At 37.4% G+C, this 115343-nt stretch carries 94 protein-coding genes (1 of these 94 only partly in view); 42 read left to right on the forward strand and 52 right to left on the reverse strand.

Going from position 1 to position 115343, the window contains the following annotated elements:
- A protein-coding gene (locus ACM03V_RS09580) for a gamma-glutamylcyclotransferase (RefSeq protein ID WP_414620537.1) crosses the window boundary here: on the forward strand, nucleotides 1-357 show its 3' portion. Its footprint begins 309 nt before the window's first position; only the last 357 of its 666 coding nucleotides appear in the window; its start codon lies off the left edge, out of view; the stop codon is at nucleotides 355-357.
- Between the two features lie 10 nt (nucleotides 358-367).
- Here ACM03V_RS09580 and ACM03V_RS09585 read toward each other — a convergent pair whose 3' ends face one another.
- Both ACM03V_RS09585 and ACM03V_RS09590 read right to left on the reverse strand, forming a co-directional pair.
- Nucleotides 368-649, reverse strand: coding sequence for a hypothetical protein (locus tag ACM03V_RS09585; protein ID WP_414620538.1), 282 nt, complete (start codon nucleotides 647-649; stop codon nucleotides 368-370).
- Between the two features lie 412 nt (nucleotides 650-1061).
- Nucleotides 1062-1934, reverse strand: a complete 873-nt coding sequence (locus ACM03V_RS09590; RefSeq protein WP_414620539.1) for a DUF4231 domain-containing protein — start codon at nucleotides 1932-1934, stop codon at nucleotides 1062-1064.
- Nucleotides 1935-2399: 465 nt separating this feature from the next.
- Between ACM03V_RS09590 and ACM03V_RS09595 the strand changes: the two genes are divergently transcribed.
- The 5 genes from ACM03V_RS09595 (at nucleotide 2400) to ACM03V_RS09615 (ending at nucleotide 4152) form a co-directional block, all read left to right on the forward strand.
- Nucleotides 2400-2579, forward strand: coding sequence for a helix-turn-helix domain-containing protein (locus ACM03V_RS09595; protein ID WP_414620540.1), 180 nt, complete (start codon nucleotides 2400-2402; stop codon nucleotides 2577-2579).
- Between the two features lie 110 nt (nucleotides 2580-2689).
- Nucleotides 2690-2803, forward strand: coding sequence for a hypothetical protein (locus tag ACM03V_RS09600; protein ID WP_414620638.1), 114 nt, complete (start codon nucleotides 2690-2692; stop codon nucleotides 2801-2803).
- A 1-nt stretch (nucleotide 2804) separates the two neighbouring features.
- Complete coding sequence (locus tag ACM03V_RS09605; protein ID WP_414620541.1) at nucleotides 2805-2993, forward strand: hypothetical protein; 189 nt, start codon at nucleotides 2805-2807, stop codon at nucleotides 2991-2993.
- A 398-nt stretch (nucleotides 2994-3391) separates the two neighbouring features.
- The gene (locus ACM03V_RS09610; RefSeq protein WP_414620542.1) at nucleotides 3392-3709 is read left to right on the forward strand and encodes a DUF2281 domain-containing protein; all 318 of its coding nucleotides are present in this window, start codon (nucleotides 3392-3394) and stop codon (nucleotides 3707-3709) included.
- Nucleotides 3709-4152, forward strand: coding sequence for a PIN domain-containing protein (locus tag ACM03V_RS09615; RefSeq protein ID WP_414620543.1), 444 nt, complete (start codon nucleotides 3709-3711; stop codon nucleotides 4150-4152). The genes ACM03V_RS09610 and ACM03V_RS09615 overlap by 1 nt, the downstream gene beginning before the upstream one ends.
- 625 nt (nucleotides 4153-4777) lie before the next feature.
- Here the strand turns inward: ACM03V_RS09615 and ACM03V_RS09620 are convergent.
- Nucleotides 4778-6403: a Ppx/GppA phosphatase family protein gene (locus ACM03V_RS09620; RefSeq protein WP_414620544.1), complete on the reverse strand. Its 1626-nt coding sequence runs from the start codon at nucleotides 6401-6403 to the stop codon at nucleotides 4778-4780.
- Nucleotides 6404-6692: 289 nt separating this feature from the next.
- On the opposite strand from ACM03V_RS09620, the gene ACM03V_RS09625 reads away from it, so the two are divergent.
- Both ACM03V_RS09625 and ACM03V_RS09630 read left to right on the forward strand, forming a co-directional pair.
- A complete protein-coding gene (locus tag ACM03V_RS09625; RefSeq protein WP_414620545.1) occupies nucleotides 6693-7580 on the forward strand; it encodes a 4-hydroxybenzoate solanesyltransferase in 888 nt (295 codons plus the stop codon).
- Between the two features lie 253 nt (nucleotides 7581-7833).
- Nucleotides 7834-8415 (forward strand): hypothetical protein, encoded by a 582-nt coding sequence (locus ACM03V_RS09630; protein ID WP_414620546.1) that lies wholly within the window; start codon nucleotides 7834-7836, stop codon nucleotides 8413-8415.
- Between the two features lie 134 nt (nucleotides 8416-8549).
- Here ACM03V_RS09630 and ACM03V_RS09635 read toward each other — a convergent pair whose 3' ends face one another.
- From ACM03V_RS09635 to ACM03V_RS09645, 3 genes are all read right to left on the reverse strand, one after another.
- Complete coding sequence (locus tag ACM03V_RS09635; RefSeq protein ID WP_414620547.1) at nucleotides 8550-9188, reverse strand: Coq4 family protein; 639 nt, start codon at nucleotides 9186-9188, stop codon at nucleotides 8550-8552.
- A gap of 470 nt (nucleotides 9189-9658) precedes the next feature.
- On the reverse strand, nucleotides 9659-11077 hold the full coding sequence (locus ACM03V_RS09640; protein ID WP_414620548.1) for a thioredoxin-like domain-containing protein: 1419 nt from the start codon (nucleotides 11075-11077) through the stop codon (nucleotides 9659-9661).
- A 187-nt stretch (nucleotides 11078-11264) separates the two neighbouring features.
- Nucleotides 11265-13127 (reverse strand): hypothetical protein, encoded by a 1863-nt coding sequence (locus tag ACM03V_RS09645; protein WP_414620549.1) that lies wholly within the window; start codon nucleotides 13125-13127, stop codon nucleotides 11265-11267.
- A 684-nt stretch (nucleotides 13128-13811) separates the two neighbouring features.
- On the opposite strand from ACM03V_RS09645, the gene psaA reads away from it, so the two are divergent.
- Both psaA and psaB read left to right on the forward strand, forming a co-directional pair.
- Complete coding sequence (gene psaA, locus ACM03V_RS09650) at nucleotides 13812-16070, forward strand: photosystem I core protein PsaA (RefSeq protein WP_414620550.1); 2259 nt, start codon at nucleotides 13812-13814, stop codon at nucleotides 16068-16070.
- Nucleotides 16071-16263: 193 nt separating this feature from the next.
- Nucleotides 16264-18480, forward strand: coding sequence for a photosystem I core protein PsaB (gene psaB, locus ACM03V_RS09655; protein WP_414620551.1), 2217 nt, complete (start codon nucleotides 16264-16266; stop codon nucleotides 18478-18480).
- A 382-nt stretch (nucleotides 18481-18862) separates the two neighbouring features.
- On the opposite strand, the gene ACM03V_RS09660 is transcribed toward psaB, so the two are convergent.
- Nucleotides 18863-19261, reverse strand: a complete 399-nt coding sequence (locus ACM03V_RS09660) for a nuclear transport factor 2 family protein (RefSeq protein ID WP_414620552.1) — start codon at nucleotides 19259-19261, stop codon at nucleotides 18863-18865.
- Nucleotides 19262-19579: 318 nt separating this feature from the next.
- Between ACM03V_RS09660 and ACM03V_RS09665 the strand changes: the two genes are divergently transcribed.
- The 4 genes from ACM03V_RS09665 (at nucleotide 19580) to ACM03V_RS09680 (ending at nucleotide 22658) form a co-directional block, all read left to right on the forward strand.
- On the forward strand, nucleotides 19580-19822 hold the full coding sequence (locus ACM03V_RS09665; protein WP_414620553.1) for a DUF433 domain-containing protein: 243 nt from the start codon (nucleotides 19580-19582) through the stop codon (nucleotides 19820-19822).
- Nucleotides 19823-19839: 17 nt separating this feature from the next.
- Nucleotides 19840-20181 carry a DUF5615 family PIN-like protein gene (locus tag ACM03V_RS09670; protein WP_414620554.1) on the forward strand — a complete coding sequence of 114 codons (342 nt, stop codon included), beginning with the start codon at nucleotides 19840-19842 and terminating at the stop codon, nucleotides 20179-20181.
- A gap of 106 nt (nucleotides 20182-20287) precedes the next feature.
- Nucleotides 20288-21196 (forward strand): DNA-methyltransferase, encoded by a 909-nt coding sequence (locus ACM03V_RS09675; RefSeq protein WP_414620555.1) that lies wholly within the window; start codon nucleotides 20288-20290, stop codon nucleotides 21194-21196.
- A 487-nt stretch (nucleotides 21197-21683) separates the two neighbouring features.
- On the forward strand, nucleotides 21684-22658 hold the full coding sequence (locus tag ACM03V_RS09680) for an SGNH/GDSL hydrolase family protein (protein ID WP_414620556.1): 975 nt from the start codon (nucleotides 21684-21686) through the stop codon (nucleotides 22656-22658).
- Between the two features lie 117 nt (nucleotides 22659-22775).
- Here ACM03V_RS09680 and ACM03V_RS09685 read toward each other — a convergent pair whose 3' ends face one another.
- Nucleotides 22776-24518, reverse strand: a complete 1743-nt coding sequence (locus ACM03V_RS09685; protein ID WP_414620557.1) for a serine/threonine protein kinase — start codon at nucleotides 24516-24518, stop codon at nucleotides 22776-22778.
- 612 nt (nucleotides 24519-25130) lie between these two features.
- The gene (locus tag ACM03V_RS09690; RefSeq protein ID WP_414620558.1) at nucleotides 25131-27260 is read right to left on the reverse strand and encodes a BamA/TamA family outer membrane protein; all 2130 of its coding nucleotides are present in this window, start codon (nucleotides 27258-27260) and stop codon (nucleotides 25131-25133) included.
- A gap of 174 nt (nucleotides 27261-27434) precedes the next feature.
- On the opposite strand from ACM03V_RS09690, the gene ACM03V_RS09695 reads away from it, so the two are divergent.
- Nucleotides 27435-28802, forward strand: a complete 1368-nt coding sequence (locus ACM03V_RS09695; protein WP_414620559.1) for a lipid-A-disaccharide synthase-related protein — start codon at nucleotides 27435-27437, stop codon at nucleotides 28800-28802.
- Between the two features lie 155 nt (nucleotides 28803-28957).
- Here the strand turns inward: ACM03V_RS09695 and ACM03V_RS09700 are convergent, their stop codons facing one another.
- The 6 genes from ACM03V_RS09700 to ACM03V_RS09725 form a co-directional block, all read right to left on the reverse strand.
- Complete coding sequence (locus tag ACM03V_RS09700; RefSeq protein WP_414620560.1) at nucleotides 28958-29176, reverse strand: hypothetical protein; 219 nt, start codon at nucleotides 29174-29176, stop codon at nucleotides 28958-28960.
- A gap of 263 nt (nucleotides 29177-29439) precedes the next feature.
- On the reverse strand, nucleotides 29440-30012 hold the full coding sequence (locus tag ACM03V_RS09705; RefSeq protein WP_414620561.1) for a DUF3727 domain-containing protein: 573 nt from the start codon (nucleotides 30010-30012) through the stop codon (nucleotides 29440-29442).
- A 158-nt stretch (nucleotides 30013-30170) separates the two neighbouring features.
- Complete coding sequence (gene ruvX / locus ACM03V_RS09710; protein WP_414620639.1) at nucleotides 30171-30623, reverse strand: Holliday junction resolvase RuvX; 453 nt, start codon at nucleotides 30621-30623, stop codon at nucleotides 30171-30173.
- A 58-nt stretch (nucleotides 30624-30681) separates the two neighbouring features.
- The gene (locus ACM03V_RS09715; protein ID WP_414620562.1) at nucleotides 30682-31935 is read right to left on the reverse strand and encodes an N-acetyltransferase family protein; all 1254 of its coding nucleotides are present in this window, start codon (nucleotides 31933-31935) and stop codon (nucleotides 30682-30684) included.
- A 216-nt stretch (nucleotides 31936-32151) separates the two neighbouring features.
- Nucleotides 32152-32352, reverse strand: coding sequence for a hypothetical protein (locus ACM03V_RS09720; RefSeq protein ID WP_414620640.1), 201 nt, complete (start codon nucleotides 32350-32352; stop codon nucleotides 32152-32154).
- Between the two features lie 155 nt (nucleotides 32353-32507).
- Entirely contained in the window at nucleotides 32508-34217 is a 1710-nt protein-coding gene (locus ACM03V_RS09725; protein ID WP_414620563.1) for a pentapeptide repeat-containing protein, read from the reverse strand.
- 486 nt (nucleotides 34218-34703) lie between these two features.
- Here ACM03V_RS09725 and ACM03V_RS09730 point away from each other — a divergent pair, with 486 nt between their 5' ends.
- The gene (locus tag ACM03V_RS09730) at nucleotides 34704-37661 is read left to right on the forward strand and encodes a zinc-dependent metalloprotease (protein ID WP_414620564.1); all 2958 of its coding nucleotides are present in this window, start codon (nucleotides 34704-34706) and stop codon (nucleotides 37659-37661) included.
- A gap of 156 nt (nucleotides 37662-37817) precedes the next feature.
- On the opposite strand, the gene ACM03V_RS09735 is transcribed toward ACM03V_RS09730, so the two are convergent.
- The 3 genes from ACM03V_RS09735 to ruvC form a co-directional block, all read right to left on the reverse strand.
- Nucleotides 37818-38555: a DUF1995 family protein gene (locus ACM03V_RS09735; protein WP_414620565.1), complete on the reverse strand. Its 738-nt coding sequence runs from the start codon at nucleotides 38553-38555 to the stop codon at nucleotides 37818-37820.
- Between the two features lie 100 nt (nucleotides 38556-38655).
- Entirely contained in the window at nucleotides 38656-39822 is a 1167-nt protein-coding gene (locus ACM03V_RS09740; RefSeq protein ID WP_414620566.1) for a cysteine desulfurase family protein, read from the reverse strand.
- Nucleotides 39823-40210: 388 nt separating this feature from the next.
- On the reverse strand, nucleotides 40211-40702 hold the full coding sequence (gene ruvC, locus ACM03V_RS09745) for a crossover junction endodeoxyribonuclease RuvC (protein WP_414620567.1): 492 nt from the start codon (nucleotides 40700-40702) through the stop codon (nucleotides 40211-40213).
- Between the two features lie 179 nt (nucleotides 40703-40881).
- Here ruvC and ACM03V_RS09750 point away from each other — a divergent pair, with 179 nt between their 5' ends.
- Together ACM03V_RS09750 and tsaE are read left to right on the forward strand one after the other, a co-directional pair.
- Nucleotides 40882-42288 (forward strand): gluconeogenesis factor YvcK family protein, encoded by a 1407-nt coding sequence (locus ACM03V_RS09750; protein WP_414620568.1) that lies wholly within the window; start codon nucleotides 40882-40884, stop codon nucleotides 42286-42288.
- 168 nt (nucleotides 42289-42456) lie between these two features.
- Entirely contained in the window at nucleotides 42457-42954 is a 498-nt protein-coding gene (gene tsaE, locus ACM03V_RS09755) for a tRNA (adenosine(37)-N6)-threonylcarbamoyltransferase complex ATPase subunit type 1 TsaE (protein WP_414620569.1), read from the forward strand.
- A gap of 837 nt (nucleotides 42955-43791) precedes the next feature.
- On the opposite strand, the gene ACM03V_RS09760 is transcribed toward tsaE, so the two are convergent.
- Nucleotides 43792-45117, reverse strand: coding sequence for a dihydroorotase (locus ACM03V_RS09760; protein WP_414620641.1), 1326 nt, complete (start codon nucleotides 45115-45117; stop codon nucleotides 43792-43794).
- Between the two features lie 256 nt (nucleotides 45118-45373).
- On the opposite strand from ACM03V_RS09760, the gene lepB reads away from it, so the two are divergent.
- From lepB to ACM03V_RS09785, 5 genes are all read left to right on the forward strand, one after another.
- Entirely contained in the window at nucleotides 45374-46051 is a 678-nt protein-coding gene (gene lepB, locus ACM03V_RS09765) for a signal peptidase I (RefSeq protein ID WP_414620570.1), read from the forward strand.
- Nucleotides 46052-46773: 722 nt separating this feature from the next.
- Nucleotides 46774-48630 (forward strand): EAL domain-containing protein, encoded by a 1857-nt coding sequence (locus ACM03V_RS09770; RefSeq protein ID WP_414620571.1) that lies wholly within the window; start codon nucleotides 46774-46776, stop codon nucleotides 48628-48630.
- Nucleotides 48631-48935: 305 nt separating this feature from the next.
- The gene (locus ACM03V_RS09775; protein WP_414620572.1) at nucleotides 48936-50282 is read left to right on the forward strand and encodes a response regulator; all 1347 of its coding nucleotides are present in this window, start codon (nucleotides 48936-48938) and stop codon (nucleotides 50280-50282) included.
- Between the two features lie 63 nt (nucleotides 50283-50345).
- A complete protein-coding gene (ldpA, locus tag ACM03V_RS09780; protein WP_414620573.1) occupies nucleotides 50346-51497 on the forward strand; it encodes a circadian clock protein LdpA in 1152 nt (383 codons plus the stop codon).
- 60 nt (nucleotides 51498-51557) lie between these two features.
- The gene (locus ACM03V_RS09785; protein ID WP_414620574.1) at nucleotides 51558-53306 is read left to right on the forward strand and encodes a R3H domain-containing nucleic acid-binding protein; all 1749 of its coding nucleotides are present in this window, start codon (nucleotides 51558-51560) and stop codon (nucleotides 53304-53306) included.
- 472 nt (nucleotides 53307-53778) lie between these two features.
- Here the strand turns inward: ACM03V_RS09785 and tnpA are convergent, their stop codons facing one another.
- Nucleotides 53779-54192 carry an IS200/IS605 family transposase gene (tnpA, locus tag ACM03V_RS09790; RefSeq protein ID WP_414620575.1) on the reverse strand — a complete coding sequence of 138 codons (414 nt, stop codon included), beginning with the start codon at nucleotides 54190-54192 and terminating at the stop codon, nucleotides 53779-53781.
- Nucleotides 54193-54525: 333 nt separating this feature from the next.
- Between tnpA and bioA the strand changes: the two genes are divergently transcribed.
- The 3 genes from bioA to ACM03V_RS09805 all read left to right on the forward strand — a co-directional run bounded on the left by bioA (nucleotide 54526) and on the right by ACM03V_RS09805 (nucleotide 57783).
- Nucleotides 54526-55803, forward strand: a complete 1278-nt coding sequence (gene bioA / locus ACM03V_RS09795) for an adenosylmethionine--8-amino-7-oxononanoate transaminase (RefSeq protein WP_414620576.1) — start codon at nucleotides 54526-54528, stop codon at nucleotides 55801-55803.
- 63 nt (nucleotides 55804-55866) lie between these two features.
- The gene (locus ACM03V_RS09800; protein WP_414620577.1) at nucleotides 55867-56718 is read left to right on the forward strand and encodes an NgoPII family restriction endonuclease; all 852 of its coding nucleotides are present in this window, start codon (nucleotides 55867-55869) and stop codon (nucleotides 56716-56718) included.
- Nucleotides 56719-56736: 18 nt separating this feature from the next.
- Nucleotides 56737-57783, forward strand: a complete 1047-nt coding sequence (locus ACM03V_RS09805) for a DNA cytosine methyltransferase (RefSeq protein WP_414620578.1) — start codon at nucleotides 56737-56739, stop codon at nucleotides 57781-57783.
- Nucleotides 57784-57851: 68 nt separating this feature from the next.
- On the opposite strand, the gene ACM03V_RS09810 is transcribed toward ACM03V_RS09805, so the two are convergent.
- Together ACM03V_RS09810 and ACM03V_RS09815 are read right to left on the reverse strand one after the other, a co-directional pair.
- A complete protein-coding gene (locus tag ACM03V_RS09810; RefSeq protein ID WP_414620579.1) occupies nucleotides 57852-58649 on the reverse strand; it encodes a PhzF family phenazine biosynthesis protein in 798 nt (265 codons plus the stop codon).
- 50 nt (nucleotides 58650-58699) lie between these two features.
- On the reverse strand, nucleotides 58700-58906 hold the full coding sequence (locus ACM03V_RS09815; protein WP_414620580.1) for a GntR family transcriptional regulator: 207 nt from the start codon (nucleotides 58904-58906) through the stop codon (nucleotides 58700-58702).
- Between the two features lie 194 nt (nucleotides 58907-59100).
- Between ACM03V_RS09815 and ACM03V_RS09820 the strand changes: the two genes are divergently transcribed.
- Complete coding sequence (locus tag ACM03V_RS09820) at nucleotides 59101-59358, forward strand: hypothetical protein (RefSeq protein ID WP_414620581.1); 258 nt, start codon at nucleotides 59101-59103, stop codon at nucleotides 59356-59358.
- Nucleotides 59359-59376: 18 nt separating this feature from the next.
- Here the strand turns inward: ACM03V_RS09820 and ACM03V_RS09825 are convergent, their stop codons facing one another.
- Complete coding sequence (locus ACM03V_RS09825) at nucleotides 59377-60699, reverse strand: GIY-YIG nuclease family protein (RefSeq protein ID WP_414620582.1); 1323 nt, start codon at nucleotides 60697-60699, stop codon at nucleotides 59377-59379.
- A 493-nt stretch (nucleotides 60700-61192) separates the two neighbouring features.
- Between ACM03V_RS09825 and ACM03V_RS09830 the strand changes: the two genes are divergently transcribed.
- The 3 genes from ACM03V_RS09830 to ACM03V_RS09840 all read left to right on the forward strand — a co-directional run bounded on the left by ACM03V_RS09830 (nucleotide 61193) and on the right by ACM03V_RS09840 (nucleotide 62823).
- On the forward strand, nucleotides 61193-61363 hold the full coding sequence (locus ACM03V_RS09830) for a hypothetical protein (protein ID WP_414620583.1): 171 nt from the start codon (nucleotides 61193-61195) through the stop codon (nucleotides 61361-61363).
- Nucleotides 61364-61488: 125 nt separating this feature from the next.
- Complete coding sequence (locus ACM03V_RS09835; protein ID WP_414620584.1) at nucleotides 61489-62286, forward strand: peroxiredoxin-like family protein; 798 nt, start codon at nucleotides 61489-61491, stop codon at nucleotides 62284-62286.
- Nucleotides 62287-62640: 354 nt separating this feature from the next.
- Nucleotides 62641-62823 (forward strand): hypothetical protein, encoded by a 183-nt coding sequence (locus tag ACM03V_RS09840; RefSeq protein ID WP_414620585.1) that lies wholly within the window; start codon nucleotides 62641-62643, stop codon nucleotides 62821-62823.
- 407 nt (nucleotides 62824-63230) lie between these two features.
- Here the strand turns inward: ACM03V_RS09840 and ACM03V_RS09845 are convergent, their stop codons facing one another.
- Together ACM03V_RS09845 and ACM03V_RS09850 are read right to left on the reverse strand one after the other, a co-directional pair.
- A complete protein-coding gene (locus ACM03V_RS09845) occupies nucleotides 63231-64331 on the reverse strand; it encodes a glutamate--cysteine ligase (protein ID WP_414620586.1) in 1101 nt (366 codons plus the stop codon).
- A gap of 237 nt (nucleotides 64332-64568) precedes the next feature.
- Nucleotides 64569-64739, reverse strand: coding sequence for a hypothetical protein (locus ACM03V_RS09850; protein ID WP_414620587.1), 171 nt, complete (start codon nucleotides 64737-64739; stop codon nucleotides 64569-64571).
- A 350-nt stretch (nucleotides 64740-65089) separates the two neighbouring features.
- Between ACM03V_RS09850 and ACM03V_RS09855 the strand changes: the two genes are divergently transcribed.
- The 3 genes from ACM03V_RS09855 to obgE all read left to right on the forward strand — a co-directional run bounded on the left by ACM03V_RS09855 (nucleotide 65090) and on the right by obgE (nucleotide 67274).
- On the forward strand, nucleotides 65090-65779 hold the full coding sequence (locus ACM03V_RS09855; protein WP_414620588.1) for a Mo-dependent nitrogenase C-terminal domain-containing protein: 690 nt from the start codon (nucleotides 65090-65092) through the stop codon (nucleotides 65777-65779).
- 77 nt (nucleotides 65780-65856) lie between these two features.
- Nucleotides 65857-66195: a four helix bundle protein gene (locus ACM03V_RS09860; protein WP_414620589.1), complete on the forward strand. Its 339-nt coding sequence runs from the start codon at nucleotides 65857-65859 to the stop codon at nucleotides 66193-66195.
- 38 nt (nucleotides 66196-66233) lie between these two features.
- Nucleotides 66234-67274, forward strand: a complete 1041-nt coding sequence (obgE, locus tag ACM03V_RS09865) for a GTPase ObgE (protein WP_414620590.1) — start codon at nucleotides 66234-66236, stop codon at nucleotides 67272-67274.
- A gap of 292 nt (nucleotides 67275-67566) precedes the next feature.
- Here obgE and ACM03V_RS09870 read toward each other — a convergent pair whose 3' ends face one another.
- The 3 genes from ACM03V_RS09870 to hpf all read right to left on the reverse strand — a co-directional run bounded on the left by ACM03V_RS09870 (nucleotide 67567) and on the right by hpf (nucleotide 69190).
- Nucleotides 67567-67797, reverse strand: coding sequence for a hypothetical protein (locus ACM03V_RS09870; RefSeq protein ID WP_414620591.1), 231 nt, complete (start codon nucleotides 67795-67797; stop codon nucleotides 67567-67569).
- 35 nt (nucleotides 67798-67832) lie between these two features.
- The gene (locus tag ACM03V_RS09875; RefSeq protein WP_414620592.1) at nucleotides 67833-68066 is read right to left on the reverse strand and encodes a hypothetical protein; all 234 of its coding nucleotides are present in this window, start codon (nucleotides 68064-68066) and stop codon (nucleotides 67833-67835) included.
- A 467-nt stretch (nucleotides 68067-68533) separates the two neighbouring features.
- Nucleotides 68534-69190 carry a ribosome hibernation-promoting factor, HPF/YfiA family gene (gene hpf, locus ACM03V_RS09880; protein WP_414620593.1) on the reverse strand — a complete coding sequence of 219 codons (657 nt, stop codon included), beginning with the start codon at nucleotides 69188-69190 and terminating at the stop codon, nucleotides 68534-68536.
- A 498-nt stretch (nucleotides 69191-69688) separates the two neighbouring features.
- Here hpf and lipB point away from each other — a divergent pair, with 498 nt between their 5' ends.
- The 3 genes from lipB to ACM03V_RS09895 all read left to right on the forward strand — a co-directional run bounded on the left by lipB (nucleotide 69689) and on the right by ACM03V_RS09895 (nucleotide 71291).
- On the forward strand, nucleotides 69689-70360 hold the full coding sequence (lipB, locus tag ACM03V_RS09885) for a lipoyl(octanoyl) transferase LipB (protein WP_414620594.1): 672 nt from the start codon (nucleotides 69689-69691) through the stop codon (nucleotides 70358-70360).
- A 259-nt stretch (nucleotides 70361-70619) separates the two neighbouring features.
- A complete protein-coding gene (locus tag ACM03V_RS09890; protein WP_414620595.1) occupies nucleotides 70620-70856 on the forward strand; it encodes a hypothetical protein in 237 nt (78 codons plus the stop codon).
- A gap of 63 nt (nucleotides 70857-70919) precedes the next feature.
- Nucleotides 70920-71291 carry a GFA family protein gene (locus ACM03V_RS09895; RefSeq protein ID WP_414620596.1) on the forward strand — a complete coding sequence of 124 codons (372 nt, stop codon included), beginning with the start codon at nucleotides 70920-70922 and terminating at the stop codon, nucleotides 71289-71291.
- 186 nt (nucleotides 71292-71477) lie between these two features.
- On the opposite strand, the gene ACM03V_RS09900 is transcribed toward ACM03V_RS09895, so the two are convergent.
- The 3 genes from ACM03V_RS09900 to ACM03V_RS09910 all read right to left on the reverse strand — a co-directional run bounded on the left by ACM03V_RS09900 (nucleotide 71478) and on the right by ACM03V_RS09910 (nucleotide 73538).
- The gene (locus ACM03V_RS09900; protein WP_414620597.1) at nucleotides 71478-72122 is read right to left on the reverse strand and encodes a DUF3386 domain-containing protein; all 645 of its coding nucleotides are present in this window, start codon (nucleotides 72120-72122) and stop codon (nucleotides 71478-71480) included.
- A 113-nt stretch (nucleotides 72123-72235) separates the two neighbouring features.
- Nucleotides 72236-72547: a hypothetical protein gene (locus ACM03V_RS09905; protein WP_414620598.1), complete on the reverse strand. Its 312-nt coding sequence runs from the start codon at nucleotides 72545-72547 to the stop codon at nucleotides 72236-72238.
- Nucleotides 72548-72737: 190 nt separating this feature from the next.
- The gene (locus ACM03V_RS09910) at nucleotides 72738-73538 is read right to left on the reverse strand and encodes an S-adenosyl-l-methionine hydroxide adenosyltransferase family protein (protein ID WP_414620599.1); all 801 of its coding nucleotides are present in this window, start codon (nucleotides 73536-73538) and stop codon (nucleotides 72738-72740) included.
- Nucleotides 73539-74195: 657 nt separating this feature from the next.
- Here ACM03V_RS09910 and ACM03V_RS09915 point away from each other — a divergent pair.
- Complete coding sequence (locus tag ACM03V_RS09915) at nucleotides 74196-75275, forward strand: glycosyltransferase family 4 protein (RefSeq protein ID WP_414620600.1); 1080 nt, start codon at nucleotides 74196-74198, stop codon at nucleotides 75273-75275.
- Nucleotides 75276-75604: 329 nt separating this feature from the next.
- Here the strand turns inward: ACM03V_RS09915 and ACM03V_RS09920 are convergent, their stop codons facing one another.
- From ACM03V_RS09920 to ACM03V_RS09990, 15 genes are all read right to left on the reverse strand, one after another.
- Nucleotides 75605-76306 (reverse strand): DapH/DapD/GlmU-related protein, encoded by a 702-nt coding sequence (locus tag ACM03V_RS09920; RefSeq protein WP_414620601.1) that lies wholly within the window; start codon nucleotides 76304-76306, stop codon nucleotides 75605-75607.
- 439 nt (nucleotides 76307-76745) lie between these two features.
- Nucleotides 76746-78173, reverse strand: coding sequence for a sugar transferase (locus ACM03V_RS09925; protein ID WP_414620642.1), 1428 nt, complete (start codon nucleotides 78171-78173; stop codon nucleotides 76746-76748).
- A gap of 318 nt (nucleotides 78174-78491) precedes the next feature.
- Nucleotides 78492-79301, reverse strand: a complete 810-nt coding sequence (locus ACM03V_RS09930) for a WecB/TagA/CpsF family glycosyltransferase (protein WP_414620602.1) — start codon at nucleotides 79299-79301, stop codon at nucleotides 78492-78494.
- A 40-nt stretch (nucleotides 79302-79341) separates the two neighbouring features.
- Nucleotides 79342-81504, reverse strand: coding sequence for a hypothetical protein (locus ACM03V_RS09935; protein WP_414620603.1), 2163 nt, complete (start codon nucleotides 81502-81504; stop codon nucleotides 79342-79344).
- Nucleotides 81505-81598: 94 nt separating this feature from the next.
- Nucleotides 81599-82648 (reverse strand): glycosyltransferase family 2 protein, encoded by a 1050-nt coding sequence (locus ACM03V_RS09940; RefSeq protein ID WP_414620604.1) that lies wholly within the window; start codon nucleotides 82646-82648, stop codon nucleotides 81599-81601.
- Between the two features lie 181 nt (nucleotides 82649-82829).
- Nucleotides 82830-83804 carry a glycosyltransferase family 2 protein gene (locus ACM03V_RS09945; RefSeq protein WP_414620605.1) on the reverse strand — a complete coding sequence of 325 codons (975 nt, stop codon included), beginning with the start codon at nucleotides 83802-83804 and terminating at the stop codon, nucleotides 82830-82832.
- Nucleotides 83805-83965: 161 nt separating this feature from the next.
- Nucleotides 83966-84982 carry a beta-1,6-N-acetylglucosaminyltransferase gene (locus ACM03V_RS09950; RefSeq protein ID WP_414620606.1) on the reverse strand — a complete coding sequence of 339 codons (1017 nt, stop codon included), beginning with the start codon at nucleotides 84980-84982 and terminating at the stop codon, nucleotides 83966-83968.
- 102 nt (nucleotides 84983-85084) lie between these two features.
- Nucleotides 85085-86026: a glycosyltransferase family 2 protein gene (locus ACM03V_RS09955; RefSeq protein ID WP_414620607.1), complete on the reverse strand. Its 942-nt coding sequence runs from the start codon at nucleotides 86024-86026 to the stop codon at nucleotides 85085-85087.
- 38 nt (nucleotides 86027-86064) lie between these two features.
- Nucleotides 86065-87363: a lipopolysaccharide biosynthesis protein gene (locus tag ACM03V_RS09960; protein ID WP_414620608.1), complete on the reverse strand. Its 1299-nt coding sequence runs from the start codon at nucleotides 87361-87363 to the stop codon at nucleotides 86065-86067.
- Between the two features lie 322 nt (nucleotides 87364-87685).
- Nucleotides 87686-88960 carry an O-antigen ligase family protein gene (locus tag ACM03V_RS09965; RefSeq protein ID WP_414620609.1) on the reverse strand — a complete coding sequence of 425 codons (1275 nt, stop codon included), beginning with the start codon at nucleotides 88958-88960 and terminating at the stop codon, nucleotides 87686-87688.
- A gap of 3 nt (nucleotides 88961-88963) precedes the next feature.
- Nucleotides 88964-90475 (reverse strand): GumC family protein, encoded by a 1512-nt coding sequence (locus ACM03V_RS09970; RefSeq protein WP_414620610.1) that lies wholly within the window; start codon nucleotides 90473-90475, stop codon nucleotides 88964-88966.
- A gap of 201 nt (nucleotides 90476-90676) precedes the next feature.
- Nucleotides 90677-91123, reverse strand: a complete 447-nt coding sequence (locus ACM03V_RS09975; protein ID WP_414620611.1) for a hypothetical protein — start codon at nucleotides 91121-91123, stop codon at nucleotides 90677-90679.
- Nucleotides 91124-93528: 2405 nt separating this feature from the next.
- Entirely contained in the window at nucleotides 93529-95316 is a 1788-nt protein-coding gene (gene aspS / locus ACM03V_RS09980; RefSeq protein ID WP_414620612.1) for an aspartate--tRNA ligase, read from the reverse strand.
- Between the two features lie 265 nt (nucleotides 95317-95581).
- Nucleotides 95582-95974, reverse strand: coding sequence for a hypothetical protein (locus ACM03V_RS09985; RefSeq protein WP_414620613.1), 393 nt, complete (start codon nucleotides 95972-95974; stop codon nucleotides 95582-95584).
- Between the two features lie 181 nt (nucleotides 95975-96155).
- A complete protein-coding gene (locus ACM03V_RS09990) occupies nucleotides 96156-97022 on the reverse strand; it encodes a zinc metalloprotease HtpX (protein WP_414620614.1) in 867 nt (288 codons plus the stop codon).
- Between the two features lie 694 nt (nucleotides 97023-97716).
- On the opposite strand from ACM03V_RS09990, the gene ACM03V_RS09995 reads away from it, so the two are divergent.
- Nucleotides 97717-98574, forward strand: a complete 858-nt coding sequence (locus ACM03V_RS09995) for a hypothetical protein (RefSeq protein WP_414620615.1) — start codon at nucleotides 97717-97719, stop codon at nucleotides 98572-98574.
- A 140-nt stretch (nucleotides 98575-98714) separates the two neighbouring features.
- On the opposite strand, the gene ACM03V_RS10000 is transcribed toward ACM03V_RS09995, so the two are convergent.
- Both ACM03V_RS10000 and ACM03V_RS10005 read right to left on the reverse strand, forming a co-directional pair.
- Nucleotides 98715-98963: a hypothetical protein gene (locus ACM03V_RS10000; RefSeq protein ID WP_414620616.1), complete on the reverse strand. Its 249-nt coding sequence runs from the start codon at nucleotides 98961-98963 to the stop codon at nucleotides 98715-98717.
- 117 nt (nucleotides 98964-99080) lie between these two features.
- A complete protein-coding gene (locus ACM03V_RS10005; protein ID WP_414620617.1) occupies nucleotides 99081-100316 on the reverse strand; it encodes an LL-diaminopimelate aminotransferase in 1236 nt (411 codons plus the stop codon).
- Nucleotides 100317-100539: 223 nt separating this feature from the next.
- Between ACM03V_RS10005 and ACM03V_RS10010 the strand changes: the two genes are divergently transcribed.
- Nucleotides 100540-105834: a PAS domain S-box protein gene (locus ACM03V_RS10010; protein ID WP_414620618.1), complete on the forward strand. Its 5295-nt coding sequence runs from the start codon at nucleotides 100540-100542 to the stop codon at nucleotides 105832-105834.
- 624 nt (nucleotides 105835-106458) lie between these two features.
- Nucleotides 106459-108867, forward strand: coding sequence for an EAL domain-containing protein (locus tag ACM03V_RS10015; RefSeq protein ID WP_414620619.1), 2409 nt, complete (start codon nucleotides 106459-106461; stop codon nucleotides 108865-108867).
- Nucleotides 108868-109150: 283 nt separating this feature from the next.
- On the opposite strand, the gene ACM03V_RS10020 is transcribed toward ACM03V_RS10015, so the two are convergent.
- A complete protein-coding gene (locus ACM03V_RS10020) occupies nucleotides 109151-110005 on the reverse strand; it encodes an SDR family NAD(P)-dependent oxidoreductase (RefSeq protein WP_414620620.1) in 855 nt (284 codons plus the stop codon).
- 556 nt (nucleotides 110006-110561) lie between these two features.
- On the opposite strand from ACM03V_RS10020, the gene ACM03V_RS10025 reads away from it, so the two are divergent.
- Nucleotides 110562-111500 carry a tetratricopeptide repeat protein gene (locus ACM03V_RS10025; RefSeq protein WP_414620621.1) on the forward strand — a complete coding sequence of 313 codons (939 nt, stop codon included), beginning with the start codon at nucleotides 110562-110564 and terminating at the stop codon, nucleotides 111498-111500.
- A 361-nt stretch (nucleotides 111501-111861) separates the two neighbouring features.
- On the opposite strand, the gene ACM03V_RS10030 is transcribed toward ACM03V_RS10025, so the two are convergent.
- The 3 genes from ACM03V_RS10030 to ACM03V_RS10040 form a co-directional block, all read right to left on the reverse strand.
- Nucleotides 111862-112203, reverse strand: a complete 342-nt coding sequence (locus tag ACM03V_RS10030; protein ID WP_414620622.1) for a XisI protein — start codon at nucleotides 112201-112203, stop codon at nucleotides 111862-111864.
- Nucleotides 112191-112604 (reverse strand): element excision factor XisH family protein, encoded by a 414-nt coding sequence (locus ACM03V_RS10035; protein WP_414620623.1) that lies wholly within the window; start codon nucleotides 112602-112604, stop codon nucleotides 112191-112193. Before ACM03V_RS10035 ends, ACM03V_RS10030 begins: the two co-directional genes overlap by 13 nt.
- An 86-nt stretch (nucleotides 112605-112690) precedes the next feature.
- The gene (locus tag ACM03V_RS10040) at nucleotides 112691-113284 is read right to left on the reverse strand and encodes an HD domain-containing protein (protein WP_414620624.1); all 594 of its coding nucleotides are present in this window, start codon (nucleotides 113282-113284) and stop codon (nucleotides 112691-112693) included.
- Between the two features lie 259 nt (nucleotides 113285-113543).
- Between ACM03V_RS10040 and ggt the strand changes: the two genes are divergently transcribed.
- Nucleotides 113544-115313, forward strand: a complete 1770-nt coding sequence (gene ggt / locus ACM03V_RS10045) for a gamma-glutamyltransferase (RefSeq protein WP_414620625.1) — start codon at nucleotides 113544-113546, stop codon at nucleotides 115311-115313.
- Nucleotides 115314-115343: the final 30 nt, after the last annotated feature.

Genomic DNA, 115343 nt, shown 5'->3' on the forward strand with positions numbered 1-115343 from the left:
GGTAGCTGTCGCGGTGTTGTTTATCGTATCCCCGCCGCTGATATGGAGTCGGAATTGTTGCTGCTCTGGCGGCGAGAAATGGTGATTGGTTCGTATATTCCCCGATGGGTAAAAGTAGTTGATGGAACAGAGGAAGTAATGGCAATCGCCTTTATAATCAATCGCCATCATCCAGATTACGCCGGTAAAATGTCTTTTGAAACCACAGTTAATACTCTTGCCACAGCGAAAGGTGAACTCGGTTCGAGTGCTGAATATTTAATGCAAACCGTTAAGGGATTGGAAACGGTAGGAATAGAAGATAAACAACTGTTGCGATTGCATTCTAGTGTATTGGAACAGCAGAATAATGGGTAATGGGTAATAACTACTTAGAATTACTAGTTATTTTGCTTTTTTGATTGAGCAATTCTTGAACATCATTCGGTAGTTGTGCAAAACCTGGATTTTGTATAGCGTTTTTGGCAAGCTCTACCTGTATTTCAATTGCGATATCTTCTAATTTCATTTTTTCGTGATGGTACATTTCTGTATTAGGAACCCACCATTCGTAAATTACTTCTAAATCTGAATATAGTCGGCATTTGACGATTTTTTCGTATTCTTCGCCAACTTTTCCTAAGTATCTGGCTATTTCGGTTTTGGTCATTTTTTTATCCTTTGGGGTTATTTATTTTTTATATATCGTATCTAAATTTTAATAGTTTTTGAATTATCAAGAATAGTTTAGCAGTTGATACCAAGGGTTATTGGATATTTTTGCTACAGGTTAATTTAATGTAAATAATAGTTTTTATTAATGAATTGTTGGGTTTATTCGTTTTGTTTCCCAACCGCCAGGGAATACAATAGACATCTCCGGAAAACATTTCTATTCAAATTACACGCAAACCGCGAGCCCCCTACCCCCTTCCCTATGAGGTAATGGGGGTTTTTTAAGCCTCTCTCAAGCGTGGGGGAGAGGTTTGGAGAGGGGTATTTTCAATTCCTGCCATGTCGTCTATTGTAATTATTTTGGAGTGGGCATCCATGCCCACCCTGATATATGATTTAAATGCTTTTTAGCTTACTGGTAAGTTAGATTGTTCTACTATTTGTTCTGTTTTCTCCTGCTCCGGTTTTTCTGCTTTATCCTCGTTATTTAAAATGCTACTAGTTTCTTGTATTTGCTTGAGATGAATATTATTCACTTGGGTAATAAAGTTTTCGATAGACTTCTTTGCCTTTTTTTGTTGTTCGTTTTCGTTAATTGAGTCATAGCAGCGGTACAATGGAGTTATTCCTAAGACAAACTTTTCTTGTTCTGCTTCTAATAATTCAACAGTTGTGTTAGCAGAAATCCAATTTTCCTGAAAAGGAAAGGAAGTAACAACACTAGCGACTATAGAAGCAACCGCAGGAAAAATTACAGGGAGCCATTTTAGCCAATTTTGGCCAGCTTGCAATTTGTCTACCAAAACTAAAATCGGTGTAACCCCAGTCAAAATAATTGTTCCTATTTGCAATCCATAGTAAAGATTTCTTGATGTCGCTCTAGTGCTTTTGTAATCTTTAATCAATTCTTGAGCATAGTCTAAAGCCTTTTCTCTTGCTGGTGTGATTGGATTATTAATCAATTTTTTCTGATTATTCATCAGATAGAGATCTGCTTTTTTCTGCCTATCATCTTGATAGGCAGTTTGACGAGCAGTTTGAGATATTTGTAAATCTATAAAAAACAGAAAAACAAATATAGCCAGAGATATAGCTTCAGCGATTATAATTTTTGGATTCCCTGGAAGGGCAAGAGCAATAATACCAAAACCAATAAAAATAGCTAAAGATAAATATTCAATTACTTTCAGAGGGAAGGGCATTCCTTGAGTTGATGAATAGGATGGTTTTGGTTGAGTATCCTTGATTTCCATTTGATCGCTTTGCTCAAAATTAGTCATAGTTAACTCGTAAATTATACTAATGTATGTACCTTAAGCTTTATTCCCTGTTGAATATTTAACTAATTCTGAACATGTCTGTCAAGGGTTTTTACAAGCAGCATCAAGGAATCTTAAATTGGTTAATATTTATTTTGAGAATAAAAAAAATATGAATGGGATTGATTTGACGATGAAAATTAGTAATAGATAACCTGCGTTTATTTGATTTTGATCATCGGTTGTATTTTCGGGGAGTTTCACTAATGAATTAATAGATATCTCCAAAAAATAATTAGTCTCTGATAAAATAATATAAAAGGGTGTTTTTATCGCAATCTTATGACTAGTCTATTAGATTATATTGAAAAGAATCCTAAAGAATCACAGCGTTTGCTAGGTTTAAAGTATGAACAACTAAAATAACTTTTAGAAAAAGTGATAGAACTACATAGTCATAAAATGAAATTGGCTGAATCTAAAAAAATGCGAATTATTCGAGGTGGAGGAGGTCGAAAACCAAAACTGTCACTATCTGAGCAAGTGATATTGGCTTTAACATACTTAAGGCATTTGACAACATTTCAACTTCTCGGCATTCAATTTGGAGTAAGTGAAACTACTGCAAATTATACGTTTAATTATTGGTTTCCATTGTTAGAATAATTGCTACCATCAAGTTTACTTGAAGAGGTAAAAAAAACTCCAGTGACTACGAAATTGTTAAAGAGGTTTTAACCGAATTCGAGTTAATAGTAGATAGCTACGAACAGCCTATAGAAAGACCTAGCGACTATAAGGAGCAAAAAAAATATTATTCAGGTAAAAAAGTAAATCATACTCGGAAAAGCCAATTAATCGTCTTACCTTTAGGGGAAAGATATTGTTGATGTGGTTTCTAACAAATCTGGGCCGAAAAGCGACATAAGTATATTTAATGAAAGTAAGAAAGGTTTTGACCCAAAACAAAAATTTCATGGCGATAAAGCATATGAAGGTGGAGAATCAATAAAAACGCCGAAGAAAAAACCTCAAAATAAAGAGTTAACTATTGATATTAGCAGAAAAACAAAGAGTTAGCATCTGAACGAATTTTTGTGGAACATTTAATTCGTTTAGTGAAGGTATTTAGAGTAGCGGGCAGAACGATTTCGATTAAATTCACGCCTCTTACGAACAGATAATAATGACTATTTGCGGACTTGTTAGACTCCGAATTGGTACATTTATTTTTTAGTTATGAGAAAATTGAATAGATCAAAAATAAATTCTTTTAGATAGATTCTATTTTTTCGCTAATTATCAATAGCAACAATATCTAATGCCTATTTTTGCGTGCAAACTAGCTACCTTTGTTATTGGCGATAGGCGAAGCCGACACCAAAGGTGTATCGCAATTTAAAAGGTAGTTATAGTATGGTTTTGGGTGTTTTAGGAGATGTCTATTACAATAAAAGAAAAATAATTGGAAGTGTTTTATGACTACCAAAGAATTATTAATCCAAGAAATAGAAACTTTACCACCAGAATTATTCGCAGAAGCACTCAATTTAATTCGCGGTATTAAAACTAGTTATACAGAAAAAGAATTCAAAATAGCACAGCAAGAAGCTGTTTCTTCAAGTGATTCTATTGATTCTGGTAACGAAGAACAACTTACATACCGTGCTGCTTCTGGACGTTCGATTCTTCGACACGCGGGAACTTGGCAAGGTGATGATTTTGAGGAATGTCTTCAATCAGTATATGCTACCCGTGGTAAAGCTAAATTTGATGAAGAAAATCCTTTTGAATAATGTATTTATTAGATACCAATCATTGTAGTGCGATTATTTTAGGTGAACCAAAGGTTATCGAGCGCGTGAATGAAGTTGGAGAAGACAATATTTTTACTTGTGTAATTGTGCAAGGTGAACTCACATTCATGATGGAAAAATCCCAACAAAGGGAAAATAATTTAGCTCGATTAACACAATTTTTAGAAGATATCCGCATCTACCGGATAACAGAAGAAACAGCCAGTATTTACGGTCAAATAAAAGCGGCTTTATTCAAGCAATTTGCACCAAAAGAAAAAAGTAAACGGAGAAAAACTAAAGTTACGGATTTAGGTTTTGATGAAAACGATATATGGATAGCAGCTATCGCGTTGCAAAATAATTTAACTATTGTTTCTAGAGATAGCGACTTTTTGAGAATTCAACAAATCAAAGCTTTATCATTAGAATGTTGGATTTAAAATGTTGGGTTATGCCTTCGGCAGGCTACGAAGACGGTTACTCAACTCAAGCTACATAAAATAATAATTATATTTAATTTAGTCCATTTAAACTCACATCTCACATCAATATCGTTGAGCTTATATGCCCGCCTTGAAATCAATTTCCAGGCTGATATACAAAGTACGTTAAAACGCACTAAAAACCATACCTAGTCTGATTTATCAGACTTTATATATGAGCTTGGGAATTTATTCCAAGGCGGTTGTGAAAGCTAATTGAAAACAGTACAAAATGTGAACTTCAATGGACTTCCGCTATTAGCCCGAAAATTGATTTCCGGGCAATTATGGGTTTCTACTATTACTTAAAAATGATTCCCCAACGGTTTTAAACGGAGCATCCTTACTCGTCTAATTTTGCCTAAATATCCGATGGTGCGTTACGGCTATATAAATTCTCAAGTTTCAACAATATTTAAAAGCCGTAACACACCCTACAAATTGATACCGATTCAACATAAAAACATCCTATTAATCGAGCCCACGGAGGTGGGCTTTGTTTCTATAGCCCCAGCCTTCTAGGCTGCGGGTGATTTCGCAGGTGATTTCGCGGCTGATTTCACGAATAATTAAACCAACCTCCCTACAAACTCGCAATCAACTTAACCCCAAAGACTTCCTCAAATATCAACTTACTATAGCTCAAACTCCAAAGCTCTATAGCACAATCATCATCTATATTGGCTGGAAAAACTTTCAAATGTAATTCTTTGTCATCTTTACGATAATCGCACTCAATTCTCGATACTGCTCCAATTTGTCTTCTATCTAAAGATGTTGCTAGTCTCAAAAGCGGACTTAATTGTTCTACTACTAATTTATGCTCTTTTGTAGCTAAGTTTTGAAAATTTTCATGCTTTTTCTTGGGTTGAGATTTACGATGATAACGCGCTAAGTTAGCGATAATTTCGATTTCAGTTTCGTTATAACCTAACAACCCGCTGTTACGAATTAAATAATATGAGTGTTTATGATGGGAAGAATGACTTATATAGTGTCCGCAGTTATGTAATTCTGAAGCTGCCCATAATAAAAATCTTTCTTGATTGCCCCATTGGTGTAAATGGTTTTTGGTTTGATCGAATAATGATAAAGCAAGTGTTGCTATTCGTTCGCTATATTCTAAATCGACGTGATATTTTTTGGCGATTTTTAAAACGCTTCGCTGTCTAATCGTGCTTTGGAAGCGCAGACGATTATCTATTAAATCGTGCGCTAACATCCAATCTACAATTACTCCTTCTCGTAAAGCCCGCTCGCAGGTGGTTATCGATTCTACACCCAAAAGTGTCATTGCTTCTTGTAAAATTACTGCACCTGCTAGTATAACTTCTGACCTATTCTCTGGCATAGCGGGTATCTCCGATCGCTCGGAATTAGTCATTTTACGCAAGCGCGATACCATTTCCCGTAAATCTTTTAAAGTGAAGCTGTAGCCGTTTAATGTTGAGGGAATAGAATCTGATGCATCTTTTGCATGAATATTCGCTAAGGTTTCAATTGTGCCGGAAGTCCCTACTAAACGCAGCTTTTCGCCAAAGTTCACGTTTGATAGGACTTCTTCTACACTACGTTCGAGCATTCCCCGTGCGTAGGCTTTCAAATAGTTAAATTCTTGGTCGCTAATTGGATCGGTGGTAATTATTTCACTGGTTAACCTTACCGCACCAACTTTAGTACTATTAAGACAGCGTTCCTCGTGGGAATCACCTAATATTAACTCAGTAGAACCACCGCCAATATCAATAATAGTATGGGCTTCGTTGTTAAATTCCATTCCCGAAAGCACGCCTAAATAAATCCGTCGCGCTTCTTCTTGCCCAGAAATTAAATCAACGTGCAAATTTAACTCTCTTTTGATGCGGTACAGAAATTCTCTACCGTTGGGTGCTTCCCTTATGGCGCTAGTTGCTACCGCGATTACGGCCTCTGCATTCAAAGTTTTGGCAATCTCTTGAAAACGCTTTAAAGCATTTACAGTCCTTTCCATTATCTTGAGCTTGAGATTTCCCGTCTCAATATCGCGATCGCCAAGTCGAACGGTTTCTTTTTCCTTACCAATAATGCTAAAAGATGGTATTTGAGGTTCAAGTCGTACAATTACCATATGTACAGAGTTCGTACCTAAGTCAATCGCAGCAATTATGCGCTCAGACTCAACGTTTTGAGTGGAAACATCCTCTGTTGTTGTCATAGCTGAATTAAACATTTGGTTTTTTCTATAAAACGTAGTAATAGTTAATTGTTCGGAATCCTATGGGTACAATAATTTGATTTAGGGGCAGATGACGAAATAATCTGAATAAATTTTAATAATTGCGACTTGAGCTTGCATTTAATAACCAACTGATGCTGTCTTTTTCTACAACATCACCGCAAAGCATCCAGACATAGTTTAGTTTTTATCTGGTTTTATAATTGTTTTACAGATATCAAATGAAATTATTCTATAGTTGTTAAGAAGTGTAAATTGTCATATTAGTAATTTTTCGATTGGTATGGTTACTCAACCAAAACAAAAAATTGAATCTACATTTAGTAAAGTAATGCGACTTCTACGGTGGAATAAACCGGAAGGAAGATTAATCTTGATGATTCCCGGTTTGTGGGCAGTGTTTTTAGCAGCACAAGGAAAACCGCCTTTGCCATTAGTAGGAGTAATCGTTTTAGGCACTCTTGCTACAAGTGCTTTAGGATGCGTTGTCAACGATTTATGGGATAAAGATATAGATCCCGAAGTTGAAAGAACTAAAAATCGTCCCCTTGCTTCTCGCGCATTATCTATAAAAATCGGGATAGTTGTAGCGGTAGTAGCTCTTATCTGTGCTGCAATTCTCGCTTTTTATCTTAATCCGCTTTCGTTCTGGTTGTGCGTCGCAGCTGTTCCCGTAATCGTGCTTTATCCAGGTGCAAAACGAGTGTTTCCCGTACCTCAGTTAGTGCTTTCTATTGCTTGGGGTTTCGCCATATTAATTAGCTGGAGTGCAGTTACGCAAAACCTTTCACAACCAACTTGGCTGCTGTGGGGTGCCACTGTATTGTGGACTTTAGGATTTGATACCCTTTATGCCATGAGCGATCGCGAAGACGACAAACGCATCGGCGTTAATTCCAGCGCCTTATTTTTTGGTAACTATGTACAAGAAGCGATTGCTGTCTTTTTTATTGGCACTATTAGTTTATTAATTTGGTTGGGAATAGTCACACATCTTAATTTTGTATTTTGGATAAGTGTTGCGATCGCGTTTGCTGGATGGGCATGGCAATATTTACGCTTGAAAAAAACAGAGTTACCAAATGCAGCATATGGTGAGATGTTCCGACAAAACGTTTGGATTGGTTTTATTTTGCTTGCCGGAATGATAATTGGGAGTTTTTACAGTTAACAGTGAACAGTTAGGAGTTAAGAGTTAGGAGTTAAGAGTTAATAATATATCTTCTCCTTGTCCTCTTGTCCTCTTGTCTCCCCATCTCCCCCCTCTACTTCCTCTCTCACTGCTGACTGCTCCCTGTAATCCGAATTATTACTGATTTTATGTAAAAATAGAGTAAATATATCTAAGGCTAGATGTGTAAATATACGATATTTATTACTAGTTGAATATATATCTATTTGATTTAGTTAAAATCTAGGATTCGATGAAGCAAGCATATATATTGAAATTCACCATGATAGCTTTACTATCTTTGGGAGGTGTAGGAACTGTCGGGGGAGGATTCTTTTTGACACAGGCTTTTAATAATAAAAAATCAACTGAAGTAGTAATAGATTCCTCAAATTATCAAGATATTCGTCATCATACCTGGTCTAATCAAGCATTAATAAATCATTTCCCCGCCATCATTCCTACTGAAGCTAAAGATACGCGGGTTATTTTTTATCCTGGTTCCCCAGAATACGGACGAATTTTTCAACTCAGAATGAAATTACCAGAACAACAAATAAGAAAAGCAATTAATAAATATAGAAATATAGCCAAACATAAATTTCAAGGTGGTGATACAAATGACCACGCAAATCAGGAAAATGGCGTACCTACTACTTTTTTATATACCAGCGACTTACAAGCAGAAAGTTTTCCGTCAACTTACGAAATATTAGTATTAAACGCCAATAATCGCAGCACCTCTGACGACTTTTCCTGGAATCATGGAGATAGCTATGGAGTCGCAATTAATAATACGACTTCAGAAATTATTTACTGGGCTGAAGAGTGGTGATGGGAGTTTGAATTTCAAGTTCCTAGTACCACTGCGCGGAAGTAAGAAGTAAAAAGTCTTATAGGATATAGATTGCAGCCGTTAAAAATGGGTACTTTATTTCCGCCGTACTGTACTAGTAAGGGCTGAAGCCCTTATTCCCTTACAGTAGAATACTCGCGAGACAACCAAATTTGCGGTAATCCCAAATCTTTCCTAACTTTATCCAAAGCTTCATCCCAATGTTCTTCAAAGCGATATCCTAGTAAAAACTCAGCCTCTCTACCTAATTCTCCCCCTTTTCGTTGATTAGCAACAATCGCTTTAACTTGTCGTGGTGCAATAATTGGATAAAGTATTTTTGCCAACCAAAAGCTGATTTTCAAAGACTTACTATAATTTTGTGCGGCAGCAAATGCTAATACTCCAATTTCTCCTGCATAACTGGTATCAAAATTAAGTAAAACATGAAAAATATCGTGAGTAATAACATATCGCAAAGCGAAAACATTACGTTGAGCAACATCATCTAATTCGGGACTAATATGAAGTGTTTGAAGGTTGTTTCTCTTCATATGCTCTGCATATTCCCGTCCAAAACTACCTTCTGGATATTCAATTAATTTATCTAAATCAATTCGCGGGTAATATCCCACTACATTTTGCAATTTATCCGCAACTTGTGGAGAAACTTTCGCACCCAAAATATCCGATTTTAAAATAGCAAAATCGCCAAGATTCTGAGAGTTTTTATAAGCTAAAGCTGCTTTAACTTGTTTTAATTTATTCAGCATATATGCAATTCAAATGTTCTTCCTTGGTTTTATTCCAATCTTTTCCCAACTATTTTAATTTAAAAAAGTGTTTTGATTTTCAATTTATTTCTAGCGAAAAAATTTTAAATGGTGAAATTATGGGATAATAAAAGGAATGAATCTTAAATGCTTTTAATAATCGGAGTGTTAGCCAAATTTTTATTACAGCCAAGCCTACCCATTATTTAAAAATCTTTATATAAATAATAATATCACGAAATCATTGCTAATTAAAAAAATTTTAGTATTTATATTTAAGCAAAATTAAAAAAAATTTAAGCGACTATATATACTTGGATCAAGAAAAAGTCAGTAATTATCTCATTATATGCGGGATTATATAAAATGTATTTGTAATAAATAAAACATCTAATCTGTTAAGTAAGCTTAGTTAGGGTTAAGAAGCTTATTTAGGAAACTGGTAACAGAGAACAGAAGTTTTTGGTTATCTAGTCTAAAAGACAAACATCTAGGGAACATAAACCAGAAAATTCCATAGTTTTTACAGCTAAAGTATCTAAATTAATTTTACAAACAGCATGATTATTCGTATCGGCTACATATAAATAACCATCAAAAATACTTAATCCTGAAGGTTCAGAAAAACGCTCTCCCGAGAAAGTTTGGCAATCACCCGTAGCTGGATTTACTAATTTAATTTTGTGATTATATGTATCGGCAATATATAAAAAACCATCAAAATATTCTATTCCCAAACAATGCTGCAATCTTACATCAAATCCTTGCCCATCAAAATCACCAAAAGCATTCAAATCGCCACTACCGCAAATTGTTTTGACTAATTGTTTTTCTAAATCAATACTGCGAATCGAACTAACTTCACTATCGGCAATATATAATTCACTGCCATTAGTAGCAATACCGCTAGGTTGAGCAAAAGCAGATTCTAAAAGCGAGCCATCAAAGCAAGATTCCGCACCTCTACCAGCGCAAACTTTTACATAATTACTTGCTAAATCTAATTCCCAAATTTGATGACAACCAGCCATTGCAATAAATAGCTTGTTTCCTAACTTGACTAAATCCCAAGGAGAATTAAGATTTTCGTTAATACCGGCAATAGTTTCAACTTTTTGACTTTTAAAATCAATTTTTCGTATAGCATGATTTTCTGTATCAGCTACATACAAAATGTTATTTACTTTATCAAAAGCCATTCCTTGAGGAGCCGAAAATTCAGCCTCCTCGAAACAGCCATCTTTGAAACCAATACCGCTACCAATTAAATGCAAAACTTCCCCATCTAAATTACTCACAACAATCCGATTATGTCCCGAATCAGTAATAAATAATTTTGAGTCAGTAGCTAAAACTTTACCGGGGAAAGCTAAAGGTGTAATTAAAGGTGTTTTCTGTTTTTCTAAAATTAAATCAAATTCTTGGAAATCAATCGTACCTTTCTCTTGATGCTGTTGAATTAACTTTTCAATTAACTCATCCAAAATTTCACGTTTACCTTCACCCGTCAACGAGGCTACCACATAACCTTGTGGATCGATTACTGCAAAAGTAGGGTAAGCCTTTACAGCATATTCTTGCCAAACTCGGAAATCCCTATCAACTAAAACTGGGTGTTCAATGTCATAACGTAAAATAGCTTGACGAATATTTTCGGTTTCTTTTTCGCGATCAAATTTAGCCGAATGTACTCCAATTACGGTAACGCTATCTTTGTACTTTTGTTCAAGATATTTCAAATCGGGTAAAACGTGCAGACAGTTAATACAGCAGTAAGTCCAAAAATCAAGAATTACTATTCTTCCCCTAAGCTGTTTTAACGAAAAAGGTTTATCGGTATTTAACCAAGGATAATTTTGTGGTAATTTCGGTGCGCGAATACGAGACATTTGGGAATGGGGCATTGGGAATTGGTATTTGTTTCCTGTAGGGTGTGTTACGGCGCGATGGTTAATTAAGATTGTGACAAATAATCATGTTACGCGCCTAACGCACCGTTTTAATCCTTCATTAAATTTTCGGTACGAATGAAAATTACGGAGACGTTGCACTGCTACGTCTCTACACAATTATTTTTCAATTAATACTTGGTTGTTCGATTACAGGTACATTTTGAGGTACTTCAACTTCTGGAGATTCCGGTGTTGGTACGGGAATTGTACGTTGAGGAAGATTGAAATATTCTTTTAAACTTTTAGTTGTAGGCTTCGCTTCTGGAGTTATTTCTATTTGAGCTTCCGGTTGATTTACTGGAAGTTTGTTTTCTAAGGGTTCGACAATTTCGGGTAATGTGGTGGTTGGTAATTCCGGAGTTACTTCTATTTCGGGTTCCACTTTCGGAGTTATGTGATTAATTTTTGATTCGGGTATCGGAGTTTCAATTTTTTCTGGAATTGTTTCTACATTCGTTTCGGGTTGTGGAATCGATGTTTTATCTTCTTCTCCATCACGTTTAAATCGATTAAAAAATCCATCTGGTTTAGATTCTGCTTTTGGTGTACTTTCCGGTTGCGGTGTTTCGATTACTTCTGGAATTGTTTCTTTTAAATCAGTTTTCGGTTGCGGTGTTTCGATTACTTGCGGAATTGATGTTTTATCTTCTTCTCCATCACGTTTGAATCGATTAAAAAATCCATCGGGTTCAGATTCTTCTGCTTGAGGTGCAATTGGAATTGGTGTTACTTCGGGAATTGTCTCTTCTAATTTAGTTTCAGCTTCCGGTATTTCAATTACTTCGGGAATTGTCTCTTCTAATTTAGTTTCAGCTTCCGGTGTTTCGATTACTTCGGGAATTGTCTCTTCTAATTTAGTTTCAGCTTCCGGTATTTCAATTACTTCTGGAGTTGCTTCCACGGTGGGTTGCGGAGTAGGTGTTTTATCTTCTTCACCGCGCTTGAATCTATCAAAAAATCCACCTTCTGCTTCTTCTACCTTGTTTTCAGGAGCTACTTCGGTTGGAATTTCAACTGCATAATTTGAGTCTACAATTCCTCGTAAATCTTCCGCAGTAATTTCTCCTCGAACGATTTTCGCAAGAGTGTCTTTACCCTTGGGTTCGTAATTAATAACTTTAACAGTACTGTTAAAAACGTTTTTAACTGGATTTCCTTGATTATCAATAAATTCTAACTTTACCCAATTTTGTCCTGAGTTAAAACCTTTCAAATATAAAGATTCCCATCTATCAATAATAAAACTTTCACCATTAATCGTGCAGCGAATTCGCCAATCTGCAATCGGGTTATCGGGATTATCTTTAGCAAGAATATGTAGGGGAGCGTTGGTTAAATAAAAATCAAGTAAAATTGGCTCTGCACGATAATTACCTTCCGGGCTGTTGTAAGTTAATATCGGCAGATTCTCATCTGGATTGTTGTCATCGCTCTTAGTAAATACGTGAAATGTGGTTTGAGCGTAAGCACCTTCATTTTTAAAACTTTCATGCCAAGCACGAGAAGCAAAGACACGTAAAGTATGAGTACCTGGAGATAAATCTGATAGCTCCAACGGTTGATTTAAGTCATAAATTTCTAATTGGGGTTGATTATCTAAAATTACTTCTAAATGCGAACCTAATTCATACCGTGCATCTTTAAATATCGGTAAGTCTTTAACTTGTAAACTAATTTTTAATTTATTTGATTCTAATACTTCATCCGGTTGAGGATTAAGTATTTTTACTTGCGGTTGATAAATGTCTATACTTTGACGCAATTCTTGAATAACTTCGGGAGGAGCAACTTCGGAGATTTTTCGGGAAAGTTGAGCGTTTTTTTCTTGTACTGGTTTTTCAGCTAATTGAATCGATGCATCTTGACTAACCGCTTTACCACCGCAAGCAGTCAAACTCAATACCAGCAGCCATATTATTAAATTCTTAAACAGCGCATATCTTTTCGCTTTCAACTTAGTCAAAGCCTCTATCAACCATGAATCCATATTTACCTACCCGGTATAGCTATAATTTTCTAGTCTTTATCCAAGTACCTATAGTACATAAAGCATTCCTAACAAAAATAAAATAATTAGTTATTTTCGTAGCTTGTTAAACTGATTGACGACAAAACAAATTTGCTGTTTATCTATAAAAAAAACAACACAATTCATATAATCTGTAACGCAAAACAGATGTTTACAATATTTTACATAGATAATTTTACTGGTATCTATATAGTTCTCAAAAGCATTTATTTTTACATATGAATCTGATTCATCCTATGTGTCAACCTGATGCGAAATGGTAGCTTCAGATATCGCAACTATAAGATAAAACAATAATATGCCTTCTTCACATCTATTGAGTTGTATGCTATATACGAACGTTAATTATACGAAATGTTGCTGTTTGTAACGAAATATTTAAACTATTGACTTTTTGACCAACGTATAAAAGATGAAAGGCTGAAAAGACCAAAATTATCGAAGTTTTAATTATTGTTAATTTAACGCTCACAATGTGGGTTAGATGACTTTATAATTCAAACCAGAAAGCAATAAACGCATAGAGTCTTTGCGAGCGAAAAAAAAGCATATGAGTGGAAACGCATTTTATTATGACGTGCCATTCCGGCGTAAAGACAACTAGCAGCAAATCCTCAGTCCTTTTTTTAGAGAGGAGGTCGAATGACAATAAGTCCTCCGGAGCGAGAGGAAAAGAAAGCAAGAATCATCGTTGATAAAGATCCGACCCCAACCTCGTTTGAACGATGGGGTAAACCCGGTCACTTCGACAGAACCCTTGCTAAAGGTCCAAAAACCACCACCTGGATTTGGAACCTGCACGCACTCGCCCATGATTTTGATTCTCATACAAGCGATTTAGAAGACGTATCCCGCAAGGTATTCGCAGCCCACTTCGGTCATTTGGCCGTAGTATTTATCTGGCTGAGCGGGATGATATTCCACGGCGCTCGATTCTCCAACTACGAAGCTTGGTTAATGGACCCGTTAAATATTAAGCCAAGCGCTCAAGTTGTTTGGCCTATTGTTGGCCAACAAATCTTAAATGGAGATGTAGGTGGCGGATTCCACGGAATTCAAATCACCTCCGGTCTATTCCAGGTATGGCGCGGTTGGGGTATCACCAACTCATTCCAGCTATATTGCACCGCCATCGGCGGCTTGGTAATGGCAGGTTTGATGCTATTTGCCGGTTGGTTCCACTATCACAAACGCGCTCCCAAGTTGGAATGGTTCCAAAATGTGGAGTCGATGCTCAACCACCACTTATCAGTGTTGTTGGGTTGTGGTTCCTTGGGCTGGGCTGGGCACTTAATTCACGTATCTAACCCAACTAATAAGTTGTTGGATGCGGGAGTTCCCCTCAAAGATGTGCCACTGCCTCACGAGTTCATCTTGAACAAAGACCTGTTGACAGAGCTTTATCCCGGCTTCGCCAGCGGATTAGCACCTTTCTTCACCTTGAACTGGGGTCAATATGCAGATATTTTGACCTTCAAAGGCGGTTTAAACCCAGTAACTGGCGGTTTGTGGATGACCGACATTGCCCATCACCACTTGGCGATCGCGGTAGTGTTCATCGTTGCCGGTCATATGTACCGTACCAATTGGGGTATCGGTCATAGCATTAAGACCATTTTGGAAAATCATAAGGGACCCTTCACCGGCGCAGGTCACAAGGGTATTTATGAAAACTTGACCACATCATGGCACGCTCAGTTGGCAGTAAACCTAGCAGCGCTGGGTTCATTGACTATCATTGTGGCGCACCATATGTACGCGATGCCTCCTTATCCATATTTGGCAACTGACTATGCAACTCAGTTGTGTATCTTCACTCACCATATGTGGATTGGCGCTTTCATTATCGTCGGTGCGGCGGCTCACGCTGCCATTTTCATGGTGCGTGACTACGACCCTGTAGTAAACCAAGATAATATTGTGGATCGGGTACTTCGCCACAGAGACGCGATTATCTCCCACTTGAACTGGGTATGTATATTCCTCGGCTTCCACAGCTTTGGACTTTACATTCACAACGACACCATGCGTGCTTTAGGTCGTCCCCAAGATATGTTCTCGGATACGGCGATTCAATTGCAGCCAGTGTTTGCTCAGTGGGTACAAAATCTACACACCGTAGCACCTGGCGGAACTGCACCTAATGCATTAGAACCCGTTAGCTATGCTTTCGGTGGCGGTATTTTGGCTGTAGGCGGAAAAATCGCGATGATGCCCATAGCTTTGGGTACAGCCGACTTTTTGATTCACCACATCCACGCCTTTACAATTCACGTAACCGTCTTGATTCTGTTGAAAGGCGTACTGTTTGCTCGCAGTTCTCGCTTAATTCCAGATAAAGCGAACTTAGGCTTCCGCTTCCCTTGCGACGGACCCGGACGTGGTGGTACTTGTCAGGTATCCGGTTGGGATCACGTATTCCTAGGATTATTCTGGATGTACAACTGTATATCGATTGTAATTTTCCACTTTAGTTGGAAGATGCAGTCAGATGTTTGGGGAGCCGTAGATGCATCAGGAAACGTATCGCACCTGACTGGTGGTAACTTTGCTCAGAGTGCTATTACCATCAACGGTTGGTTGCGTGACTTCTTGTGGGCGCAAGCTTCACAGGTAATCAACTCTTACGGAAGTGCGCTTTCCGCTTACGGTTTGCTTTTCTTAGGCGGTCACTTTGTATGGGCATTCAGCTTAATGTTCCTGTTCAGCGGCAGAGGCTACTGGCAAGAATTGATTGAGTCGATTGTTTGGGCGCACAACAAATTGAGAGTAGCACCAGCAATACAGCCTCGCGCTTTGAGTATTATTCAAGGTCGTGCTGTAGGAGTAGCTCACTACTTATTAGGTGGTATCGTTACCACTTGGGCATTCTTCCATGCCAGAATTCTTTCATTAGGCTAGCAGTCAAAAAGTTAGTAGTTAGTGGTTAGTAGTTAGTGGTTAGTAGTTAGTAGTTAGTGGTTAAGAGTTAGTAGAGCAACGTTCCAGCTAACAACCAAGAACAACTATCAACCAACAACTATCGACTAACAACTAACAACTAACAACTCTCAAATTATTAAATGGCTCTCATGTCAGAGGATTTATAAAACCTATGGCAACAAAATTTCCAAAATTTAGCCAGGATCTCGCACAAGATCCGACTACACGTCGGATTTGGTATGCGATCGCGATGGGTAATGATTTTGAAAGCCACGATGGGATGACCGAAGAGAATCTTTACCAAAAGATTTTCGCTACTCATTTCGGTCACTTGGCAATCATTTTCTTATGGGCATCCAGCCTAAATTTCCACGTCGCTTGGCAAGGTAACTTTGAACAGTGGATTAAAGATCCCCTTCATATCAGTCCAATCGCCCATGCTATTTGGGATCCCCACTTTGGTAAACCAGCGATCGACGCATTTACTCAAGGTGGCGTAGATTATCCGGTTAACATTGCTTACTCTGGTGTCTACCACTGGTGGTACACCATTGGAATGCGGACAAACAACGACCTTTATTCTGGTGCGTTGTTGCTCCTATTGTTAGCAGGTTTGTTCTTGTTTGCTGGTTGGTTGCATTTACAACCCAAGTTCCGCCCCAGTCTTTCTTGGTTCAAGAGTGCTGAACCCCGTTTAAACCATCACTTAGCTGGTTTGTTCGGTGTAAGCTCTTTGGCTTGGACTGGTCACTTGGTACACGTGGCAATCCCCGAATCTCGCGGACAACACGTAGGTTGGGATAACTTCCTCAGCACCTTACCGCACCCAGCAGGTTTGCAACCCTTCTTCACCGGAAATTGGGGAGCTTATGCGGCAGATCCCGATACTGCTTCTCATCTATTTGGTACATCACAAGGTTCTGGTACAGCAATTCTTACCTTCCTTGGTGGATTCCATCCCCAAACTGAATCGCTGTGGTTGACCGATATGGCTCATCACCACTTGGCGATCGCGGTAATCTTTATAATTGCCGGTCATATGTACCGGACAAACTTCGGAATTGGTCACAGCATCAAAGAAATGCTCAACGCCAAGAACTTCTTTGGCACCAAAACTGAAGGACAATTTAACTTACCGCACCAAGGGTTGTACGACACCATCAACAACTCTCTGCACTTCCAGTTGTCATTAGCTTTGGCAGCATTAGGAACAATTACTTCCTTGGTAGCGCAGCATATGTACGCAATGCCACCCTATGCATTTATTGCCAGGGATTACACAACACAGGCAGCGCTGTACACTCACCACCAGTATATTGCAGTATTCTTGATGACTGGTGCCTTTGCCCACGCGGCTATATTCTGGGTACGCGACTACGACCCCGAACAAAACAGAGGCAACGTACTAGACCGTGTATTGAAGCATAAAGAAGCGATTATCTCGCACTTAAGCTGGGTATCCCTTTTCTTAGGCTTCCACACCTTGAGCCTATACGTACATAACGACGTAGTTGTTGCATTCGGCACACCTGAAAAGCAGATTTTGATTGAGCCAGTATTTGCTCAATTCATTCAAGCTTCTCACGGTAAAGTCTTGTACGGCATGGATACATTGCTATCCAACTCAGACAGTATTGCATCCACAGCAGGTGCTGCTTGGTTGCCTGGTTGGGTAGATGCCATCAACAGCACCACAAATTCTCTATTCTTAACCATTGGTCCTGGGGACTTCTTGGTACACCACGCCTTCGCGTTGGCAATCCACACCACCGTATTAATCTTGGTTAAAGGTGCTTTGGATGCTCGTGGTTCCAAATTGATGCCCGACAAAAAAGACTTTGGTTATGCATTCCCTTGCGACGGTCCCGGACGTGGCGGTACTTGTGATATCTCCGGTTGGGACTCCTTCTACCTAGCATTATTCTGGTCGTTAAACACGGTAGGGTGGGTAACGTTCTACTGGCACTGGAAGCATCTGGGTATATGGCAAGGAAACGTAGCACAGTTTAACGAATCATCAACCTATCTAATGGGTTGGTTCCGAGATTACCTGTGGAATTATTCAGCATCGCTGATTAACGGTTACAACCCTTACGGTATGAATAACCTGTCCGTCTGGGCTTGGATGTTCTTATTCGGACACCTTGTTTGGGCAACCGGCTTCATGTTCCTGATCTCTTGGAGGGGTTACTGGCAAGAATTGATTGAAACTCTTGTTTGGGCACACGAGCGCACACCTCTAGCGAACCTAGTTCGTTGGAAAGACAAGCCCGTTGCAATGTCCATCGTTCAAGGTCGTTTGATTGGTTTAGCTCACTTTACCGTGGGTTACATTCTGACATATGGCGCGTTCCTGATAGCCTCAACGGCGAGTAGGGTAGGCGGCTAACCTTTAACGCAGTAAGTAACTTGTTAAAAACAAAAAATCCCTCATCGAAAGGTGGGGGATTTTTTGTATGTAGGGTTGGGGATTAATATTTAAGAAATCTGGCGAATGGAATTCACGGCTACACAGGCAAAGTCCGCCTTCGCGGACTAAATAATGAAAGAAGGTAGGTTGGGTTAGACACGTTTATCAAATTTCGGTTGTGACGATAATCTATAAAATCGTGTCGTAACCCAACATCAGGATTGCGAGCAAACTAATCTGGCGGTTTTCTAGAATCTAGATAAATAAAATAGGGATGATGCAATGTTGGATTACTGCGCTTTAATTGTTCGTAAAAAACCATATCTTTTCGTGCGCCGCGAACCCAACCTAAAAATACAAACTAATTTTCCATATTGGTATAAGCAGTAAATAACGCTGCGGTGTCCTCAAACATTTTGTAAACAGAAATTCGATTGTCTCGGATTTGACAATAAAGAGCAAATTCGGAATAAAACACTCGGTCTGTTTTGATAACTCGGTGTTGCATATAACCAAACGCAAATGCAATTTCTGAGTTTTCAATTGATTTACGGATTTCAAATTTCTCCGTATCAAACTCATCTTGCAGAATACTGATAAACTGACGAACTCCTTGATGTCCTTTATAACATCCATAAATAGGAACAGATGAAGGACCTTGCGCTTCAAACACCGTATCTGTGGTAACTAAATCAAGTGCAGCATCAATACCTTGAGAAGAAAGTATAGTAAAAAATCGCTCAATTATTGTCTCAGCCATATTATTCTCTGTACATAATAACTGTGACTGTTTACCTTACCTATTTTTCCGCAGAACGGCTTCTAAACCTAGAGTTTTTAGTTCAGATGGTGGAGTTTTTTATTTATGAATTCCGGCAACGAAAGTAGAAATTGTGGAATTTGATGAATTGTTTCTTATTTATGAATCCCGGCAACGGGATTGAAACAAGTTTTTGTAAGTATACTGGCTATAATGGCTTGCTCAAGTTTCTTATTTATCAACCCCGGTGATGGGATTGAAACTTGATAGTTATGAGAAGTTAACATCATGAGTATCTTATAACCAATAATTAAAACTATGCAAAATTGGCAAGAACATATAAGTATTAATCCTAAAGTATGTCATGGCAAACCTTGTATAAAAGGTACGCGAATTATGATATCGGTTATCCTTGATAATTTTGCTGAAGGAATGACTTTTGAGGAGATTATTAAAGAGTATCCACCATTAACTTTGCCAGGTATTAGGGCTGCTATTGCCTATGCTGCACAATTAACTAGAGAAGAAGAATTATTACCGCTGCGATCAACGAAATCTTAGTAAAACTTGACGAAAATATGGCACAAAGCCACGTTGAGTTATTGCAGCAATATGGTTACGAAGCTGATAGAGTAACTGACGAAGGATTATCTGGTGCAAACGATGAGATTGTTTGGCAGCAAGTATGTATTGAAGAACGATTTTTTATTACTCTTGATTTAGACTTTTCAGATGTTCGCCGTTTTGCACCGGGGACTCATCCAGGTATATTGCTTATACGTTCTCGTAATCGTAGCCGTCAAGCAGTGTCAGTAATTTTGTCTCGTGTTCTGTCTGAGCAATCATTAGAAACTCTTCAAGGTTGTTTAGTTGTTGCAGATGAAATACAGACAAGAATTCGCCGTCCACCTGTTACTTAGCTAAAAAGTGAAATTCGGGCTTTGACGATGAACTGATAAACTTTTAATCTATAACCCGCGTAAGCGGGTTTTGCTTGTGTAGCCGCGAATTCTATTCGCCAGGTACTTGAAAGACAATCCCCAAAATTTAATCAACCTCCCCCCCTACTACTCCACAAATTACGGCGCAGCCTACTTAGGAGACAGCTTAGAATTACTCAAAACCATCCCAGAAAGCAGCATAAATTTAATAATTACTTCCCCACCATTTGCGCTAACTCGCAAAAAAGAATACGGCAACGAAAGCGAGGATAAATATATAGAATGGTTTCTACCTTTTGCCTATGAATTTAAAAGAGTCCTTACAGAAAATGGCTCTTTTGTATTAGATTTAGGTGGCGCTTATCTCCCAGGTAATCCGATTCGCAGTATTTACCAATATGAGCTTTTAGTCAAACTGTGCAAAGAAGTCGGCTTTTACCTTGCTCAAGAATTTTATCATTACAATCCTTCTAGATTACCCACTCCTGCTGAATGGGTAACTATTAGACGCATACGAGTTAAGGATTCGGTTAACTCAGTTTGGTGGTTATCGAAAACTCCTCATCCCAAAGCTGATAATCGAAAAGTTTTAAAACCTTATAGTCAAAGTATGAAAAAACTACTTAAAAAAGGCTATAAAGCAAAATTACGTCCTAGCGGACATGATATTTCTGACAAATTTCAGAAAGATAATCAAGGGGCAATTCCACCAAACTTGTTAGAAATTGCCAACACCGAATCAAACAGCGCTTATATGCGACGCTGTAAACAAGCAGGAATCAAACCTCATCCGGCCCGTTTTCCCCGTGGTTTCGCGGAGTTCTTCATTAAATTTCTTACAGATGAAAATGATCTAGTGTTAGATCCTTTTGCAGGTTCTAATACAACAGGATTCGTAGCCGAAACTTTACAACGTAACTGGATGTCGTTTGAAATTAATCAAAATTATCTGATGGGAAGTAAGTATAGATTCGACGATGGTGAAATTAAATAAATATTGATTCGCAGTTACAATGACTGGGCTTTTTCATGACTACTCCCTTCCCGGCTTTACGATTTCCTATGACGTAGGTTGGGTTGAACGGAGTGTAAGCGGAGCAATCTCTTCGAGTAACCCAACCTACAATTTTTCGGTAATCTTAGAGCGGAATGGGAGTATATATTGAAGCAGAACCAAAAACTTGTTTACATACAGTCGCGATCGCAGTTGTAAAATATTTTTCTGCTCTGTGTTTTCTTCTACAAATTTTATGTTGATTGTATTAAATTGCCTTGCAAATATTAAAACTTCATCAAGTCTCCGAATATACCGAAAATTCTTTTTAGAGAATTTAATTAACACCTATATAAGTAGCTTTACATCGCTATAAGATGTATTTGAAAATGATAAATAGAACAAATTAGCTTTCACTACTATTTTTCGTCAATTCAGCAAGAAGACGGCCGTTATTTGAGTAAGCAGGGAGGAAAGAAAAAATCAGATGAGATTTTATTTACTGGCAGCAAGCTTGTTAATCGGATTGACGGTACCAACATCGGCTTTACCACGGCTATCAGCACTCAAGCCAGAACATTATCAGCTTTTATTAAATCGGAAAGATGGTTGGCAACAAACAAAACTAGAAGATACAGCTTCCGCATCAGACTCTGTATCTCAAAGCTTTTCAGCACCAACAGAATCTTCTTATAATCCCCCTCCTCAACCTGTAAAAAGAAGATTAATTTCTGGAAGCCAACTTTATCACGAAAGGTTAGCTGCTCTAAAAGCAGGTTATATTTATACCCGCTTGGCTAACGATAAGGTGCAATCGCTGCTAATTACTAGAAGAAAGTCTAAGTTAACATATCAAGACTGGAAAAGATTGTTAGCCTTAGAAGCCAGAGCAATGACTAAAGGGCAAGGAAACAATCGTTTGAGTATTATGCTAGGTGATTCCTTAAGTTTATGGTTTCCTACTGATGGACTCAATACTGGAAAGTTATGGTTAAATCAAGGCATCTCAGGCGATACTTCCACTGGAATACTTACAAGACTATCAGCATTCTCTTCTACAAAGCCAGAAGTAATTTATATCATGGCTGGAGTCAACGACTTAAGAAAAGGTACTTCAGATCAAGTAATTTTGAGCAATTATCGTCGAATAGTTCGTAGTTTAAAGATTACTCATCCCAATAGTCATATTATTATTCAGTCAATATTACCAACTCGTCGCCCAAAAATTCCTAACACCCACATTCGCAATCTCAACGGGCAATTGGCAATTATTGCGAAAGAAGAAGGAGTTAATTACGTAAACATTCATAAATGGTTTACTGATTTTAAAGGCGATTTACGGCAAGAATTAACTACCGATGGCTTACACCTAAGTTTAAACGGGTACGAAGTTTGGCAAGCTGCAATAGAGCAAATAGAAAAAAAGCTAGCTATTTCTAAAGCTTTAGGGACTTTGGAATAAACATCTATTTTAGATTTTAGTGTAATTCCTAAAGCCCCACAATTTATCGGGGGGTTGGGGGGATCTCAATATCTAAAACATTATACTTTTCGTCATAGCTCCGTAAGTCTTGACTCCCTACTCCGGATTGGTTGGTACTACCACTGCTGGAGCATTGGAACTTGTTGCTGGTTTTACTGGTACAACTACGGGTTGACTGGGTTTTTTAACGGGTTTTAATTTAACGCTATTCTTTGGAGATGAACTATTACTACGAGAATCTCTGACTTTTCTAAGTCTTTCTACTAAAGATGGTGAAGGAACTACTTTTTTGGGTGGAGTTGAAGTTTTAGGTTGAGTGGTGGTGCTACGTTGTGTTTGCGATGCTCCTGAAGAACTATTGCTGTTTTTCTCAGAGTTGCGTTTTGTCGATTGGCTAGAATTTGACTGACTTGAAGTTGATTTTTTATTAGTCTGGTTAGAAGGTGAAGAGTATTCTCTTGTTGAAGATTTTTTACTAGTTGAACTACTACTCGAATTAGTGCTATTGCGTCTGCGTTGTTTGGGGGTATAAGTTGCTGCTGATTCGCTTTTAGTTCTAGTAGTTCTCTTTCTAATTCTTCTTGGCTTTGTAGCTGGGCTGCTTGGGGTGGTTTTCTCAACTTTCGCCTCTTGTGTTTCTTGTGGTGAAGGTGAAGCAGAAGGTGAAGATGAAGGGGAAGGAGGTAATTCTAAACTAGGTAATATTTCGGCAGCAGCTTCATTCACTGGTGCTACTTTTGGCTGTCTTTCGGCAGTAGAAGCAATTTTAGTCAGCCCAAAACCTAATGTAACGCCGAAAATTGCGACACCTGTACCAATCATAACTCTAGGTGAAGGTACCTTCTTAAACCACTTCAACCAAGGTTTTTGTGGATGGGTAGTTGCTTTTTCTGGATTTACTCGCGCAGATGGTACATCAGGATTTATTACTGCTACAGCAGGAGGTGGTAAAGGTGGTTCGTATTCCTGGGTAGATAAATCAATAGTTGGTACTGCACTCGTATTTACTGGTTGAATTACAGTTCTTCTTCCGATTTCAGGTAATGAATCCAACCATTCCGCTACTGTCTGCGGACGAAAACGTGCTTCTACAGCCATACCGCGCATTACTGCTTGATTTACCGCAGCGCTCAAATGTGGCTGTAATTCGCGAGGAGAAGGCATTTTTTCCTTATCGCGTAACAATACCGGCATTGGAACCTGTCCCGTTAACAATGCGTACAGCGTAGATGCCAAACCGTATACATCAGTAGCTGGCGATCGCTTGGCGTTTGTCAGGTATTGTTCCATTGGGGAATACCCTTCAGAAACCATTCCGGTATGGGCTTGTTTTACCCCGGTGTTAAATTCCCGTGCAATACCAAAATCAATCAAAATTACTTCGTTGGTGTTTTGACGGAGAATAATATTATCTGGCTTGACATCCCGGTGCAGTAAACCTTTTTGATGAACCGCTCCTAAAGCCGCACCAATTTGACGAATATAATGAATTGCTCGATCTTCGGGCAAAGGTATTCCCGGCATCACAAATGCTTCACCCAAGGTTTCACCAGGGATATATTCCATCACCATATAAGGAAAATCAGCTTCGACAAAGAAGTCGCTGACTCGCACAATATTAGGATGAACGCAACTGGCTAGTCTTCTAGCCTCATCCTGGAATTGACTTTCAAACTTAGCGAAATCCGGATGCTTTTGGAGTTTATGGTTAAGGGTTTTAATCACCACTTCCTGATGTAGGAAATGATGAGTTGCTTTGTAGGTAATACCAAAACCACCCCTTCCAATTTCCTGGTTGATAGTATATTTACCACCCTGTAAGGTTTTACCAGTTAGCATAGTGATTTAACTTTGGGATTTAACAATTGGGTACGGGCAATCTAATTACCAATTTTAGACTAGGAATAGCTCATTACTTAGATAAGTTGAAAACTAAAGCCGATAAATAGTATTACAGATTACATAAATATGGTTTATTCTAATTTATTGCTTTTTCAAATTGCATATTAAACTTTTATATTTTATTTTGGGACAAGTACAAATAGCGAGTAGTAGAAAACACTCTATAAATCAGAAAAATATTTAGTCAGCCGCCAGTTAACTATAACTAATTTTTGATTCATTGCTGATATGCAAATCTAAGTAGATGTTACCTAATTTGATAATTTAAGAAAAAGCAAATTTAGAGCAATATTATACCATTTTTAGGTTATAAAGTCTAATTGACCTCATATTTTGTACCATGATCCGAAAGCCCGATTTCCCGCCTTGTAAGCCTCCGGCTTTCTCGCAGAGAAATCAATTTCAAGGCTAATATACCGGCGTACCTTAAAACGTACTAAAAGCCATACCTAGTCTGATAAAAATGGTTGATAAGACGCGATATTATGCCCTAGCGGGCACGCTTCCGCTAACGCGTCTCTACAACTGCTAACTGATCACTGATAACTGTTAAAACCGCTGCCCAATACCAAAATGTACTTTAGTATCACCTTGATTATTAATACCGTAGTCGGCACGAATTAAACCTAAAGGTGAATTCAAGCGTACTCCAGCACCATAACCGAATCCTTCACCAGGTTTACCGCGCACTCCAGCAGGATCTCCTACTACCGTATCCCCGGAACCCAAATCTGAAGCAAAGTCAGCGAATAGCACTCCTCCTAACGAATCTAAAATCGGAATAGGAAAGCGATATTCTGCGGAAGCTAATACGTAAGAACGACCGTTACCAACATCACCAGCGCCAAAACCGCGAACCGAATTAGAACCGCCTAAATCAAAAGTTTCATAAGGAGGTAAATCGCCGATTACCGTACCTGCTTGAACGTTAAAAGCAAATACTTGACTTTTAGAAGATTGAAATAACTCGACTGGTACGAATTGTGTATAATCAGCCTTCAAACGATTCATTGATATTTCCCCTTGTCCGAAGGGAAGCGATTGTTCCGTACTTAACTTTAGAACAGAACCATTTGTAGGGTTAAGGGGATTATCGCGACGATCTTTAACAGCATTTAGAGATACAGTCGCTAAATCATCAATACCCGTACCGCTTTTTGTCAAAGGATTATTTAGAGCATCGTTTGCAGTCACTTTTCCTTTGCTGTCGGTGATACTAACGCGGGTGTAGTTAAATCCTAAACTAGTATTCCATCCGTCAATTGGACGTTGAAGACTTACACTACCACCAAACTTTCCTTCCCGAACTTTATCACCGTTTGCAAGTTTGATATCGCTATCAAAAGTACTGGAAAGTTGACGTTTGCGAAAAGCATTAATACTGTAGCCCAAGTTATCGGGATTTTCGGCTCGATAAGGGCTGGTAAATCTAGTATCAAAATTTAGATCGCGTCGAGAAAGTTGCAAATTAACGTTTAAATTTTCGTTGACACCACCAACATTTCGGTCATTATAGTTGACAGTACCGACGATTCCCTGATCGGCATTGTAATTACCACCCACATTTACAGATCGCGCTCCAGTCTCCTTAATGTAGTAAACTACATCAATCTTGTTAGCATCGCCTTCAAGTTCTAAATTTACTCTTTCAAATAATCCAGTAGCATACAACTGCTGTATATCTTGTCTAACTCGGCTATCTTGGAAAATTTGACCGGGTTTGAGCTTGATCTGCTTTTCCAAAAACTCAGTTTGAGTACGCCCTGCTATTGGCTTTCCTTTTTTATCAACCGTCTTATTATCGTCGTTAATAAAGCGGAATTTAACGTTTTCGATCAAACCTTCGGCGACACTTACATCCAATACCCCCTGACGGTTGGGTTTAATTGAAGTTACCCGTGCCAAACGATAATTATTTTCGGTATACCACTTATTAATATCTTCTACCGCTTTTTTCATCGCCACCGGGCTAATAGGCTTGCCAATTTGCGTAGCAAATACTTTTTGAGCAACCTCATAAGAAAGCGCTTTCGCATTAGACAGTTGCAGCGATCGCACAACTAAGGGTTGTACCTGATATACCACGCTCAAACCTTGCTCGTCACTGCGACTGTTGACAGTAGCACCAGCAAATAAACCAGTTTCCAAAATAGCCGCAACATCTTGTTTCAGCTGAGTTTCACTGGTTTCCCCTCCCGGTTGAGTTTTGATTACACCCTTAATAACTTCCTGTAATTCCGGAGTAACTCCCACTATCCGCACGCTAGTAGCAGGAACTACAAAATCACTTTTGGTTTCTACTGGAATTTGCGAAGGAGGAAGGGGGGGATTGGGAGACGGGGAGATGGGGGGAGTGGGGGAAGTTTTAATTACTAGTTGTGCTTGTTGTTTATTTTCTTGCTTTTGAGCTTTTACCCGATTATTGTTAACTGATAATTGTTCATTGGTAACTGATAACTGTTCGCTGCTAAGGAATGAAAATTGTGGAACAGCTAAAGTTTCCGGTTGAGCAATAACTTGTTTTGGTGCGGGAGTGTCCTCAAGTACCGGAATTACAACGTTTTCGCCTTTTTGCTCGTCGGCAACAGGAGTCAAATCGATTGCAGCAGTTGCCTGCTTATCAACGTTGCTAGCCGCTAACGCAGCTAAAGTGAAAATTGCAGCAGAAGAAAATCGCATAATATTTAGCCTGAAGAACTGAAGTTAGTGTGTATTTTGATAATGAGTTTTGATTATCGGGTTCGCCAACGGGGATAATACTAACTTCTAATTTCTTCGGTTTCTTGATAACTTTATATACCCCATATACCCCTCTTACCTTTTGAGACAGCTAATCAAAAATTTTTGTTTCTCATGAGTGAAATATTACCCCTTCCCTTGACTAAAAAAACACCATCAATAACTTCTAATTTACGGTTATTAGTACTTAGCAACGGACATGGGGAAGACGCGATCGCAGTTCGCATTTTACGGGAACTGCAACAGCAAATCTCGGCACAGCAAATCTTCGCTCTACCTTTAGTGGGTGAAGGGCGTGCTTATCAAAAGCTAAATATTCCTGTAATTGGCTCGGTACGTTCGATGCCAAGTGGTGGTTTTATATACATGGACGGGCGGCAATTAGCACGAGATGTACGTGGCGGTTTGCTGCAACTAACTACCAATCAATTAAAAGCCGTGCGTCGCTGGGTAAAAACTCAACACAAATCTGGCTATTCCACAACAATTTTGGCTGTAGGGGATATCGTACCGTTATTGTTCGCTTGGTTGAGCGGTTCTAAATATGCTTTTGTTGGTACGGCTAAATCGGAATACTACCTGCGAGATGAAACTGGATGGCTCAAACGAAATACCACAGCCGAAGGTTGGGAAGGCTGGAGTGGTTCGGATTACCTACCTTGGGAAAGATGGTTGATGAGTCGCAGTCGCTGCAAAGCTGTATTTCCGAGAGATTCTTTAACCACAGAAATATTAAAACAGTGGAAAATCCCCGCTTTTGATTTAGGCAACCCAATGATGGATGGCTTAGATCCAAGTTTTCCCTTACAACAATTTTATACTACCGATACCCGAAAACAAGAATTAGAGCGTCCTTTAACGGCTACCCTTTTACCCGGTTCCCGCACTCCAGAAGCTTACGCTAACTGGGAAAAAATTACAGCAGCAGTTTCTGGATTAATAGCAATGTTCCGCCAACAAGATTTCGTCGGACATACTTCCGGCAATTTGGTATTCTTAGCTGGAATTGCTCCCGGTTTAGACTGCGATATTTTAGCCAAAACCCTCAAAAATCAAGGCTGGAATATTGTACCCAATGAAGAATCACCCATAAAAATTCCCGATGAGCCATTGACATTTAAGCATAAAAATGCATATATGATTTTGACTCAAAATGCTTACAACGACTGCTTGCATCTAGGAGATATTGCGATCGCGATGGCAGGTACAGCCACCGAACAATTTATAGGCTTGGGCAAACCAGCATTCATCATCCCTGGAGAGGGACCACAATTTACCCCAGCATTCGCCGAAGCCCAAACCCGTCTTTTAGGATGCTCGGTGATATTAGTCAAACAACCTGCCGACGTAGCTTCTGAAATTAAAACTTTGTTTGCCAATCCCGATAGACTGCACGCAATAGCCAAAAACGGCGCACGACGCATGGGTAAACCTGGTGCAGCAAAACGAATTGCTGAATATTTGATCGAGAATTGGGAATAGGGCATTGGGCATTGGGAATAGTCACAAAACTGTAGGTTGGGTTAGACACGAAAGATAATTTCAATTTGGGACGATAATTTATATTAATCGTGTCGTAACCCAACATTTGCCGAATTCACAATATTAAGAAAAAAGATGTTGGGTTACGGCGAATATTAACTTTTCGTTGAAAACCATTGTTCTTCGTGCGCCCAACCCAACCTACTAACTATTTGAGAAATCATGTACTGAAATTCTTGCCATGCGCTTCTCAAAGCTTTGTTCATCATTGGTTTATTATTAGAAACTGTAGGTTGGGTTAGATACGAAAATAACTTCAATCTGTGACTCGGATTTATATTTTCGTGTCGTAACCCAACATTTGCCAGATTCATAATATTAAGAAAAAAGATGTTGGGTTACGGCGAATATCAATTTTACGCTGAAAACCATTATTCTTCGTGGGCCTAACCCAACCTACTAACTGTAGATTGGGTTAGACACGAAAAAAATTTCAATTTGTGACTCGGATTTATATTTTCGTGTCGTAACCCAACAAAATAAGAGAAAATTAAAAAGACTCCGCATTGCGAAGTCTCTACATTATTATTGGCAATATTTTATCCAGCTAAGTTAGGAATAAAAATTGAATTAATTCCTATTCAACTTCGTTAAAAAGATGTTCTTCTAACATTGGCTGAAATTCACGAAACTCTTCGGGTGAAAGTAATTCGGGTTTTCCTTCTGGAGTGATACGAGCAAAAAATAGCAAGGGATCTAAAGGCGTGTAAATTGCGTATTCTTGTTCTTCACAATAAAAACTTGCTAATAACTGTAGTTGCTCCGGCTCTAAATCTGCCTCTTCGTCTTCAATTTCTAAGGTAAAAATGTCTGACTCTTCTATAGTCGGCAATTCTCCGGCAGCTGTTAAAGCATAAGCGGTATTTTTTAAAACTAAATTTTGCTCGGATAAAACAGCTTGAGCAGTACTAAAAATCTGTTCTATTGTCACGTCATCTTCGACAAGAACGGCTTCTTCTCCGTCACCGTCGGTTTGCCAAGCGAAAATTTCTACAGGTGAGTCAACAGGAAGCAATAAAAAGTACTCTTGCTCATCTACTTCAAGCGAATGCTCGACATAACATTCAAGTGACCTTCCATTTTCATCAGTCAAGGTGATGGAATTTTGATTGGAACGGTCGTTTTCTTCTGGGAATTGAGATGGATACATAGCCGAGTAAAATGAACAAATATTAATACCAGCTTGAAAATAGATTTCTCTATCGCGAGCGCAAAAAGTTCTTCACTATAAAATACTGACGATTATTAATGCTGACTCTTGCAATATTCAGAATATCATGTCAAAAGCTTTTAAAATTAAGCGTTTTTTTAGTCCGATACTTTTTTTTGTCGTCTAGTATCCAGCCATTGTTGCAAAATTAGTGCTGCTGCTTTTCGATCAATTAATCCTTTGTTACGGGAGGGAGAACGTTTTTCGGCAATAATCAACTGTTCTGCTTGATACGAACTCAAACGCTCATCTACGTATTCTACAGGTAATTTTAATATTGCTATGATTCTTTTGGTAAATTTCTGCACGTGACGCGCTTGAAACCCTAACGAACCGTCCATAGAATATGGTAGCCCAACTACCAAAATTTCTACGTTTCTTTCTTGAATTATTTGCTCTAACAGCTTGACATCTCGGTCAAAAGATGTGCGATGTAACGTGGTAATTCCAGAAGCAATTAAACCAGTGCGATCGCACCCTGCTATGCCAATTCGTTTTTGACCTACATCTAATCCTAAAGCGGATATGTAGGAGGTTTGCTTTGTGTTTATTGGATGAGAGAATTCGGGGGCGTTTGCTCGATCTTCTCTTTCCTGTTGCGGAACCAAGTTATGACTCCTGTGTGTCGGTTGAAGGCAGTTGGTTGTTTTCTTCTACATTACTTTTTGTGTATGGCAGAGCAATATTATCTTTGGGTAATTTGTTTAATTGATTTAATTTTGCTCTCTCTAACATTTCTAATTTTTTTTCTTGCTTCCATAACATTCCACCGGGTATGGGTTTACGTGCTGGTTGCAATCCTTGAAGCATTTCTGGTAGCTGAATTCCTTCTAAGGAAACGAATTTAGATTCCCGTACTTTGTGCCATACGGAACGAGACATGATTAATGTATGTTCTATACGACTTGCTCCGATTTGCTCCAGATATTCTTCTCCTTCTGGTTGATAATCTGCTGAAGCAACTTTTAGGGAAGAGCAAGGAAAATCTTGAGTAATGCGAGCCATCTGAGATAGTAGCTCTGGATACAGCCAAGTATATGCCGGATGAACGGTTAAGGTGGCAAGGTGTGCTGCTTCTCCTTTACGATCGATTCTCAGTTGGAAGTAACCAATTGCGGCTTTTCTTTGGGGTTCAAATACGTAACCGCTAACTATTTCTGATTTTGTCAACCACTGCTTAACTGCATCCGCTAAAGCTCCAATCAAGCCAGTTTTAAAGTCATGAGTTTGGCGATCGAATACCTGGCGTACCAAAGGCGGCATTGATGCGGTATCTAGTTGATACAGCAACTGAGCATCTGCATTACTTACAGGTAGCAGATTGGGTAAATCTGGTTCAGCTTGTGCCAAAGAAGCTAGTAATTCTGGTTCAACTTCCCAGTATGTCATTTCAGCCAAACGCTGAAATCCGTTTTGCCGATAAAGGGCTAAGCCTTCTTTATCGTTGATGTTGGCTTCTAAAATCCAGGTTCGAGCTTCTAAAATCGATTCAAAGCAGTAGCGCAAAAGTTGAGAGCCAATTGTCTGCTTGTTCACAGATTTCTCCAGCATCACCCGATCTACGCGCCAAGTACTGCGTGTTTTATTGAATGGCGATATCTGAACAATTCCCAGCATAGTACGTCCTTGTTCGGCTACATAAGCGCAAAGACGATGCTGTAAGGGGTTCGGAAACCAGCTTAAAAATTTCAGCAATCCAAAATTACGACGTAGTTTTTCTGCCTGCTGCGTCGCAAAATGTTCTGACGATAGGTTTTGGGCTGCGAATGACTCTTGGGAGAGACGTTCGATATCATCCAAATCCCGGTATTGAACTGGTCGAATAACGATATTATTAATATTCTGGGAAAGTAATGATGTCATTTTCATCCTAGTTCCAACCTTAAGCCTTAAATATAATGTAATTACTAAGAAGTACTGCTAATTATATTAACGGCTTGACGTTGTTAACCGTTGAGTCAAAAGAGTGATTTTGCTCACTCGACCATAAAAAACAGCCCTTAAAGAGAATAATAAGCAAATATTCTCAACAAGAACTGTTTTCATTGTATTTGAGTTTTGTTAAGTTTAGTTAATCGCTTATAATACCTGTCTAGAAATAATCTTTTCACAATCAGCCTGAGTTTGATGAAGTAGTTCTCCACGGCTGTCAATCGAATTCTGTTTTAAGCTTGGAACCAGATTACGTGCCTGTAGAGTCATATGAAATTGCAAGTGAGCAACGTATTCGCTAAATTCTTCACGGGCTACTTGATTACCTGCTAGGATATTTGATTCCATTGCCACAGTGTTCTCCTTTTTGATTGCCATGCTTGTAGCAGCATATCAGAACTTATTATCAAACAAATTTCCCAAGGCAACTTTCGCAAAGATTTTTAACCATTTGCTTAATAAATGTAAACATAGGTAAAGTTTAGATTTTGCTAAAGTCCAACCTAAAGCCTTAATTTTTCTTTTAAAGCTTGAGGAACATTTAAGGCTTTATCCAAACCGCGAACATTTTCCCATTCCAAATTTTCATTCCAACTGGTATTTTCCAAGTTAGCTTCACTTAAATCGGCACCACCAAGAATCGCATAGCTAAGGTTGGTATCGCTCAAGTCAGCACCGTAAAAAATAGCCCCAGTTAGATTACTACCGCTGAGGTTAGCACTCTGTAAATTGGCATAACTTAGATCGGTACCAAGTAAAATCGCATCGCTGAGATCCGCACCGCTCAAATCAGCTTCACTCAAAGTGACTCCACTCAAGTCAGCACGCGCAAGAATCACTTTACTTAAATCCACACCTCCTAAATCTGCACCTAAAATAATTGCTCCCTGCAAATTTGCGCCGTTGAGATTAGCTCCATTAAGTTTGGCATAGCTGAGATCGGCTGCCAGTAATATAGCTTCGGTAAAGTTAGTACCGAACATCAAAGAGTCGCTAAGATTTGTACCTTTAAGGGTAGAGCCTCTAAGATTCACGCCGCTAAGATCGGCGCGACATAAGTCGGCATAGCTCAAATCCACACCAATTAGATTTGCATCGCTCAAATTTGCCCCGAAAACAATGGAATTTTTCAGGTTAGCGCCACTTAATTCTGCATCTCGAAGATTTGCGCTAGTTAAATTAGCACCAGCTAAGTTCACACCAGCTAAGTTCACACCAGCTAGATTTGCATAGCTTAAATCGGCACCGCTCAAATCCGCACCGCTCAAATCCGCACCGCTCAAATTGCAATGAGTCAAGTCGCAATGAGTCAGATTGGCTTCTCTAAGCAAGGCTCCGCTTAGATTTGCGTCACCAAGATTAGCGTCAGCAAAATTTGCTTTTTTGGCTTGTACTCCCGTCAGATTAGCGTCACCCAAATAAGCACCAACTAGTTTAGCACTGCTCAAATTAGCACCTGTAAGGTTGGCATCCCCTAAATAAACGCTTTCTAACAGGGCAGCTTGTAAAAATGCGCCAACTACGTTACTAAAATTACCTATTTCCACAGAATCGCTATAGTTAATTACCCGCAGCAGCTTAGATGTGAAAAACTTATCGCTATCCGGCTTTCCAGATGGATAAAAAGTAAATTCAGCTTTTATTTTATGACTTTGCTCTCGAATTCTGTGTAATTCTAACAGCAAAATCATTACATTCAGTCCCGTATTTATATCTACTTTTCGCAGCGCAATATTAATGTTGTGCGATCGCAACTGCAACATTTGCTTTTGAGGCAAGTTATTTTCTGGTGCAGCATCAATAAATTCACCATCACACCAGCGATTGTAAAAATCTGATAGTTTTCTAAAAAGATTTACTGGGTTTGCCTTTTCGCTGGCTATAAACCGCTCGATTGCAGATTCCACAACTTCTGGTTTTAATGCAATATTTGAAAATATTGCATAAATATCTTGGTAAAACTGCTGCTCATCTATGTTAGATGTAATATTGCTCGTTTGCGCCCACTTAATTAAATTTGCCTGTAGTTTTTCTTCAAAACTCATTGAAAGCAAATCATTTTCTTTATATTTTATTTCTGAAGGCAAGCGATCGGGAAATGCGGCAATCGCAATTATTTTACTTTCTCCGGATGCTGTATCAAGCACGTCTTCGGATCGAGACTGCTTCACACAATTTCTCCAAAGTTGCTTGAGAAATTCTATTTGCACCATTTGTATCTTTTAATACTTAATAGTTGCCAGTCAAAAAGAGCTTATCTGAATATTTTCTTGAACTCAGTAGGTTTTCAAACAAAAAGTTAGTAGTATGATTTACTACGACTAACTAATCTAAAATTGGGTATAATAACGGCTATATGACCGTTGTTATACAAATTATTTTCCTCCAACTATTAGAATCTCAAAAACGGAATTTCCCAGATTTGATTGTTATGCTATCTTCCCAGTATATTTTTTGCTATATTTTCGTTCTTAATACACAATGTTTGATACAGAAGCAATTGTTTGTCAGAATACTACAATAAAAAGGGACAAAAAAACTAAAAACTTTTCTGCTTGATATAAGGCATTTAATATATTTTTACTTTTAAAAATCGACCATATATTAAGGTAAGTAAGTTAGGGGAGAGCGACTGGTATGGCTTCATGCTCTGTAAGCATTGCAAATGAATTAGGCTAAGTAGCCCGGAGATTATTCGGATGAAGAAAAAGAGTGTTTATTTAATTTTGTTACAGGGTTTGTATTTGGCGGTAGCAAGTTTTGGGATCAAGTCACTAGCTGCAACGGCTCAAGAGGCAGTAACGTTAGATGGAGCTATGCAAGATTCGCAGCCTTTAGATAAGCAGCGCGATACGCCAAGCGTCAAGCCTCCGGCTTATCGCAGTGCATTAAACAAAATTAATCCTACTCATATTGAAAAATTATCACCAGGAAAAGTATGGGTACTTGGGGAGAAAGAAGTACAGCCAGAGCCATTTAATTGGGTAGTTAATGATACTAAAAAGGCAGCACAACAGCCTTTATTGCAATTAAATAAAGCAGAAAAAAAGCCTGCGAATAAACCGACACCACCAACAAAAGATAGCTTTAAAAATTTTGATAAAGTTACTAAAGATACAGAAGTTTCCAAAGGTTTGTTTACCCTTTACCGGGATAAAGAAAAAAATAAAATATATTTAGAAGTTCAACCAACACAATTTAAGAAAAATTATTTAGCAACAGCAACTTTAGAGTCGGGTATTGGTGAAGCTGGAATTTACAGTGGAATGCCTTTACAGGATTTTCTGTTTTACTTTGAGCGGGTAAATGATAAGTTACACTTCGTAGTTCGTAACGTGAACTTCCGTACCCAGGAAGGAGATCCGCAAGCTCGTTCGTTGGCTAGGTCTTTTAGCGATTCTGTTCTTTATCAAGTAAAAATTGAAAGCATTCATCCCCAGCGTCAGAGCGTGCTGATCGATCTAGGGGATTTATTGCTTACAGATTTAGCTGGATTATCTTCGAGTTTGGGAGTTCCTGGAAGTAAAGATTCATCTTATTTTGGTAGTGCTAAAGTTTTTCCCCACAATATGGAAGTTCAGTCAATTTTGAACTTTTCGGGGACTGGTAGCAGCAAGTTAACAAGTCCTAAATTTAGAACCTTAGCCGACAAGCGTGGTTTTACTCTCAAGCTTCACTACAGTCTTTCTCAACTACCAGAGAATAATTACCGTCCCCGTTTAGCCGATGAAAGAGTCGGTTATTTCATTACAGCTTATCAAGATTTATCTACAAAAGACCCCAGCGACCCATTTGTACGCTATGTAAATCGGTGGAATTTGGAAAAGAAATATCCTAACGCGACTATTTCCGAACCGAAAAAACCGATTGTTTACTGGATAGATAACGCTACACCCTACGAATATCGGGAAGCTATTAAAGAAGGCGTTTTGATGTGGAATCGGGCGTTTGAAGCCGCTGGGTTTAAAGATGCCATTCAAGTCAAGCAAATGCCCGACAGTGCCACTTGGGACCCATCAGATATTCGTTACAATACGATTCGCTGGATTAATACAGTTGACGGATATTTTGCGATGGGGCCATCCCGCGTTAATCCTTTGACTGGAGAAATTCTAGACGCAGATATTTTGATCGATGCGAGTTTAGTTAGTTCTTTGAAGAAAGATTATCGACAAATGGTTCAACCTACCGAGTCGAAAAACCTTACTTCTTTGTCGGCGATGATGCAAAGTCGGCTATTGTGTAGCAATAATTTAGAAGCAGAAGATAGAGATTCCGAAGAATTAACTCCATTAGAAGGAGTAGTACAGCGTTTATCTACATTAGCTAGCAAATACGACCTTTGTTACGGAACCGAAGCCACCAACCAATTTGGCTACGGAAAATTAGCGATTTCTTTGCTGCGAGACTTACCGCCCACGAGTCAGGAAACCAAAGAGTATCTTCACCAATATCTACGGTTGATTGTTGCTCATGAAGTCGGGCATACCTTGGGTTTGAGACATAACTTCCGAGGTAGCACTATGCTGTCTCCCAAAGAAATGAATAACAGAAGTATTACTCGTACTCGGGGACAAGTAGCTTCCGTCATGGACTATATTCCTCCCAATATTGCCCCAGAAAGCGTCAAGCAGGGAGATTATTTTCCCAGCATTATTGGGCCATACGATGCATGGGCGGTAAAATACGGTTACTCTCAGATAAAAGCCGCAAATACTAAAGCCGAAGAGCCAGTATTACGCAAAATAGCTTCCGAATCTTATAAACCCGAATATAGTTATTCCACAGATGAAGACGTATACGACTTAGATCCCACAGCCGATGCCTGGGATAATAGTTCTAATGTACTGCTTTATTCTCAATGGCAGATGGACAACGCTCGTAAAATGTGGGATAGAATTAACAAACGATATCCCTTGGAAGGAGAAAGTTACAGCGACGTGCGCGATCGCTTTGGTGCAGTATTAAGTAACTATTTTCAACAAATTTACTACACATCAAAATATATTGGCGGACAGTCATTCTACCGAGTTTACGCCAGTAAAGACCAAACTCGTTTGCCATTTGAACCAGTACCCGTCGAAAAACAGCGCAAAGCCTTAGAAGTATTGCGAGAGTATATCTTTGCCGAAGACGCTTTTAACTTCTCCCCCGAACTGCTGAATAAATTAGCACCATCACGCTGGCGGCATTGGGGAAGCAATCCTCAAATTGGTCGGTTGGACTATCCCATCCACGACTTAGTACTATTCATGCAGAATATGGTTTTGTACGATTTACTTTCGAGCGATCGCCTTTCTCGTCTTAAGGATATTGAGTTGAAAAGTAAGTCAGGAGAAGCACTGACATTACCAGAGCTATTTAATACCCTTCAAGACAGTATTTGGACAGAAGTCTTGAAACCAAAAGATAAAGACATCGAAATTTCCAGCTTGCGTCGGGGATTGCAGCGAAAATATTTAGACATTTTAACTAATATGGTGTTGCGAAAAGTTAACGTACCCGAAGATGCCCGTACCTTAGCATGGTACAAATTGCGTCAACTAGGTGAAAAATTAGACGATGCAAAATCCGACGATGAATATACAAAGGCGCATTTACTAGAAACACGGCAAAGAATTAGTAAAGTGTTGAATGCTCCGTTACGAACGAATTAAGTCAATGTTCAATTATCAATTATTGTTCATTGGTAATTGATAATTGAACATTGATAATCCTGCATTTTTTGCTTAACGTAAACGGGAATTCCAAGTTTAACAAGATAATTTTTCATCTCATAAATAATAAAAACCCGGTTTCTGCAAGAATAAAATCTAACTTCTCAAAGCCCTAACAAATCGCTGCAAACCTTTAAATACATTTTTACTCGTAGCTGCTACGGGTTCGCCTTCCCCTTGCGGTTGCCCATCGGATAAAATCGCGTCTAATTCATCACCAGAGGGCTTTGATGGTAATTCAGCAACACGAACATAATCACCATCTTTTTCTACCCAAACCTCCCATAATCCTGGATAACAACGATATACAGCAGCTTCTTCAAATATTGGACGTATATAATAGCAAGATTCAATTGTATTGATAAAACGCTGGCGAATTTGTCTGGCTGCATAACCGATACCGACTATACTCGAATCTTCCAAACGAGGAGCAAAAATTACAAAAGGACGATGTTCCCCTATTATTTCGCATACCTTTTCTAGCTGCGGTACCTCCACCGAAGTAGGTTGAACAAACAAGAAAATTTCGTCTTCTGGTTGAACTTTTGACTCTAATGAAACCATCCTACCAGTACCAATATCTATCAGTTGAAAAGGTACTTCATTCCAATCGCGACGAGCCAGAGCTGCACTACCAGCATCAGCAAAGAAAATCTTTAGTTTGTCACCATACTCATCAAAAGCTGGTAAAAATTGTTGCGCTATAGGTAATGGTTTTAATTCCGGAAACAATAACTCAACCTGTAAACGAGTATAGCCATCTGCAAGGGCGGCTTGAGTTGCAATACGTGCTTGAACGATTGCGTCTTCTAATGTTCTTGGAAGTTCAGACATATCAAAAGATAGTTGTTAGTTGTTAGTTGTTAGTTGTTAGTTGTTAGGAGTTAGGAGTTAGAAGTTATTTCTACCCCCTCTCCCCCCTCTGCCTTATCCCCTAGTTCGCAACGAGGGCATGACGAATTTCAAGGCGACTCATAAGTTGCTTTAATACCATTGCTACCCAGTCAACATCTGCTTGTGTGGTGTAACGTCCGAGGGTGATGCGAATACCTCCCATTGCTGCTGCTTCGGAATATCCCATTGCAGTTAATACGGGGCTGGGACTTAGTTTACCACTATGACAGGCTGAACCAGCACTTATACCTATTCCTGCTAGGTTCAATTGACGGACGATGGTTTTTCCACTAATTTTTTCTCCATCGGCGTATTCTAAGCAAAAACTTGCGTGGTGCGGCAAACGCTGTATCAAATCTCCTGTGGGAATTAAACCTTTTACATCGGCTAATTGCGAAAATAGTTGATCGCGCAATTCAATTAACCTTGGTGTTTCCACTGGTAATTCTTGGGCTGCCAACTCTGCTGCTACCCCAAACCCAGCAACGATCGGTACGGCTTGAGTTCCGGAGCGCGATCGCATTTCTTGTCCACCACCATTAAGTAAGGGTACTAACTTTACTCCAGGACGAATATACAATGCTCCGGCACCTTGAGGCCCATATATTTTATGACTGGAAATGCTCAGTAAATCTACTGGTAATTTATTCAAATCTATGGGCAATCTTCCTGCTGCCTGCACGGCATCGGTATGAAACAAAATTCCAGCACTGCGAGCAATTTTACCTATTTCTTCAATCGGCTGTACGGTGCCGACTTCGCTTTGTCCGTAAATAATCGAAATCAAAACGGTATTGTCTTGCAAAGCTGCTTGCAAATGTGAAGGATTAACTCTACCTTTACTATCAACACTTAAATAAGTAACTTCCCAACCCCAACTTTCAAGCAACTTTGCAGGTTCTGAAACGGCGGAATGTTCTACGCTCGAAATAATAATATGTTGGGGTTTGCTATATAAACGAGCAACTCCCATAATTGCTAAATTATCCGCTTCCGTACCGCCACTAGTAAAGATTATGGATTCGGCTGGTGCGTTAATCAAACTAGCAACCTGCATTCTAGCTTGTTCTAAAATAGTTGCGGCTCGCTGTCCCCATTCATGCAAGCTAGAAGGATTTCCCCATCCTTGAGTTAACACAGCTTGCATGACGTTAATTGCTTCTGGGCGAGTAGGAGTTGTAGCGCTGTAATCTAAATAAATTTGCATAAAAATTAAGCTATGAAACGCAGTTAGGATCTGGTTTTATTTTCAACTAATTAGAAAAGGCAAGAAAATTTCTTGATAGATATCTTCTTTTTAGGACAAGAATGGTAACATTTCCCGTGAAGATTCTTTAAGAAAAGTGTTTTTGGGAAAATATCAATTGGAATCAAGAAGCACAGCGAAAAAGATTTAGAGTCTTCACCGCAATTTAACCTACTCTTCCAAAAATCGCCTTCTCCATGAATGTTTTTTGACAAAAAGCATAAACTTTATTATTTTATTATTTTATTATTTTATTATTTTATTATTTTTTAATTATTTATTAATCCAAATCGATATGTAAAAATACTTTCGTAAACTTAAAAGCATTTATCTGCATATTCATAATACTTTAAGATTGGAACCATGCAGTTAGGGCGATCGCCAAAGCATCAGCAGCATCATCAGGGCGAGGAATGTAGTCTAAGTCAAGCTCTCGGGCTACTGCTTCCTGTACTTCATGTTTTTCAGCTTTACCGTAACCGGCCAAAGCTAGTTTAATTTGAGAAGGTGCAAATTCTACGATAGGTAAACGATGTTGTCCCAATACCAGCATGATGATTCCTCTGGCTTGAGCAACTAAGATAGTGTTTGACATCCGGTAGAAGAAAAATTTTTCAATCGCTACCAAATCTGGTTTAAATTGTTCTATTACAGTATGTAGGTCATCGTAAATAGTACATAGTCTTTGCTCTAATGGAGTGTTAGCAGGCGTAGTAATAACCCCAAAGTCCAGTAGTTCTACTGAATCAGTAGATAAGTTAACTTCATCTTTTTGGCATATAATTACTCCAAAACCTAAAATTGCAAATCCTGGATCTAAGCCTAAAATTTTTCTTTGCATTTACTTTACTGTCTTTTCATATAACTATAGTAATTTCACGGCTTTTTTCCGCTAGGTTAATTACATGAGTTCAGTCAATCAGAATTAAAAATTGTAATAATTACATTCTTAAATTTGAATGCTCTTAGTGTAAATTTTCAATTAATTACTGTTTAGACCACTGCTTACAATTGCGATATATGTCAATTGGTTTTATTAAACAAGCCCTCAACGTTATGCAACAACAGTCGCGCCGTCGGACTCCCCATCGAGTTAATCAGTGGTTTAAGTGGTTATCTCCTGGGTTATCGGTTAAACGTTGGTTCTTAATTAGTGTTGCGGGCATAGTCCTATCTGGTCTGGGTTTAGCTATTTGGAGCGGATATACGCCGATCTATTGGGTGCTGAAGCTAATTCGACGCGGACTCCTATTAATCACAAATACTATACCTTCTTACATTAGCGGACCTGTAGTGATGATTGGCGGTTTGCTGTTGCTGGTTTGGGGACAGAGCCGCACGGTAGGTTCTATTACTCAGGTATTAAAACCAGGGAATGATGAAGAATTAGTTGATGTACTTTTAGCTCATCGCAAACTATATAGAGGACCAAAAATTGTTGTTATTGGTGGGGGAACCGGACTTTCCACTTTATTAAGAGGACTCAAAACTTACAGTGCGAATATCACCGCTATTGTTACTGTAGCTGATGATGGTGGTTCTAGTGGTCGCTTACGCGAGGAATTTGGCGTATTACCACCGGGAGATATTCGTAATTGTTTGGCAGCTTTGGCAGATGAAGAGAAATTATTAACGGAGTTATTTCAATATCGTTTTAGCGCTGGAGACGGTTTAAGCGGTCACAGTTTTGGTAACTTGTTCTTGACAGCAATGAGTGAAATTACTGGCGACCTAGAACGGGGTGTTGCAGCTAGTTCCAAAGTTCTGGCTATTAGAGGTCAAGTGCTTCCAGCGACTCTTAGCGATGTACGTTTGTGGGCAGAATTAGCGGACGGTCGTCGCATTGAGGGTGAATCAAAAATTACTAAAGCTGGAGGTAAAGTAGTTAAACTAGGCTGTACTCCGGCAAATCCGCCTGCTTTACCAGCTGCTATAAAAGCAATCAAAGATGCCGATTATATTATCATGGGTCCGGGTAGTCTTTACACCAGCGTCATCCCCAATCTTTTGGTACCCGAAATTACCAGTGCGATCGCTGCAACATCCGTGCCAAAAATATATGTGTGTAATATCATGACTCAACCGGGAGAAACCCAAGGATATACGGTTGCCAATCATATTCAATCTATTGATGAAGCCTGCGGACAAAAGCTGTTTGATGCAGTTTTAGTACACCAGAAATCTCCTTCTGCCCGCGCTCTTATCCGCTACGCCAAAGAAGATTCCCATCCTGTATTTTTAGATCGCGAAGCGGTAACTAAAAGCGGACGTAGAGTAGTTTCAGCCAACGTAATGAATGAAGATGAAACAGGTTGCGTGCGTCACGATCACGAGCGGTTAGCACAGGTTATCTTCCGTTGGTATAGTGGAACTCCTAAAGGAATGCGAAAGTTATACAAATTGTTTGGCAAAGAATATGTTAATTAGCTAAGAATCAAATTATAGGGAATAGGGAACAGGAAATAGGGAATAGGAGGAATTGTAAGCAAGAATAAAAAACTACCTGAAAATTAGATTTAGGTAGTTTTTTTGTCCGTTGATTGATGGCAAATTTCAAAATTACGATAATTCTCTAATCGACATAAAAAATACAAGATGAAAATTTTTCTTAAAGACGCATTCGCAACTCAACGCTTAGGTATGATTCTGGGTGAAACGCTTTCTTGCAATAGCGTGATTCTACTAGAAGGCGATTTAGGGGCTGGCAAAACGACTTTAGTTCAAGGCTTAGGTGAAGCTTTAGGTATTGATGAACCAATCGTCAGCCCTACCTTCACCATTATTAATGAATATACTCAAGCACAACTTCCTCTTTACCATCTTGATTTATATCGTTTAGAAGCTGCGGAAATAATCGCGTTAAATCTCGATTCTTACTGGGAAGGGATAGAGGTTGTGCCGGGAATAGTAGCTATCGAATGGGCGCAACGAATGCCTTATAAACCTTCTGCTTATCTCAGTATACATTTAACCACCGAAAGCGAAAACCAATACCTTGAAGATGCTAACTCTGCACGTTTTGCCCAAATCACTCCATTCAATTGCACTCTTGACAAAAAAATTCTCACCTTAAGCAAAGAACACAATTATTAGCAATTACCTTCAGCGGCGCGGAATTAGTCCCATCGCCTCTTTTTTACTTGTTCTATCTACCACTTCCTCTTTCATCACAAGAATTGCAGCACATTGTAATTCTAATAACCATTACTTCTGCCAATAGGTTTACAAAATCGAAAGACATATTATTTTTTCAAGCATTGATTTTATACTACTTAAGGAGATTGAGTAAGTATCATGCCAAACCAAGTTGAACTTAACAAGGGAGGGTGATACCCCAATCCTAAATAAATTATCTAAATACCTAAATAATTTCAGTGTTTTTTCGAGGTAATAATTCTAATAACTGCCTATTCAAAGGAAAATTACGTCATAAAAAAATCGCGCTATTGAAATTTGTGTTCAGTTTGACACGTTTATTATTGATAAGCCTGAGTGATTGCCCGTAAGCAAAAACGCTAGTATTTGAAGGGTAATAAATAAAGATGAGATTAAATAGCCGTTTTATAGTTAAGTAGTTTTGCAGACTTTAAACAATCGCAATATCCACATTTTTTTAGTTTGTCAAATGCAATAAATACTTAAAAATAAATATTAAGCTACGAATAAAAAAAGTATAAGGGGAATATTTACTTAGTAAGAAGTATGGATTTTTATATATTATTCAGTATAAATAGCAACTAAATACAGCAAAAGTACATTATGCTAACTGGTAAATATACTCTTGGTATCCGTAATTGACTTAAAGTTTTGTTAATTAGTGCCTTTAAAAAGATATTTGTTTGAAATTCCGATAATTCTTTGCAGACAAATAAAGCGCTCGGTAAATAACACCAAGCGCTTGCCGTGATTAAATCTGAAATAACATCAGTTTTAACGTTTAAAAGTTAAAGCTCTACCTCTAGTTTTTATGTTTAACTCACCTTGGTGAAAGGCTAATTCACCACCAACAATAGTTGTTACCGGCCACCCTGTTAGATTCCAGCCTTCAAAAGGACTCCAACCGCATTTAGTAGCGAGTTCTTCACCTCTAACTTTTTTGCGCGAGTTTAAATCTACAAGCACTAAATCGGCATCATAACCTGGGGCAATTGCTCCTTTATTAGGAATCGAGTAACCAGAAGCCACAGCAGTTGACATCCAATTAACAACCTGAGCAACAGTACAACGTCCTTCAACTGCGGCAGTTAACATTAGAGGTAGGGAAGTTTCTACTCCAGGCATTCCCGAAGGAGATTTAGGATAAGTTTGCGCTTTCTCTTCCAAAGTATGAGGTGCATGATCCGTTGCAATGAAATCAATTACCCCATCTAACAAAGCTTGCCAAAGCACTTGATTGTCATGAGATGTTCGCAAAGGTGGATTCATTTGCGCCAAACTGCCTATTTTTTCGTAAGCAGTCGTATTCAACAATAAATGTTGGGGTGTTACCTCGCACGTTACCCAACTAGGTTTATCTTCGCGGAGTAAATTTGCTTCCTCTGCGGTAGACATATGTAAAATATGTAGCCGACGACGATATTTTTGAGAAAGTTTTAATGCTCTGCGAGTTGCGATCAATGCTGCTTGATTGTCCTGTATCTGTGAGTGAATAGCAACATCATGAATATTGGCAAACTCTTCTCTACGCTGTTTGAGTCTAGTATGATCCTCAGCATGAACTGCAATTAAAATTTCGCCATTAGCAAATATTCCTTCCAGTATTTGTTGAGGATCTACCAACAAAGGGCCGTGCATAGATCCCATAAAAATTTTGATGCCTGGAGTGGGAGCAGCCTGTAACAATTGGGACAAATTATCTGTAGTTGCTCCAATAAAAAAGCCATAATTAACAAGGCACTTACTAGCAGCACGCTGTAGCTTGTCATTTAAGGCTTCTTGATTGATAGTTAAAGGGCGAGTATTAGGCATTTCCAAAAATGAAGTCACTCCACCTTTGGCACAGGCACAAGAAGCAGTAAACAAGTCTTCCTTATGTTCCAGCCCCGGTTCCCGAAAATGTACTTGGGGGTCGATGACTCCTGGCAACAAAGTTAACCCATCAGCGTCAATCACTTGGGTAGGTATTTCGTCCGCAATCTCTGACGGTGAAACTTTAACAATTTGGCGATCGCGCGTTAGCACATCCCCAACAATAAATTCACCCGAAGGTAAAATAATTCTCGCACGGCGAATTAGTAAACTAGGAGGTGACATGATACACCTGGCTTAAATAACAGTAAATTTTGACATACAGCTATCGCGATTGAAGTTAAACTTGTGGTTAGGACTTGCTTGTTAGCCACTATGTGCTATTTACAACGAAGAATGTCTAAGCTCTCAATTACAAATAACTGCGTCAACATGACAACATAACCCCTAACAGCATCTTTGTACAGTTAAGATAAGTAAATGCAGTCTCCCTAGCAATAGCCTTATTTTTGGAGCATAATTTAGTTTCTACTTAAGTAATTACATGCGAAATCCAGTGTCTGACCGCCACTCTAACCAACAACCCGACAATTCCTGGTTTTTTGAATTAGGTAAAACAATCGGATTAAGCATCGTGCTTGCTCTTTCGATTCGCACCTTTGTTGCTGAAGCTCGATGGATTCCTTCTGGCTCGATGGAACCAACTTTGCACGGTACTCCAAATCAGTGGGAGGCAGACAAAATAATTGTTGATAAGTTAAGTTATAACTTTTCTGTTCCTCAGCGGGGAGACGTTGTAGTCTTTTCTCCTACAGAAGAACTACAAAAAGAGCAATTTCAAGATGCCTTTATTAAGCGGATAATTGGTTTACCTGGAGACAAGGTACAGCTAAAAGATGGCAAAGTATACATAAATGATAAGCCGCTACAAGAAGAGAAATACCTCGGTGGCGTACAAAATACATCGGTTGATGTTTGTACCTCAGCACCCGTACAGCCATTTCTATCTAAAACTCAGACTATTCCATCTGGTTCCTATTTAGTATTAGGAGATAATCGTGGGAGTAGCTACGATAGCCGTTGTTGGGGTGTTGTGCCTCGCGAAAATATTATTGGTCGTGCCGTACTTCGTTTTTGGCCTCTAAACAAAGTCGGTGGAATCGATCAAACCCCGCTTTACGATAACCAAGAAGCATCTCAAGAAAAAAATCAAGTTAAGTAAATAACTATATAAATATATATTGCTGCCTTTTTTCGCGTAATTATTTTGCATGAAGGGCAGCTAATTTTTTTGTCCATAAACGATTACTTGTAATTTATATTAAGCAACACCTATGCTGCTCTCCGACTCTTTATTATCATATCAATTTATTTTGATATATATTCTTTTTAGATTCTAATCAAAATAACTATTAGTTAGCTAAGACTATAAAGATATTTTAAGTAAAAAAGACAATATTATTTTTAAGTTATTTGTAGTTTGATATACATTACAGATATTATGAATTTGGATAATACTATACAGATGTAATTTATTTTATAAGTATACTGAGTAAAAAAATACTTACATTAATTACGTATTGATTGTTTAATACATTAGTACAAAAATGTTAGCCAAGTCGATTCCAACTTCCATTGATCGCAATGTAATAGACATCTCCGGAAAACATTTATATGGTTTTAAATTTACAGATTTACCTAACCCCCCTGCCCCCCTTCCCGGAGCAGGGAAGTGGGGTTTTAAAGCCTCTCTCCTTGCAGCTTTAGTGGTTTGGAGAGAGGTTTTTTTCCTAACCGGAGATGTCTAATGAAGAAAACATCTTTTAAAGTTATAACAGTTATTTAAATGGCTTTATCAATTAAAAATATGAAATTCAAAATTGAAGCGAGCCAATGATGATTAAAGTTTAGAAATTTAGCTTTTAATAATAGCTTGAATAAATTATGGCATTGACTCCAAACAATACAGGTAATGGCTTGTCAGACAGTAGTTATCAAGACATTTTAATTATTGACGATACAGCAGATAATCTCCGAATTTTATCTTCAATTCTAGCTAGAGTCGGTTATCAAGTTCGTAAAGCATTAAACTGGCAGATGGCTTTTACTGCTTGCCAAACTCAATTGCCAGATTTGATTTTACTCGATATTATGATGCCGGAGGTAGACGGATATGAGATTTGTCAGCGTTTTAAAGCAAATGTTGCAACCGCCGATATACCAATTATTTTTATCAGCGCATTAGACGATATTTTCGATAAAGTCAAAGCCTTTAAAATAGGGGGTGTAGATTATATTACTAAACCATTTGAATTTGCAGAAGTGATAGTAAGAGTGCAAAATCAGCTTGATTTAAGAAGCGCTAAATTAGAAATCTTAAAGCTTAACGATCGACTTGAAGAAAGAGTTAAACAGCGTACCATAGAACTGGAAAATACTCTACAAAAACTTCAAAGAGAAATTAATACTAGCCAGGAGTTGCAAACTAAACTACTTGAAAGTGCTTTGCGCGATAATTTAACTAGCCTACCGAATAGAGTACTTTTTTTAAATAGATTAGAACAAGCATTAAATCGCGCTAAATTAGAATCTGACTATCACTTTGCCGTACTTTTTATAGACTGCGATCGCTTCAAAAATATTAATGATTCTTTAGGGCATTTAGTAGGAGATAAATTACTGATTGCGATAGGCGAACGCTTGCAAACTTCTTTATCACCATTTGATACATTAGCAAGATTGGGCGGCGATGAATTCGGCATTCTTTTAGAAAATGTTTCGGATATCGAGATGGTAACTTCCATTGCTGAACGTATCATCAACTCTTTAAATCAACATTTTAATGTATCTAGATACCAGGCATTTGTTAATGTAAGTATAGGTATAAATTGGGGTAATAATAATTATGAAAAACCAGAATATCTACTTCGAGATGCTGATACAGCTATGTATCGTGCAAAAGCATTAGGTAGGGGAAGATTCCACGTTTTCGATCCTCAGATGCATCAGGAAGCTATCCAAATATTAGAGCTAGAAAACGATCTAAGAAGAGCAGTAAATAAGCAAGAATTAATTGTTTACTATCAGCCAATAATATCTTTGGATACAGGTAAAATTGCTGGATTTGAAGCACTTGTCCGCTGGCAACACCCGCTCAAAGGTTTAATTTTACCGACGGAATTTATACCTGTAGCAGAAGAAACAGGTTTAATTCATGCTATAGATACTTGGGTATTAAAAACAGCCTGCAATCAATTACGTATTTGGCAAAATCATCCAGTAGTTCCAAAACCTTTACATATCAGTGTCAACTTGAACGCAAAATTATTTTTACAGCCAAACTTTCTTGCTCAAATTGACCAAATTATTTACGAAACTAAAATTAATCCTGCTTTTTTAGAACTAGAAATCACAGAAAGTGTAATTATGGAAAATAACGTGGATGTAAAAACAACTCTTCAAGAACTAAAACAGAGAAAGATTAAGTTAACTATGGATGATTTTGGTACTGGTTATTCTTCTTTAAGCTATTTACATAACTTTCCTTTGAATACTCTTAAAATAGATAAATCGTTTTTAAGTTTAATGCAGAAAAACCATGAAAACATGGGTTTGGTTCCAGCAATGATTGGTATAGCTCATTCGATGGGGATGAAAGCAATTGCTGAAGGGGTTGAAACTTCCGAACAATTATCGCAAATTCGAGAGTTAAATTGTAATTTTGCTCAAGGAAATTTATTTTCTGTACCAATGGAGCCAGAGCTAATGCTGGATTTGATGTTGGCAGCACTTCAATGGTGAATAAATAGGCAAATGCAGTACAACCAATGAAAAATAAGTTTGTTATCTAATATACTTATAAAAGAGGACGAATAAAAGTAAATATGTCAGTAGCAAAGATTACCTAACTCTATTGTGCTAGTTATATAGAGTGATGGAGTCTTAACCATGACTTAAAGTAGAATCTAGCATTGAAGTAAGTTTTATCAGTATAGGTACTGTGGATTATACTGTTTCAGTGGTAAATGAAATGGCAATAGATTTAATTATTTATTCAAATATTTTTGCAAAAATAACAATCTCAAAAGTTTATTTTTAGGTAGCAAATGTATTCTCATATAAATGACAAATTAAATATATTATTAGTAGATGATACTCCAGACAATTTGCGTGTTTTGTCGGCGATATTAACAACAAAAGGTTACGAAGTTCGCAAAGCTTTGAACGGTAAAATGGCATTAAATGCTTGTCAAATTCTTCTACCAGATTTAATTTTACTTGATATTAATATGCCAGACATGAATGGCTATGAAGTTTGTCAAAAATTAAAAGCTGACGAAGCAACGAGGGTCGTTCCAATAATATTTATCAGCGCACTAGATGACGTTTTAGATAAAGTTAAAGCTTTTGATGTAGGAGGTTCGGATTATATAACCAAACCTTTCCATACAGCAGAAGTAATATCAAGAATAGAAAATCAAATTAATTTACGTTCTTTACAAATCAAACTCAATCACAAAAATATTTACTTACAAAAAACTTTAGAAGATTTGAAAGCAGCCCAATTACAGCAAATCCAAAATGAAAAAATGGTTGCTTTAGGACATTTGGTAGCAGGTATTGCTCATGAAGTGAATAATCCTGTTAGCTTCATCTACGGTAATTTGGAATATGTTCGTGATTATGTTGGTGATTTAGTTAATTTAGTTGAAGCGTATCAGCAGGAATATCCAAATTCTACTAAGAGAATTCAGAAAATAGAAAAAGAGATAGACCTCGATTTCTTGATAAATGATTCACAATCTTTAATGGATGCAATGTATAGAGGAGCAGAGCGCATCCGTTCGATTGTACTAGCTTTACAAAACTTCTCCAGACATGACCAAGCTTCTTACAAGCGAGTTAATATTCATCAAGGCATAGAAAGTACTTTGCTAATATTGCAGCATCGGTTTAGAAAAACGAATTATCGTGATTCAATAGAGATAATCAAAAAATACGAGGATTTGCCGCCCATCTTTTGTTATCCAAGCCAACTAAATCAAGTATTTATGCATTTGTTAAATAATGCCGTTGATGCAATAGATTTGCAAGCAGAACAATCTCAAGCAAAAAAAAAGGGAGAAGGATTTACTAAGGCTCATACTATTTGTATCGGTACTTCTGCAATTAACAACGATAGTGGTGTGAGAATTTCTATCGCAGATAATGGCATGGGAATACCAGAGAAGGTTCGCTCTTTCATTTTCGATCCTTTCTTCACCACAAAGCCTGTAGGCAAAGGCAGTGGGTTGGGATTATCTATTTGCTACCAAATTATAGTAGAGAAGCATTCGGGAAAAATAATTTATAATTCGACTCTTGGAAATGGAACAGAATTTGTTATTGAAATTCCAACCGTACCAACCAGGGATTTACATACGTCTAGAGAAAAAACGCTGGGAAATTTTTGAGCATTGTAATTAAATTAAGAATTTACATCATCTATTTTTTCAGTCACGTAGCATAATAGAAGTGTGACCGATCTATTTAACCCCCTACTATCGCTAAAAGTTGGTCGCTGGTTCAAGCTGATTTGTGGAGCCAGCTTCCAACATCTGCCTGCGGTTAGAAGTTTAACATTAGCTTATACGCTAGCTGGTGCTGACTGCATAGATGTAGCTGCCGATCCGGCTGTTATTGCTGCCGCTCAAGAAGGATTACAAGCTGCTGCGACTTTGGGTGTTGCGGCCCAGAAACGAGGCTTTGCCTATCAAGGAAGACCTTTGTTAATGGTTAGCTTAAATGATGGCGAAGATCCACATTTCCGCAAAGCAGAATTTGATTCTACTAAATGTCCTTCTACTTGTTCCCGACCGTGCGAACGCATTTGTCCCGCACAAGCAATTACATTTGATAGTATCAAATATAACTTTACTGGAGTTCAGTCCGATAAGTGCTATGGCTGCGGTCGTTGCATTCCAGTATGTCCGTATGGTAAGATAGAGACAGTATCTTATGCAACAGCTAATGGAGCAATCGCACCTTTGATACTGAAATCTGGAGTAGATGCCGTAGAAATTCATACAGCTGTCGGGCGTTTGGCGGAATTTAAGGAGTTGTGGCAGACAATTTCAACCTATGCCGAGCATTTAAAGTTATTAGCCATTAGTTGTCCTGATGGTGAAGGGATGATTGACTATCTACATAATTTGTATGATATGATCGCCCCGCTTAATTGCGTGAATGTATGGCAAACCGACGGTAGGTCGATGAGCGGTGATATTGGCTCGGGCACTACATTAGCTGCTGTGAAATTAGGTAACAAAGTATTGAGAGCAAATATACCAGGATATGTGCAGTTGGCAGGTGGTACTAATAGTTACACCGTGCCAAAATTGAAGGCAATGAAATTGTTGAAGGAATCAAAGAACCACAGAAGTATGAATATGAGAGAGAATAATGTTATCTCTCGTACATCAGGTTCGAGAACTGAAGCATCCATTGCCGGTGTTGCCTATGGTAGCTATGCCCGAAAACTGCTTTCACCAGTTTTGGAAAAATTAGAAGAAAAGGAGGTGAATGTTGAGGATGTCAAAGTAATTGCTCGAAAGCTCGAAGAAGAACCCACGCTGCTTTGGCAAGCCGTTTCGCTTGCACACGAATTAGTTTCCCAGCTCAAAGATTAAGTGCGACAGATGAGCTTTGGCTCGTCGTCCTCTATCTCTAAAAACGTCACCATAAAAAGCATGACGATTACAGACGATCTCCGAAAATTATTAGCGATATTGCCCCAAGATTTGAGGCAGATGCTCGAACAGCATCCTCAAAGAGATAGTTTAGTAGAAGTGGTCTTGGATCTGGGTCGTCGCCCAGAAGCACGATTCCCGGATGGAGCCGAATATCTAAGCGAAATACCCGTTACTCAGCAACAGATAGACGATTGCATTGTACGAGTAGGTACTTTCGGCGGAGATAATCGAGCAGGAATAGAGCAGACTTTACATCGGATTAGCGCTATTCGCAACCGCACCGGCAAGATTATAGGTTTAACCTGTCGTGTCGGACGTGCGATATATGGAACGATTAGCATGATCCGCGATTTAGTCGAAAATGGTCAATCAATTCTCATGTTGGGTCGTCCAGGCGTGGGAAAAACTACTGTTTTAAGAGAAATAGCCCGTGTCTTAGCGGACGATCTTGATAAAAGAGTGGTGATAATTGACACTTCCAATGAAATTGCTGGAGATGGAGATGTTCCCCATCCAGCCATTGGTAGAGCCAGACGGATGCAGGTTTCTCATCCCTCCGAGCAGCATCAAGTAATGATTGAGGCAGTGGAAAACCATATGCCCGAAGTAATCGTAATTGATGAAATTGGTACGGAGTTAGAAGCATTAGCATCTCGTACTATAGCCGAACGTGGCGTGCAATTAATCGGTACGGCACACGGTAATCAAATTGAAAACTTGATAAAAAACCCTACACTTTCAGATTTAGTAGGAGGTATACAGGCTGTAACTCTGGGAGATGATGAAGCCAGAAGGCGAGGCTCTCAGAAAACAGTTTTGGAACGCAAAGCGCCTCCTACCTTTGAAATTGCAGTGGAAATGCAGGAAAGGCAGCGCTGGGTAGTTCATGAAAGCGTTGCTGACACTATAGATAATCTTTTGAGAGGAAGACAGCCAACCCCGCAGGTGAGAACCATAGATGATGGCGGTAAGGTGGCGATCGCCCGTCAGTTAACCGCTATCAACGGTGGAGCCTCACAAACCGATCGAGGAGAAGAAACTTTTCGCGGGCGAAGCTCTAATAGAACCAATGGTTGGAGAGCATCCGGGCAAATGCGTCCTTTGGTGCCACTAAATGCGGAATACCAAAATGGAAATGGTTCCGGACGTAGTGAATTTGACCGCCTATTAGATCAATCTTTCAATAACTCTAATGGTTTTGAGAGCAATGGGCATAAGGACTCCGGGCCAAACGGTGAAGATTTACCCTTACATATTTACCCCTACGGCGTTAGTCGCAGTCAACTAGACCAGGTAGTTGGGGTACTTCATTTGCCAGTAATGTTAACAAAAGATATTGATAGTGCAGATGCAATTTTAGCATTGCGATCGCACGTCAAAAACCATGCGAAATTGCGGCAAATGGCGAAAGCCCGTCAAGTGCCGATTCACATGATCAAGTCCAGCACGATTCCACAAATTACTCGTGGTTTGCGTCGTTTATTAAATATCGACGAACCAGAAGTTGGTGACGAGCATGAATTACAGCTATTTCTTCACAACGGCAGCGATGATGAAATGGACGCTTTAGAAGAAGCTAGACTTGCGGTAGAACAAATAGTAATTCCCAAGGGGCAGCCAGTAGAATTACTACCGCGTTCTTCGCAAGTGCGTAAAATGCAGCATGAATTAGTCGAGCATTATCGACTCAAATCAAACAGCTTCGGGGAAGAACCAAATCGAAGGCTAAGAATTTTTCCTGCCTAATTCCCTATCTCTATTTATTTAAAAGCGTGCGTCACAATAAACCCCTTCTTCTTTTTCGGAGAGGGGGATTATAATTTATGATTCTTGATTACAGACAAGAATACTATTATAGCACTAATTTAAGAGAAAGTTAATTGATGGTTAGATTATGTTTGTTTTTTGGTTAATTTTTTGATTGGTGGGTGGAAATAGTTTGAATAATCTGGCGGTTGAAACCGCTGCTACAAAAAGAAACCCACCTGCGTGGGTTAAAGGAGTTAGTAATTTAGTTCCCAAGTTAGAATTATCAATTTGTATATACATAATCTGGCGGTTGAAACCGCTGCTACACAAAGCAAAACCCACCTGCGTGGGTTAAAGGAATTAACTGTGATTTAATTCCCAAGTTAGAATTATCAATTTGTATATACATAATCTGGCGGTTGAAACCGCTGCTACACAAAGCAAAACCCACCTGCGTGGGTTAAAGGAATTAACTGTGATTTAATTCCCAAGTTGGAATTATTGATTTTTGCTGATGGTGAATTGCTTGATTTCTGATGTAGTTCGCTACTTGATCTATAGCATCGTGACTGACGGTAAATGCTCCGTAACTTCCTTGCCATTTAAAAAATTCACCCGGTTTGATGTCATGGGTGACAAGATGTGAAGAACTACCTTTGATATTTTTGATAAAGTTCGATACTGATAAAGTAGGAGGAAGACCTGTTAATAAATGTATGTGGTCTTCAACTCCACCAACAGCAATCAATGTGCATCGCAATTCTTGGCAATGTTTAATAATTGCACCATAAATATTTTTTTGAATGTCAGGGGTGATTAAAGGTAATCTATCCCAAGTTGCCCAAACGGCGTGTAAATACAATTGGGTGAAATTGGATCTCATGTTATTAATGTTTTTGAAATTGGTAATTAAAAAACTGGTGATTTAGAACCTGGCGATTGGAAATCGCGGCTACACAAACGAAGTCCGCCTGCGCGGACTAAAATTGATTCAAATTCGATAACATACATTATGTTCTTCTTTTTTAACCCACGCGGGTGGGTTTTGGCTGTGTAGACGCGATTTGAATCGCCAGGTGATTCAAAATTGATTCAAATTCGATAACATACATTATATTCTTCCCAAACCCACGAAGGTGGGTTTTGCCTGTGTAGCCGCGATTTAAATCGCCAGGTTTAATCAAATTTCAATCCCCAACCCCCCCAAAAATACCCAATGCACCCCCATATCTGGTATCCCTTCACCCAAGCAAAAACATCTCCTCCACCTTTAAAAGTAAAATCCGCTCGTGGAATTTGGCTGGAATTGGAAGATGGGCGCAAAATAATGGACTGCATTTCTAGCTGGTGGGTAAATATTCACGGGCATTCACATCCTAAAATTGCTGAAGCGATTTATCGTCAAGCACAAGAATTGGAACAGGTAATTTTCGCTGGATTTACTCATCAACCAGCGGAAACACTCGCAGAAAAATTAGTTAAACAACTTCCAGAAGGATTAAATCGGGTTTTCTTTTCCGATAACGGCTCAACTGCTGTAGAAGTTGGACTGAAAATGGCTTATCAATATTGGGTAAATCTTTCGCAGCAGCGTCAGAAATTTATTGCTTTTGAAGGAGCGTATCACGGCGATACTTTTGGAGCAATGTCTGTAGGTTCGCGATCTATTTTTTCTCAAGTTTTCTCGAATATGCTGTTTGAGGTGGATTTTTCACCTTTTCCCGAAACTTATATCGGTGACACTTCAATTGAAGAAAAGGAAGAAGTAATTTTAACTCGCTTAAAAGAAAAATTAAATCAAAATCCTCAAGAGTATGCTGGCATTATTATTGAGCCACTGGTGCAGGGTGCTGGTGGAATGCGGATGTGCAGGGTAGAGTTTTTACGGAAATTGCAGCAATTAGTTGAACAATTTGATACCTTATTGATTTTTGATGAGGTAATGACTGGGTTTGGTAGAACTGGAGATTGGTTTTCTTGCATCAAAAGTCAAGTAACTCCAGACATAATTTGCTTATCCAAAGGTATTACCGGGGGATTTTTACCTTTATCAGTAACAATATGTTCTGAGAAAATCTACGATACTTTTTACAGCGATGACCCCATAAAAACCTTATATCACGGTCATAGTTACACGGCAAATCCTTTAGGATGTGCTGCTGCTTTAGCTTCTTTGGAATTAATGGTAGAAAATCAATCTAAATTTAGCAGTATGGAAGCGAAACATTTACAGCATTTTGAAATTTTACAAGATAATTCTAAAATTGAAAAGTTACGGGTAACGGGTACGATTGCTGCAATGAATATTGTGAATAAGCAAGAATCGGGATATTTGAATCAAGTTGGTTTGCAAATTAGAGAAAAAGCTTTAGAAAAAGGTTTGCTTTTACGTCCTTTGGGAAATGTACTTTATATAATGCCGCCTTACTGTATTACTGATGAGGAATTATCAATGGTTTATCGGGGGATTTATGAGATTTTGAAGAGTATTTAGATTGAATATATTTTACCTGATAATTTATATTTAATATAGTATAAATTAATTCAGGTGCTATGAATGGCTAATATTCTTAAAGCAATTAAAACGATTATTGAGAATCCTATTTCAGATCTAGTAAATTATTATCAAGGTAAAAATAGAATCAATAGCGTAGGTGATGCTTTAGAATGTTTTATAAAAGATATATTTTCTGAAGCTTTAGACGAAAACGACTTAAACCTTAAAAATCAAAAATATTCAGAAGCTTTTTCTTACATAGGTAATCAGAACAATCCACCTGATATAATCTTGAAGAATAGTGATGCAATAGAAGTTAAGAAGATAGAATCACTGAAATCAAGCATTGCGTTAAATAGTTCTTATCCTAAATGTAAATTGTACTCTGACGAACCAATGATAACGAATTCTTGCCGTAAATGCGAAGATTGGCAAGAAAAGGACATAATTTATGCGATTGGAGTTGTAAAGGACAAAAAGCTGCAATTGCTGTGGTTGATATACGGTGATTGCTATGCTGCTGATAGAGAAATATATCAAAGGATTCGCAATAAAATTAACAGTGGAATAACCGAAATTCCAGACGTTGAATTTTCTGAAACTAAAGAGTTAGGAAGAGTAAATAAAGTAGATCCTCTAGGCATCACATATTTAAGAATACGAGGTATGTGGGGAATTAAAAACCCTGTATTTGTATATGATTATCTTTTTGAAAATATTGACATCAACACTTTTAAATTAATAGCAATAATGAAAAAAGAAAAATATTTATCTTTTTCTTCTGAAGCAAGAAAGCTTATAGAAATGATATCAGATCAAAGTTTCACAATCGAAAACGTAAATATTAAATCTCCAAACAATCCGGCTCAACTTATTTCTGCTAAAATGATTAGCTATAGAATTAATAATTAAATTTATCATTGTTAAGTCATGAATGTTGTATCTTTATTTTCAGGTTGCGGAGGATTGGATTTAGGCTTTCAGCAAGCTGGATTTAATGTTGTTTGGGCAAATGAACATGATAAGTCAATCTGGGATACTTATGAATTTAATCACCCGAATACCCAATTAGATAAAAGAGATATAAGAAAAATAGTCCCCGATGATATTCCTGACTGTATTGGTATTATAGGTGGCCCACCTTGCCAAAGTTGGAGTGAAGCTGGAGCGCAAAGAGGTATTGATGATAGTAGAGGTCAATTATTTTTTGATTATATTAGAATTCTCAAAGAAAAAAAGCCTTTATTTTTTCTAGCTGAAAATGTCGGTGGCATTTTAGCGAAAAAACACGATCGAGCATTTACAAGTATTTTGGCTCATTTTAAAGATGCTGGATATAAAGTCACCTATAAGTTATTGAATGCTGCGGATTATTTAGTTCCCCAAGATAGAAAACGAGTAATTATTATTGGTTATCGAGAAGATATTGGTGGAAGATTTGAATTTCCCTATGCAATCAAGAATCAATTGACTCTCCAAAATGCTATTTACGATATTAAAGATATTGAAGCTATTGCAATAGATTCTAAAATCAATGAAAGTAATACATTAATACCAAATCATGAATATAAAGAAGGTAGCTTTTCTAGTATTTATATGTCTCGAAATAGAGTAAGAAGTTGGAACGAAGCATCTTTTACAATACAAGCTGGTGCTAGACACGCTCCTATGCATCCACAAGCAAATAAAATGATTTGGGTTGAAAAAGATAAATGGAAATTTGATGAGCGATCGCCAAAACCATATCGAAGATTATCTGTTAGAGAATGTGCGAGAATTCAAACTTTTCCAGACAATTTTATTTTTAAGTATAAGTATATTGGTGATGGCTACAAAATGATCGGAAATGCCGTTCCCGTCATGTTAGGACAAATATTAGCAGAAAAAATATTTGTAGATATAAAACAATATCTAGATTTGGGATTTTGCAATGTTTTACGTAAAGAAGATATTCCTAAACAATTAACTTTATTTTAAGCAAATATGAATAAAAATATGTTATTAGTTACGCTTTAGCGCTTCTTCCCGGATGCGCTAAAGCGCAACTACGAACCTATTAATTCTCCTCGTAAAACTGTAACAGCTTGTCCCCTCAAATAAACTCTATCTTCACCGGAATATTTTACTTTTACAACACCACCTCTACTTGATGCTTGATAAGCTAAAAATTCATCTTTATTTAATTTATTTCTCCAATAAGGTGCGAGACAGCAATGTGCAGAACCCGTTACGGGGTCTTCATTGATACCTAATCCCGGACAAAAGAAGCGCGATACAAAATCATATTCCGAGCTACTTTCAGCAACGCTAGTAACAATAACTTCTGGAAAATGTTTTGCTAAAATTGTAAAATTTGGTTCTATATTTCTAACTAATTCTTCGGATTCAACTTCTACTAAATAACCCAGAGAATTTTTCACTACTGTTTTAACGGGTACTCCCAAGGCTTCACTAAGTTCCATAGGTGTAGAAATAGCTTCGGAAGGATTCGCGGGAAAATCTAATTCAATCCAATCTTCTTGTTTTTTGGCAATTAATAAACCGCTTTTGGTATGAAAACGGGCTGATTCGTCGGCAGAAAGATGATTTTCCGACCACAAAACGTGAGAACTTGCAAGGGTGGCGTGACCGCACAATGGTACTTCTGTTGCTGGAGTAAACCACCTTAGACTGTAACCGTCTTCTTGTTTTACTAAAAATGCGGTTTCGGATAAATTCATTTCCTTTGCTACGTTTTGCATCCATTCGTCATCTTTGGGGGAAGGTAAAACGCAGACGGCAGCGGGGTTTCCGGTGAAGGGTTTGTTGGTAAATGCGTCAACTTGGATGATGGTTTGTTTCATGTTTTAAATTTAGTTTTGATCGAGGAAGAATAATATATTAAACAAGTAATTTAACGCAAAGTTTCGCCAAGGTTAGCGCAGAGTTTCGCTGAGAAATGCTCTTTAAGTATTTTACCTTGTAAATTCTCTGCTAAAGAACGAATTGAAGGTAAACGTTCTTCTGGTTGTAATGCTCCAGATTTAATTAAACGAGTGATTCTGTCTTTAATTTGTAAATAGATAGGTTTGCGTGACTTTCTATCTAAAGGAATCTTCACGGCTCAGTATTTATAAATCTCTATGTGGAATATATGTGATTTTGTACAGTTATACACGGTACAGTTAAGAGTTTTTTGACTAGAACAGTTGTATAAGTTTGTAATTGTACTAGTCAAATAAGGCAAATCTGTACCTTTTCGGATAATCAATTGTGAGAGATTGTTGAATTAATTTCAATTGTCTTAACAATACAATGAATAAAAACATCACCAATAATGAAATGATTGGATTAATATATGGTTTTTTTGGTGTTCTTGCATTAAGGATAGTTTTGGCAACACCTCCCGTTTGGTTAAATATTGCAATGACTCGGCTCATATTTGAGTTTTGTTTACCTGCCCCGTTACCACTAAAGATAACTGGTGATGAAGCAGTTGGTGTTGTTTCTTTTAGGGATGGAAATGCTGTTTTCGTTGAAATTTTTGAGAAACCAAAAACTGGGTTTTCATAGTCCTAATATTACAAGAGTTTAGCTGTTATTTGTTTGTAGCAGCGAAGATAATGAATTATGCTGTAGCCATGCAAATAATTTTATACTTGCTGTATCATTTGGCTTTGATTTATATTCTCCACTTTGAATTTCTTCAAGCAGCTTACCTCCAGGGTTTGCTTGCAAAATCAAATGCTCGAACATTTCCAACGGGAGTAATACACTCTCAACTTCTACATCGTCTTCATTAAAAATAATGGTTTCAAATCTAAATTTATAACCACACCATTTGATAGTAGGTAGACGTTCGACGCAATCTTCAAGGTTTTTTACTATGCACTCACGTACTGGATCGGGATTTTTTCGTCCATACATTATCCACCAGTAAACGTTATGCCGGATAAAATTCTTCCCATTAGTGTTGTGGCATACCTCGATTTCTACACCATCAACATACAAGAACTGACGAGTCATCGCTCTAGAAAAGCCTTCAGGCATTGGTTCTAATTCCTCCCAAGGTTCAACTTTAACTATATCTTTAGAATTCTCTTGATTAGAATATTTATTAACAAGCTCTACTGGAATAGGATCATCTTCTAAACCACCTAGATCGGAGATATCTTCTTCAAGATTTGGTACATTCTGTATAAGTGTTTCTATTTGCTCATGACTAAAAGCCATAAGTTCTACCCCAGCAACGGTTCGGCAAACTGAATCATTCATAAAGTGAACTAAGCCTTGAAATGGAGATAAGTCTATTCTTATACCGTTATATTCGGTTTCCCAATATCCAAATTTACCTCCAGATTTAGGAGTTGTTTGGTACTCTTTCCATTTCAAAGAACTAGCTTTTTTATTTATATTTTTAAATGTAGACCGTATACTACCTGATACACCTCGAAGACCATAAACAGGATATAGCAAATATATTGTTGGTGGTTCTTCATCTGCAATTGGGTCAAACCCAAAAATCATAGTGTTAAACTTGGATAGCTGATAAAGACTCTGCTGTAATGCTGTTAAAGCTGGAGTAATTTTTCTAACTGGTGTTACTACTTTTGACCAGTTTAACGGCGGCTTATATAAATTTATAAACTCATTTTCGAGTTGTGAAAGGATTTTTATCTCATTGCTACAACTTATCCAGCTAATTGTAACGCGGGTTTTTCGATTAAATCTTTTCAGTTGGTTAAATCGATGATGTTCTCTCCATCTTTCAACTAAGTTGACAGTTCTACCGATATAAATAATTTGACCATTACTATCAGATACAAAATAGATAGCTGCACATGATGGTAATTTATGTTTTTCTAACAAGTAAACCGATGGTAGTTCAGAGATTTTGATATTTCCTGATAACATTGTATGAATTAAGTGGCTTCCAAATAAAAAAATATCCAATAAGTAGGGTTGCGCTGGAGTCTTCTACCGGAAACACCCTACATTTTTTTCCGCACCATAAATTAAAAGGGTGCGGCTATGAATGAGAAGACGAAGAATAAGCTTTTTAGGCAAGCGCGTACAATTTTTTTGCCTTCCCCTTAATTATTAATATGCACATCTTCGAGTTTAGAGGCAACGATTAAAAGAAGTTGATTATTAATTTGAGTTTATATCCCCTAATGGAGCGGTACACCTTACAGGAAGATTTAACGCTACCAAAATTATCTAATCGAAACAAATCCTCATCCTAAGACTTTTGATTAAAGAAACTACGACTAGAGGATGAATTGAGTATATTAACTTTTATGAACTTTTGATATTTACAATCTTTAATTACCCTTGTCATACTTAAAGAAGCTATAAAGTCAATCAGAAAAATAAAGATTTTACAATTCTTACATGGAGTTTTATCATGGAAAATACTATCCAAAGAATCTTTGCAACTCGTACAATTACTCGACATGACCAAAATTGGTTGTGCAAAATAATGCTATTTGACAAACCTCTCAACTACGAGCAAAATAAAAAAATTCGTAAATTGTATGATTTTGTACGCATGGAATTTGTAAAAATTGTCGATTAAATAATCAAATTTCGTTACCGAACGAATTAGCGAATTAGATCATTTGCACCTGTTTAAACAAGCAATCGTGAATTGTGAAGGTGAAAGTCTTAAAATAATATTTGAACCATTAAGGCTAACATCTAATGAATACCCAAACACGCTTTAACTCTCCAGATGTTTACTCTACTTTGAGTGTCGCTAACTGTCTGCGAATCAGCGATGGTGAAATAAAACCCGTTTTAGATGGCTGCTCGAATGCTTCAAAATTACTGGTACTAATTTGGTCGCAATTGGGGGATTTTGATAATTTAGAATATGCTTGGTGGCTGCAAAGAGAAAGATATAAGCTGCAAGATAAAGGAATTACTATTCGCGCTATCGGAATTGGCGATCGCAATTCCGGCATTAAGTTTTGTAATTACACTAAATTCCCCCAAGAATGGCTATTCGTAGATTCGCAAGCTGAAATTCACGCCAAGTTAGAACTTTATCGCGGCTTAAATATAAACTTTCCTCTGCTATCAAGCTCACAAAAGGCTTGGCTCAATTTAATGTTGATGTGTGCCGGGATTGGCAGCCGGGGAACTTTGGCGGAAGTTTTTAGGGGTTACAAAGGAGATAAAAAAGCACCTCAACTAATTGGCGATGAAGAAGTTGTTCGCGATACACCGCTACCAGATATTAAAGGTTCGTTTTTCAACGCTGCTGGGGGAAAAGGTTTTCAGCGCCCTTTTGAACTTGCAACTCTACGTTTGCGAAATATGACTGAGGTTTTAAGCAATTGGAATACTTACGTTCCCGATTCGACTTATTTGACACAGCGAGGAGGAACTTTTTTGTTTGATTCCAATGGAAATTTGATTTACCAACATCGTGATAAAGGTATTCTTGGTTTTGCTGAAAATATGAGCAATCCTTTATCTTTTTTGTTTGACGTGTAAATTAAATACTATGTCAGGATTTTATGAATAAGCTATTAAACAATAATTATCTATTAACTAGAATTAAATTTACTCAAATATTTTGATTTCCTAAGTAAACAAACTTAGTTAATTAGTTTTTGTATCAGCAACTACTAATTACCAAAATTCTCCGCGTAAATATATTTACATTCCCTGACTTTTAATCCAAAAATAACCAATTTCTTTTCAAAAATTGTTTTGGAAGTACTTACAATTCCTGAGAACTGATGTATATCTGAATATAGTTTACTATCATATTTTGTAAAGCTGCATACAACTTGCCACAGTTGTTGCTATAAAATTGCAATAGTCCTTGAAGTCGTCAAATTTATCATGATTAAAGTATCATCCACTATGCCCTCCTTATTATTTACTGACAGTAAAACAAAGGATGAAGAAGACAATTACCAGTCTGAAGAGTATCTAGCTAAACTCCAAGATTTAATTAGCGAACGTTGGGAAGATGTTTGGCAGGAAGTACAAGCAAGAAAGCAGGAAGAATTGAAGCTTAATTAGCTTTACTTGAATAAAAAAAGGGCTATAGGATAAAGGTAAGAATCGTCTTTAAGTCTTTCTTTCCCTTATCCTTTAACCTTTAACTAGTTCTTAATCTTGTAATAGTTAGCAAATAACCGTTAAGTAAGTCGGCACAAACAAATACTGCGATATAACAAAATGTAAATCAGCTTCTCTTTGAGAAGGCACTTACAGATCTAGCTAGCACTTACGCGATCGCAACGAAGCGCGTAGCGTGTCCTGTAAGGGAAATAAAATTAGGTATTCCCAACGTTAAGATCCCCCCCAACCCCCCTTTAAAAGGGGGGGCTTCGCGTAAGTCCTAACATCTACAAAGCTTTACCCCTACTGCCTACTCCCAATTGCATACTGTCCGATCCTAATTACGATTTTCAACGCCAAGTTACTTAGTTAATGTAAGTTTGTTTTAGCGTTGCTTCTATAGAATTAGTATTTTTGTACAGCCTAATAAGTTCGTGTGCTGGTGTTTCTCGCTTTTCTAAAAAAGTTTTCAAAGGTGCGAGTAAATTTATATCGGGGTCATTTTTTAACGTAGTTTCTACCACTTGCAGAATCAGTTTTGCATTTTGAAAAATTTCTTCGTTATCAAACCCTTCTTGTGCAGAAAGTTGGTGTTTTTGGGCATCGGGTACGATTGCTCTACCAGATAACGATTCGTCTAAAACAATACCTTTTAATAAAGCTAATAAAGCAGCATACATAGAGAAATTGCTACAGCTATCAAAGGCTTTGAATTCAATTCGACCAATTTCTGCGGGAATGCGAGCAATTTTAGTCAGAGATGGAATACTTTTGATTAGTTCTTGTTGCTTTTCCAAGAATACCATCGCCGCAGGTCTTCTTCCGGTTCTCACAAAGGTTCGTACACTAAAACCTTCCCATAAACGACCTTGATAAAAAGGAGAACTGTAACTGAAAGGTATAATATAAGGACTATAATAAGTCAGCTTTTTACCAATATCAATAATACGCTCGGTACTTAAGCCTACCATCGAAATATTCAAATCTGGGCCATAAGTAAGCATGGGAATATTAGCAGTTTGCTTCTCAGGAGAAGCCTGTCTTCGTTTCGTTTCATACTCGTTTAAAGGTGGATTCGGTGCGAATGCATCGTAGTGAGGATTGAAACTGATTAATGCTGGTGAAAAACCATATTCTGCTGCTGTTTCTCTCAACAAACGGAAACTTTCAGATAACTCAGCGATCGCACTATGAATATCGGGATTTATAGTTGTTCTAATTTCGATTCCTTTGGGTACGCATTCGATCACTTTTTCAGAATCAGCGAAACGTTCAAAACCTTCTATATACCAACGCTTCTGCTTAATTCCAGCGTCTCCGATGCGTAATTCGGGGTAATCATCTTGATAGACAGGTAACTTTTCGACTATTTGGTTAAAATCATTAAATTTTACGTTAGAAAAATCAGCAAAATTTCCAGCATTATTAATGAAAGCAACCTCATGTTCGATGCCAAAATGAAACATTATTTATTCCTTACGAGCAGTTAGTAATTGTGGTTTAAGCGATTTGACATCATGTCAAACCATAGGAATTTGTGAAGGTAATAATTTCATCACAGTTAGGATCAAAGTTCCAATTGTGAATCTGACGAATATGTGAAATACAGACTGTCAAAATTTACTGACATCTGTTTTATTAATCGCTTTTGTCTTTTCACCATCAGCGACAATATAAAATCATAAAAATTCTCAATAAGTTTATCAAAGAGTTGTTAAATTTGCTGTTTGCTTAAATACATCTGGAAGTATTGTCTTAACTGAATTGAAGACGGAAAGTTTTTCAATGGATTCACGTTCAAATTGTTTACCTCTTCCTAAAAGGGAAATTAATAGTGTTTGTTCAGCAGTATCGAGATTGAGTTGGGTTTTCAAAATGTACCTTTTCACGGTATAAATACAATTTTGCTTTCAAACAGATAAAAATTTAATTAAAAATAATTATCAATAATACCATTAAAATTAATTTACATCAATAGGAATTATGTATTAAGTTAAGACAGGCAAGTGTGTTTTGAAAAAATCAAGATAATCCTTGAAAACCAATACAAGCAAAGATTTTATTGCAAATTTTGCTACTTGAAAAATTTAATAAAGGAAAGCGCGATCGCACTTATGTATATGTCTAGCAAAAAACTTTTTTATAAAAATTGGCAATAAGTTGAAAAAAACGGTGGGAGATAGCGAGCTACCATTGTATTGCAGGAAAGTTAGAGAAGTGAGTTATGACCATTGCTGTTAAATCTCCCTACAGCAGCGAGCAAATATCCGCTTGGCTGCGTGGACTGTTGACTATTGCTTGGGCTGACGGAAACTTTGACGAGCAAGAAAAGCAATCGATAAGTGCGATCGCCCAAGACGAATTAGTCGGGGGGATGAATGTTGAATCATACGAAACGATAACGCCAGAAGAATTAGCTGCTGTTTTTGGTAAAAATACCTCTATAGCAGAGAACTTCTTGCGAACAGCGGTAATGGTAGCCATCGCCGACGGAATTTATTCTCCCAGCGAAGACGAGCTATTGCACAAACTGTGTGAAGCTCTCGGAGAGCCGAAAAATCTGCTGGAATCTCTGCGCCACACCTTAGAAAATCCTCAACCAGTAGAAGCTGCTTCCGGGGCTGCATCATCTCTGATACGTCCAGTAAAGCCGCCCATTGAAGCCTTAAATCCTCTACGAGATTGGCTTGATGGTTTGGATGTCGAAGATCCCAAAGTCGCCCGCTTTCTATGCAAAATGATTCCCAATCAATGCCCTTTCGAGCGGGATGTCAAGCTGTTCGGACGCAAAATTGTACATATTCCTCCCTTATGTAAAATAAATCCGCTTTACGAACAACTCGTAGGTTTGCGTTTCCGCGCTTTGACCTATTTAGCAGATGATTGTAAAGAGGATATTTCGGAATATATTTAGTTAATAGTTGTTAGTTGTTAGTGGTTAGTTGTTAGTTATGGAGACAAATGGCTCTTATGAGGTTTCAGGATTTAAGGGTGTATCAATTATCTGAGCGATTAGCCGATAATATCTGGGAAATTGTTAAAAGATGGGAGTCATTGCCGATAGATACTGTTGGTAAGCAGATGATTCGTTCGGCAGACAGTGTAGGTGCGAATATTGCTTTATGTATAGGTAGAGGAACTAATAAAGAAAACAAGCGATTTATTCGGATTGCGAGAGGTTCCTTGTACGAAACTCAACATTGGCTAAGACGCTCCTATCATCGTAAACTTTTAACAACAGAGCAGATAGAATCGCTAAAATCAATCATTGATAACCTAGCACCTCAATTAAACTCATACCTCAAGTCAATTCCTGACTCTAACGACTAACAACTAATAACTAATAACTAATAACTAATAACTAAATTATGCAATTTATCGATCAAGCAAAAATTGAAGTAGAAGCAGGTAAAGGCGGTGATGGTATTGTTGCTTTTCGTAGAGAAAAGTATGTACCTGCTGGCGGCCCTTCGGGAGGTAATGGAGGACGCGGTGGTTCGGTGATTTTAGTTGTTTCTGAAAACCTACAAACCCTGCTGGACTTTAGATACAAGCGTCGTTTTGTCGCCCAAAATGGCTCTCGCGGTGGCCCGAAAAATATGACAGGTGCATCTGGAGAGGATTTATTAATTGAAGTTCCTTGCGGTACTGCTGTCTACAATGGCGAAACTGATGAGTTAATTGGCGATTTAACTAAACCCGGACAAACTTTATTAGTTGCAGAAGGCGGTAAAGGCGGACTGGGAAACAAATATTTTTTGAGCAATCGCAACCGCGCCCCGGAACACGCTTTACCGGGATTAGATGGAGAAATTAAAGCCTTACGTTTGGAGTTAAAACTATTAGCTGAAGTTGGAATTATTGGATTACCAAATGCTGGTAAATCAACTTTAATTTCGGCTTTATCGGCAGCACGTCCCAAAATTGCCGATTATCCTTTTACAACTTTAGTACCTAATTTGGGAGTAGTTAGAAAACCAACTGGTGACGGTACGGTTTTTGCTGACATTCCCGGATTAATTGAAGGTGCTTCGCAAGGTGCGGGATTAGGACATGATTTTTTGCGTCACATCGAACGTACCCGCTTATTGCTGCACGTAATTGATGCAACCAGCGAAGATGTAGTTGGCGAGTACAACACGATTGTTCAGGAATTACAGACATATGGGCGGAAATTGCGAGACAAAACCCAAATTATCGCCTTGAATAAAATTGATGCTGTTGATAAAGAAGGCGTGGATTTAGAAGCATTAGCAACTCAGTTAAATCATCTTTCTTTTGCACCAGTTTTCATAATTTCTGCCGTGACTGGTGAAGGTTTACAGCCAATGTTGCAGCAAATTTGGGATACTCTCGATGCTTTGAATGCTAATGAACAGGAAATTGAAATAGAAGTTTCTAACGTGTGATAAATGTAGGGTGTGTTATTGCGCGATGGCTAATTCCGATAATCACAAAAATATATATTCGCGCTTAACGCACCGTTTGAATTTTGTGCTGTAAATTCAAAAATATTTTCAGATTAACGATCGAACAAATCAATCATGTAGAGACGGCGTGTACAGTGCAACGTCTTCTTATATTTTGGTTGTATTGAAGAATTATTTGAAATGAAGTAACAATGTAATAATCTCGGATGGTGCGTTAAACGTATCAAGGTTATTGGTTAAAGCTAAATATCCCTAGTGCGTCTAACACATCCTACAAGTTTAAAGATGTTTTTGTATTCGTTGGTAGTTGCTTTTGCTGCGGTTTAATTAAGTTAATTAAAGTAGCAATTAAAGGTATGAGAAAAGCCAAAACGAGAACAACTGCTGCTACTTGAAATATTAGAGGTCGTTTTCTTCCTTTTGTGGGAAAACCACAGCTAAGACAAATTTCTTCTTCACTACTGTTGAGAACACCACAAACTTTACAAGGTTCAAGGGACATTTTTTTTGACCAATATTTTGCTCATCAAATTAATGTTATATCCAAAAACGAAGCCACTGCCAAAACTTATCGCCAAAAGCCACAGATAATAAACCACATACCACTGCCGATACAATTATTATCCCTATTAAACCAGCAAATGTTTGAGCATCAACAGCAAATCCTAAAGCAATCGCAGCGAAGATACCAAATATAAAACCACAGCCAAAACGAGCAGTAAATTGAGCGCGATGATGATTTTTTTGGTTTGACTGATTATTTTTACGCATTAATTTTGTATATTTGGGAAAGTTCTCTTATTTTTATAGTTCCCAAATTTACTTAGATAAAAACAAAATTAGTCTAATTATTCAGAATAATTTTTAAATATCTAACTTTTAACTAATATGAACTTTAATAAACCAGCGCTGACGGTACATAATATAAGCAATCGCTAACCATAAGAGTATGGTAACAAAAAGTCTATTATAGATTTGAAAATATTTAACTAATTTGATCTCTGTTCCTATGTGGGGCTGCGATGTACGCGCATAACGTTTCGATCTCCCTAAATCCCCCGCTAAATTGAGGGACTTTAACTCCGATTCCCCCCTTTGAAAAGGGGGGCTAGGGGGGATCGAAACGTTATGAAATAAACTCGGAAGACTTGTGCTGCGTACAACGTAGCTATTTGGGGCTTACTCACCTTCTATAGCAAAGGGGCTGGGGTTAGATGTATATTCATCCAACTGCCGATTTAATGATTGGAGTTTACTTTGGAAGGCATAGTAAAACTGCCGTGAGCTTTACCGTTACCATTTCCATTACCGTTAGAATGACTGTTATTGCGAGGTTGAATTACACCATAACCACCGTGGTTGCGTTCGTAAATCACATTTATCTCGTTTGTCTCGCTGTTATGGAACATATAAAAATCATGTCCCACCATTCGCAAATGTTCCAAAGCTTCTGAAAGACTCATCGGTGGCATGGCAAAATACTTAGTACGAACTACTTCTTCAGGTAATTCGGGAGTGCGATCGCCAATTAAATCCGTGACTACTTCTGGAATTACTTCTTCGATATTATTGTTGCTATGGGCGTGTATTTTCTGATCTCGCCGTCGCTCCTTGTATTTTCGCAGTTGACGGGCGATTTTATTTGCGACTAAATCAATGCTGGCATATAAATTTTCACTGCTTTCCTCGGCACGGATGACGTTACCATTCGCGTAAATTGTTACTTCCGCTGTCTGGTTAGGATTAATTCGGGGATTTTTAGCTATGCTCAAATGTACATCAACTTCGTTAGTAAGATGCTGAAAATGACTCGCAGCTTTTTCGATCTTTTGATGCACGTATTCCCGAATTGCATCCGTGATTTCAATATTTTTGCCGTGGATAACAAGCTTCATGAAAACTCTCCCGCTGAAATATTTTATTTGGTATCAAGAAAGGTTGAACGAATTAGGGTTAGTTAAAGGTAACTACCGTTTTTGTTAAGCTATGAAACGCTTAAGTGAGTAAACCATTTTTGCTTAATGCAAGATTTTCTCGTATTTAAGTTAGACTCCGGTTTAATTATCTCTTTTTTTCTACTTCAGTTGTTTATATCCTTTATAACTGGGGATCGCTAAGTGTCAGAACAAATCTTTTCAAAAACGCTATCCCTCAAAACAAGCGTATAAACCATACGCTGCCTACATTTAGACTTTTATTGAGCGTAATGGCTTGTAGAGAACTCCTCCAAGATTGAGCTATATATTCAAATTAACACTTGATTTTTTACAAAACAGCTTTATGTGACTTTCCTTTAAAATCCTTTGCATTGCTTGACATTTATTGACTTAAACGAGGTAACTGGAAACACACTAGGTACCTCACCCATCTTGCCTTTTAGCAGTTTTTATAGTATGTCTCACACTCCGAACCGATGTTTACTATATAACCAAATAGTGATGCCATATCTAGATGCGTGGAGGTGGCAAAAAGAACTTCAAGTGACTCGCGTAAAAAGTCCGAATTTGGATGACGTGCTGATACTGCTTGAGCATCCCCCCGTATACACTCTAGGAAAAGCAGCAAGCACTGAATTCATCAAATTTGATATTGACACAAATACTTATGAGGTGCATCGAATCGAACGAGGTGGAGAAGTAACATACCATTGTCCCGGACAATTGGTAGGGTATCCAATTTTAAATTTACAGCGTCACCGCCAAGATTTGCACTGGTACCTACGTCAATTAGAAGAAGTATTAATTCGCGTATTAGCGGTTTACAAATTGCAAGGAGAACGCATACCATCACTTACTGGTGTTTGGTTAGAAGGGCGAAAAGTAGCGGCAATTGGTATAAAAGTTAGTCGTTGGATTACCATGCACGGATTTTCATTAAACGTGTGTCCCGACATGAAAGGATTTGAGCGTATTGTGCCTTGCGGTATCTCTGATAAACAAGTAGCTAGTTTGACCGAATGGATTCCCGGTATTACTTGCGCGGAAGTACGGCTTGATCTTGCACGCTGCTTTGCCGAAGTCTTTCACCTAGAATTAATTGAGCAATCCTTACCTAATATCGATTAACGTTGAGGGTAAGGGGTTGAGTAGGATAGGATAAACACTCACCTAAAATACTTTATAGAAAATTATTTATGAAATAAGGAGGCAAATAGTTGTTAAGAATTATTAATATTTATAAATATACGGTAAATAAACGTAAACTTTTTTAATTCGGAATAAGGAATGCAGGTTATTTTCCAGATTTACAGGGGATATAGCCTTTATTATCAAAATTAATCTTTAATTGATCCAATTCAAATAAAAACGTATTTATTATTAATTTGTGAAAAGCGATATTTCGCCTAAGTCAATCGAAATCGGTACGGTACCGAAAAAAACTGAAGTACACGCTCCACCCGTAGAGGAATTTAACGAGCGTGACTGGAAAATCTTGGTGGAATTATTTGACAGAAAAGACAGCGACGAAATAGAAGAAGATATTAAGACAAAATTAAGTTGGTTAGCACCAGAACCCTTATGGGAAGATGAAACCTTAGATTTTTTGCAGGAATTTTTGTAAATAATTGCAAAAAGAGTTAGGAGTTAAGAGTTATAAATTCAATATTGATAATTGATAACTGTTATGAATACTTACGAAGGTGGATGCCATTGTGGTGCGGTGCGTTTTCGGGTTGTAGTCGATAATCGCAAAGCTGATGACTGCAATTGCTCAATTTGTGCTAAAAAAGGTTTCTTGCATTTAATAGTGCCGCAAGACAAGTTTACTTTGGTGAAGGGTGAAGATAATTTAACGACTTACACTTTCAATACTGGTGTAGCCAAGCATAAATTTTGTAAAAACTGCGGAATTCATTCTTTTTATATTCCTCGCAGCCATCCCGATTGTGTTGACGTAAATCTACGTTGCCTCGATGGCGATGTCATATCGCAATTTGAAATCGTGCCTTTTGACGGTAAAAACTGGGAAGATAATGTTCATAAATTAAGGGAGTAGGGAGTAGTTATAGGATTTTAAATTGTGGATTTTGGATTTTAACAACGGATGCTTTTGTTTTGGATTTAAAGAGTGAGGAGTTAGGAGTGAGGAGTTAGGAGTTAGGAGTTGGGAGTTAATATGTTTAAACTTCCCCTTGTCTCCTTGTCTCCCCATCTCCCCCTCTCCCCCCTCTACCCCCTCTCCTTATCCCAACATCTGAATATTGGAGAAGATAAATTGCATTGTCATGGGCTTTTCTTCGACTTCGGTGGTAATTATCCGTTCGTTAAGGATGGAATAATCACCAACTTTTTCGTAGTTGTCTTCAAATTCGCTTTTTCCACCTTTTTGTTCGCCTGTTTTCGGATCGTGATATACCGAATCATAGCGGTGAGCAAGGTAGCCTGCGCCGGTATCGTGAGTGCTGAAAGTGTTGATGGTGACTACTACACCGTGAATGTGACGGTGAACTAGAACTACTTCGCGATCGCGAATCTTGTATTTGTCTCCGGAAGACTTACCACCAACTAAAACTTCTACAGCACCGGATTCGTCTGTTTCTCCGCAGCTAAAACTATTGTCTTTGTGTGAGTCTTCAAATTCACGTCTAATGCGGTGAATTGCTATTTCCCACAACTGATTATTAATTGCTTCTTTAGCTTGCGTGTCTTCTATATCAAAAACTTCAGCTTTTAAATCGGAGTTAACGCGGACTTTTCCCTTAAATTCTTTACCATCATATTTATAAGTTACATCTGCGGTGTAACCGGGGAAATTCTTGTCCCAGGTGTAACGATTGTCGTAAGCTTCCCGTAAAAGTTGGCGGGCAGAAGTTTGAGCTACTGTCATATTTATAAATCTATCTCCTATCATCTTTAGTTATGTTAGCTCGAATCCGGGGAAGCCCTACGTCAATCTGCCCAAGTAAGCCCGTGTGGCAAATTGAACGAGATCGTAATGAACTACCCCGCCCATGTTTTCAACATGGACGAGGTTTCTGACACTTCACCTTCGACAGTTGCCGCCAACCCACCACAGTGAGTAGCAGTTGCAAGAAAACGCGGATTTTCTCGGATTGTACCGTCACTTGCAGCCACCGCAGTTAAGCATCCAAAATCCAAACCAATTGCACCGATTCCAGTATTTCTTTGAGGGGTGCATTGTAGGGAAATAGATGCGTACCATTTCCCATGACGATAAACAATTGTGCAAGTGGTAGGAACTCCCCAAGTTCTTGCTTTACCACGGATTTGAATTTTACCCAAATTAGACAATTCTAAATGTCCATTCTCACCGTTACTAAGAACTTTCCACCCAGATGTACATGGATAAAGCTATAACGGAAAGTGTAGTATTCCAGATATTCTAGATCCCCCCAACCCCCCTTTTTAAGGGGGCGCTATTAAGTCCTATAAATGTCGCATCTCTTTTTACTGAAGAACCATAATAAATTATTGTTAGTTATCAACTAAGTCGCACTTGAGAACCATTATCTACAGCTAATTCTAATTGTGCATTACCGCTATTTACGGCAATTTCTACCCATCCGTGACTACCAATAAGTGCAATTAATTCTCCAATTTTCACATCTGAATAAGTTTCCCGCGCTTTTATTTTCCTTCCTCTTATCTCTATATTCCAATTATTCCCTTTGACATAACTCTGAGGAATATTTGTCACTAAATTTCCAAAATGGTCAATATATTGAATGCAGCCCATAACACTATCATCCTTCTGAGTGCATTCTGGTAAATCTAACTTTACTAAACTTTCAAGATTTATCTCTCGTCCTAATTCTTGCAAAGATATGCCATTAGCTAGATGCGCTCCCACAGGTGCAAAAATATCTCTACCGTGGAAGGTAGTACTAGCCTCAAATGTCAGCCAATATTCGGGATTCGTTAATTCCACTGCTGAAATAACAGAATTTTTATTTTGATTCAAAACTCCACCGAGCAAACCATTATCTGGAGCAATTAAAAAGCCTTGCGCTAATTCTACAGCAACCGCTCTACGCTTTCCTCCTACTCCAGGATCTACCACCGCAACGTGTACGGTACCCGCAGGAAAATATGGATAAGCATTCATTAAACAAAACCGGGCTGCGGCAATATTTTGTGGTGGGATTTGATGCGTTATGTCAACCACCCTCAACATCGGATTTATTTGCGCGATCGCACCTTTCATTACCCCAACGTACTCGTCGCTAATTCCAAAGTCGGTAAGTAATGTTATCAACGGTTGTTTAGTTGATTTATCGGACATTATTTGCAACTTTTAGTTTATTTAACAAAATAATTATGTAATAACCATTACTAAAATTGTGCTATCTTACACTATGTAATATAAGCAATTCAAACGATAATATTAGCCGTTTTTTTTAGATACATAGTCTCAAAATTGATAACTATTATACATTTAAAAAACAAACAATATTAAATTTTCCTTAAGTTATACAAAGTGCGGTAACAACTACTGTAATTGTAGTATTGATAACTATTTAGATAAAATGTTCTAAAAATTAGATTTAAGATCAAATTTGGAAACCCTTGTATCAGCCCTGGAGAAAGCATTGTGGATAATAATGTGATTAAACTAGCAAAACTTTTTCCAGAATTTCGCGTATAATCAAGGTGAATTGTATGGGGAAACACGTTAGAGGGATCATCAAACCTAGACGAAAAGCCAACTTAATTTCAGGTATTTGAGGGTATGTCCGTCAATGCTATGTTTGATTAATTAAATTTATCGTCTAACAGTACTATGTTCAACAACTGAGATTAAATTGCTAGATATGCACTCTTGAAACCGTTTATCAAAGTTCTGTACCTCTGAAGGTAAATGTATATTCCTATCTAAAGATAGTTGAGTATATCTGGCCCGCTTCGTTACAGTTGATTACAAAAATTTTAGGAGATTTATATGCGAATAGCTCAAGTTGCTCCACTGTGGGAGAGAGTTCCTCCCCCCGGCTATGGCGGTGTTGAGTTGGTCGTAGGCTTGTTGACTGATGAATTAGTCCGGCGAGGACATGAAGTGACTTTGTTCGCTTCGGGAGATTCACTAACTTTAGCAAAGTTAGAGTCTGTTTATCCCCGCGCTTTTCGTTTGGAACCCTCTATAACAGAGTATTCTGCTTATGAAGCTTTACAGTTAAGTCGAGTCTATAAGCAAGCTAGAAACTTTGATATCATTCATTCTCACGTTGGTTATACTTCTCTTTTTCACGCTGGTTTTGTTGAAACTCCAACGATTCATACCCTACACGGTGCTTTTAATTCAGACACCAAGCAGATATATACCGAAGCACGCGAGCAGCACTATGTAAGCATTTCAGATGCCCAACGCGAGCCAATAAAGGAGTTAAATTATGCTGCAACAGTGTATAACGGTATCGATACTGAAAGCCATCGTTTTTACGCTGAATCGCAGTCTTCCCCCTATTTGGCATTTTTGGGAAGAATTTCTCCGGAAAAAGGTACTCACATCGCTATCGAAATTGCTCAAAAATCCGGCGTACCTTTGAAGATGGCTGGTAAAGTCGATAGAGTTGATGTGGATTATTTTGACAGCAAAATTAAGCCTCATATTGACGGCAAGCATATAGAATATTTGGGCGAAGCTAATCACTTCGAGAAAAACGAACTTTTGGGTGGTGCGATCGCCATGTTATTCCCTATAACTTGGAGAGAGCCTTTTGGATTGGTAATGACGGAATCGATGGCAGCGGGAACTCCGGTACTTGCGAAGCCATTGGGTTCAGTTCCAGAAGTAATTGCAGATGGAAAGACAGGCTTCTTATGCGACAGCGTTGATGATTTTGTTAAAGCTGTTCAACGTTTGGGAGAAATAGATAGAAGAGTGTGTCGCGCTCATGTCGAGCAGAATTTCAGCATCAAAAGCATGGTAGATGGTTATTTGGATGTTTACCGCAAAGCAATGGGTAATAAATTTGAAAAGAACGGTTATTCCCGTTTTTTGTCAAACCTACTTATGAGATAAATCTGTAGTGGATGAATTCAATATTTATTTAATTAACTTGAATTAAACTTGAATTAAACAGTTCAATTCATCCACTTTTTATCTAGAAGTGCATCTACCTCAAATTATTTTACTTTTGCTAAAATTCAGGTAATTACGGGTTATTCCAACTTAAGATTTACGATTATTTTGCTTGTTCCTTCTTGAAAAAATAGGTCGGGGCAATTTCATTTTTTGAATTATCTTCTGCTTGCTTCAAACTGGCAATTTTAAGTTGATAGATTATTTTATTAAAGTAGAAGTTATGAATCTAAAATTCTATGTCAAACAAAAGCCAATGACAGGATTTTCTATGATGCTTGTGACGAAAAGTTCGCTGTTTCTCTACCAAGACGATTTTTGATGATTCTTGCAGGCGTACCTACCGCAATAGAAAAAGGAGGAATGTTCTTATTAACAACGGAACCCGCACCAATAATACTTCCTTTTCCAATAATCACTCCATCTAATACCGTGACGTTGTGTCCTAACCAACAGTCATCTTCAATTACAATTCCCTCCCGAGTTATACCTTGTTCTTCAATAGGTATAGTGGGATCTGCAAAAATATGATTATTGGCAAATATTCCACAATGCGGTGCAATTAAACAGTTTTTACCAATTTTTATATCTCCCGTACCGCTAATAGTGACATAGGGACCTATATATGCATTTTCATCAATAATAATATGTGTATCGTTGAGCGAGCGAATATCTACACCACGTTCTAATCTAGCTCTATCTTTTATATGTACCTTATTATTCGGATGTCCTAAAGCATTGATTTGCACTCCTTTCAAAAGACTTACGCTATCGCCAATTTCAATGGAAGAAGTTCCAATTAGCTCTACAAAATGTTGAATATTAACAGATTTACCGAGTCGATTTAAAAGACTTCTATAAACCAAATTCCTTAACTTTTTACCCAAAAAAACATTCGGGATACCACCGAAAATAGTGGTGAGCAATCTTTCTTTCAAAGAGATTCTATTGAAGCTATTATTCTTTATCATCCTGATGACCCTTATAACTCATGTAAATTATCATCTCGACCTGTCAAAAAATAGAATCAAATAATTAACAAATAATTGACTATTAATTTTTTAACTACAAGTAAATAGATATAAATCGAAACTACTCATCATTCTGTATGTTATCTAATTAATTTATTTTATATTTACACGTACAGGAAAATAAAATATAAAAAAATATATAAAATTTATAACTATTTATCAATAGATTTTAAAATGGCTATTTTTATACTACCAAAAAATAATTAATGCAAAAATATGTTTTACGACTATCTGAAATAGGTCTAACAGGTTGTTAACCAGCTAATATTTTATATTAGAATAAGATATTAAATCATGCAAGCTATATTCAAGGCTTTTTTGCCTTTATTTGGGGAAGAGATTCAATTTTTATTTCTCTCCCCTAGTAAAACAATACCTATCAATAAGCGCCAGTTTTCTGCAAAACAACTCGTATAGTTTGCAGTAAAATTCTCATATCCAAAAGGATAGACCAGTTTTCAATGTAATTAATATCTAATTTGACTGCATCTTCAAATTTTTCGATGTTCGAGCGACCTGAAACTTGCCACAAACCTGTAATGCCTGGTAAAACTTCTTGTCGGATAAAGTGCGGCGGTTGAAATTTTTCAACATCTCTTAGAGGAAGAGGGCGAGGGCCAACTAAACTCATATCACCTAATAACACATTGAATAATTGCGGTAATTCATCCAAGCTGTAAAGACGTAAAAACTTACCAACTTTTGTGATCCGAGGATCATCTTTCATTTTGAACAGAACCCCATCTTTTATTTCATTTTCCGCTTCTAAATTTGCCTGTAATTTCTCCGCATTCGTTACCATAGTGCGGAATTTCCAAATTTTAAATTTTTTACAGTGTAAACCAATTCGCTCTTGTCTAAAAAATATTGGGCCGGGAGAATCTAGTTTAACTAGTAAAGCAATTAACAGATATAAAGGCGAAAACAGTATTAATAAAACAATGGAACAACAAAGGTCAAAACACCGTTTAATCCAAAAGTCGCTACCTGCAATAATTGGTGCTGGAATTGTTAGACAAGGAATATTACCAATTTTCCAAAGTGTAGATTTAGGATGATAAATGCGATCGGTTGTTGGCAATATGCGTAAAGTAATACCAGCAGTTTGGAAATGCCAGCAAATATACAGTCTATTTTTGATTGCGTTCCAAGAGACAAATGTCTCAACGATACCCTGTCGCTTAAGAAATTCAAAAGTTGCTTCTCGATTCTCTCTATCTAGACTTTCTGAGTCAACAACGCCTTCAAGGGTATAACAATTTTCCTTCTGAATGAACCTTACATAATCGTCTCGATCCTCTGGATCGGTAATTACAAAAATCGGATAGCGAATTGCCCCTTTTTTACGCAATAGTTTAGTTGAGAAATCAAATATCAAGCGTCCCGTGCAGGTAAAAGTTACCGATAGTAGCCAAGATATTAAAAAGCTAGATCGGGAAACGTAACCATCTGGTTCGTACAAAAAAGCAATTAATAGTAAGAAAATTTCTGAAAGGGTAACGGCTTTGATTAAAGCAGTATAATTACGACGATAAATACCGGGGGAATATAAACTCTTGGTCGCAATCATGCCAATGCTAACGATCAGAATTAGGAGGATAAATGAAGGCTTTTTCGTCCAAGGTGATTCTAAAAACGTACCGAAATTGATTGCTAAAGTCCATGCTAAGCTCAGAGCAATCATATCTAATGAAACAAGGGTTATAACTCGCAGGAATCTAACTGCAATTCCTTTTTTTAAGTTTGCACCTTTTGCTGACCTTAAGTCAGGTCGAAGATTTACTACTGGTAGAGAACGATAAGCCATAGTTAGTATTACACCTGTATTAAGACTACTTGCCCGGTTGTTATAAATTGCTAATTTTCGCGATATAAAACCTTGCTTCATTCACTTGAAACAAGATTTGTATATAGCTATTTGAGAAATATCATTAGGTTATTATTAAAATCAAATATTAAAAATAAATATTTAATTAAGCTTTAATAAATAACCATATTGTATCAATATAGTACAATTATTTATTTTACTTAAAAAGTAAAATAAAATGTTTTTTAAGGTTGATAGCTTTAATATCAAATGAACTAAGAGCAATCGAGTTAATTTGATAAAAATATGCAATCTATCTTAATATATTGAGGATGCTTTACCGCCCTTTTTGAAAATTTTTACGAAACGTTCTTTGAGAAGACGGTAGAAAAATAGCGGATTACCCACAACATAACGCTGCCACAATCGTTTAGGTTCGGTAAACATTCGCGATAACCATTCAAGCCCGCGATTCGTCATCCAACGAGGGCCACGATATACTGCACCCGTATAAAAGTCTAAGCAGGCACCCAAAGGTAAAAAAACTTTTGCATTGATTCGGTCGAAATTATCAATAATCCAGCGTTCTTGCAACGGCATTCCGAAGCCAACGTATAATACATCCGGCTTAAATTGATTAATTTCATTCACAACATATTCATTTTCTATGCCAGATTTATGAAAGTAACCGTGATGTCCTTTTACTTTTAAATTGGGCGCAATGATTTGCAATTTATTTATTGCTTGATCGACAACACCAGGCTTACCTGCAAGCAAATACAGCGAAATATTCTCTCGTTCGCAAGCAGAAGCCAAGTTTTCTATGTAATCGGGACAAGTCATGCGATGTTCCGAATTTACACCGCAGCCGCACATTTTTGCACCTAATAATACGCCAAATCCATCGCAAAAGACTAAATCCGACCTGTTAATAAAATCTTTGTACCAAGGCATTTCGCAGGCAAAATTCATTGCCCGAACGTTAACATTTCCTACCACTGTTTTTTTGTCAATACTTGCCGAGCTAACGATGAAATTAATTAATTCTTGGACGCTGACTTTATGAAACTTTGTGCCAAGCAATTCTACTTCATCAAATTGGTTGATGCAGATGTTATTTGTAGACATTATTTTTGATTAAAATTATCTCAAGTAGTTAATTATTCAGTTATTTACCGTAGTAAATTCCTCTCCCATTGGTGCCAATAAAAACCAAACCAAACTCTGTGGAACTAGCTTCCATCACGTTTGGATCGTTACCGATAGGTTTGTTTTTATCGCCTATTCTTTGCCAATTTTGTCCATTATTTAAAGAACGAAATATACCTTTACCTTGGTTAGCAATTTCTCCATATAGATATAGTGCGTTACCTTTATTTCCGGTTTTAGGCTTGCCTAATGCAATCAAATATGCTCTATTTACTTCTCTAATTTGCCTAAAATTATTTCCTCCGTCGGTTGAGTGGAAAAGTCCTCGATCGTCGAGACTCAGCCATAATTCACCTTTAACTCCTGAAACAGTTTTTAAAGAGTGCCAATCTGCATGGGGTAGCGATTCAGAAACGACTTCAAAAGATTTACCACCGTTACTGCTGCGATAGACTTTTTCGTCGGCATAATAGTAAAACGTATTGCCATCAACTTTGTCTGCTACTAAAGGTTGCGTCCAATTCCAAGTACCCTCGAAGCCATTTGGCAGACCAGAAACCGCCAGCCAAGAAGCACCACCATCCGTTGTTCGCAGAGGTTGAGTACCGCTGAGGGTAACAACGAATAAATTGGGATCGGTTGCAGACATGGCTACTCGCGTCGCCATTTGATTTTTGGGAAAACTCGAAAACTTATTCCAAGTTTTTCCACCATCGCTAGAAGTTGCGCCGCTATAAATATTGTTATGACGACTTCCTCCCACTCTTACCATGTTTAAAGGGTTTTTTTGACTGTAAGCAATGCTATAAGTATCTTGAAAATCATGAGGTTTGCTACTCAACATTTTCGACGGATAAGCATTTAGTCCTCGGTCATGGTAGAATCCCTCAACATCTACCAAACCGCTGATTAATGCTCCGGAGGGTGTTGAAACCAAGGTAAAGGTGACAATTTCTTCATGTCCACGCTGGTAGTTTGTCCACGCAACCGGATTGCGATTAATATTGTCAGTTCGCCATATTCCGTACCAATCTGTTAGCCAAACCCTACTTGTATTCCAGGGGTCAAATTCGATACTGGCTACCGAAGGTTTTGACTTCATATAGTCAGACCACCACGAAACTGTATTATTGGCTTGCCGTTTCTGCTGAGTCCATTTACTTCCACCGTTCAAAGAACGAAATATCTGTGTATATGAGTCACTATAAGTAGCAACCATAACATCATCCCTGTTTTTAGGATTAACGCTAACAGCGTTGAAAGCTAGTTTGTTTTCCTGGGGAGTAATATCTTTCCAACTACCTTTGACAAACTTGCTAACACCTTGGGCATGAGTTACATATAAAGTATTCTCATTTCCTATGGCGATACGGTTGACTTCGGCGGGACTTTGTGGAATTTCAACCCAAGTTTTACCCGTATCAATCGATTTGTAGATTCCATTTTTATGAGCTAGTGCATATATAGTTCCTTTTGTGTATCTATCAAAAGTTATAGCGTTTATGCCAATATCGTCATTGAGTCTGGGAAACGATTTGACTTTAGTCCAACTCTGACCAGCATTATCTGACTTCCACAGCCCATCTTGACGGGAACCAAAAAATAGATTTTTAGAGTTGAAAGGATTAACCGCTAATCTTTCACCAGTCCATCTTTGTGATTCATTGCCACCCATTTTCAAGTCCAGATTCAGCTTAGTCCAAGTTCTGCCCCTATCTAAAGATTTAAGAATTGTACCTTGAGGCTGCCACCAATCAGCAGTATATTTGCCTACAGCAATGTATACAATATTAGTGTCTTTCGGGTCAAGTGCTAAAGCTTCTCCTCCAAAGTAATTGCTATTAGCCTTCGTAAATTGTTCGTTAAGCGGTATCCAAGTTGAATCAGCGGGATTCCACCGATAAAAACCACCAATATCGGTCTTTATATATACTAAATTACGCTCTTTTGGGTGAAGGTAAACTCCAGTTACATAACCTCCTCCACCGATAGCAACATTCGCAGTACCTAAAGCAGGATACTGTTGAGAACCAGCTTTCGCTACAGTAATTCGTTGGAATATATTGCCAACAAATCGATCGGAATCAAAGGAAAATTGAACTAATAATGTAGCTAGAAGAGCGATAAACGCAATGGTAAATATTTTACCCTGACGACGATTAAGTAGATTGAAGAAACGCATTTTTAAAATCAATAAATATATGTATTACAGCGATTCTATATATTTGGCAATGATTTCAGGTAAAAACTTGTAGCAATCTTACATATATAGTTGTTTATGATGCTTCTCTCAACTTATCTTTATTAATAGTTTTCTGTTGTAAGTTGCCAATTATCTTCAAAGCGAACAATTTGATTTTCTCGTATAAAGGCTTCGGTACAACACAAAGTAAAAGAGCAGCAGCAATAGTTTCAAAGGTACGTTGAAAATCTTCTATAATAATGGGCCAATAATTAACAATCGAACAGCAGATCAATTTTAAAGCTACAGTGCCCTTATTAACAGTAATTGCTCTCCTTGCTACATACCTCTGATGATAAGCCCTCGCAGGTTTTAACCAACGTGCCATTTGCTCTGGAGCATAAGTATAAGTTTTTTCAAATAAATCTTCTCTTGTATCGAGCATCATTTTGAGGTTAGTTGATAAACCTTGAGAATGGACTCGGTAAAGAGTTAATGGTTGAGCAATTCCTGCAAATTTCCAGTCGGTTTTAATCGCTATTCTTACCCAACATTCAATATCTTCAGATAGCGCAAAAGTATCGTCAAAATAATAATCTTCGACATAACCGTAAATATTATCTTGAAACTTGATATCTTCAAAAACAGCTTTTTTGAACACCGCAGCAGAACCATTTCCAATTGGGCTACGACAAAGAATATCGAGAGGAGTAATATCTTGAAGTTTAGTAATTTGATAAATACCTAGAGGTTTATCTGTTTCATCGATAAAAGCAGAACGACTAAAACTTACTCCTACATCTGGATGACTTTCCAAATGAGCAATATGCTTTGTTAACTTTTCTGGCAACCAAATATCATCAGCATCTAAAAATGCGATATACTCACCGCTAGCATGACGGATGCCTGTATTTCTCGAACCAGGTAAGCCTCGATTTTTTTGATGCAAAATCTTAATTCTGGAGTCAGTAAACTGCTCGCAAACTTTAACGCTATTATCGGGAGATTCATCATCAACAATAATAATTTCTAGATTGTCATATGTTTGACTTAAAACAGATTTAATGGTTCTTCCAATATATTTTTCCGCATTGTACAGGGGAATAATCACAGATACTTTTTTGCTGATTGTTTGCTGATTCATAATTGTTTGGTAGATGTAACTGCACAAAAAAAACTTCTAGCAAGTCAAATACTAGCAGAATTTTGGTTGCGTAAATATTTTATTTGCATCGATATCAACTAAAATAACTAATGAAATGCATAAATAAAAATGCATTTTTTTTATTTTAGGAAAGTTAAATCCTGTCTGACTAAGCTTTAACTCAATTAGTTTGTAACCTGGGGTCGGCAACATTACGAATAGTGGGACTTTGGTTTAAAATGCTAGAAGCAATTTTTGGAGTAAGTATTTGTAATATCAGCAGCTTCACTAATAATAACTGACCCTCTTTGCTTAATAATATTTTCGGAGAAAAACGAATAGCTTTCCATAATTTTTGAGTAGCTTGTTTAACAACTTTCTCATCAGTGGCTCGACTTAAGTAAAGTCGTGTCATAAATAAATAAATATAAGCAAAACCTCGATTATTCAAGTATTGTAATTCTAACGGTGCCGATTCAAACGCTCTTTCTAAAACCAAAGTTTGATATTTTTCCATCACATCAAGCTTGCTTGACATAGCCCCCGAAGATAATCGATAAATAATTTGAGGTTTAGGAACAACTACAAAATCCCATTTCGGTGCTAATCGCAACCAATAATCCCAGTCTTCACAAGATTTCAAACTCTCATCAAAATAGCCTACTGATTCAATCGCTTGTTTACGAATAAGTACGTTTGAGCCACTGGCGATAAAATTACCGACTAATAAATTGGGGTAAACATTACCTTGAAAACTTTCAGATACACCGGGATGAAATGAATTTCCATTATTTCCCATACAAATCGTCCAGCTGTAAGCAACTCCTGCTTGAGGATTTTTTTGTAAAGCTTGAAGTTGCAGTTCTAATTTATCGGATGTCCATAAATCATCAGCGTCGATAAAAGATAAAAATTCTCCTGTAGCACGAACGATACCGCGATTGCGGGCTGCTGGTAAACCCCCATTTGGGTAAGAATAAATTTTTAATCTTTTGTCTTGTACGGTTTCTAATAACTCTAATGTTCTATCGGTAGAACCATCATTAATAACTATTAACTCAAAATCCGAAAAACTTTGCTGTAACACTGAAGTAATGGTTTCGGAAATTGTATTTTGAGAATTATAGGCTGGTACAATAACTGATATTTTTGGCATTATAATTTACCTACTTATTGATTTTTGGTTGTAGTAAAAAACTAAATTGCGAGTGAATTGTTTATTTTTAGATAAACGCTTCACTCGCAATCGCTCGAATTATTTGTTTCTATTTAGAAGGATGAAACTTGAAGTAAACTCGGAGAAACTTTCACCTAATTTTATAATTTGATAGATTCCATATAACTTTGTTGGTTAGCGAGACATTGATTAGAAGGAATATCTATCTTTATATCTATGTCTCTATTTGTTAATATTCTACGATCAAGTTGATCTAAAACTGTACTATCTACATTCATATCAAACTTGCGAGCAAAATGAAAATTATCCTGAGTTAAAGCCAGAAAATCTTTACTAGTTAGTATGCGTGGATGTCCGTGACGACTATCAGCAAAGTCAGTATAACGAAAATTAGTATTACATAAGTTGAATTTTTTACTATTCACCAGCACTGTTTGTATTAAAGATTCTTCAGGAATGAAAGTCTTTTTGTAATAATCTAATACTTGGGTATTTTCGCTAACAAAGTTATATAGATATGTCGCACAGTTTCGAGATAGTGTAGTAAAAAAAGATCCTCCATAACAACTGAAATGTTTATTAAATAAACGATTAAAGTTTTTCATTCCAACTATCAATCCATAAGAATAATCTAATCGAACAAAAGGTTGGCAATTGTTAACTATATGTTTAATCGGTCTTAACATATACTTTTGCCGAGGCGATAAGTATTCTTTAAAATGTTTATAGCTGTATAAATATCTAGTATTTACTACTTTTCTACTCCAGGGACTCTGCTTTGAATATACATCATAATACTCTACAAAACCGTCATAATCTGTACTAGATAAAAATTTTTCAACTTTGTCAAGAGGTTGGGTAGGGTAATCTTGACCTGTCAGATTAATTAGCCAGTCAAAATGAATATTTTGATTAAATAACCAACCAATAGCATCAAAAAAACCTTGAATGATGCCGAAGCTACCCATCATTACCCCATTATTAGGAATTACTTCAACATTCTCAAGCTTTTGGAATAAGCTGATATTCAAATTACAACTATTAAAGTTATGACTTACAACTATAAATGAATTAGAACTTGTATTCTTAATTAATTTAACAAGTCTGTATATTTGCTCTGGATTCTTATAAGTCTGAATCAAATAACATATTGTCATATTATTTTGTTTTCTCCAAGATGCTTCCTGTCAAAAAGAATACTTCATAAATCCTGTAAATTAGCAAACATCTGTTAAATACATAAAATTTTTATCTAATCTTTACACAACTTGAGAAAATTTACGTAAGTTTACATAATTCAAAATCTGAGCGCCGTAAACTGCTAGGATTGTCACCAACGTTGTCCCTGGCTCTCTTATTACCAGTCGCCAATCTGAATTTAATGCCCGATTTAAAAAATCAACTCCAACTTTTGGCGAAAGACGCAGGCGGAAAGCTCTACGTGCTAAGTAGCGTAGATGATTGCTTCTAGCTCTACAATAATGTTGATCGACTAATTCGGGTGCATTTGCTCTAGCTTTATCCATCAAAGTTTCCCAGCCCTCTTCCATTTTGTACAGTTGTGATGATAGACCTCCTTGTGTTGTTCTATACCCAATAAGTACTTGTTCGATTCCTTCAATTTTCCAATGGCTACAGACAACCCGAAACAGAAAATCCATATCTTCTGAATAGCTCATGGTGCAATCGAAGCAGCCGATATCCTCAAAAACTTGCCGACGAACCACGATATTTGATACTGTCATGGTGGGATTTTCGTACAAAAAATGCTGGGGTTGTAGTTTGGTTAAACGCCCTCTAGCGATTTTTCCGGTATGACTTCCATCAGGATTTAAAAATTCTACTTTTGCATAGCTAACGCCTAAATCGGGATTTTTTTCCAAATGCTCCAAATGGAATTTTAAGTTTTTAGGGAACCATTTATCATCTGCATCAATAAAAGCAATGTATTTGGATTGAGAAAGATTAATTCCTTGATTACGAGTTGCCGATACTCCTTGATTACATTGAACTAAAACTTTTACTCTTTCGTCTATTTTGTTGTATTTATCGGCAATTGCAGCAGTATCATCTGTAGAACCATCATCAATAATTATGAGTTCAAAATTAGTAAAAGTTTGACTTAAAACCGATTCAATTGTCTGTGATAGATATGCAGCAGCGTTGTAAGCTGGCATAACTACTGTAAATGCAGCACTCATGATTTTTAATTAAGAATATTGTTGGCAATTGGGAAAATTTAACGTTTAGAAGACTTGATTTTGGGTTTCGATTGCTTAAATGCTACCGAATCTTTGGCGAATACAAATTTTGTTGCCCAAACGGTAAACATTGGCATTGCTAAAGCGTGAGAAATTAATACGGATACTGCGACTCCATAAATTCCCCAATTCATACCAATTAATAATGAGGTAACAAAGATTGCGGTAAATAGTACGCTCCAGCGCAAATTAATCCAAGCTTTATCTAACGATTGCAGTAATAAAGCCGCTGCTGTACCGAATGGACGGGGTATGGCAGAAAGACAAATTATTACCAAGATGGGCACTGCCATTCTCCACTTTTCACCAAAAATAATCGGTACGTAAAACGGAGCTAAACTTGACTGAAGAATAACTAAAGGAATTATCACCAAGCCGATTGTTTTCAGACTGTGAAAATATTTTTGCTTAAATTCACCGAAGTTATGTCTCGCCGCACAAAGATGTGGATAAAGTGGCCAAACCATGATATTTGTGACGTTTAAACTGATACCTAAACCAGCATTAAAAGCAAAAAAATAAATTCCTAAAGCTTCAACCCCTAAAACTCTTCCTACTAATAAATAGTCAATATTTGCTCTAAGTTTCTCTAACAATTCATAACCAAGTACGTCTTTACCAAAATCAACTATTTCTTTCCATCTTTTCAGACTAAAAGACATTTTTGGTCGCCAAGATACGTTGATATGAGTAACTACTATCCATACTGGAGTTGTAAAAAGTCCGGGCAATACTAAAGCCCACATACCCATTCCTGCAAGCGCAAATGCTGGAATCAGAATGTTATTCAGCATTGATTGAATTGCCGTACTGATTGCCGTAATTTTTAGTCTATTAGCTCTATCTATTAATGCATTATGAACGGCGAAAAACGGCAACATTAAGTAGACTAAACTGTATACGCAAAGTGGTAATATTAGTTTTTCTTCGTTATAAAACCATGCAATAGGAAAAGCCGCAATGCATTGAATTAGAAATAGTGAAATGCATAAAATCCAATTTAACCAGTAGGCTGTATTGCAAAAGACTTCTACATCTTCCTCATCAGCTTGTACAATTTTGCCGCCAATTCCGGCTCTGAGGGTAAAAACCGTCGTAAATTCATTTATAGTTAGAACAACTGCTGCTAATCCGTAATCTTGGGGACTCAGAGCGCGGGCTAGTACTACTGTTGCTCCCAAACGGAATACACGATTTACTAATTCGGCAGCCCCAAGCCAACCAATATTGCGGATGAATTGGTTTGATAACTGTTGCTTAATTTTTTCAATTATCATCTATTTAATATTGGTAGAACGAAATGATAGCATTAGTTTTTATTTCTTTATAGGACTTAATAGAGCCCCCCTTTTTAAGGGGGGTTGGGGGGATCGGAAATGTTTGAAACACTCTATTTTCGTTATTGCTGCGTAAGTCCTACTTTAATGAAATGATTTTTAATTATTAGGTATCACCCATAATTTTCAAAAATGACCTAATAAAAAATATAGCGGTTTTCGCTTGAGTCAAATACATTTGAAACCTCACCCTCGTTCCCTCTCTTTGTTAAGGAGAGGGATGTCCGTCAGCACAGGGTGAGGTTAAACATAGAAAGTAATACTAAGCTAAAATAGGGTTTTTAAACTTTTGCTTAATTTTTGAATCTTTAAAAGCGATTCCCATAATTATTAAACCAGGCCAAATAATATAGCCTAAAATATCTATTTGTTCTCCAAGAGAAAATACGAGTAATACTAGCAAAATGCTCAAAGATGTTTCGGCAAGTTTACTATGACGAGCTTTAATTAATAATTCAATCAAACTCCATAATACAGGAACTAATAAAGCCATGAAGCCTACTAATCCCTTGGTATACAACAGCCCAACCCAAGTATGGTGAGAACCAATGGGTAAATTTGCTAAAACTGGCGGTCCTGGTTTTTGTGTTCCGTGACCCCAAATAGGAGCTTCTTTCCAAGCTTCCATTCCCACTCTTTGTAAAGCAGCACGAACCCTTGAAGAATCTGCTCTGGAACTGTAGAATGTATCAACAAATTCTGTAGCAGCATTTGACAGTTGAGTACTAAAAATTCCGGCAATAAAACTAACTATTCCGGCTGTTATTTGTACTTTAGGGCGAGCAAAGTTTTTTAAGCCCCAAATAATAATTAATACTAGTGGTAGACAAACAAGAGCGGCTCGTGAAAGAGATACAATATTCATCGCGATCGCGCCAACTATACCAATGTATCTCCACTTTTTATTCGACTCTTGCAGCACCATAAAAAAGTACACATTGCTAACTAAACCTAAAGCAGGACACCAAGGAGTAAATAAAAATAAACGGACGTTATCAACGCCATAGTCTGACGTGTAAAATCCGACGTTATGAAAAATTGGTCCGTTTTGAATCAATCTTTCGATGGGAGAAGTATAAAGAATCTCTGGTAAATTTGCTGCGTAGGCTGCATAAGCAATCGGAATTGCGATTAAACTTTGCAAGCATAATATACATATCGCTCGGTAAATCAATTTTGGTCTGATATTTAAACAGCCGCCGAGCAGAAACAAAGGTATGATTGCCGTACTCGTTAACCAGCCTAAAATAGCTCTTAAAATAGCAGTTCTTCCTAAATTAAAATCTGTTATACCGGCGTAAGTTGCTAATAAAGTAATTAGCGAATAGACTCCCCACAGCCATGTTATCCACGGAATGCGAATCTTTTCTTCAGGTGGAGTTTTTTCAGTTTGCAGCAAAACTTTAAAAACTAAATACCCACCTAATACCCATGCTAATCCTGAATAAACGGGAAACAGCAGACCTAATGCGTAGATACCATAGGTGCCGATTATTACGTACCAAATTATACTTTCTTCCAAGTTTTGGGGTTTCACGATCTAATAATAATCTTCTACAAATTCCGGATATTCTGTATATTCTCGAAGGTGTTTTTCTTGTTTTTGCTGTTGTAATTTAGCTCTCCATAGTCCAATAACTCCACTACTAAACAGTAAAGAGCCTAATGTTGCACCTAACAAAAGCAAATTCTTTTTCGGTGCAGATGCCTCATCTGGTAAACTTGGTGTGGCAAGAATCTGAATTTGCGGATAAGAAGAAGAAACGCTAGTTTTTGCCAAGTCTAATCTTGCAATAGTTGATGAAAATACTGCTTCGGCAACCTGTACGTCTCGTCTTATATCCTCCATCACAAACTGCTGCTGCGATAATTTTTTCAACCTCTCTTCTAGCTGAGGAATTTGTGTATCTAAAGAATTTACTTGAGCTTTTATTCCTTGCTTGGCTACGTTTGTTGTCACCAATTGTTCTGATAAAATCGCGCGTTTAGAACCAGACGATTCATTATTACTAAAGTTGAGTCTAGTAACTAACGCCATACTTATTGGACGATTCAACAGAGTTTGCGCTCTTTTTAACAGAGCAGTTTGGGCTGCTTGCTGTTCTGTTTGAAGGTTAATGACAGTTGGATGATCCTGGGTTAATTTAGCGGTTGCTTTGATTAAATCGCTATTGGCATCGCTATAATTTTTCAAATAATTCTGAAAAAGTGGATCGGCTTGTAGAACAAAAGCATCTGAGGCTTGACTCGAAGACAGACTGAGATTATCCGATAATTCCGAAACCTGAGCGATTGACTGTTGCTGTTGGGCTGCTAGTTCGCTACGCTGTCTGCGTAACTCTTCTATGTTAACGGCCAAACTTTTAAGTTGTTCTTCGGAATTTAAACCAGAATCAGCTTTGAAATTACTCAGCCGTCTCTGAGCAGTTTTTAACTTTTGCCGCGACTCTTCCATCCCATTTTCTAAGCGTGCTTTTTGCTGAGCTATTTCTTCGGTTCTTAACTGCTCTAATTTCGCTTCAAATGTATTTTGTAAAGCTATAGATTTTCTTCTCGCTGTTTGGGGATTGGAACCTTGAAATTCAAACGTCATTAAAGATGTATTGTCAACTATCTTAATTCTAGGCTTGCCGAATTCTTGTGCTGGCATACCCACGATTCTAGCGGCTGCTTTTAATACTTGGTCGCTACTGGCGATCGCCTTATAGTTTTCTCTAGGATCGTAATTTGCTCCGGCATAAGCTGAATAGTTTTGGGATGTTGCTTGTCCAATATTAGGAAGGTTGATATTAGAGGTTGAACCCGAACCAGGAATGTTAACTGCCCATTCACTGACGTATTTTGATTTGGCTGTAGCTAAATACATTAAAGCACCACTCCAAATACCCGCATTAACTAATACTAAGGTAAGTATATAAAATACTCCAGATACTTTGGGCGCTACTTGCCTTTTCTTTGTACGGGATGGGGTTTGGTTAAAAGAAGCTGTTGTTGGTTGTTCAACGCTTACTATTTTCCCGTTTTTAAATTTTACAAACGGATTCCTGTTCAAAGTAACACCTCTTATGCCTTATGCCCTATTTAACTTTTTTCAGATTATATTAATCTGTTGTTCCTAGAATTCAAGAAGTTGAATGAAGCTAGCATATATCAAATTAGTTAAGGAAGTTAAACCCTAATGAAAAATATTTGTCTTGTTTAACTCTTGAACGGTTCCTTCAAACTTATGAAAATGAATTCCGGACTACTACTTTTAGAGGTTTTTATAGCTCACCATTCGTGAATGTCTGCGAGTAAATTCGCTAACACTAGGATTACCTCTAGTTTCGTCTACTCCTACAGCTTGTTCCCATAATTGAGGTGGTGCTAAAGAAATTGAATATAAGCTACGTCCAGCATTTTTGTCCGAATTTTTATTCAGCTTTTCGACACGATACCATTTTGTTTGCTGGCATTCATCGCACCAAAATGCTTCTAACCATTCATCTTCTAAAAGTACTGCGGTTTGACTTGCGATCAATATTTTGGCATTCTGTCGTCCTATTCCTTTTTGTTGAAGTTGTCCGGGATGGGAAGCAAACAATCTATATTTTTGGCTGACGCTGTGTAAATAGCATCCATGAACCGGACAATATATAGCCCTTCTCTGAGAACGCTTTCGATTGCGATCGCATCTTTTAAGCAATTTAAAATCTTTCATACACACACTTTCATCCGATAACTATACGCCTTTAAAGAAACTGCACCGGAATAAAATTTTAACTCGGTACGCTTCTTATACTTAAGTTAAGGACTATGCCTAACTTAACTTTTTACTCAGACGGAAACCAGATGCACGCAATTTTATAATTTATACGACCTACAGAAGATAATATTCAACCTTCTTTTTCCCAAGTTTTTTCTCGATCTTAAAATTAATCAAGTATCTCAATTTGATTAACAGTAAGATAAATGCAATTGAATTTGTATTCAAAAAGTGGTAATCTATACTTTACATTAGTCATAAGGCATAAGCTTCCCGTCCTAATTTTTGTACGTACCAATTTAACCTTTTTGGTGCTTTTTTACTAATTCAAACAGAATTTATTTACAGCAATCATACAGTACTTGTATATTTTTTTGCAAGCAAATGATTTACATTCAAGATTTGAAATATAAATTATCCATTTTGCAATGCTTTTAAGTCAAAACATAAGTCAAAAAAAACGGTTCATCGGTACTTGCCATGCTAATTAAACATCTAAAAAAAGGAAACTCTTAACAGGCAATAGGGAACAAAAGACAAAGAAGTTATGAATAAAGAATATTAGAAATAAAAATGCATTAACTCCTTGCATGATAAGCGTTCCAATAATTTTTGTTCAATGTTTAGCAATCTTTAGCATACTTTAGAACTGAAAAACTAAAAAAACCGAATTATGTCTTCTTGCAACGCTAATTAATAATAATCTTTAGTGCCGTCTTCATTCGAGATCGTAAATATGTTAGACGCGGATTTCACAACTACACATATTGATTCAAAATTCTACCCTCGTTACCGCTGTAATAATCAACTTACAGCACCAACATAAGGCAGTTTCAGAGGGGCTGAGATCAATTAGACCGTCAAAGCCCTACTCCACAATGTAAAACGTACATTAATTGTCTTAAAATGTAATTAAGAACACCAAAAATACACTAACCGGATAATTTCGCATCCAATTTTTCAATAAGAATGCAGACATACAATGATTCAGACTTTGTACATCATTTTAAATGCATAATTTTGATTTAAAGCGAAGTGAAACGATCGGTAAGTTTAAATTCCATTAAAGCTCTCTAAATTTAATCAAGAAAAGGGGTTTTTCTCCGATCGAGGTTAACCGAACTTTAACAGTCCTTAAATAATTATTCCTCCTGTGTATTGTATTTGACATATCGAAATTTAACAATGCTTGCGACCGTGTAACAATACCTTCGCTTCATACTTCACAATATCTTGATATTGACTTTACAATATCTTGATACTGAGTTCATAAAGATTCATTTCAATACATACCAAACCTTGGAAGAGGCTTGTAAGACATATAGGGTTTTTCATGTTGAGAATAGTCTTTATATTCTTCTCAGTAATTATACAGTATCTTGATAATTTGTTTCAAATATATTTTCCGATTTTGTTTTTAATAATAAAATCTACTATAGAAATATTGTGACCATTATTTCAGATAAATTTATGTCTATATAAAGTAGTAATTGTCAGGTTTTATAATTAAGTCTTGGATGCTTTTCGAGCAATATTGCTACGTATTTGACCATTTATCCTACTTATCTTATTAAGATTGCTTTTTTGGCATTGCCAACGATGTTTATGTTCTCGCATTTTTAAATAATCAATAAATAATCAAAATCATTTACGGCTAATTCCATACAATGGATTGACAATTAAAGATTATAGTAAATATATAATTTACGAATAGAAAAGTTACTCTTATTAGTAAGGGTGCTGTAAATAACAATATTAAAATTAGATGTTTGGGATACAGAAATAGCTTTTTGTACAGTGTAGGATGTTTGTTCTTGTTTGCCAGATCCCACAATCATCAATTTAATAGCTAGTTACTTATTTGTATATATGCATATTTGGTTAAATACTTATAATTACTTTATTTTCGGCTTGGCAATTACCGAGTAGGAGTGTGTTGAAGGTAATAATAAAAATTAATTGGCGTTGCTGTTAGCGTAACGTGCCGTTAGCCATATCCGGATATAAATTTGAATGTAAAGACGCGATACTATGAGCCTATGGTGTTGACTCTGTACCTTTTTAAAAGATAAAAATTCATGCAAAAAGTGCGTTGGTGTTCATGCGGAAGCCCTCTCCCCCTCCCCTCTGCCCTTCTCCTGGAGAGGGGTGCCCTTTAGGGCGGGGTGAGGGCGGGAACTGGTGTGGCATAAAAGTTGTATGAACTTTAAGCGCGAAAATCTTATCAAAGTCAACACCCTACTATGAGCGTCTCTACAAGCGTTTACGTTTAAGTTATCCAACTTCGCTATGACCTTGCGGTCACGCTACACTAACATATATCAAATCAGCAACGCCAATAATCGCCATATCCTCAAATATTATTTGGATTTGGGTTTGAATGTAGAAGCAACGTGCAACTCTTTCAATTGAGAAGCATCTACAGCTGAAGGAGCATCAGTTAACAGGCAGCTTGCTTGCTGAGTTTTGGGAAAAGCAATCACATCTCGAATTGATTCTTCGCCAGCCAACAACATAACTAATCTATCCAAACCGTAAGCTATACCACCGTGGGGAGGAGTACCGTATTCAAAAGCTTCTAAAAGAAAGCCGAATTTGTTGTATGCTTCATCAACTGATAAGCCAATTGTGTCAAATACTTGTTCTTGAACTTCTCGTTGATAAATCCGCAAGCTACCACCGCCAATTTCAAAGCCATTAAATACCAAATCGTAAGCTTGAGCGCGAGCGGTTTTTAAGTCTTCTAAATCGTCAGGATGGGGGGCAGTGAATGGGTGGTGTAGTGCTTCCAAGCGTTTTTGATCGGCATTCCATTCAAACATCGGGAAATCTGTAATCCAAAGTAAGTTGATTTTATCGGGTTCGATTAACTTAAATTCCTTGGCTACAAACTGGCGCAGTCTATCTAAGGTTTTATTAACAGTATTAGAGTCAGCAGCAGCGAAAAGTAATAAATGTCCGGGTTTTGCGTTGGTGCGCTGCAAAATTTCTTGTTTTTGTTCGTCGCTCAAATTATCTTTGATTGCACCTATGGTATCAATTTCACCGTTTTCTTTGACGCGAATGTAAGCTAAACCTTTAGCACCGGCTTCGCTAGCTTCTTTAAACATATCGCCACCCGGTTTGATACGGACATTAGAAATTACATCGCCGCCAGGGATGGGAAGAATTTTGATAATTCCGCCTTTAGCAACAGCATCGCGGAATACTTTGAAACCGCTGTCTTTGAGTAAATGCGAGACATTAACTAGTTCCAAACCGTAGCGTGTATCGGGTTTATCGCTACCATAGCGTTCCATTGCTTCGGCATAGGTGAGACGAGGAAAAGCAGGTGGTAAATCGATGTTTTTAACAGTCTTGAAAATATGAGCGACCAACTTTTCATTGAGTGCGATAATTTCCTCAACTGACATGAAACTCATTTCCATATCTAGCTGAGTAAATTCCGGTTGTCTATCAGCGCGTAAATCTTCATCGCGGAAGCAGCGGGCAATTTGATAATATCGATCGGTACCCGATACCATAAGAATTTGTTTGAATAATTGCGGCGACTGGGGTAAAGCGAACCAATCACCAGCATTAACGCGACTTGGCAAAAGAAAATCCCGTGCCCCTTCCGGAGTCGAACGAGTTAGTATGGGAGTTTCAATTTCGATAAACCTTTCTTCGTCTTCCAGGTAGCGGCGAATAGCTTTAACAACTTGATGGCGTAACTGTAGATTACGCGCCATGCGTTCCCGACGCAAATCCAAATAGCGATATTTTAACCGTAAATCTTCCCGCACGGGTTCGGTGTCGGCAGTAGAAACTTGGAAAGGTAACTGCGATCGCACTGCATTTAGCAGTTCAATATTATCAATGTAAATTTCAATTTCACCAGTAGGTAAGCGAGGATTGAGAGAATCATCCGGGCGTTGGCACACTCTACCAGTGACTTTAACAACATACTCCGAACGTAAGGTGTTAGCTTGTTCGTAAGAATCAGGAGTACGTTGTGGATCGCTAACAATTTGGACAATGCCAGTGCGATCGCGCAAGTCTAAGAATATCACACCACCATGATCGCGGCGACGGTCAACCCATCCATATAATGTCACAGTTTCTCCGATACTAGATGAACGGATTTCGCCGCAATAGTAAGTTCGCATAATTATTACTTCTTAGTAGTCGAGCAGGGATTTTCAACTTTGAGTGAAAACTTTAATATTATATGAGGAAGGTGGTTAGTTGTTAGTGGTTAGTTGTTAGTTGTTAGGAATGGGCATCAGGAATAGTTAGGAGTTAGGAGTTAGGAATTACAAAAAAATCTACCCCCTCTTTCCCAATGCCCAATGCCCAATTACCAATTAGCCAAAATAATAAAGACGCTGCACCATTGCAACGCCTCCAAATTCTTCTATTGCTCTACCTTCATTAGTGACGGGGTGCTGTTAGTACGTCCCAAGCTGCTTGGGCTGCGGCTTGTAGGCGATCGCCAAGTTCAGTTACTTCTGCGAGAATCGATTCAAAGTTTTTGGTTGCTTCATTTTGCACCATCTCGAAAGCATTTTCGATCCGAGCGCGTTCAATCAGCTGGTTTTGTTCGATTGTTTCTCGGGCTTGACGTACTGCACTTAAGTAGGTTTCGCGGGTAAGAGTACCGGCAGATTGTGCTTCTACTTGAGCGCGTCTTTTCAGGGCTTCAATTAAGGCAGCAGTTTCATCTTTCACATCTTGGCTTTCCCCAGCCATTTGGCTTTCTACCATTTCGGTGGTTTGAGGACTGATTTCTACTATTACTTTTGGTTCTGGATTGTTATCTGTCATGATTTTAGATATAGTTAAGGATTAATGAATTATGAATTATGAAAGTGAAGACTGAAATTTAGCAGTTTCATGGGCTTAAGAATACATGAATTAGAACCGAAATACAATTTTTAAGGTTCTATATAGATTCTAATAATTTACGATTACCAATTGATTACAAATTAATCTTCACTGTTCATATTTAGACTTTTGTCGGTAACTGTTGTTCTATCTTTAGTAATGCTTCAATCCTGGCTTCGGTGCTGGGATGGGTTCTAAATAAATTACCCAAAAATTCGCCGCTTAGGGGATTGATAATTAATAAAGGCTCGAAAGCTGGATTTGCCTGCATTGGCATTTGTCGAGCTGTGGCATCTAACCGCTGCAAAGCTTGAGCTAAAGCGCGAGGATTACCCGTTAATTTAGCCGAGCCTGCATCGGCGGAAAATTCTCGCGTGCGGGAGATTGCCAACTGAATCACGCTTGCAGCTAAAGGAGCTAAAGTTACTGTTAATAACATTCCCAAAGGATTTGCACCTCTATTTCCATCCCGCGAATTTCCGCCAAACCATAAACTATAACTTACCATTTGTGCCAAAAAGGAAATTGCACCGGCGATGGTAGCACTAACGGCTTGGGTAAGAGTGTCGCGGTTGATGATGTGAGTCAATTCGTGAGCAAGTACGGCTTCAAGTTCTTCCTCTGAGAGAATATCTAAAATCCCTTCAGTAACTGCGACGGCAGCGTTTTCTGGATCTCTGCCGGTAGCAAAAGCGTTGGCATTAGAACCCGGAACTATATATACCCTTGGCGTGGGAATATTTGCTTTAGTAGATAGTCTTTCTACCATACGATAGAGTCCCGGCGCATCGCTTGGCAAAACTGGCTGCGCTCGATAAGCTGCCAAAGCGATTTTATCCGATTGGTACCAAGATACAAGATTAGTAACTGCTGCTATACCGATACCTATAATTAAGCCTGCGCTACCGCCAATTATCCAATAACTAATAGCTATCAGAAGTCCGCTCAGTGCAGCTAGTAAAGCAGCTGTTTTTAATTGATTGTCCATATTTATATTTTTCTCCTAAAGTATGCTGCATCTTAATAATTGTTCTTCTGGCGGAGCAGCATTACTTAACCCATACCTTGATTGTATCTACTATGACTAAAATTCTTGGGTAGAGAACGCTAATACTTCAGTACGGTTTTGCGTACTTATAGTTTTACAAAATCTTAGTAAATTTTGAATAATCTTTATGAATTTGAGATTAATTTCATTCAATTTTCATCTCTTATCATTAATAGCGCTTTCAAGTATCTACCTATAGTATTGGTTTTTATTTGCTTTTAGAGAATTTTGGGATAAGTAAATTTTTTGTGAAGGAAGAAAATGTGATTTTATGGTGAAGTATATAGCGAAAATTGCGTATAGTTGAATATTTGATCGCGTTTAAATTGTTAGAATAGACCATAGGAACGTAAGCAATTTTGACTCAGTAACCGTATGATTACGCTTTATATCTACTCTCGGCATAATTTCCCGTAAATACAATAAAATTTACGCGATTAGCAATACCATAAACCAATTGTAAGATTCCATCGGTAGAGTAAATCGGGTTATTGGTTGCGGTAACTGTTGGCTGTCAAAAAAGATCCGGTAAGTATATTTTTTAACGGGTGTCAGCAACTCCTAAGATAACGGCAAACTCCACAGATAAAATTCAAAAGCTTGTAATTGACGTGAAATTTTAAGGATAAACCGGATGGCTCAAAAGTTGAATAATACAGGAGTTATAGGAAAAATGGGAAAAACCTTGCATGGATTTGCAGGGTTTATTTTCAGCCCTTGGGTGAATGCATCTTTGTTTCAAAGAATGCAAAGAAGAGTAGAAGATTTAGAAAGAAAACTATATAAAACTTCGTCACAAACTGAATTATCTCAAGAGAAGATGATTGGCTCTTTGCAACGGCAGCTTGACGTTTTAGAACAAAGTACAAACACTCGTCTAGAAAAAATCGTCAACTACGAACTACGCGATCGAGTTTCGGAGGTAATTCAACAGCAGAAAGATTTTATTACTAAAATTATCAAACCAACTATAGAAGTGTTAATTAAGGAATTAGAAGATAAAAAGTTATCTCATATAGGAATTGTAAATCTTAAAGAAGTTCAAGATAGACTTGACAAGCTTCGTTACTCATTAGAATATCTGGAAAAACAATTAACCGCATCGCTTCCAGAATTGCAATCGCAAAGGGCTGGATGTATAGAAGGAGGAAGATGGCTATTAGCGAATCGAATAGAAATAGCGCAAATAGTGGCTTGTGAATTATTAACTCAAAAGCATCCTCATCTAGAAGAATTTAGTCGTAACATCAGCAAATATCTCAAACTTATTGGTAGCTGTATGGAAAACGAAATCGAACCCCGCTTAGTTTACAAAGGAGTAGTTACCCATTACGAACCACCAATTGAGATATATTTGAAAGCATTTGAGTTAATTAGAAGTAAATATATCCGCGATTGGCAAATTTCCAATGTCGTTTCCGACAAAGCAATTGATGAGTTAAAGGGTTACTTGGACTATTTAATCCACTATTTTATTAACGTCTTAGTATAGCAAAAGCCTGCAACTCTAAAACGCGCATTTTTAGTTTCAATTTCCAATAAAACATCAAACATCACCCTGTCGGAGCTTAGCTTGCTGCCAGCATTTTTCTTGACAAAATACACTTACGTTTAATTACGCTCACGTACTTATCAGTTTTCGCCTTTTGAGTGCAATTCATCATTCATAAAATTTTGTTGATAATAACCTTGTAATAAATTTTCTAATTGTGCTTCGGGGCAACATTCAATTAATGCTTCAAAAACCTCAAATAATTTGGCAGCGCTATCTCCTAAGAATGGGCTTAACCCCCAAACATCCTCTACCCAATCTTTAGGATGAGTCTCTTCAAAAATCATCCGTTCTAAAAGTTGTTTTGCTTCAGTTTTTGAAATAGACATTTTTAATCAATTATCAATGAACAATGAACAATTATCACCCTTATAGTGCGAATCATCAATGGGAGTGGGTCACAGTCAAGCAAGATGCCTGACTATGATTTTCACAAAGTTTAAAATCTAAACTTTAAATTTATCGGTAATCCGCTTCATTGCTTCTTCAACATTTTCTCTACTATTAAAAGCTGAAATACGGAAGTATCCTTCACCGGCAGCACCAAAACCGGAACCGGGTGTACCTACGACATTGCAAGTATTGACTAATTTATCGAAGAAATCCCAACTGCTTAATTCGTTCGGTGTTTTTACCCAAACATAAGGTGCGTTGACTCCTCCGTAAACCTGCAATCCGGCGGCGGTGAGTTTCTCGCGGATGATTTTGGCGTTTTCTAAGTAGAAGCTGACGAGTTGTTTAATTTGCTCTTGCCCTTCTTTGGAATAAACCGCTTCTGCACCGCGTTGTACTATATAAGATACGCCGTTAAATTTGGTTGATTGACGACGATTCCACAGTTTCCACAACTCTACATCGGAACCATCGGCAGCTTTTGCGGTAAGTGTTTTGGGTACTACTGTTAAGGCGCAACGGGTTCCGGTAAAACCTGCATTTTTGGAGAAGGAACGGAATTCGATCGCGCAATCTCTGGCTCCTTCGATTTCGTAAATTGAGTGGGGAAGCTCAGAATCGGTGATGTAGGCTTCATAAGCTGCATCGAAGAAGATGATTGAGTTATTGGCTTTGGCGTAATCTACCCAAGCTTGCAAATTTTCTTTGCTAGCTGTGGCTCCCGTGGGATTGTTAGGAAAGCAAAGGTAGATTAAATCAACTTTTTGTGAAGGGATTTGAGCCGTAAAATTATTGTCGGCAGTTACTGGTAAATATACTAGCCCTTCATATTCGCCACTTTTCTTAACATCCCCTGTATTACCTGCCATGACGTTAGTGTCAACATAAACAGGATAAACAGGGTCGGTAACGGCGATAGTATTATTTTTACCAAATATTTCGAGAATATTACCCGTATCGCATTTGGAACCATCAGAAATAAAGATTTCGTCAGCGTCAATTTCACATCCCCGTGCTTGAAAGTCATGATGGGCAATCTTTTCGCGCAACCAACCATAACCTTGTTCGGGACCGTAACCATGAAATGTTTCTCGGTTGCCCATTTCCTTGGTAGCTTCTATCATCGCACTGCGACAAGCTTCCGGTAATGGTTCGGTAACATCACCAATTCCCAACTTGATGATTTTAGCATTGGGGTTAGCTTCAGCAAAAGCATTGACTCTCCGCGCAATTTCGGGAAATAAGTAACCTGCTTTCAGCTTCAAATAATTGTCGTTAATAGTTGCCATATTAATTCGATAAGCGCATAGTTTATCAGCTTACTGCAAAGTGGAGGGGATGAGGAGATGGGGAGAAAATAACTATTTTACTACTTGCTATTCACTACTAACTCCTAACTTCTAACTATTTACAGTGCCCTATTACCCAACATATTTCAAAATATATGTATAATTACTGACTATTTAAATTATTTTTTAATATTATAGAAATGACGAACAATCGGGGGTGTTTATGTCAGCTAGACAAATGGATAAGGGATGCTCGTCTTATGGGGATAATCGCAAATTGTTTGTTGTGGGTATTGGTGCATCTGCTGGTGGTTTACAGGCAATTGAAGAGTTTTTTAAAAATATGCCTGCTGATAGTGGTGGGGTGTTTGTGATTGTGCAGCATCTTTCTCCTAATTTCAAAAGTTTGATGAAGAAGATATTGCAACGACATACTCAGATGGAAATTTACCGAGTGGAAGACGGTATGGAGTTGGCTGCTAACTCTATTTATTTGATTCCACCAGATAAAAATTTAATTATTGAAAATGACAAATTACGTTTACTCAAACGGGAAGATAAAAAACATTTAGGACCAAATTTTCCGATTGACTTATTTTTCAATTCTTTAGCAAAATACTATCACGAAAATGCAATTGGGGTAATTTTATCTGGTACGGGAAGTGATGGCTCTTTGGGTTTACAAGCAATTAATGAAGCTGGGGGTATTGCTTTAGTTCAAGATCCTTCAACTGCTGAATTTCATGGAATGCCATCGAGCGCGATCGCAGCATTGAATTTACAGAAGTTACCTCAAAAAAATTTAAACTCTACAATAACTCAAATTGATTCTCCTGCTCAATTAGCGGAGCTAATCTATAATTATTTGATTTCACCTGCATCTATGCGGCAAGAATATATCAATTCTTGTTTGGCTTTGGATGATGTTAAGCTCAAGCAAATTACTGATATATTATCTGGATACCAACAAGTCAATTTCTCGTTTTACAAACGCAATACTTTATCAAGACGCATCAATCGTCGTTGTTTTGCTACATCTTGCAATAACGTGCAAGAATATATTCAAGTTTTGCAGGAGTCTGATGAAGAGAAGCAGGCTTTATTTGAAGATTTATCAATTACTGTTACTAACTTTTTTCGAGATACAGCAGCTTGGGAATATTTAGCAGAAGAAGTTATTCCCGAACTAATTGAGAAAAGTCAACCGGATGAAGAATTAAGGTTTTGGGTGAGTGGATGCGCGACGGGGGAAGAAGCTTATTCTTTAGCTATTATAGTTGATGAAGCTTTGGAAAATTCGCCCAAAAAATTACGAGTCAAAATTTTTACTACAGACATTAATCAAAATGCTTTAGAAACAGCTGCTATTGGTATTTATCCTGCAACTATTGCTAAGAATGTGAATCCTCAAAGATTAGAAAAATACTTTATTAGTAAGAAAAATTTATTTCAGGTTAAGCGAAAATTGCGAGATATGTTGATTTTTGCAAGTCACGACTTAACAACGGATGTGGGTTTTACTCGGATAAATTTGATTACCTGTCGCAATATATTGATTTATATGCAGCCAGAATTGCAGCGTAGAGTGCTGCAAAAATTGCATTTTTCTCTCAAAAGTCAAGGAATTTTATTTTTAGGAAATTCCGAACATCTAGGTAATTTAGAAAATGAATTTGTTCCGATCGACAGGAAATATAAGATTTACCACAAACGACGAGATATCAGTTTACATATACCAGCAATTTCTATAGATAAGCCGGATAAAATTAGTAAGGTTGCATTTTCTAATATAGATAGTATTAGAAACAAGGGAAATCAAAGAGAATTGATGTTAGAGAAGGTGTTGAGAATTTTTTTAAATGCTAGTGAAACCACCTGCTTGATTGTTAATAATGATAATCAAGTAGTAGAAGTTTTTGAAGATTTAGCTAAAGTACTAAAAATTCCTGTAGGAAAATTGACTAATGATGTAACGCAGCTTGTATTGCCATCTTTACAGTTACCTTTGAATACGGCTTTGTATAGAGTACGCAAAGAAAAACATAGTGTCATTTATAAAGGAATAAAATTAGTTGAAGAAGATCATGTCCGTATAATGCAGTTGAAAATAGATTTATATGAAGATAACAGAGTAGCAGATAATTTATATATGGTGAGTTTGTCAGAACAAAATATCTTAATACCGCTTATAAAAGGAGAAAGTTTTCAACCTGACTCTCAAGCTTCAGAGCGAATTTCGCAACTTGAATATCAATTACAGCAAGCTGAAGAAAGTTTTCAAACGCTGGTTCAAGAATTAGAATCTATTGATGAAGAGCATCAAGCTGCTAATGAAGAATTAACAGCTTCTAATGAAGAATTGCAAAGTACAAATGAAGAATTACATTCGGTAAACCAAGAACTTTATACAGTTAATTCGGAATATCAGTTAAAAATTAATGAATTAATTGAACTGAACGAAGATATCAATAATTTACTTAGAAGTACAAATATCGGAGTTGTGTTTTTAGATAAACAGCTAAGAATTCGTAAGTTTACTCCTGCTGCAACTGTTGCAATTAATCTGATAGAAACAGATATCAATCGTCCTTTAAAACATCTCAGTCATAATCTCGATTGTGATAATTTTATTGAAATAATTCAGTCAGCTACCCAAACAGAGGAAACATTAGATTTAGAAACCAAGCTTGCTGATTTTGATAAATATTTATTGATGCGGATTAATCCTTATATTAAGGATAACGGTAGTGTTGATGGTGTAGTGCTTAGTTTTATTGACATTAATGAAATTAAAACGGCTCAAAATAAACTGCAAGAAACTTTTGATGCACTACAAGATGCGAACACAAAATTAAACCAAAAGCAAGCAGAATTTGAAGCAATTTTTAATTCTTTACCCGATGCTTTAATCCTTACCGATGATACTCGCTGCATCAGAATGTTAAATCCCGGATTTACTAATTTGTTTGGCTATCAACGTGAAGCTTTAATTGGCAAAAGTCCAGAAGTATTATATCCAAATTCAGACGATTTTCACAAATATAGATTTGAATTAAGCGATGCAAACTGCGATATTGATGCTGAATCCTGCGAAATTAAGCCTTATGAAATTAACTTCCGTCGTCGCAATGGAGAAATTTTTGTCAGCGAAACTTTAAAAACCGCTGTTAAAGATAGTCAAGGTAATGTTTTCGGCTTTTTAAAATTAATTCGAGATATCAGTTATCGCAAACAGGCTGAAGCCGATTTACGCAATAGTGAAGAAAGGTTTCGCAGTTTGTATTTAAGAACGCCGGTGATGCTACATTCGATGGATAAAGATGGTAAAATTATTGATGCAAGTAACTATTGGCTCGATAAACTGGGTTACGAACGTCAAGAAGTTATCGGTAAGAAATTTATTAGTTTTCTCACTTGTGAATCCCGTAGCTTTGCAGAAGTTATTTTACCCGAATTTTTCCGTAACGGTAGCTGTTGGGATATTCCTTATCAATTTGTATGCAAAAACGGCGAAGTTATTGACACCCTGCTAAGTGCGATCGCAGATAAGGATGAAAACGAAGTTATAATACGCACTTTAGCGGTAATCATTGATATTACCGAACGTAAAAAAGCCGAAGCTGCATTACGTGAAAGTGAAGCTCGGTTTAAAACGATGGCTGATAGCGCTCCCGTACTTATTTGGATGTGTGATGCAAATAGTAAAGCGGTATTTTTTAACAAAGCATGGTTGGAGTTTACTGGGAATAGTTTAGAGCAGCAACTTGGTGAAGCTTGGCTCGAAAGTATTCACGCTGAAGATCGAAATTTATGCTACGAAACTCTATGTAGGGTAAGTGATGAAAGTCAACCGATTGAAATACAGTTCCGCATTCGGGGAGTTGACGCACAATATTATTGGATGCTGGGTAGGCAAGTTGCTCGGTTAAATGTCGAAGGTGAAATAATTGGCTATATTGGTTCCTGCATTGATATTACCGCAATCGAAAATGCTAAAGAACAGCTTACCCTGGCAAATTATCAGTTAGAAAAAAGTGCCATGCAGTTATCCCGTGCTAAAGAAGCAGCAGAAAGCACCAATCAAGCAAAAAGTTCTTTTATTGCTCATATGAGCCACGAATTAAGAACACCTTTAAATGGGATTTTAGGTTTTGCTCAAATTCTTCAGGCAGATGATACTCTTACCAAAGAACAGCTTCAAAAAATAGATACGATTCATCAATCCGGTGAGCATTTACTGACATTGCTCAACGATATATTGAATCTGTCAAAGATTGAAGCTAATCAGTTAGAATTAGAACTAAAAGATATCCCATTTCCACTGTTTATAGAAAAAATAAATTCTATAATTAATGTCCGCGCTCAACAAAAAAATATTGCTTTTAATTATCAAGCTTTATCACCTCTACCTGCTGTAATTAGAGGTGATGAAACTCGTTTAAGACAAGTATTGCTCAATTTATTAGGTAATGCTGTTAAGTTTACTGACAAAGGTGACATTAATTTTTCTGTCAGCAATTTAGGAAAATGCGAAGAATCTACTCGGAATAACAAAGACTGTCTGATTCGTTTTAAAATCGCAGATACGGGAATTGGTATCCTCCCAGAAAAAGCGAAGGAAATCTTTTTACCATTCCATCAATTAACCCAAGATGATTCTATTAATGAAGGTAGCGGATTGGGTTTGACTATTAGTCAAGAAATCGTCAATCTCATGGGGGGAGAAATTATTGTAGACAGTACTCCAGGAAAAGGAAGTGCATTTTATTTTGACATTTGTGTCTCAGAAATAGAGAATGCTCAAATCAATACCGATATTAACTTAGAAATACAGCCTATCGGTATCAAAGGTAAACATCCAAAAGTACTAGTTATAGATGATAATAAAATTAACCGTGCTGTTGTCACTAGTTATTTAGAAAATTTAGGTTTTCAAATTGATCGAGCTATCAACGGTAAACAAGGCTTAGAAAAAGTTGAAAGTTTCAAGCCGGATTTAATTTTGATGGATTTAGTCATGCCAGTCATGGATGGTTTTGAAGCAACCCAAGCCCTAAGAAACAATCCTCAATTTAAAGATTTGCCAATTATCGCGGTTTCTGCTAATGCGATGTTTGATGCTCAACTTTCCAGCTATCGTACTGGATGTAATGCATTTTTATCGAAACCTATAGACTTAAAACTACTGATAAAATCCATAGCCCAATTTGTAGAAATAGAATGGATTTATCCTTCCTCTTCTAAATTACCATCATTTGATCGGGACAGCAAACCTAACGAAATTGCTGCTTACCAAGATACTAATACCCTGGAGCCTATAGTACCTCCATCCGAAGAGCAACTAACACACCTCATACATTTAACTCAAATAGGGGATATAGAAGCAATTATTGAGTTTGCAGAGCATCTTGAAGAATTAGATACTAAATACCTTTCATTTATTAAGAAAGTTTGCGGGCTTGCTCAAAGTTTTCAGCAACACAAATTATTAAAATTTCTGGAAGATTTGCTTAAATAAGTACTGCATTGGCGTAATTCAGTATTTTCACTATTGAATACCTGTAAAATTACTGTGAATATGAAAATGTAATCTAGTTTACATTTAAAGTATGCAGAGATTTTCTTACGTATATGTTTGTGTTTAGGATAAGAGTATGCATAGCACTTGAGGCTTAAGTACGATACATCTTAAAACTTTATTGCTTTTTGTCCTGAAAAGTTTAACTTCTTTATAGTAAATTTTTTCAGCGCATATATATATAGTTGTGCGGATAATATTGATACAAGTCTAATAAAAATTTGCCACATTTAAGCAAAAGCTCCATAACTAATTTTTTATTAGTTATTTTACACATCTTTCAATCTAATCATGATTAGACATCTCCGGAAAAGAAAAAGAACTGTATACAAACCTCTCCCCCAGTGGGGGAGAGGCTTAAAACCCCATTCCCTCATAGGGAAGGGGGGTAGGGGGGCTCGCGGTTTGTGTGTAATTTAAAACCATAGAAATGTTTTCCGGAGATGTCTATTAATAATTGCAAAAAAAATTAATCTGAAAATAATTTTATTGAAATGTTCGTTAAACTAACTGAGTAAATATTTTTTACTACTTATTCTAACTATCAGTTCTGAAATTAAGATAATGATAATAATCGATAATCATCTAAATCAGAATAACTTGCTGATTAGAGAAGGTACATCTACCAAAAGTATTATGTTCGCAAAACCAGAAGAGATAGCTGATAAATATAAAGGAATAGTATTAGTTGTTGACGATACTCCAAATAATTTAAACGTTTTATTTAGCCATTTACGCTCAGCTGGATTTAAAGTACTAGTTGCTCAAACTGGTAATAATGCTCTTAAAAGCGCAGAATATAGTAAACCAGATTTAATTTTGCTCGATATTTTGATGTCTGGTATAGACGGTTTTGAAACTTGTCGTCGCTTGAAAAATAATCATATAACTAAAGACATTCCTGTGATATTTATGACTGGTTTGTCGGATAGTATCAATAAAGTACGTGGATTTGAATTAGGTGCTGTAGACTATGTAACTAAACCGATTCAAAAAGAAGAATTAATTGCTCGCATTCAGACTCATATTAGTCTGGAAAAATGTCGTCATAATTTGGTAGAACAAAACGCTCTTTTACAAAAGCAAGCACAACAAGAAAAACTGTTATTTCAACTTTCCGAACGGATTCGCGATTCCTTAGATGTTGATTTCATTATCAAAACTGCTGCTAAAGAAATTTTACAATTTTTAGAGTGCGACCGTGTTATTATCAGTCGCTTAGACAATAATAGTAGTTATATTGAAGAACAAGCTACTAAGCCTGAAATATCTGAAATACCTCAAGAGAGCATTGTTCATAAGTATTTTATTCAAGATAAAGAAAATATTGCCCAATTTATCAGAGGTGAAATTAAAGCAATAGATGATATTGAAGAATCAAATTTAGGCTGCTTATTTTTGAAAAATTTACAGCATTTTGAGGTGAAAGCGGCTTTAACTATACCAATAATTTTCAAAAGTAACAACAATCATGAGATTTTAACACATAAAACAAGTTTTTTATGGGGATTTATCACAGTACATCAATGCAATAAAACCAGAAAATGGGAATCCGAAGAAATTCAATTTCTTCAAAACTTAGTAAATCAATTAGCAATCGGAATTCAGCAAGGAAGATTATATTATAAACTTAGTACAGCTAATATAGAATTAAAACAACTTGCTTTGTGCGACCCCTTAACTAAAGTTTTTAATCGTCGTTTCTTTGACGAGAAACTGCTTCAAGAATGGAGTCGTTTACGACGTATTCCTTCACCGTTATCTATAATTATGTGCGATGTTGACTGCTTCAAATCGTATAATGATACATACGGACATCAAGCAGGAGACAAATGTTTGGGAATGATTGCCGATGCTATTTCTAGTATGGCAAAGCGTCCAGCTGACTGCGTGGCTAGATATGGAGGTGAGGAATTTGTGATTATTTTACCTTATACTCCACCAAGAGGTGCTTTAAAAGTTGCAGAAGCGATTAGAAATAAAATAAAAGCATTAAATATTCCTCATAGTAGTTCTTCAGTATCTTCAATAGTTACTGTCAGTATGGGAATTGCTGGTTCGATTCCTAATAACGAAGACAATCCTATTTTATTAGTAGAAGCTGCCGACCATGCTTTATACTTAGCGAAGGCACAGGGACGCAATAGAGAACAGATATATATGCACGAGATAGCTAGAGAAAAATCTAGAAAGAATTCTCAGCTATTATGGGTAAAGAAATTACGTCAGGCTATAGAAAAAAATCGGTTTCGTTTATACACTCAGCCAATTATTCCTTTAGATAAGGATAATCACACAATACATCATGAAGTTCTGCTTCGACTATTAGATGATAACGGTAAAATAATCTTACCAGAAGAGTTTTTAGAGATAGCTCATCTATATTCAATGATGCCTAGAATCGACTTATGGGTAATTGATAATTTATTTAATTATTTAAGTAATGCTAATTTTACTAATTGGGACAATATATGCTTTTCTGTAAATATTTCTGGCGCATCTCTAAATGATAATGAATTCTTCCGATATTTATACCAAAAATTTCAACACCACAAGCTTCCTCCACAATTATTCTGTTTTGAAATTACAGAAACTATCGCAATTAATAACTTATCTCAAGCATCAAAGTTTATAAATACTCTTAAATCTTTAGGATGTTCCTTTGCTTTAGATGATTTCGGGAAAGGAATGTCATCGCTAACTTATTTAAAGAATCTTCCCGTAGACTATTTAAAAATAGATGGTTCATTTATTAAAGAAATTCATACCGAAACTGTTACGAAAGCAATGGTACAGGCAATACATTATTTAGCAAAAGCTCTTGGAGTTAAGACAATAGCAGAATTTGCTGAAAACCAAGATATTGTCGATATTTTAGAGGAATTGCATATTGACTATGCACAAGGTTATCACTTCGGTAAACCTAGTCTAATTAACTCTTCTTCTTTTTCTATTTTGGAAACAGCTTGTTGAACAGTTATCAGTTATCAGTTATTAGTTACTAAGTACAAATTAAGAAATTAGAATCTCCTCGACTTTAGTCAGGAGAGAAGTTAACGTCGCTACTAATACTAAATTGAGTTGATGAAAAACAGACTATTTTCTAATTACTGGTAACTGTTCGCTGTATGTCCCTTTCGGGACACGCGCAATACCTACGGTACGCTCCGCTAACCGCGTGTATCGCCGCCCTCCGGGCGACGCAAGCCTTACTCGCGGCACGACTCGTTAAAGTAACGCTAACACTGTTGACTATTCACTGCTCACTGTTTAAACCAAACTGCTTCGCAAGAATATTATCAATAACTCGTTTGGGAAGTAAGTTAGCAACCGTCCAATCAAAGAAATGGTTGGGAACAATCGGATAACGAACCCGAGGTTTTGCAGTTGTTAATGCTTTCAAAATTAAGTTTCCTACCGCTTCTGCGGGATAACCCGAACGTCCTTTTTCCAGCGCATAGTCTAGAAACTTCTTACTTGAAGCTGCAAATTTAGTATTTTCATATAAAGAAACGTCCATTTGTTCGGCTTTATCCCAAATTGGTGTGACTACCGAACCCGGCCCAATTATAATTACATCTATTCCGTAGAGTATAAGTTCGCGGCGTAAGGCTTCAGAAAATCCTTCTAATGCAAACTTTGATGCACTATAAGCACCGAGAAATGGCGATGCAATCTTACCACCAACGGAACTGACATTAATAATCCTTCCCGGTTTACCTTTGCAAGCAGAATTGGTTCCTAATAAAGGTAAAAAAGCCTGAGTAACAATTAGCTGCCCAATTAAATTGACTTCGATTTGTTTGCTAAATTCCGCAATCGGTTGATGCATTAAAGGGCCACCTTTTGCAATCCCGGCGTTATTTACTAAACCAAGCAAGTTATTACCGTTAATTTGATTGCTAACTTTATCCGCCGCTTCACGTACAGATTGTTCGTTAGTAACATCGAATATTAAAGGTGTGAACTTATCCCCAAATTCATTAGTTAAACGTTCTGCATCTTCAGATTTACGAACGCTACCAAATACATGAATTCCTTTACTGGTTAATACTTTCAGCGCACCCCAACCGATACCTGTGGAAACGCCCGTGACGACAACGCTTTGCATATTTTTAAAGAGCTTATTGTTAAGAGTTAAGAGCGATATTAGCTTTTTTCAATTCAATATACTGTTCGCTGTCTACTTTTAATTACCTATAAAATTAATAACTAGTGTAGTGCAAAAATAGAAATTAATGATTGCAAATGGTTTGATTCGGTTGTTTGTCGAAGCAACAAAGCCGAGATAGCAAAATCGGAGAAAGTGCTACAAAAAACCTGCCTTTTTCTAGCTTGAAAGCACAGTAGTTACTGTTTATACATAAAAAATGGTTTTTTCTCAGCAAAATTCGCAATAAATATCTTTTCTTGGCTTAAAACATACCTAAAATTTACCTTCCATACGTAATTACATCTTTTAAAATGTATAAATGAACAGTAAAATAGAATAAAGGTCGTGATATAAAAAGTATGTAATTTTATCTTTAATTTCGACTAAAGTTATTTGCGGTGTACGAATAGAAAAAGATTACATCACTCACAGTATTCTCGATTTTGCTTATATTTTCAGGCAATGCAAAATTTTAAAATAAGTAATAAAAAATAAATCTGTAAATTAGTATAAAATGAAATCTCAAAACTCCTTATTTATAGCGTTACTACTGCTATCTATTTCTACAATTAGCTGTAACAAAACTAGCAATTCTGCCATAAAAAACTCTTTATTAGCTAAAACTAGCTATAGTCAAACTCTTTTTCAAGCAAAAGACTACTTCGAGCGAGCCGAAAATAAAGTTCAAGAAGGTGACTTAAAAGGAGCAATTAATAGTTATAACCAGGCGATCGAACTTAATCCCAAGTTTACCGAAGCTTACAATTCCCGTGGTTTAGCAAATCGAAAATTAAAGAATTATAAACAAGCAATTTCCGATTACAGCAAAGCAATCAAAATCAATCTTAAATATGCCGAAGCCTTTAACAACAGAGGTTTAGCTCATTATTATCTCAAAGATTATAAAAGTGCGATCGCCGACTTCAACCAAGCAATTAAAATCAATCCCAAACTAGCTACAGCTTATAGCAACCGAGGTCTTGTGCATCGCAATTTAGATGAGCATCAAAAGGCTATCAACGATTACGATCGAGCTATTAAGCTAGATCCCGAATATGATACAGCTTATAACAACCGTGGCAACGCTCACAACGATCTAAAAGATAATCAAAAGGCGATCGCCGATTTTAACCAAGCAATTATACTTAATCCTCGCAATACTAATGCTTTTAATAATCGAGGTTTTGTTTATACCGAATTGAAAGACTATCAAAAAGCAATTGTCGATTTTAGCCAAATACTCGAAATAGATTCTCAAAACACCTTAGCCTATTACAATCGGGGTTTTGTTCATGAGAAGTTAGGAAATAAACTCCAAGCAATCGCAGATTTCAAACAAGCCGCAAATCTTTATCAACAGCAGGGAAATCAGGAAGACTATCAAGAAGCACTTCAGCGAATTGAAAAGCTGAGCAGTCAGGAGTTAGGAGTACGACTCTTATCGAAAACATAAAATCTATAAGAAAGTAATTTATTCTCAGTAATAAAAAAAAATATGTATTCTATTTGACTTGAAATCCAGAGACTAAGAGAGGTAGATTGTTGTATTAATAGTAATTTGCCCTAGTTTGACTCGAAAATTATGAAAATTTTATACTTTATTTTGCCGCTATTGATTTCAGTAGCGCCACCTTCGTTTACCCAAAATTCTATATTTCAATCAAACAATCAATTAGATACTTATAAACAAACACTAAATAAGCATCTAAATAAAAAGCCAAAAAGACAAAAAGACCATCGTGGTAGCGGCCGTCGTAATTATCATAAGCCTCTGAACTGATTGGGGGTTGATAGTTAAGCGTGAATCGGATTAATTAAAAGACAGCATAACCTGTATCGGGTCTTTTGATCGGTGAATGAAATCCTAAAACAATATTAGATTTAGAAATTCCTTTTTCTAATAACTGCTCCGCAACACGTAAATCCGTACCGTCATGCTGCACCCATACTTTACCATCATCATTAACATCAATATGTAAGTAACAACCATAAGTACGTTTAGAATCTCGCCATCCGTTAAAATAAAGTAAATAATGACCGCCTTGATCATCTAAAATAATTTGATTTTTCACTTCATTTCCGGGACGCTCGCCAAGTTTACCAATCTCAATCGTAAGTTGGCGAACAATTGATTTATAATTAGCTACTTTATCCATGCTTCTATAATTCCTTTTTTGATCTGATAGACAAGCATTTTGACCTGATAGCGTATTAATAATTCTTGAATAAAGCTCTCCTGAAAGAAATCTTCATAGATATCATCTGGAACAGCCAAAAACAAAGTTCTCTCAGGCATCTTTTTTTCAAGAGCGTATTGATAAAAATTGAACTGTCCTAAAGCTAGGTAGAAATCCTGTAATGTTGAAACACCAATAAAACTCTTAATTTCTACAGCAATCTTTTCACCTTCTTTTTCTGCCGCAATTAATCTTTCCGCACCTAAATCTACTTGAATTTTACGTTTACCTGCTTCTACAACCAGTGGGTCATCTGTTATCAACCATCCTTCCTTAATAAGCGCTACTTTTACTATTTCATGGTATTTATCTCTAGCCATAAAAATATTTTTACAAAACAGATTGCCAATAATTATCTTATATTAACTCAATATAATACGGCATCTTAACTATAATTTATATCTATTCAGCAATTTCTCAATTCTTCTAACTTACTCAATATAAGTTTCAATTCCACCGAAGACAAACTCTGACGTGCAGAAGCAAAAAATACAGATAAATTGGCAAAACCTTGATGTTCGTAAACGCTAGCTTGTAAAGCCATTTCTAATCGATCCAATTGTCTGACAAACTGCGATTCTACTGATTCACCTTTTTCATATTCTTCCCATAACGCAATCCATTTAAACCCGTTAGGAAGTTTTTCTAAAACCTTTACGACAGATTGCTTTTCTAACTGATATTTATGATTTTTATCAATGTTATCTGCTGGGGTAAAATCACCGGCATATATTTCTCCTAAATCGTGAATCAATGCCATTCTAATTACTTTGGCAGTGTCTAATTCAACAGAATATTCATCAGCTAGTATCAAAGCTAATAAAGCTACACAAAAAGAATGTTCTGCAACGCTTTCACAGTTCTCTAAGGATATTCCTTGATGCAGCCAACCCTGACGATAAAGCTGTTTTAATTGAACGAATTCAAAATATGCTTCAATAACTGGTAAAGTATGTTTACCCTGTAAAAGATTAATCGGTAAATCTGCTTTCGTTTCCATCTTTAATCAATTATGAATGAACAATTATCAATTATCAAGCATTTTCTTTCAGATTGTAGTCCGTTAACTAAGTCTGCCCGTAAGGACAAGCATCTTGCTCGTGAGTAAATATATAATCAGCTAATTTTCTTTGACCTTTAACGATCCAAAATCAAAAATCCAAAATCCCATGACCTTCAAACTTAACTATAAATCTTAAAATACAAACGTGCTTGCTTCGTGATATAAATTTTCTTACCTGATTTTATAACAAAAGCATATGCGTATTTTATCTCGCTCAATCATTTTATTAAGCGTTGTTTTTTACACACAAATTGCTAGTGCTGCTTTTGAAAAACCTTTGCGCGGTAAAAGAGCAATGGTAGTTTCAGCCCATCCTTTAGCTAGCGATGCGGGGTTGGAAATGCTACAAAAAGGAGGTAATGCTATTGATGCTGCCGTAGCGACAACTTTTGCAATTTCGGTGGTGGAACCTTTTTCGGCTGGAATTGGTGGTGGCGGTTTTCTGTTGATGCACGATTCAAGAAAGCGTACAATTAAAGCTTTAGATTTTCGGGAACGCGCTCCGTTGAAAGCAACGAAAAATATGTATTTGGATGATGACGGTAAAGTGCGTCGCGATGCAAGTATCAATGGCTATTTGGCTGTAGGTACGCCGGGAACTGTTGCAGGTATGTATGAGGTGCATCGCCGAAGCGGTAAGTTGCCTTGGAAAACAGTTGTTGCACCTTCGATTAAATTGGCAAAGGATGGTTTTGTAGTCAGTGACAAGTTCGTGCAAGCTGTCAAAATACGTAAGAAAATGATTGCTAGCAACCAACCTGCACGAGCTATTTTTACTCGCAACGGTAATTATTTTCAACCGGGGGAAAAGCTCGTACAGAGAGATTTGGGAAGAACTTTACAAGATATAGCTGGTAATCCTCAAAGTTTCTATACGGGAAGAATCGCTAGGGCGATCGCCAGTGATATGGCAAAAAATAACGGCTTAATTACTCTAGAAGACTTGAAATCTTACAAACCGATTTGGCGCGAGCCAGTATGCGGTAATTTCCGTAAAGCCAGAGTTTGTTCGATGCCACCACCATCATCGGGAGGCATTCATTTATTGCAGATGTTAAATATTATCGGCGATACCGATCTAAAATCTTTAGGATGGCACCACCCAGACGCAATCCACTTGACGGCGGAAGCGATGCGAATTGCTTATGCCGATCGCTCCGAATATTTGGGCGATCCTGATTTTGTCAAAGTTCCCCAACAACAGCTGATAAATCCAGAGTATGCAAAACTTCGCCGTCAGCAAATCGATATGCAGCGTGCAAAACCTTCAACTGAAGTAAAGCCGATTGATAAAAATATATTAGAGAAATTTACTCGAAACGAACCATCAAGATTAATACCTGCATATCCTAATCCAAAATATATAAATAAGAAATACCACGAGTCTACAGAAACCAGCCATCTAACAGTTATTGACGAACAACTTAACGCCGTAAGTTTAACGTTTACGATTAATTTAGGTTTTGGTGCTGGTGTAGTCACACCGGGAACGGGAATAGTTCTTAATAATGAAATGGATGATTTTTCAGCAGCACCGGGAGTTCCCAACGCTTTCGGCTTGCTCGGCAACGAAGCGAATTCCATCGCACCTCTCAAAACTCCTCTATCGAGCATGACTCCGACAATTGTCACCGAAAACGGAAGGTTGCGGATGGCTGTGGGTACCCCAGGTGGCAGCACGATTATTACTCAAGTATTGCAAATAATTCTCAATATATTGGAATATGATATGGATGCAGCAGCAGCAGTATCTGCATCCCGCATACATCATCAATGGTTTCCCGATATGTTGCGCGTTGAGCCTTGGGGGTTGGATACATTGACTCTGCAAGAATTAGAACGACGGGGACACAAAATCAAACAAACCAACCCCTGGGGTAACTCCAACCTAATTATTGTCAAACCAGACGGCACTCTCGAAGGTGCGGCAGATCCGAGGGGGGAAGGGGAAGCTAGGGGGATTTAGGAGATGGGGTGATGGGGGGAGAGGGGGTAG

This window comes from Calothrix sp. CCY 0018, assembly GCF_963920925.1.
Classification (GTDB): Bacteria; Cyanobacteriota; Cyanobacteriia; order Cyanobacteriales; family Nostocaceae; genus Rivularia.

Coding starts and splice junctions, on each gene's coding strand:
- ACM03V_RS09585 (WP_414620538.1), bottom strand. CDS start 649: ATGACCAAAACCGAAATAGCCAGATACTTAGGAAAAGTTGGCGAAGAA.
- ACM03V_RS09590 (WP_414620539.1), bottom strand. CDS start 1,934: ATGACTAATTTTGAGCAAAGCGATCAAATGGAAATCAAGGATACTCAA.
- ACM03V_RS09595 (WP_414620540.1), top strand. CDS start 2,400: ATGCGAATTATTCGAGGTGGAGGAGGTCGAAAACCAAAACTGTCACTA.
- ACM03V_RS09610 (WP_414620542.1), top strand. CDS start 3,392: ATGACTACCAAAGAATTATTAATCCAAGAAATAGAAACTTTACCACCA.
- ACM03V_RS09615 (WP_414620543.1), top strand. CDS start 3,709: ATGTATTTATTAGATACCAATCATTGTAGTGCGATTATTTTAGGTGAA.
- ACM03V_RS09620 (WP_414620544.1), bottom strand. CDS start 6,403: ATGTTTAATTCAGCTATGACAACAACAGAGGATGTTTCCACTCAAAAC.
- ACM03V_RS09625 (WP_414620545.1), top strand. CDS start 6,693: ATGGTTACTCAACCAAAACAAAAAATTGAATCTACATTTAGTAAAGTA.
- ACM03V_RS09630 (WP_414620546.1), top strand. CDS start 7,834: ATGAAGCAAGCATATATATTGAAATTCACCATGATAGCTTTACTATCT.
- ACM03V_RS09635 (WP_414620547.1), bottom strand. CDS start 9,188: ATGCTGAATAAATTAAAACAAGTTAAAGCAGCTTTAGCTTATAAAAAC.
- ACM03V_RS09640 (WP_414620548.1), bottom strand. CDS start 11,077: ATGTCTCGTATTCGCGCACCGAAATTACCACAAAATTATCCTTGGTTA.
- ACM03V_RS09645 (WP_414620549.1), bottom strand. CDS start 13,127: ATGGATTCATGGTTGATAGAGGCTTTGACTAAGTTGAAAGCGAAAAGA.
- psaA (WP_414620550.1), top strand. CDS start 13,812: ATGACAATAAGTCCTCCGGAGCGAGAGGAAAAGAAAGCAAGAATCATC.
- psaB (WP_414620551.1), top strand. CDS start 16,264: ATGGCAACAAAATTTCCAAAATTTAGCCAGGATCTCGCACAAGATCCG.
- ACM03V_RS09660 (WP_414620552.1), bottom strand. CDS start 19,261: ATGGCTGAGACAATAATTGAGCGATTTTTTACTATACTTTCTTCTCAA.
- ACM03V_RS09665 (WP_414620553.1), top strand. CDS start 19,580: ATGCAAAATTGGCAAGAACATATAAGTATTAATCCTAAAGTATGTCAT.
- ACM03V_RS09670 (WP_414620554.1), top strand. CDS start 19,840: ATGGCACAAAGCCACGTTGAGTTATTGCAGCAATATGGTTACGAAGCT.
- ACM03V_RS09680 (WP_414620556.1), top strand. CDS start 21,684: ATGAGATTTTATTTACTGGCAGCAAGCTTGTTAATCGGATTGACGGTA.
- ACM03V_RS09685 (WP_414620557.1), bottom strand. CDS start 24,518: ATGCTAACTGGTAAAACCTTACAGGGTGGTAAATATACTATCAACCAG.
- ACM03V_RS09690 (WP_414620558.1), bottom strand. CDS start 27,260: ATGCGATTTTCTTCTGCTGCAATTTTCACTTTAGCTGCGTTAGCGGCT.
- ACM03V_RS09695 (WP_414620559.1), top strand. CDS start 27,435: ATGAGTGAAATATTACCCCTTCCCTTGACTAAAAAAACACCATCAATA.
- ACM03V_RS09700 (WP_414620560.1), bottom strand. CDS start 29,176: ATGAATCTGGCAAATGTTGGGTTACGACACGAAAATATAAATCCGAGT.
- ACM03V_RS09705 (WP_414620561.1), bottom strand. CDS start 30,012: ATGTATCCATCTCAATTCCCAGAAGAAAACGACCGTTCCAATCAAAAT.
- ACM03V_RS09715 (WP_414620562.1), bottom strand. CDS start 31,935: ATGACATCATTACTTTCCCAGAATATTAATAATATCGTTATTCGACCA.
- ACM03V_RS09720 (WP_414620640.1), bottom strand. CDS start 32,352: ATGGAATCAAATATCCTAGCAGGTAATCAAGTAGCCCGTGAAGAATTT.
- ACM03V_RS09725 (WP_414620563.1), bottom strand. CDS start 34,217: ATGGTGCAAATAGAATTTCTCAAGCAACTTTGGAGAAATTGTGTGAAG.
- ACM03V_RS09730 (WP_414620564.1), top strand. CDS start 34,704: ATGAAGAAAAAGAGTGTTTATTTAATTTTGTTACAGGGTTTGTATTTG.
- ACM03V_RS09735 (WP_414620565.1), bottom strand. CDS start 38,555: ATGTCTGAACTTCCAAGAACATTAGAAGACGCAATCGTTCAAGCACGT.
- ACM03V_RS09740 (WP_414620566.1), bottom strand. CDS start 39,822: ATGCAAATTTATTTAGATTACAGCGCTACAACTCCTACTCGCCCAGAA.
- ruvC (WP_414620567.1), bottom strand. CDS start 40,702: ATGCAAAGAAAAATTTTAGGCTTAGATCCAGGATTTGCAATTTTAGGT.
- ACM03V_RS09750 (WP_414620568.1), top strand. CDS start 40,882: ATGTCAATTGGTTTTATTAAACAAGCCCTCAACGTTATGCAACAACAG.
- tsaE (WP_414620569.1), top strand. CDS start 42,457: ATGAAAATTTTTCTTAAAGACGCATTCGCAACTCAACGCTTAGGTATG.
- lepB (WP_414620570.1), top strand. CDS start 45,374: ATGCGAAATCCAGTGTCTGACCGCCACTCTAACCAACAACCCGACAAT.
- ACM03V_RS09770 (WP_414620571.1), top strand. CDS start 46,774: ATGGCATTGACTCCAAACAATACAGGTAATGGCTTGTCAGACAGTAGT.
- ACM03V_RS09775 (WP_414620572.1), top strand. CDS start 48,936: ATGTATTCTCATATAAATGACAAATTAAATATATTATTAGTAGATGAT.
- ACM03V_RS09785 (WP_414620574.1), top strand. CDS start 51,558: ATGACGATTACAGACGATCTCCGAAAATTATTAGCGATATTGCCCCAA.
- tnpA (WP_414620575.1), bottom strand. CDS start 54,192: ATGAGATCCAATTTCACCCAATTGTATTTACACGCCGTTTGGGCAACT.
- bioA (WP_414620576.1), top strand. CDS start 54,526: ATGCACCCCCATATCTGGTATCCCTTCACCCAAGCAAAAACATCTCCT.
- ACM03V_RS09800 (WP_414620577.1), top strand. CDS start 55,867: ATGGCTAATATTCTTAAAGCAATTAAAACGATTATTGAGAATCCTATT.
- ACM03V_RS09805 (WP_414620578.1), top strand. CDS start 56,737: ATGAATGTTGTATCTTTATTTTCAGGTTGCGGAGGATTGGATTTAGGC.
- ACM03V_RS09810 (WP_414620579.1), bottom strand. CDS start 58,649: ATGAAACAAACCATCATCCAAGTTGACGCATTTACCAACAAACCCTTC.
- ACM03V_RS09820 (WP_414620581.1), top strand. CDS start 59,101: ATGAATAAAAACATCACCAATAATGAAATGATTGGATTAATATATGGT.
- ACM03V_RS09825 (WP_414620582.1), bottom strand. CDS start 60,699: ATGTTATCAGGAAATATCAAAATCTCTGAACTACCATCGGTTTACTTG.
- ACM03V_RS09830 (WP_414620583.1), top strand. CDS start 61,193: ATGGAAAATACTATCCAAAGAATCTTTGCAACTCGTACAATTACTCGA.
- ACM03V_RS09835 (WP_414620584.1), top strand. CDS start 61,489: ATGAATACCCAAACACGCTTTAACTCTCCAGATGTTTACTCTACTTTG.
- ACM03V_RS09840 (WP_414620585.1), top strand. CDS start 62,641: ATGATTAAAGTATCATCCACTATGCCCTCCTTATTATTTACTGACAGT.
- ACM03V_RS09845 (WP_414620586.1), bottom strand. CDS start 64,331: ATGTTTCATTTTGGCATCGAACATGAGGTTGCTTTCATTAATAATGCT.
- ACM03V_RS09855 (WP_414620588.1), top strand. CDS start 65,090: ATGACCATTGCTGTTAAATCTCCCTACAGCAGCGAGCAAATATCCGCT.
- obgE (WP_414620590.1), top strand. CDS start 66,234: ATGCAATTTATCGATCAAGCAAAAATTGAAGTAGAAGCAGGTAAAGGC.
- ACM03V_RS09870 (WP_414620591.1), bottom strand. CDS start 67,797: ATGTCCCTTGAACCTTGTAAAGTTTGTGGTGTTCTCAACAGTAGTGAA.
- ACM03V_RS09875 (WP_414620592.1), bottom strand. CDS start 68,066: ATGCGTAAAAATAATCAGTCAAACCAAAAAAATCATCATCGCGCTCAA.
- hpf (WP_414620593.1), bottom strand. CDS start 69,190: ATGAAGCTTGTTATCCACGGCAAAAATATTGAAATCACGGATGCAATT.
- lipB (WP_414620594.1), top strand. CDS start 69,689: ATGTCTCACACTCCGAACCGATGTTTACTATATAACCAAATAGTGATG.
- ACM03V_RS09895 (WP_414620596.1), top strand. CDS start 70,920: ATGAATACTTACGAAGGTGGATGCCATTGTGGTGCGGTGCGTTTTCGG.
- ACM03V_RS09900 (WP_414620597.1), bottom strand. CDS start 72,122: ATGACAGTAGCTCAAACTTCTGCCCGCCAACTTTTACGGGAAGCTTAC.
- ACM03V_RS09910 (WP_414620599.1), bottom strand. CDS start 73,538: ATGTCCGATAAATCAACTAAACAACCGTTGATAACATTACTTACCGAC.
- ACM03V_RS09915 (WP_414620600.1), top strand. CDS start 74,196: ATGCGAATAGCTCAAGTTGCTCCACTGTGGGAGAGAGTTCCTCCCCCC.
- ACM03V_RS09920 (WP_414620601.1), bottom strand. CDS start 76,306: ATGATAAAGAATAATAGCTTCAATAGAATCTCTTTGAAAGAAAGATTG.
- ACM03V_RS09925 (WP_414620642.1), bottom strand. CDS start 78,173: ATGGCTTATCGTTCTCTACCAGTAGTAAATCTTCGACCTGACTTAAGG.
- ACM03V_RS09930 (WP_414620602.1), bottom strand. CDS start 79,301: ATGTCTACAAATAACATCTGCATCAACCAATTTGATGAAGTAGAATTG.
- ACM03V_RS09935 (WP_414620603.1), bottom strand. CDS start 81,504: ATGCGTTTCTTCAATCTACTTAATCGTCGTCAGGGTAAAATATTTACC.
- ACM03V_RS09940 (WP_414620604.1), bottom strand. CDS start 82,648: ATGAATCAGCAAACAATCAGCAAAAAAGTATCTGTGATTATTCCCCTG.
- ACM03V_RS09945 (WP_414620605.1), bottom strand. CDS start 83,804: ATGCCAAAAATATCAGTTATTGTACCAGCCTATAATTCTCAAAATACA.
- ACM03V_RS09950 (WP_414620606.1), bottom strand. CDS start 84,982: ATGACAATATGTTATTTGATTCAGACTTATAAGAATCCAGAGCAAATA.
- ACM03V_RS09955 (WP_414620607.1), bottom strand. CDS start 86,026: ATGAGTGCTGCATTTACAGTAGTTATGCCAGCTTACAACGCTGCTGCA.
- ACM03V_RS09960 (WP_414620608.1), bottom strand. CDS start 87,363: ATGATAATTGAAAAAATTAAGCAACAGTTATCAAACCAATTCATCCGC.
- ACM03V_RS09975 (WP_414620611.1), bottom strand. CDS start 91,123: ATGAAAGATTTTAAATTGCTTAAAAGATGCGATCGCAATCGAAAGCGT.
- aspS (WP_414620612.1), bottom strand. CDS start 95,316: ATGCGAACTTACTATTGCGGCGAAATCCGTTCATCTAGTATCGGAGAA.
- ACM03V_RS09985 (WP_414620613.1), bottom strand. CDS start 95,974: ATGACAGATAACAATCCAGAACCAAAAGTAATAGTAGAAATCAGTCCT.
- ACM03V_RS09990 (WP_414620614.1), bottom strand. CDS start 97,022: ATGGACAATCAATTAAAAACAGCTGCTTTACTAGCTGCACTGAGCGGA.
- ACM03V_RS09995 (WP_414620615.1), top strand. CDS start 97,717: ATGGCTCAAAAGTTGAATAATACAGGAGTTATAGGAAAAATGGGAAAA.
- ACM03V_RS10000 (WP_414620616.1), bottom strand. CDS start 98,963: ATGTCTATTTCAAAAACTGAAGCAAAACAACTTTTAGAACGGATGATT.
- ACM03V_RS10005 (WP_414620617.1), bottom strand. CDS start 100,316: ATGGCAACTATTAACGACAATTATTTGAAGCTGAAAGCAGGTTACTTA.
- ACM03V_RS10010 (WP_414620618.1), top strand. CDS start 100,540: ATGTCAGCTAGACAAATGGATAAGGGATGCTCGTCTTATGGGGATAAT.
- ACM03V_RS10015 (WP_414620619.1), top strand. CDS start 106,459: ATGATAATAATCGATAATCATCTAAATCAGAATAACTTGCTGATTAGA.
- ACM03V_RS10020 (WP_414620620.1), bottom strand. CDS start 110,005: ATGCAAAGCGTTGTCGTCACGGGCGTTTCCACAGGTATCGGTTGGGGT.
- ACM03V_RS10025 (WP_414620621.1), top strand. CDS start 110,562: ATGAAATCTCAAAACTCCTTATTTATAGCGTTACTACTGCTATCTATT.
- ACM03V_RS10030 (WP_414620622.1), bottom strand. CDS start 112,203: ATGGATAAAGTAGCTAATTATAAATCAATTGTTCGCCAACTTACGATT.
- ACM03V_RS10035 (WP_414620623.1), bottom strand. CDS start 112,604: ATGGCTAGAGATAAATACCATGAAATAGTAAAAGTAGCGCTTATTAAG.
- ACM03V_RS10040 (WP_414620624.1), bottom strand. CDS start 113,284: ATGGAAACGAAAGCAGATTTACCGATTAATCTTTTACAGGGTAAACAT.
- ggt (WP_414620625.1), top strand. CDS start 113,544: ATGCGTATTTTATCTCGCTCAATCATTTTATTAAGCGTTGTTTTTTAC.